The organism is Streptacidiphilus fuscans, from assembly GCF_015690355.1.
Taxonomy (GTDB): domain Bacteria; phylum Actinomycetota; class Actinomycetes; order Streptomycetales; family Streptomycetaceae; genus Streptacidiphilus; species Streptacidiphilus fuscans.
Map to the genome: position 1 here is coordinate 115,343 of NZ_JADPRT010000010.1, position 114,221 is coordinate 229,563.

Consider the following 114,221-nt stretch of genomic DNA (forward strand, 5'->3'; position numbering starts at 1 on the left):
CCGCGCGGCGGCCGGGAGCTTCCCATCTCCCTGATTCAACTCGGCCGACTTCAACTCCTCCGAGACGAGGTCGACCTGGCCGAGGAGAGCTTCCAGGAGGCCATGGGTCTGGCGCATTCCGCGGATCGGATCAACGTGGCCGACACTCATGAGGGACTCGGGCACGTCGCGTTGCGGCGAGGCCGACTCGACGCCGCCCGGTCCGCCTTCGCCGACGCAGCGTCGGGGTTCCAGGCGTCAGGGGCCTCACCAGCTCAGGCCCGGGCCCTGCGCGAGCTCGCCCGGTGCCTGCGGGACCTCGGGCGCAGCACCGAGTCACTCGAGGCGTTCCAGCAGGCCCATCACCTGCTGGAACAACTCAGTGACCCGACGGCCGCGGACGTGCTCCAGGAAATCGAGGAGCTCAGCTCCGGCGCCTGATCGCGTACCAGCCGATGGTGAGGGCCGCTGCGATCGGGATGATGAGGAGGACGGTCCAGCGGCCCACGTCGCCGCCCTGGGCGCCCATGTCGACGACGATGAAGAGCAGGAAGGCGATCGTGACGATCTCGACCCACGGGGAGCCGCCGAGGCGGTAGGAGGGGCGCTCCGCGTGGCCGGCCTTGGCGCGGCGGACGAAGAGGGCGTGGCAGATCATGATCATGACCCAGGTGGAGATCACGCCCAGCGAGGCGATGTTGACCACGATGTCGAAGGCCTCGCCCGGCAGCCAGGCGTTCAGCGCGACGCCGATCAGGGCGAAGCCCGCCGTGAAGAGGATGCCGCCGTAGGGGACGGCACGGGAGTTCATCGCGCCGGTGAACTTGGGCGCGGAACCGGCGGCGGAGAGCGAGCGCAGGATGCGGCCGGTGGAGTACAGGCCGGAGTTGAGGCTGGACATCGCCGCGGTCAGCACGACCGCGTTCATGATGCCGCCGATGCCGGGGACGCCCAGCTTGGAGAAGACCGTGACGAACGGGCTCTCCCCCGCGTGGTAGGCCGACCACGGCAGCAGCATCACCAGCAGCACTACCGAACCCACGTAGAAGAGCAGGATGCGCCAGCTGATCGAGTTGATCGCCTTCGGCACCACCTTCGCCGGTTCGGCCGTCTCGCCGGCCGTGATGCCGACCATCTCGATGGCGGCGTAGGCGAAGACCACACCTTGAAGCACGATGATCATCTGTGCCAGGCCGTGCGGGAACCACCCGCCGTTGTCGCTGATCATGTGGAGACCGGGCGTCTGCCCGCCGACCTTGTGCTGGGTGGCCAGCAGCAGGATGCCCACGATCAGGAAGACCACGATGGCCGCGACCTTGATGATCGCGAACCAGAACTCCATCTCGCCGAAGAGGCGGACCGAGATCAGGTTGATCGAGACGACCACGGCCAGCGCGATCAGGGCGAGCAGCCACTGCGGCACGGAGCTGAACGCTCCCCAGTAGTGCACGTAGAGCGCGACGGCGGTGATGTCCGCCATACCGGTCGTCGCCCAGTTGAGCACGTACATCCAGCCTGCGACGTAGGCGCCCTTCTCGCCGAGGAACTCCCGTGCGTAGCTGACGAACGAGCCGGACGAGGGCCGGTGCAGCACCAGCTCGCCCAGGGCGCGCACGACCAGGAAGGCGAAGACGCCCGCGATCGCGTAGGAGATCGCCAGGGAGGGCCCGGCAATGGCGAGCCTGCCGCCGGCGCCGAGGAAGAGCCCGGTGCCGATCGCGCCACCGATGGCGATCATGCTGATGTGACGTGGCGCCAAGGACTTCGCGTAACCGGCGTCGCCGGCGTCGTCGAGGTCGATCTCGCCTGGGACGCCCTTGGTCCCGGTCTGGGTCAGGTCCTTGCTCACGATGCGCAGGGGCCCCTTTCGTGCGGGTGCCTAAAGAGCATAAATGGGGTTTTGAAGGGTCTGTACCACTCGCCGACCGTCAGCGTTCGCTGCGCAGATCGAGCTGGCGGATCACCCGGTCGACCAACTCCGGGTCAGCGCCGGGTTCTGTGCGGGCCGTCTGCATCTCCTCCCGGGATGCCGCGAGCATCTCGGACTCGACCCTGCGCAAGGTCTTCACGGCCTTCACCCGTTGCTTCCACTCCTCGCGCTGCCGATCGTCGTACAGATCGGGTCTGCTCCTTGCGAGCCGGTCGACCTGACGCTGCTTCAGGCGGTCGACGAGCTCCTCCGGCAGTTCCTCGCCCGAGGCCATCTCCTTGAGCCGCATCAGCCCGGCGCGGCTGGCCCGGTACCAGAGGCGGCGCTCCTCGTGGTCCTCGGCGTCCTGGTCGCGAGCGAGGCCGAGCCAGCGGACCACCAGCGGCAGCGTCATCCCCTGGAAGAGCAGCGTGAAGATGACCACAGAGAAGGCGATGAAGACGATCTCGTTGCGCAGCGGGAACTCCGCCCCGCCGTGCACGGTGAACGGGATGGCGAGCGCCAGCGCGACCGAGGCCACCCCGCGCATGCCCGACCACCACAGCACGACCGACTCGCGCCAGCCGAGCGGAGCGGCGTCCTCCCGGCGTCCCATCCGTCGGTCCAGCCAGGCCGTGAACCAGGCGCCAGGAAGCAGCCAGATCAGCCGGACGCCGACCACGACGACGATGACCAGCGCCGCGTCGCCCAGCATCGAGGGCCAGCCGCGGCCGACCTCCTTGAGCACGCTGGACCACTCCAGCCCGATCAGCCCGAAGGCGATGCCGGAGATCAGCAGTTCGACCACGTCCCAGAAGGCCGAGCCGACCAGGCGGAAGCTGACGTCGTCCGCGCCGACCGCGTGGTCGTTGATCCAGAGCGAGCAGACCAGCACCGCCAGCACGCCGGAGCCGTGCAGCCGGTCGGCCAGCACGTAGGCGGCGAACGGCACCAGCATGCTGAGCGCCACCTGCAGGGTGGCGTCGCTGAGGAGTCCGATCGCCTTGCCGCTGAGCCAGCCGATGCTGATCCCGAAGACGACGGCGAGCACCGCCGAGAGCAGCAGTCGCCACACCGCCTCCGCCGTCGAGAACTCCCCGGAGACCACGGCCTCGATGGCCAGGCCGTAGACGACCAGTGCGGTGACGTCGTTGAAGAGACCCTCGGTCTCCAGGATGCCCATCAACCGTCGCGGCAGTCCGACGCTCTGGGCGACCGCCCCGGCCGCGATCGGGTCGGGCGGGGAGATCAGCGCGCCGAGCGCGACCGCGGCGGCGATCGGCATCCCCGGGGTGATCCAGTGCATGGCCGCGGCGACCGCCACCGTGGTGACCACCACGAGGGCGACCGCGAGCAGCAGGATGACCCGGTAGTTCTGCCGGAAGTAGCGCGTGGTCGAGCGTTGGGCCGCCGCGTAGATGAGCGGCGGCAGCACCAACGGCAGGATCAGGTCGGGCTCCAGGCTGACGTTCGGGACGAACGGCAGCACGGCCAGCACGAAGCCGATGATGGTCATCAGCACGGGCTGCGGGACCCGGATCCGCTCGGCGAGCGGGGTGGTGATGATGGCGCAGAGGAAGACCGTGAAGAGAAGGATCAGTTGCGCCACACGGCTATCTTGCCAGACGTTTCGTCATACTCCGGTGCGGAATGCCAGCATCCGGATACACGTCGCCAAAAGCGACATAGCCGAGCTTCTCGTAGAACCCGAGGGCGGCGACCTGTGCGTGCAACTCCAGTTCCAGGCCCCCTCGCTCGCGGCCCTCGTCCTCGATCGCGCGGACCAGGGCGGCGCCCAACCCGGTGCCACGGACGCGCTTGCTGACCGCGAGCCGGCCCAGCAGGACCACGCCCGGACGGCCGGTCTCGGCCAGGGCCTCCGCGCCGTGGATCAGGCGACCGGTGCCGACCGGCGTCCCGTCGGCGGCGCGCGCCAGCAGGTGCACGGAGGTGGCGTCGAGCGCGTCGTACTCCAGCTCGACCGGAACGTTCTGCTCCTCGACGAAGACCTCGAGGCGGACCGCGCGGACGTCGGCCATGTCGGTCTCCGTCGCGACGGTGATCACCACGTCGCCAGCCACGACGCCCGCCACGTCGCTCGCGGAGCCCCCCTGTGCCTCAGCTCTCCGCACTGATGATCTCCAGGGCGCGGGCCAGGTCGGCCGGGTAGTCGCTGGTGAACTCGACCCACTCGCCCGTCGCCGGGTGCTCGAAGCCGAGCGAGACCGCGTGCAGCCACTGGCGGGTCAGGCCGAGCCGCTTGGCCAGCGTCGGGTCGGCGCCGTAGGTGATGTCGCCGACGCAGGGGTGCCGCAGCGCGGACATGTGCACCCGGATCTGGTGGGTGCGGCCGGTCTCCAGCTTGATGTCGAGCAGCGACGCCGCGCGGTACGCCTCGATCAGGTCGTAGTGGGTGACCGACGGCTTGCCGTCGGCGACCACGGCCCACTTCCAGTCGTGGCTGGGGTGGCGGTCGATCGGCGCGTCGACGGTGCCGGACATCGGGTCCGGGTGGCCCTGGACCAGCGCGTTGTAGCGCTTCTCCGGGACCCGGTCGCGGAACTGCTGCTTGAGCGAGGTGTAGGCCTGCTCGGACTTGGCGACGACCATCAGTCCGGAGGTTCCGACGTCCAGGCGGTGGACCACGCCCTGGCGCTCGGCCGCGCCGGAGGTGGAGATCCGGTAGCCGGCCCCGGCCAGGCCGCCGATCACGGTGGGCCCGGTCCAGCCCGGGCTCGGGTGGGCCGCGACGCCGACCGGCTTGTCGACCAGGACGAAGTGATCGTCGTCGTAGACAATCTTCATGTCGTCGATCTTCTCGGCCACGATCTGCACCGGCGCCGGCGGAGCGGGGATCTCGACCTCCAGCCAGGATCCGGCGGTCACGCGGTCGGACTTGCCGACGACCGCGCCGTCCATGGTGACCTTGCCCTCGGCGGCCAGCTCGGCGGCCTTGGTCCGGGAGAAGCCGAGCATCCGGGCGATGGCGGCGTCGACGCGCTCACCTTCGAGGCCGTCGGGCACGGGCAGGGCGCGGATCTGGGGAACGGTGCTCACCGTATTGAGTATGCCGGACCGGAGGCCGTGCCCCCGCCTCCCGCAGCGCACGGCGACTGTGCGCACGCAGACAGCCGTTACCTGATTTTGATCAGGAAGAACTGCTGCAGCCCTGTTGACGGGTGAGAGGATGCGGTCTCAATTCACGGGGGAGCAAGGCACTTTGGGGCCTGCAACACTTCCTCCCTGAACGCACGTGTACGTACCGCACCGCGCCTCGCACCGCACTCGTACCGCAGGAGGAAAACCCTCATGGCCCGTTCCCTCTCGCAGCGCCTGTTCCTCGCCGGCTCCGTCGCGGCGATCGGCTCGCTGCTGCTGACCGGCTGCGGCAGTTCCAAGATCGGCGGAAACTCCGGCGCCGCTCCCGACGCCTCGCAGACCGTGAACAGCGAGGGCACCGACCCCGCGCTGGTCGCCATGGTCCCGGCGGCGCTCAAGTCCAAGGGAACGGTGCTGATAGCCACCGACTCCACCTACGCGCCGTCCGAGTTCAAGGACGCGGGCGGCAACATCGTCGGGATGGACGTCGACCTGGGGAACGCGATCTTCAAGAAGCTGGGCCTCACGACCCAGTGGCAGAGCGCCGACTTCGGCAGCATCCTCGGCGGCATCACCGCCAAGAAGTACGACCTCAGCTTCTCCTCCTTCACCGACACCAAGGCCCGCGAGCAGCAGGTCGACATGGTCGAGTACTACAACGCGGGCGAGGCCATCGCCACGCTCACCGGGAACCCCTACAAGCTGACCGGTGTCGCCGCCGACCTGTGCGGCGTCAAGGTCTCCGTGGAGGCCAACACCACCGAGTCCGCCGAGATCGCGCAGACCATCAACCCGGCCTGCAAGAAGGCGGGCAAGGCCCAGGTCCCCGACAACGGCGACCAGTTCACCGCGCAGACCGACAGCACCTCCGCCGTGATCGCCAAGCGCGACCAGGCGATGCTGGCCGACTCCCCCGTCATCGACTACGCGGTGAAGCAGGGCCAGGGCCAGCTGATGAAGATCGGCCAGGACTACAACACCGCGCCCTACGGCATCGCGATCCCGAAGAACGACGGCCGGCTGGCCCAGGCGGTCCAGGGCGCGATCAAGGACCTGATCAAGGACGGTACGTACGGCCAGATCCTGACCAAGTGGGGTGTCGACTCGGGCGCGTTGACCGCCGACAAGGTGCTGATCAACGCCGCCGCCAGCTGACCACTCGTCCCGTCCCTCCCCACCTGAGAGTAGAGAGAGTCGTGACCATTCCTCAGGACACCGCGCTCCCCGAGCGGGAGCGCCCGGAGGAGATCCAGGCCGTCGCGGTCCGGCACCCCGGACGCTGGGTGGCCGTGGCCGTGATCGCCGTGCTGGCCGCGATGCTGGCCCACCTGATGGTGACCAGCAGCATCCTGCACTGGGACGTGATCGGCCAGATCTTCACCTACCCCACCGTGCTCGCCGGCCTCGGCCGGACCATGGGCCTGACCGTGCTCGCCATGGTCATCGGCATCGTCGGCGGCATCCTGCTCGCCGTCATGCGGCTGTCGAAGAACCCGGTGCTGTCCGGGGTGGCGTGGATCTACATCTGGGTCTTCCGCGGCACGCCGGTCCTGGTCCAGCTCTTCTTCTGGAACTTCCTCGGCGCGCTGGTCCCGACCGTCGGCCTCGGCATCCCGTTCGGGCCGACCTTCGTGACCTGGAACTACAACGACCTGGTCGGCCTGTTCACTGCGGCGACGCTGGCCCTGGGGCTGAACGAGGCCGCCTACATGGCCGAGATCGTCCGGGCCGGCATCCTGTCGGTGGACGAGGGCCAGACCGAGGCGGCGCACTCGCTCGGCCTCACCCAGCCGCAGACCCTGAGGCGGATCGTGCTGCCGCAGGCCATGCGGGTGATCATTCCCCCGGCGGGCAACGAGACCATCTCGATGCTGAAGACCACCTCGCTGGTCTCCGCCATCGCCCTGGAGGACCTCACCCGGGCCGGCCAGGACATCGCCTCGCGGACCTTCTACGAGATCCCCGCGCTGGTCGCCGTCAGCCTCTGGTACCTGCTGCTGACCTCGATCCTCTCCGTCGGCCAGTACTACGTCGAGCGGTACTACGCGCGCGGCGCCAACCGCGCGCTGCCGGACACGCCCTGGCAGAAGGTCCGCAGGAACGTGTTCAGCGTCAAGCGCGCCGGAGGTGCCGCGTGAGTCTCGAACCCATGGTGCGCGCCGCGCAGGTGCACAAGAGCTACGGCCAGGTCGAGGTGCTCAAGGGCATCGACCTGGAGGTGCAGCAGGGACAGGTGTTCTGCCTGGTCGGCCCGTCCGGCTCGGGGAAGTCCACCTTCCTGCGCTGCATCAACCACCTGGAGAAGATCAACGCCGGACGGCTCTACGTCGACGGCGAGCTGGTCGGCTACCGGGAGAAGGGCGGCAAGCTCCACGAGCTGCCCGACCGCGAGGTCGCCCGCAAGCGCCGCGACATCGGCATGGTCTTCCAGCGGTTCAACCTGTTTCCGCACATGAGCGCGCTGGAGAACATCACTGAGGCCCCGGTCCGGGTCAAGGGCATGGCCAAGCCGGACGCGCGGGCCAAAGCCGAGGAGCTGCTGGCCCGGGTGGGGCTGGCCGACAAGGCCGGGAACTACCCGTCCCAGCTCTCCGGCGGCCAGCAGCAGCGCGTGGCGATCGCCCGCGCGCTGGCCATGGAGCCGAAGCTGATGCTCTTCGACGAGCCCACCTCTGCGCTTGACCCGGAGCTGGTCGGGGACGTCCTGGACGTCATGCGCCGACTGGCCGAGGACGGGATGACCATGATCGTGGTCACCCACGAGATGGGCTTCGCCCGGGAGGTCGGCGACGCGCTGGTCTTCATGGACGACGGCGTCGTGGTCGAGTCCGGCCACCCGCGCGAGGTGCTCACCAACCCGCAGCACGAGCGCACCCAGGCGTTCCTGTCCAAGGTGCTGTGAAAAAGCGGGGTTCTGTCAAAAACGCGGGGCCGGACAGCAGCTGCTGTCCGGCCCCGCGTCCGTCACGGGCTACTTGTCGCGCTGGACGCTGCCGTCCGGGTTGGTGCCCAGGAAGGAGAGCAGCACGACCAGGATGCCGCCGCAGACGATGGCCGAGTCGGCCAGGTTGAAGACGGCGAAGTGCTTGACCGAGATGAAGTCGACGACCTCACCGCGGAAGAGACCCGGCGAACGGAAGATCCGGTCGGTCAGGTTGCCGAAGGCCCCGCCCAGCAGCAGGCCGAGCGCGACGGCCCACGGCAGGCTGTAGAGCTTGCGGGCCAGCCGGATGATCACCACGATGACGGTGGCCGCGATCAGGGTGAAGACGACGGTCATCGCCTGGCCCATGCCGAAGGCCGCGCCGGCGTTACGGATCACGTCGAACTGCACCCAGTCGCCGATCAGCTGGATGGCGTTCTGGTGCTCCAGCTTGGCCACGACCAGCAGCTTGCTACCCAGGTCGAGCAGGTAGGCCAGCAGGGCGACGACGAGCAGGATGCCGATCCGGCGCTTCTTGGGCTTGGCGGGGACATCCGCACGTTCGTCCGTACGTTCGTCCGTGTGCTCATCCGTGCTTTCCGACGCCGACGCCTCGGACTCGACGGCTGCGGAAACGTCGGCCTCGGTGTTCTGGTGACCGTGGGTACTGATGATGCGCTCCGCGTGACCGTGATCCAGTGAGGCTTTCGCCGTCGAGGGTACGGCACTGAGCCGTCCCGACGCGGTAGAGGGCCGCGCCGGGTTTTCCGCTGTCGGCTCCGCCGCCGCTGCTACCGGCTCAGTACCGGCGTTCCTGCTTCTGCTTGCACTCCACGCAGAGCGTGGCGCGCGGGAACGCCTGGACCCGGGCCTTGCCGATCGCCTTGCCGCAGGACTCGCAGAGCCCGAACGAGGAGCTGGCGATGCGCAGCAGCGCCCGCTCGGTCTGCGCCAGCATGTCGCGGGCGTTGGCGGCCAGGGAGAGTTCGTGCTCGCGCGAGATGTTCTTGGTGCCCGCGTCCACCTGGTCGTCGCCCGCGCCGTCGCCGGAGTCGCGCATCAGGCCGCTGACGGCCTCCTCCGAGGTGGTGATCTCGGCGCGCAGCTCGGCGGCCTCGGCGTCGAGCTCCGTCTGCAGTTCGAGGACCTCCTCGGCGGTCCACGCGTCCTCACCGGGTCGGACCGGCAGGGAGGCCGGGTCCAGACGAGCGCCGGTGGCCTGGTGGGTCCGGGCGGCAGCCGTGGTCTTGTTGCGCGTCACGATGCTCTCCCCCGGGTCGCCCACGGACACTCCGGCGCAGCGACGCGCGCCTGCTCCGCTCCTTGCCTTGTCCGCCATTCCCTCGACCCCTTCGTGCATGACTGGCCGGCTGTCCTGACGCCGGAACGGTGTGGTGCCGGAACGATAATGCGTGACGAATCCCGTCACAACGGGACATACCGGAGTTTGCCCCACCACTCGTCCGGCTGCATCAGCGGAATTCCGTCAGGCGTCTCTGCCGCGCATCCCGCTGCGCTTCTCCTACGACGAGTGGACGAAGGAAGTTGTGCCCAGAACGTGACCCGCTAATCGCCAAGCGTGTTCGTTACCGGCGCGTCACTCGGTCGGGGGCGCGCGCCCCTCGGCGCGGAAAGCGCGCGAAATCCCGCCCCCGATCCCTATAGACTGGCGTGCAGCAAGGCGTGGATGGGGACGAGTACCGCCGCACGCAGCCACGAGAGACCCGGGGACGGTGGAAGCCCGGGGGTGTGCGCAGCGGGAAGATCACCCCGGAGCCGCCGGAGGAAAGGCGCGTAGCGCCGAGTAGAACCGGCCGCTGACCCCAATGAGGGGGCCGTGCGCAGTGGCGCGGCCAAGGAGGGTGGTACCGCGGGGCGCGCAGGCGTCTCGTCCCTCCGTCGGAGATCGACCGTTCCGCCGGAGGAAGCATGACCGCGCAGTACCGCGCCGTACCCGCCCAAGTCGACCTGCCCGCGCTCGAGCACCAGATCCTCTCCTTCTGGCAGGACAACAAGATCTTCCAGCGGAGCCTGGAACAGTCCGAGGGCCGCCCGGAGTGGGTCTTCTACGAGGGCCCGCCGACCGCCAACGGCATGCCCGGCGCGCACCACATCGAGGCCCGCGTCTTCAAGGACGTCTTCCCGCGCTTCCGGACCATGAAGGGCTACCACGTCGCCCGCAAGGCCGGCTGGGACTGCCACGGCCTGCCCGTCGAGCTGGCCGTCGAGAAGGAGCTCGGCTTCTCCGGCAAGCAGGACATCGAGGCCTACGGCATCGCCGAGTTCAACGCCAAGTGCCGCGAGTCGGTGACCCGGCACACCGACGCCTTCACCGAGCTGACCCAGCGCATGGGCTACTGGGTCGACCTGGACGACGCCTACCGCACCATGGACCCGGACTACATCCAGTCCGTGTGGTGGTCGCTGAAGCAGATCTTCGACAAGGGCCTGCTGGTCCAGGACTTCCGCGTCGCGCCCTGGTGCCCACGCTGCGGCACCGGCCTCTCCGACCACGAGCTGGCGCAGGGCTACGAGACGGTCGTCGACCCCTCGGTCTACGTCCGCTTCCCGCTGACCGGCGGCCCGTTGGCGGGCAAGGCCTCGCTGCTGGTGTGGACGACGACCCCGTGGACGCTGGTCTCCAACGTCGCCGTCGCCGCCCACCCGGAGGTCACCTACGTCGTCGCCACGGACGGCAACGAGCGCGTCGTCGTCGCCGAGCCGCTGGTCGAGAAGTCGCTGGGCGAAGGCTGGACCACCACCGGCGAGCGGTTCACCGGTGCCGAGATGGAGCGCTGGACCTACCGGCGTCCCTTCGAGCTGGTCCCGGTCGAGGGTGAGGCGCACTACGTCGTCAACGCCGAGTACGTCACCACCGAGGACGGCACGGGCCTGGTCCACCAGGCCCCGGCGTTCGGTGCCGACGACCTCGCGACCTGCCGCAACTACGGCCTGCCGATGGTCAATCCGGTCCGCTCCGACGGCGCCTTCGAGGAGGACGTGCCGCTGGTCGGCGGCGTCTTCTTCAAGAAGGCCGACGAGGCGCTGACCAAGGACCTCCAGGACCGCGGCCTGCTCTTCCGCCACGTGCCCTACGAGCACAGCTACCCGCACTGCTGGCGCTGCCACACCGCGCTGCTCTACTACGCGCAGCCGTCCTGGTACGTGCGCACCACGGCCGTCAAGGACGCCATGCTGCGCGAGAACGAGCGCACCAACTGGCACCCGGAGACGGTGAAGTACGGCCGCTTCGGCGACTGGCTGAACAACAACATCGACTGGGCGCTGAGCCGCAACCGCTACTGGGGCACCCCGCTGCCGATCTGGCGCTGCGAGGACGACCACCTCACCTGCGTCGGCTCGCTGGCCGAGCTCTCCGAGCTCACCGGCACCGACCAGAGCACCCTCGACCCGCACCGTCCGTTCATCGACGACGTCACCTTCGCCTGCCCGGCCGAGGGCTGCGGCAAGCAGGCCGTGCGCGTGCCCGAGGTCATCGACGCCTGGTACGACTCGGGCTCGATGCCGTTCGCGCAGTGGGGCTACCCGCTGAAGAACCAGGAGCTGTTCGAGAAGCGCTACCCGGCGCAGTTCATCTCCGAGGCCATCGACCAGACGCGTGGCTGGTTCTACACGCTGATGGCCATCGGCACCCTGGTCTTCGACCGCTCCTCGTACGAGAACGTCGTCTGCCTCGGCCACATCCTGGCCGAGGACGGCCGCAAGATGTCCAAGCACCTGGGCAACATCCTCGACCCGATCGAGCTGATGGACACCAACGGCGCGGACGCGGTGCGCTGGTTCATGGCCGCCGGCGGCTCCCCCTGGTCCGCGCGGCGCGTCGGCCACGGCACCATCCAGGAGGTCGTCCGCAAGACGCTGCTGACCTACTGGAACACCGTCGCCTTCCAGGCCCTCTACGCCCGCACCGCGGGTTGGGCGCCGTCCGCGAACGACCCGGCGCCGGCCGACCGCCCGATGCTCGACCAGTGGGTGCTGAGCGAACTCAACGCCCTGGTCCGGGACGTGGACGCGGCGCTGGAGGCGTACGACACCCAGCGGGCGGGCAAGTTGCTCTCCGCCTTCGTCGACGACCTCAGCAACTGGTACGTCCGCCGCGGCCGTCGCCGCTTCTGGCAGGGCGAGCCGGCCGCGCTGGCCACCCTGCACGAGGCGCTGACGACGGTCACCCGGCTGATGGCCCCGCTGACCCCGTTCATCACCGAGCGCGTCTGGCAGGACCTGGTCGTCCCGGTCGTCCCCGACGCCCCGGAGTCCGTCCACCTGTCGACCTGGCCGGTGGCGGACGAGTCGCTGATCGACCCGGCGCTGTCGCGGCAGATGACGCTGGTCCGGCGGTTGGTGGAGCTCGGCCGCGCGACGCGCGGCGACTCCGGCGTCAAGACCCGCCAGCCGCTGTCGCGCGCGCTGGTCTCCGCCCAGGGCTACGAGGAGCTGCCGGAGGAGCTGCTCGCGCAGATCGCCGAGGAGCTCAACGTCACCGCGCTGGAGTCGCTGGCCGAGGTCGGCGGCTCGCTGGTCGACACCACGGCGAAGGCCAACTTCCGTGCGCTGGGCAAGCGTTTCGGCAAGGGCGTGCAGGACGTGGCGAAGGCCGTCGCCGCGGCGGACGCCGCGGCGCTGAGCGCGGGGCTGCGCTCCACCGGTACCGCGTCGGTCGTCGTCGGCGAGGAGACCGTCGAGCTCACGCCGGACGAGGTGATCATCACCGAGACCCCGCGCGAGGGCTGGGCCGTCGCCAACGAGTCCGGCGCGACCGTCGCGCTCGACCTGCACATCACGCCGGAACTGCGGCTCGCGGGCGTCGCCCGCGACGCCATCCGCCAGGTCCAGGAGGCCCGCAAGAACAGCGGCCTGGAGGTCTCGGACCGGATCGTCCTGCGCTACGTCGCCTCGACCGAGGAGTCGTCCGAGGCGCTGACCGCGCACGGCGCGCTGCTGGCGGACGAGGTCCTCGCCGCCGACTTCGCCCCGGGCGAGCCGGACTGGTCGGACGCCCAGCCCTTCACGGACGAGGCGCTCGGCCTCACGTTCTGGCTGCGGAAGGCCTGACGGCCATGACGGACATTCAGGTTCTGCGCGCGGCCGACCGCGTGGCCAGTCCCTGGAAGAACGGCGGCGGCGTGACCCGCGAGGTCGCGTCGTCGCCGTCCGGGGACTCCGCCGCCGGCGCGTTCGACTGGCGCGTGTCTCTGGCCGATGTGGCGGACGGCGGGCCGTTCTCCACCTTCGAGGGCATCGACCGTGTGATCACGGTCGTCCAGGGCGAGGGCATGGCCCTCACCGTGGACGGGGTCGAGACCGTCGTCTCGGAACGGTTCCAGCCGTTCCACTTCAGCGGCGACGCGAAGACGGACTGCCGCCTGCTGGGCGGACCGCTGGTCGACTTCAACGTCATGACGCGTCGGGGTGCGGTCTCTGCGACGGTCACGTTCGTGACGGAGCCGACCGCCCTGTCGGGCACGACTTTGGTGGTCGTCTTCGAGGGAGCCGCAAAGATCGAGGGCATCGAACTTGGTTCGCTCGACGCGGCCTTCATCACCGACAGCGCGCTTGTCCTTGAGGTAGACGGTCTGGCAAGCGTGGTCACCATTTCCTGAAGGGGCGCGGGGAACTGCGCGACAAGCCACCGACATGCGGATGGTCCTCAATGTGCAGGGCCATCCGCACAGGGTGGTTCCCCGCGCCCCTAAATCAGCAAGGCCCCCGTACCGATTTCCCGGTACAGGGGCCTTTCGCTTGTCGGCGAGACTCTAGTTCTCGTCGTCCTGGTCGATCAGGAACCCGCGCATCGGCTGGGGCGCCTGCTGCAGCGGGGGCTGCGGGCGGACCGCGGCCATCGGCTGCGTCATCGCCGCCGGGGGCGCCGGCTGCGAGGCCGACGCGCCGGCCGGCTGGAACGCGTTGCCGCCGAAGGACGGGCCGTTGTTCTGGCCGCCACCGAAGGACTGGTTGCCGCCGAACGTCTGGTTCCCGCCGAAGGACGGACCGCCGGCGCTCATCGGCGAGGCGCCGACCGGGCTCATCGCAGGCTGGGACAGGGGAGCAGCCGGCGGGAGCGAGGCCGTGGCCGGAGTGCGCGGCGGCGCCAGGCTGTCGTCCGCCTGGGACTCCAGCTGACGGAGCTGCGTCTCCAGGTAGGACTTCAGACGGGTGCGGTACTCACGCTCGAACGCACGCAGGTCCTCGACCTTGCGCTCCAGCGTGGCGCGCGCGGACTCCAGGGAGCCCATGGCGACGCGGTGCTTCTCCTGCGCGTCCCGCTCCAGGGCGTCGGCCTTGGAACGGGCGTCGCGCTCCAGACCCTCGGCGCGGCTGCGGGCCTCGCCGACGATCTTGTTGGCCTCGGAACGGGCCTCGGCGATCGCCTGGTCGGCGGTCTGCTGGGCCAGGGCGAGGACGCGCGCAGCGGAGTCGTTGTTCTGCTGCTGCGGCATCATCTGCTGCGGCTGCTGGGGCTGCTGCATCGGGGACAGGCCACCACCGAGGGTGTGGCCGCCCATCGGGCCGCCCATGGGGCCGCCCATCTGCGGAGCCGGCTGCAGCTGCGGCTGGCCGGGGAGCTGCGGGGCGCCCTGGAGCTGCGGCGCACCGGGGAGCGCCGGCTGACCGCCCGGGAGCTGCGGCTGGCCGGGGTGGCCCATGCCCTGCTGCTGCATGTGCTGCGGCATGCCCTGGCCGGGAACCGGCGGGCCGGATATGGCGGCGGGGACGGGCGGGCCGGGGCGCTGCTGCTGCTGAGGATGCGGGGCATCCTGCGACGGCAGCTCCTTGCGCTGGTTCTGGGCCTGGGCGGCGGCGCGGGTCGCGGCGGCCAACTTGGCGCGCAGGTCCTCGTTCTCGCGAAGGAGACGCGTCAGCTCGCCCTCGACCTCGTCGAGGAAGGCGTCGACCTCGTCCTCGTCATAGCCTTCGCGGAGGCGGACGGTCGTGAACTGCTTGTTCCGAACGTCCTCGGGGGTCAATGCCATTTCTTCACCTCAACGTGATCGTCGGACAGCCGGGCATCTGCGTCGGTCACAGCGCCCCCACGACCTGGATCAAAATCAACACAATGATGACCAGCAGCATGAAGGCCAGGTCGAGAGCCATGCCCCCGATCCGTACCGGATGGATCCACCGCCGCAAGAGCTTGAGCGGCGGATCCGTGACGGTGTAGATGCTTTCGAGCAGGACGACCATGGCGCGTCCCGGCCGCCAGTCGCGGGCGAAGAACTGGACCCAGTCCATCACCATCCGCGCCAGGAGCAGGACGAAGAAACACATCAAAACGATGTACAGCACCTGCCATACAACGCTCACCGTGTCTCCCCTCGCCCGTCACGTCTGTCAGCTCTGGTTGAAGAACCCGCCCTCGGCGATCCGTGCCTTGTCCTCCGCCGTTACATCGACGTTAGCAGGAGACAGCAGGAACACCTTCTGCGTCACGCGCTCGATGCTGCCGTGAAGCCCGAAGACGAGTCCAGCCGCGAAGTCTACGAGGCGCTTGGCGTCCGTGTCGTCCATCTCCGTGAGATTCATGATCACGGGGGTGCTGTCACGGAAGTGTTCCCCGATGGTACGGGCCTCGTTGTAGGTTCGCGGGTGCAGTGTGGTGATGCGGTAAGGCTCCCGCTCGGAGGCGTTCTTGGACGTGATCACCGGGGCGCTCTTCTCCGCGATTCGACGTTCGGGTGTGATGGACGCCACTGGCGCGATCCGAGGTTCGGGAGCCCGCATCGGGGCGACGACGGCCGAGGCCGCCACCGGCGCGGCGGCGGGAGCCGGGACGGGACGGGGCACCTCCTCGGTGCGTCCGGTACGCAGCGGCTCGGGCTCGGGACCGTAGTCGTCGTCGTCAGGGTCATAACCCTGAGCGTCGTAACCATCGTCCTCCACGAGACCGAGGTAGACCGCCATCTTGCGCATCGCGCCGGCCATACTCCTGTCCTCCGCTCTGTGGTGGATCGGCCCGGGGCGGTTCTACGATCCACGGTCTGCCCCCGTCGTGCAGGGGAGATTCCTGATTGTCCGGATTTGTTCTTCCGGTCTGATCTTCTAACCGGTGACGTTACCGGAGCGTCGTCCTCGCACCCAGCACCGCCGTCCCGACGCGCACGTGTGTCGCACCGGCAGCAATGGCCTCTTCCAAGTCTCCTGACATCCCGGCAGAGACCATCGTGGCAGTCGGATGGGCCTCCCGTACGCGGGATGCGATTTCCGCGAGACGCCCGAACGCGGCGCGTGCGTCGCCCGCGAACGGGCCGACCAGCGGGGCCACCGCCATCACACCGTCAAGTCGCAAGCCAGGAGCGGCTGCTACGGATTCGGCCAGCGCGTCGACCTCGCTCGGCGCGACCCCGCCACGGTGGGCACCCTCGGGAGTTTCCGATTCCAGACCCACCTGGATCAGACAACCCAGTTCAGAACGTCCGGATTTGACCACTTCCGCCGACAACGCCTGGACAAGACGGAGCCGATCCACGGAATGCACCCGGTCGGCGTAGCGCAGAACGGAACGGACTTTGTTGGTCTGCAATTGGCCGACGAAATGCCATTCAAGGGGCAGATCGCGACATTCCTCGGCTTTCGGCGCGGCGTCCTGATCGCGGTTCTCGGCCACGTCGGTCACGCCGAGTTCGGCGAGCAGCCGGGTGTCGGAGGCAGGGTAGGTCTTGGTGACGACGACAAGTTTCACGCCGTCTCGGGAACGCCCGGCGGCGGTGCAGGCGTTGTCGATACGAGCCTGCACCGCGGCCAGGTTTGACCGCAGTTCAGCAAGTCGGTCCCCAGATGTCAGATTTGTCACTGCGCCTCTCCCTCCAACCAGATGTAGCTCGCAAGCCGTCCGGTACGGGACGCCCGGCGGTAGGAGAAGTGGTCCTCGGATTCGAGGGTGCAGAGGTGCGGCACCTCACGCACCGTCACTTCCTGCCGAGCGAGCTGAGCGCGGACCCCCGCCGGGATGTCCAGCGCCGGAGTCCCCCAACTCGTCTCCGCGTACGCCTCCGGCGTTCCCGCGGCGACCTCCGCGCGCAGCGCGTCCGGGACCTCGTAGCAGCGTCCGCAGATGCTCGGCCCGACGACGGCCTCGATCCGCTCCGCGCCGAGGTCGCGCATCAGCGCGACGACGGTGTCGGCGACGCCTTTGGCCAGCCCCGGCCGCCCCACGTGGGCGGCGCCGAGGACACCGGCCTCGGTGTCGGCGAGCAGGATCGGCGTGCAGTCCGCGGTGAGCACCGCGAGTGCGAGGCCGGGTCGGGCGGTGGCGACGGCGTCCACGGACGGCGCTTCGCCGTCGGGCTGGCGGCCGGTAGCGATGAAGCCTTCGGCGCCGTGGACCTGGTTCATCCAGACCACGTCCGCGGGGTCGATGCCCAGCGCGTGGGCGGCGAGCCGCCGGTTCTCCCTCACGGCGGCGGGGTCGTCCCCGACGGCGCCACCGAGATTCAGCTCCGCGTAGGGCTCGGGGCTCACCCCGCCCCACCGGTCGGAGAACCCGACCCGCACACCATGTCCCAGGTCAATCCGCTGGCCGATCATGCGATCACCTTATGACACACGGGAGCGAAAACAGGGGCGCGGGGAACCGCGCGAGAACCACTGTGTGCGGATGGCCCTGCTTGTTGAGGACCGTCTGCCGTGGGTGGCTTGTCGCGCAGTTCCCCGCGCCCCTAGATGTGCAACTGACTACTTCAGGAAGTCCGGCACGTCCAGCTCCTCCGCCGTCGTGTCGACGTACGGCGGGCGGGGCGGGGCCTGCTGCGGGACCGGGGGGATGGTCGGCTCCGGGGTCGGCCGCGGGGTGTCCTCGGCGCGGGGCACGCTGCCAAGCGTGTGCATGCTGCGGCCGGTGGCCGTCGAGCCCGCGGCGGTGGAGCCGGAGACCCGCGGGAACTCCGGGGTCGAGGACGAGGACGCCGGCGTCGGCCGCTCCCCGGCGGACCCGCTGCGCACGACCGGCTCGCGGACGATCGGGGTCGGCTGGCCACCGTCGAAGCCGGCGGCGATGACCGTGACGCGGACCTCGTCACCGAGGGCGTCGTCGATGACCGCGCCGAAGATGATGTTCGCCTCGGGGTGCGCCGCCTCGCTGACCAGCTGGGCGGACTCGTTGATCTCGAACAGGCCGAGGTCCGAGCCACCGGAGATGGAGAGCAGCACGCCGCGCGCACCGTCGATGGACGCCTCAAGCAGCGGCGAGGAGATCGCCATCACGGCTGCCGCCTTCGCGCGGTCCTCGCCGCGCGCCGAGCCGATGCCCATCAGCGCCGAACCCGCGCCGCTCATCACCGACTTGACGTCGGCGAAGTCGAGGTTGATCAGGCCCGGCGTGGTGATCAGGTCGGTGATTCCCTGGACACCGGAGAGCAGCACCTGGTCGGCCGAGCGGAACGCGTCCAGCACGCTCACCTGGCGGTCCGAGATGGACAGCAGGCGGTCGTTCGGGATCACGATCAGCGTGTCGACCTCTTCGCGCAGCTGCGCGATGCCGTCCTCCGCCTGGTTGGCGCGACGGCGGCCCTCGAAGGTGAACGGGCGCGTCACCACACCGATGGTCAGTGCGCCGAGCGAACGGGCGATGTTGGCCACGACCGGCGCGCCACCGGTGCCGGTGCCGCCGCCCTCACCCGCCGTCACGAAGACCATGTCGGCCCCCTTGAGGACCTCCTCGATCTCCTCGCGGTGGTCCTCGGCGGCCTTGCGGCCGACCTCGGGGTTGGCTCCGGCGCCGAGGCCGCGGGTGAGCTCGCGGCCCACGTCCAGCTTCACGTCGGCGTCGCTCATCAGCAGGGCCTGGGCATCGGTGTTGATCGCGATGAACTCGACGCCCTTGAGCCCGACCTCGATCATCCGGTTGATGGCGTTCACGCCACCGCCGCCGATGCCGACGACCTTGATGACTGCGAGGTAGTTCTGGGGTGCTGCCACGTCGAAGGCCTCTCGCCTCGGATGTCCTGTACCGAAGGGGCGGTGCTCCCGACGCTCCCGACCCGAACCCTAAACATGAGGTTTAGAGTTAATGCTATGTCACTGCTGCATTATCCAGTGTCACTAGGACACTAGGTCTCCGAGCATGCCGGTTCAATGGACACGCCGAGCAACAACTTTTTTCTTGTGAGCCTATGTGATCAAAGGTCCGAGCGCGTACTCGGGGGTCACCAAGCGTCAGGGAGATCCCGACAGTCCGTCAAGACCCACTGTTTCAGGACCTCAGGAACGCAGCGCCGGTTCCGTCGGTGCGCTCACGTCGTATCCCTTGGACGCCTGCTTCATCAGAGCATTGAGCACGACCGCCTTGCGCGCGCTCTGCTCCGGACTTCCCCAGTAGACGGTCGCCCCGGAACTGAGGGTCAGTTCGATGTCGTCATAGGAGTGGACGACGACCTGCTGCGTCTGCCGCGCGATCGGCGCAGGCAGCGACTTGGCGACCTCCACCGCGCCGGACACGAGGACCGCCTGCGGGAAGTCTGCCAGCGCGCCCCTGCCCGCGGCGCTGAGCGCGAGTTGGACCACCGGCACGCCCGGCAGCGGCTTCGCCGTGGTGGCGAACTGCACGCCGTCGGCGTCCTCCAGCACGTAACCCCCGTTCGCGGTCCGCACCGAGGCGACCGGCACGCGCTCGGTCACCACGATGCGGACCGTGTGCGGCCAGGAGGTCGAGACGTCCGCGTGGTCCACGCGCGGCAGCGCCTTCTCGATGCGCGACTCGATCGCGCCGGTGTCCACCTGCTCCAGCGGGCCGCCCAGCGGGACCTGGGCGGCCTGGAGGACCTGACTGTCCGTCACCACCTGGGTGCCGCTGACGCCGACCGTGCGCACGTCGAAGACCGAGGAGAACCAGACCAGCCACACCACGCCGCCGAGCAGCGCGGCGACCAGCAGGCAGATCACCGCGATGCCGCGTCGCGACAACCGCAGCTTCGGGAGCGGCGGTCGTTCGTCGCCGAACGCGCCCTTCCGCTCCTCCTCGGCCTCCAACGCGCTCTCAGCCACGACGGCGGGCGCTCCCCCGGTGTGCGTCGACGGCCTCGTACACCATCTGCGCCAGCAGCTGGTCCGCGTCGCGGCGGCCGAACTCGGCGGCGGACTGGCTCATCTGCCACAGCCGCTGCGGGTCGGTGAGCACCGGCAGGAGCTGCTGGAGGATCCAGTCCGGGGTCAGCTCGGCGTCGTCGACCAGCAGGCCGCCGCCCGCGCGGACCACCGGCTGGGCGTTGAGCCGCTGCTCGCCGTTGCCGATCGGCAGCGGCACGAACGCGCCCGGCAGGCCGACGGCGGCCAGCTCGGCGACGGTCATCGCACCGGCCCGGCAGAGCATCAGGTCGGCGGCGGCGTAGGCGAGATCCATCCGGTCCAGGTACGGCAGCACCCGGTAGGGCGGCATGCCCGGCTGCTCGACCGTCGGCGGCAGCTCGTTCTTCGGGCCCACCGCGTGCAGGATCTGCACGCCGTACTGCTGGAGCCGGGGCGCGACGGTCTGGATCGTCTCGTTGAGCCGGCGCGCGCCCTGCGAGCCGCCGGAGACCAGCAGCGTCGGCAGGTTCTGCTCCAGGCCGAAGTACTGCCTCGCCTGCGGACGGGCAAGGCCGCGGTCCAGCGTGGCGATGGTCTGCCGCAGCGGGATGCCGATGTAGCGGGCCTTCTGGAACTTGCTGTCCGGCGTGGCCACGGCGACGTAGTCGGTGTACCGGGAGCCGATCTTGTTGGCCACGCCGGGACGGGCGTTGGCCTCGTGGATCACGATCGGCACGCCGCTGCGCTTGGCCGCGAAGTACGCGGACATGGCGACGTAGCCGCCGAAGCCGACGACCACGTCGGCCTTGGTCCGCTCCAGCACGTCCTGAACGGCCTTGACGGTGTTGCGGAGCCGGCCCGGCAGGGTGATCAGGTCACCGGAGGGCTTGCGCGGCAACGCCACCTTGGGGATCAGCGCGAGCTCGTAGCCGCGCTCGGGGACCAGCCTGGTCTCCAGGCCCTGCGAGGTGCCGAGTGCGGTGATGCCGACCGTCGGGTCGTTACGCCGCAGCGCGTCAGCCAACGCGAGTGCGGGCTCGATATGCCCGGCGGTGCCACCGCCGGCGAGTACGACATGCACCGAAATTCACCGCTCCTTGTGGGGTCGCCGGAGGAACCGACGCCGCGCCTGCTTGTTTCCCTTGCGCTTGCTCCGTGCGGCCAGCGCCGCCTTCGCAGCCGGCTCGCTGCGTGCGAAGCAGAGCAGCATGCCGACCGCGAACATGGTCGGCAGCAACGCGGAACCGCCATAGGAGAACATCGGGAGCGGGACGCCCGCGATGGGCAGAAGTCCCAGCACCGCACCAATGTTGATCATGGCCTGGGCCATGATCCAGGTGGTGGCGCCTCCCGCTGCGTACCTGATGAACGGGTCCCTCGTGCGTACGGCCACGCGGATACCCGCATACCCTAGTGCCGCGAAGAGAACGAGGACGGACACGGTCCCCGCCAGCCCCAGTTCTTCACCGGTCACCGCGAAGATGAAGTCGGTGTGCGGCTCCGGAAGTTGACCCCATTTTTCCACGCTGGCCCCGAGTCCGGTCCCGAACAGTCCGCCGGACGCCAGCGCCCACACACCGTGGACGGCCTGGAAGCAGGAGTCGGCCGGGCCGATCTGGGTCGCGCCGATGCAGGAGAGCCGGCTGAGCCGGTGCGGCACGGTGATGATGAGGGCCGCGCTGGCCAGCAGCGCGAGCAGCGAGGTGGCGCTGAACAGGCGCGTCGGCGCACCGGCCATCCACAGCAGGCCGAAGAGCAGCGCGCAGATGATCATCGCCGTGCCCATGTCGCCGCCCGCGAGGACGAGCGCGAGCAGGAGCAGGCCGACCGGGACGAGCGGGATCAGCAGGTGCTTCCACTCGTTGAGAGTTTTCATCTGCTGTTTACGGGTGAGCAGGTCCGCGGCCCAGAGCACGAGCGCGAGTTTGGCGAACTCGGACGGCTGGATCTGGAGGAAGCCGCCCAGCCGGATCCAGTTCCGGTTGCCGTTCACGGAGACGCCGATTCCCGGCACCATCACGGCGAGAAGCAGCACGATGACGCCGAGCATGAGCGGATAGGCCAACGCCCGGATCGTCTTGGGCCGAAGACGTACGGCGAGGTACATCAGGCCTGCGCCTATGACGATGGAGATGAGCTGCTTCTTGAAGTAGTAGTCGAAGGGCAGCCCGTCCAGCCGCGCCTGGATCTGAGAGGCGGAGAACACCATCGTCAGACCGAGGACCAGAATCAGCGCGGAGGACCCGAGGATCAGGTAATACGGCGTCAACGGCCTTGCCAGCCCACGCTGGAAGCGTTGCCACACCCGCTGGAGATTGCCGAACCGGCTGTAGGACCGGAAGGTGGCGACGGACGCCTCCACCGGCCCTTCCGTCACACCGGTCCGTGGCACTGCGGTGGTCCTCTCCCCTGTCAATCAAGCGTCAGCGAAGAGACCCTACCGGGTCGGAGCAGGACAGACATGTAAGGCACATGGGTGAGTTGCATTCACCCGAGGGGCGCGGGGCTCTGCTGATCTGCGGCTCCTCCCCCTGCCTTCGGCGGGGGGACCCCCAGCGTGGGCGCGACGGTCACGGAAGCTCGCGCAGGTAGTTGCTACGCCCAGGGGCGCGGGGAACTGCGCGACAAGCCACTGACATGCGGATGGTCCTCAACGTGCAGGGCCGTCCGCACAGGGTGGTTTCTCGCGCCCACGCGGCGGAGCCGCACATCAGCAGAGCCCCGCGCCCCTGAGGTGAGTGCAACTCCCCCACCTGCCTTGGCTAAAGCTGAAGCGCGTGCACCGCAGCGGCGAAGAAATCTCCCCGCTCGCCGTAGTTGGTGAACATGTCCATCGACGCGCACGCAGGCGCCAGCAGCACCGTGTCGCCGCTCTCCGCGAACCCCGCCGCCGCGCTCACGACCGCGTCCATCGCCTCCGCGCCGACGACCCCGTCGGGCAGTTCGAAGACCGGAACGTGCGGAGCGTGCTTCGTCAGGGCCGCGCGGATCACCGCGCGGTCCGCGCCCATCAGCACGGCTGCCCGCAGCCGGGGCGCGGCGACCGCCACGAGGTCGTCCATCTCGGCGCCCTTGGCCAGGCCGCCGGCGACCCAGACCACCGACTCGTACGCCGCCAAAGAAGCCGCAGCAGCATGCGGGTTCGTCGCCTTGGAGTCGTCGACGTACGCGACGCCGTCGACCTCCGCGACGAAGGCGATCCGGTGCGCGTCCGGGCGAAAGGCCCGCAAGCCGTCGCGTACGGCGCGCGGTTCGACCCCGTACGCCCGCGCCAGCGCCGCCGCCGCGAGCGCGTCGGCGATGTTGTGCGGGGCGCTCGGCTGGACGTCCTCGACGGACGCCAGCTCGGCGGCCGCATGCCGACGGTCGGGGATGAAGGCGCGGTCGACCAACAGGCCGTCCACCACGCCCAGCTGCGCCAGGCCCGGCGCGCCGAGGGTGAAGCCGACCGCGCGGCAGCCCTCCTCGACCTCCGCCTCGCGGACCAGGTGCTCCGTCGCCGGGTCGGCGACGTTGTAGACGCAGGCGACGACGTTGCCCTCGTAGATCCGGCCCTTGTCGGCCGCGTAGGCCTCCATCGAGCCGTGCCAGTCGAGGTGGTCGGGCGCGATGTTGAGGACGACCGCCGAGTACGGGTGGACGCTGGGCGCCCAGTGCAGCTGGTAGCTGGAGAGCTCGACGGCCAGCACGTCGTACGGGTCCTCGGCGAGCACCGCGTCCAGCACGGAGACGCCGACGTTGCCGACGGCGGCCGTGCGCTTGCCCGCCGCCGTCAGGATCGAGGCGAGCATGCGCACGGTGGTGGTCTTGCCGTTGGTGCCGGTGATGGCGAGCCAGGGCGCGGGCTCGCCCGTGGCCGGGTGCGGACGACGGAGTCGCCAGGCGAGTTCGACGTCGCCCCAGACCGGGATGTCCAGCTTCTCCGCCGCCTGGAAGAGCGGCGAGTGCGGCGGCCAGCCGGGGGCGGTGACGATCAGCTCGGTCTCGTCCGGGAGCGAGTCGCCGTCGCCGAGCCGGACGGTGACGCCCAGCTCGCGCAGCTCCTCGGCCTGGGCCTGCTGACGTGGACCGTCGCCGCCGTCGACGACGGTGACCACCGCACCCAGCCCGTGCAGGACCTTGGCCGCCGGTACGCCGGAGACACCCAGCCCGGCGACGGTGACCCTCAGCTTCTCCCAGTTCATCCGCCCCACCACTCTCGGACCTCCCAAGGTCAGGAGGTGACCCAGCCAGCGTAGAAGAGGCCGAGGCCCACTGCGACGCACAGACCCTGGATGATCCAGAAACGGACCACGATCAGGACTTCCGACCAGCCCTTCAGTTCGAAGTGGTGCTGTAGTGGCGCCATTTTGAACACACGCCTGCCGGTCATCCGGAACGAACTGACCTGGATGATCACGGAGAGGGTGATCAGCACGAAGAGGCCGCCGAGGATCGCCAGCAGCATCTCGGTGTGGGAGCAGATCGCCAGACCGGCCAGCGCGCCGCCGAGGGCCAGCGAACCGGTGTCGCCCATGAAGATCTTGGCGGGCGAGGTGTTCCACCACAGGAAGCCGAAGCAGGCGCCCATCAGCGCGGCGGCGACCACCGCCAGGTCGAGCGGGTCACGGACCTGGTAGCAGTTGGGACCGGCGGTCGCCGCGGAGCCGCAGGTCTGGCCGTACTCCCAGATGCCGATGAAGACGTAGGCGCCGAAGACCATCACCGAGGCGCCGGTCGCCAGACCGTCCAGACCGTCGGTCAGGTTCACGCCGTTGGACATGGCCAGGATCATGAACAGCGCCCAGACGGCGAACAGCACCGGGCCGAGCGACCAGCCGAAGTCGGTCACGAAGGAGAGCTTGGTGGACGCCGGAGTGGTGCCCGCCGGGTCCGGGAAGCGCAGCGCGGCGACCGCGAAGACGATGCCGACGATCAGCTGACCGGCCATCTTGGCCTTGGCCCGGAGACCGAGCGAGCGCTGCTTGACGATCTTGATGTAGTCGTCGAGGAAGCCGACCAGGCCCATGCCCGCGAACAGGAAGAGCACCAGCACACCGGAGACGGTGAACTGGGTCCCCATGATCAGGTGCGTCAGCACGTACGCCATCAGCGTCGCCAGGATGAAGGCGATACCACCCATGGTGGGTGTACCGCGCTTGCTGTGGTGCGCCTGCGGGCCGTCGTCGCGGATCATCTGGCCGTAGCCGTGGCGGGCCAGGATCCGGATCAGGATCGGCGTGCCGACCAGCGAGAAGAACAGACCGAACGCGGCTGCGAAGAGGATCGCCTTCATCAACGACCAGCCTCCCCCGCGCCGGCGGCCGACGCGTCCTGCGTCAGCAGGGCTGCGGCGACCCTCTCCAGACCGACCGAACGAGACGCCTTCACCAGGACCACGTCCCCCGGCCGGACCTGTTCACGCAGCAGCTCGATCGCGCTATCCGCGTCGGGCACCAGCACCGATTCCTCACCCCACGAACCTTCGTTCCTCGCGCCCAGCTCCATGCAGGCCGCCTCCCGGCCGCCCACCGCCACCAGCTGGGCGATGTTCAGCCGGACCGCGAGCCGGCCCACGGCATCGTGCTCGGTGAGGGAGTCCTCGCCGAGTTCCCGCATCTCCCCCAGGACCGCCCAGGTGCGGCGGGCCTCGGGGCCTCTCCCGCCGATCGCGGCGAGCGCGCGCAGGGCGGCCCGCATCGAGTCGGGGTTGGCGTTGTAGGCGTCGTTGATCACGGTGACGCCGTCCTGACGCTCCGTCAGCTCCATCCGCCACTTGGACAGGCTTCCGGCCCCGCTCAGCGCGGCGGCGATCTGCTCGACGTCCATGCCGCACTCGGTCGCGACCGCGGCGGCGGCGAGGGCGTTGCTCACGTGGTGCTCACCGTAGAGCTTCAGGGCCACCTGTGCGGAACCGGTGGGTGTGCTCAAGGTGAACGAGGCCCGCTGCAGCTCGTCGAAACGGACATCACCGGCGCGCACGGTCGCGTCCGCGGCCTCGCCATACAGGACGACGCGCGCCGCGGTGCGCGGGGCCATGCCCCGGACCATCGGGTCGTCGCCGTTCAGCACCGCGACGCCCTCAGCAGGGAGGGATTCGACCAGCTCGCCCTTGGCCTCGGCGATCCCCTCGCGGCTGCCGAACTCGCCCAGGTGCGCCGTGCCGACGTTGATCACCAGGCCGACCTTGGGGCGGCAGATGCCGCAGAGCTCGGCGATGTGGCCCTTGCCACGCGCGCCCATCTCCAGGACCAGGAACTCGGTGTCCTGCTCCGCCTTCAGCACGGTCAGCGGGAAGCCGATCTCGTTGTTGAAGGAGCCCTCGGTGTAGACCGTGCGGCCCTTGGCGCCGAGCACCTGGGCGATCAGGTCCTTGGTGCTGGTCTTGCCGGTCGATCCGGTGAGCGCGACGACGGTGGTGTCCGTCAGTCGCAGCGAGACGGCGTGGGCCAGCTTGGCCAGGGCGTCCAGCACGTCGTCGACGACGACGGCCGGGACGCCGACCGGGCGGGTGGCCAGCACGGCGGCCGCGCCCTGCTCGGCCACGGCGCGCTCGGCGAAGTCGTGTCCGTCGACGCGCTCGCCGGCCACCGCCACGAACAGCGCGCCGGGCAGGATCTGGCGCGAGTCGTGGACGACGGGGCCGGTCACCCGCGTCTGCGGGTCTGGCGTGTCGACGAGCTTCCCTCCGGTGGCCTCGGCCACCTCCGCGAGGGTCAGGGGGATCACGTTGGCTCTACTCCTCGATGTCCCTGGTGCCGGGCAGGACGCCCGCGGGGGTGTGAACGGTGCCGGCGCCTGCGCCGGCCTCGGTGATCGCGTCACGCAGCACGATCCGGTCGTCGAACGGCCGGACCTCCCCCTTCGCGTACTGCCCGACCTCGTGGCCCTTGCCGGCCACCAGGATCGAGTCGCCCGCGTGCGCCCGTGCGACGGCGGCGGCGATGGCCTGGGCCCGGTCCGGCTCGACCAGGACCGCGCCGCGCTCCGCCTCGGGCACCTCGACCGCACCGGCCAGCATCGCGTGCAGGATCGCCAGCGGGTCCTCGGTACGAGGATTGTCGCTGGTCAGCACGGCGGTGTCGGCGTAGCGGGCGGCGATGGCGCCCATCGGCCCGCGCTTGAACGGGTCACGGTCGCCGCCGCAGCCGACGACGACCAGGACCTGGCCCTTGGTGACCTCGCGCAGCGAGCGCAGCGCGCCCTCCAAGGCGTCCGGCTTGTGCGCGTAGTCGACCACGGCCAGGTACGGCTGGCCGGCGTCGACCTGCTCCATCCGGCCCGGCACACCCGGCACCGAGGCGACCCCGGCGACGGCCGCAGCGAGCGGCAGCCCGGCGGTCACGGCGGCGGCGATGGCGGCCAGCGCGTTGGCGACGTTGAACGGGCCCGGCAGCGGCGAGGAGGCGTCGGCGGACTGTCCGTCCGGGCCGACGACGCGGAAGTGCGAGCCCGCGTGGCCCAGCTGGACCTGCTCGGCGCGCCAGTCGGCGCTCGGCTCGCCCTCGGCGGAGTAGGTCACCACCGGCACCTCGGCCTCGGCGGCCAGGCGACGGCCCCAGCGGTCGTCGATGTTGACGACGCCCACCCGGGAACGACGCGCGGTGAACAGCTGCGCCTTGGCCCGGTAGTAGTCGTCCATGTCCGGGTGGAAGTCGAGGTGCTCCGGCGTGAGGTTGTTGAAGACCGCGACGTCGTAGACGACGCCGTCGACCCGGCCGAAGACCAGGGCGTGGCTGGAGACCTCCATGGCAACCGAGTCCGCACCGGCCTCGCGCATCATCGCGAACACCGCGTGCAGGTCGGTGGCCTCGGGGGTGGTCCGCTCACTCTTGATCCGCTGGTCGCCCACGCGCATCTCGACGGTGCCCAGCAGACCGGGCGTGCGGCCCGCGCCGCGCAGCGCGCCCTCGATCAGGTAGGCGGTGGTGGTCTTGCCGCTGGTGCCGGTGACGCCGATGCTGAGCAGCTGCTCGGCGGCGTTGCCGTAGATCGCGGCGGCCAGCTCGCCGACCCGGGCGCGCGGCTGCGGCACGACCAGCAGCGTGACGCCGCAGTCGGCGGCGCGCTCGGCCCCGTCCTCGTCGGTGAGCACCGCGACCGCGCCCGCGGCGGCAGCCTGGGCGGCGAAGTCGGCGCCGTGCGCGTTGGCGCCCGGAAGAGCGGCGTAGATGTCGCCCGGACGGACCGCACGGGAGTCGTGGGTGATGCCGGTCACCGCGACGGCGGCGGCGCCGTCGGCGAGTGCCCGGTCCGTGTCGTCCAGCCCGAGCAGCGCCCCTACCTGGGCAAGCGTGAGCCCGGTGGTGTTGCGGGGGCGAAGTGGGGACTGATCACGAGTTGGCACGGCGGTGAGGTTACCCGTACCTGTGCTCTCGGGGCCAAGTCGGGAGCTTGTCCGCATGTCCATGCCGCTGTCCGTGCCGTTCATGAGGGTATCGCCATCCTTTGTGTCGCCTGCCGGGACCCCCCACGTGTGCATGTCGTCACCTTTGCCGCTGCTGCTGTCGCTCCTGTCGTCACTGCCGGCCCCTCACCAGTTGATCGGGAGGTCGGCCGGGGCGCCGCCGGTCGGGGGCACGTCGAGCGTCTTCAGCGAGAACTCCATCACCTGCTTGAAGACCGGGCCGCACAGCTCGCCGCCGTAGTGGGCGCCAACCGGTCCCTGGATCACGCAGGAGACGGTGATCCGCGGCTTGTCGGCGGGCGCGAAGCCGATGAACGAGGCGGTGTAGCCGCTGTAGCCGTGGGCGGTGGCACGGTTGGCGGTGCCGGTCTTGCCCGCGACCAGGTAGCCGGGGATCTGCGCCATGGTGCCGGTCCCCTCCTCGCTGCCGACGACCGACTGCAGCATCTGCGCCACCGTCTTCGCCGTCTGCGCGCTGACCACGCGGGTGGTGGCCGGCGCGGGGGCGGGCGTGTAGACGCCGTCCGGTCCGGTGACGCCCTCGACCAGCGTCGGCGCGACCCGGACTCCGCCGTTGGCGATGGTCGAGTACACCGACGTGGTCTGCAGGGCGTTGACGGACAGGCCCTGGCCGAACGGGATGGTGTACTGCTGCGACGCGTTCCACTGGCCCGGCGGCGGCAGGATGCCCGGGGACTCGCCGGGGAAGTTCAGCCCGCTGGGCTGGCCGATGCCGAACTTGGTCAGGTAGTCGTAGAGGACCTGGTTGGCCTGCGTCTGGGTGCTGCCCAGGTGCTCGGCGGCCAGGATGGTCCCGATGTTGGAGCTCTGCGCCAGCACGCCGTTCAGCGTCAGCTGCTCGGTGCCGTGGGCCACGTCGTCGTGGAAGACCGTCCCGTCCCTGGGCAGCGCGCCCGGCACGGTGACATGGGTCTCCGGCGTCGCCACGTTCTGCTGGATCACCGCGGACATGGTCATCAGCTTGCTGACCGAGCCAGGCTCGTACGCGTCGCTGAGGGCGGTGTTGCCGATGGCGTTGGGGTCGGCGTGGGCCAGGTCGTTGGGGTTGAACGTCGGCGCGGTGGCCATGGCCAGGATCCGGCCGTTGGTGACGTCCTGGACGATGACGTAGCCACCGAGCGCGTGCGACTTCGCGACCTGGGCGGACAGCTGCTGCTGCGCCTCCCACTGGATGTCGCTGTTCAGCGTCAGCTTGACGTTCGAGCCGGGGATGGCCGCGGTCTCGTGCTGCCCCTCGGCAGTCGGCACCTCACGGCCGTTGGCCTGGGCGTAGACCTCGTTGCCGTCGGTGCCCCGCAGCTGCGACTGGAACTGCTCCTCCAGGCCGCCGGAGCCGACGCCCGCGGCGTTGACGAAGCCGATGACGTTGGCGGCGAGGTCGCCCTCCGGGTAGACGCGCTTGTCGTCGCGGGCGCGGAAGATCGACGCCAGCGGGTTGGCACAGGCGTCGTCGACCCGGCCGCTGTCCCCGGCCTTCTGGGCCAGCAGGTTCTCGGACAGGCAGTGCCCGGAGGAGGCGTTGTTCGCCAGCTGGTTCGAGAGGTTGGAGATCTGCGTCCAGACCTGCGGTGACTGCTGCCTGGCGATCAGCCGGTACATGTCCGTTGTCGGGTTCTTGGCCGTCAGCAGCGTCGTGAGCGTCGTCTGGTCCATGCCCAGGATCGGGGCGAGCAGCGCGGCGGCCGCCTGGGGGCCGTCCGTGGTGTGCAGCTGCTGGGGGGTGAGCATGGTCGGGTCGGCGGTGATGTCGTAGGCGGTGACGGTGGTCGCCAGGACGTTGCCGTTGGCGTCGGTGATGGTGCCGCGCTGCGCGGTCAGCGGGACGGTCACGTAGCGGTTGGCCGAGGCCTCGGCCGCCAGCGCGGTCGAGTCGAGGAACTGGAGCTGGACCAGCCGGCCCAGGAAGAGCGCGAAGACCGTCCCGAGCGCGATCAGCAGGAACCGCAGCCGCTTGCGCGGCTCGCCCAGCTGCAGCGTCGCCCCGGCGGGCCCGCGCGCACCACCACGCGGCGCGGGCGGACGCGGCACGGGGGGACGCGGACGTCCGCCGCCGCTGCCGGCGCTGCCACCGGCGGCGCCGCGTGCCTTCGGCACCGCGCCGCGCTGGGCGGTCGCCGGACGGCGGGCCGGGGCCGGACGGGCAGGGCGCACGGGGCGGGCGTCCCGGGCCGGACGCGGCGCGCGGTCGCGCGGGTCACGGTCGCGGTCGCGGTCGCGGGAGCTTCGGTCGCGAGGGTCACGAGGTTCGCGAGGAGGCTGAGGCATCGTCAGATCACTCCGTCAGTCGCCCGCGGGCGGGGTCGTGCGCGGGTGGGCGCTCGGCTTCGGCTTGACCGTCCCGGTGCCTGCACTGGCACTGTTCCTGGCCGCGTCGTGCGAGGTGGTCCGGGCGCCGGCGGAGGCCGCGGGCGAGCCCGACGGCGTCCCGGACGGCTTGGCCGACGCGGACGCTGACGCGGACGCAGAAGCCGTTGCCTGCGGCGTCGGCGACGGGGTCGGTGACGGCGGCGGGCCGACCAGCGGGGCCGGGGTGGAACCGAGGATCGTGCCGTTGTCGGCCAGGAACGCGGGGTCGCTGCCCGGCACCATGCCGAGGCCGCGGGCGCGCGCGGCCAGCGCCTCCGGTGCGGACCAGCCGTCGATCTGCTGCTGCAGCCCCTGCTGCTCGTTCTGCAGCGAGGTGGTGTGCTGCTGGAGCTGGGAGAGCGTGAACGACCCCTGGCTGACGGCGGTGTTGAGCATCAACAGCGCGATCAGACCGCCCGACAGCAGCAGTATCACCAGCAGCGCGAACGGACCGCGCCCGGCGCGGACGCTCCGGGATCGCGCCGTTCCCCTCCCGACTGCCACCTGCACGCACTCCCTCGACGCACTCGACTCTCATCCGGCAACGGCCGGTCCGATCACGACCCGACGCGTTCCCGGATTCTCTCCGCCCCCCGCAGCCGTGCGGGCGTGGCGCGCCGGTTCTCCGCGATCTCTTCCTCGGTCGGCAGCTCCGCGCCTCGCGTCAGCAGCTTGAACCGGGGCTGGTACTCCTCCGGGACGACCGGCAGTCCGGGCGGCGCGTTGGTCGCCGCCGCCTCCGCGAAGAACCCCTTCACCAGGCGGTCCTCCAACGAGTGGTAGGAGAGCACGGCCATCCGCCCGCCCACCGCCAAGGCGGCGAGCGCTCCCGGAATCGCGCGCTCCAGCACCGACAGCTCCCCGTTGACCTCGATCCGCAGGGCCTGGAAGGTGCGCTTGGCGGGGTTGCCGCCGGTCCGCCGCGTCGCCGCGGGAATCGAGTTGCGCACCAACTCCACCAGACGCGCGCTGGTGCTGAACGGTTCCTTCTCGCGCTCGCGCAGGATCGCCGAGGCGATCTTCCCGGCGAAGCGCTCCTCGCCGTAGACCTTGAGGATCCGGGCCAACTCGCCGTGCGTGTAGGTGTTGAGCACCTCCGCCGCGCTCATCCCGACGGTCTGGTCCATCCGCATGTCCAACGGCGCGTCCTGCGCGTAGGCGAAGCCGCGGTCGGCCTCGTCCAGCTGCATGCTGGAGACGCCGAGGTCGAAGAGCGCGCCGTGGATCTGCTCGATACCGAGCCGCTCCAGCACCTCGGGGATCTCGTCGTAGACGGCGTGGACCAGGGTGGCCCGGTCGCCGAAGGGCGCCAGCCGCTCGCCCGCCAGCCGCAGCGCGACCGGGTCGCGGTCGGTGGCCACCAGCCGGACCTCGGGGAACTCGCGGAGCAGCGCCTCGCTGTGGCCGCCCAGGCCAAGCGTCGCGTCTACCACGACCGCGCCAGGGGCGCGCAGCGCCGGGGCCAGCATCTCGAGGGTGCGCCGCAGCATCACCGGGACGTGCTTCGCGTTGTCCGCGGCGCTGCTCATCGGGGGGCCTCTCTGCAAAAAGCGCCCGCGCCTACTGGTCCCCGCCCGCTCGCCCGCGAGGGAAGAGCCGTCTGGCGCCGGGGAAGGGGCGTCAGCGGGCAGCAGCCACGTGCGGGTGTCGAGCGGGTGGAGGCCGGAGGGTGCGGGCCCTGATCAACGTACGGAGCGTCCCGTCCGACACTCCCTCGACGTGGCGTCACTCTACTCCACGGCGACCCCGGGTCAATCGAACGGCACGGCCGACACCCCGTCCGAGTGAACCGAGAAACCGCTGGTCAGGACCGCTGCCCCGGAAGGCCTGGGGCGCGCGCCACGCCGGGACACGCCCCCTGGCTCCGGCGGCGGGACCGGCCGCGGGACCGGCCGCGGGTCCGACGGCGCGTACGGGCCACGTCCGGACCCACGTCCGAGGCCGCATCCCGGCCTGGCCATACGATCTTTGTGGCAAATCACCGCATGTCAGCCAGTCGAGTGACGTAAACGCCCGGCGCAGGGAACAATGCCTCTCAAGCGCAAACGGGCGGACGCTACAAGGAGCAACCGGGTGACGACCTTCGACGAACGCAGCGGTGTCGACCAGCAGGGACAGCCGTCGCCCGGCGCTGCGCTCGCCGAGCTCGACGCCGTGGTCGGCCGGATCCGCGCCTCCGTGGAGAGCGTGCTGGAGGGCAAGCCCGAGGCGGTCCACCTCGCGCTGACCGTGCTGCTGGCCGAGGGCCACCTGCTGATCGAGGACGTGCCCGGCGTCGGCAAGACGATGCTGGCCAAGGCGCTGGCGCGGTCCATCGACTGCACGGTCCGCCGCATCCAGTTCACCCCCGACCTGCTGCCCTCGGACATCACCGGCACCAGCGTCTTCGAGCAGAACCGCCGCGAGTTCGAGTTCAAGCCCGGCGCGATCTTCGCTCAGATCGTGGTCGGCGACGAGATCAACCGCGCGTCGCCCAAGACCCAGTCCGCGCTGCTGGAGTCGATGGAGGAGGGCCAGGTCACCGTCGACGGCACCAGCTACCAGCTGCCCGCGCCGTTCATGGTGGTGGCCACCCAGAACCCGATCGAGATGGAGGGCACCTACCCCCTCCCCGAGGCCCAGCGCGACCGCTTCATGGCCCGGATCTCCCTCGGCTACCCCAGCCCCGACGCCGAGTTGAAGATGCTCGACGTCCACGGCAGCGTCTCGCCGCTGGCCGACCTGGAGCCCGTCGCGCACGCCGACGACGTGCTCAAGCTGATCAGAATCGTCCGCGGCGTCCACGTCGCCGACGAGCTGCGCCGCTACGCGGTGGCCCTGGTCGGCTCCACCCGGACCAGCCCGGAGCTGCGCCTCGGCGCCTCCCCCCGGGCCACGCTGCACCTGCTGCGCGCCGCCCGCGCCGCCGCGGCGCTCGACGGGCGCACCTACGTCATCCCCGACGACATCCAGCGTCTCGCCGTCCCGGTGCTGGCCCACCGGGTGCTGCCCACCGCCGAGACCCAGCTCGGCCGCCGTACGCCGGAGGACGTGGTCCAGGACCTCGTCCTGACGCAGCCGTTGCCGCAGTACTCGCGGGGGCGCTGACCGTGCCGGCGGCCGGTTCCCGAGCACCGAGAGGGCCGAGAAGTCCTGGAGAGCCCCAGAACAGCGACCCCCAGCAGGGCGGCACGGTCCGCCAGGCACTGAGCGGGCTGACCACGCGTGGCCGTTCGTTCCTCGCCGCCGGGCTGACCGCGATCGTCTGCGCCTACCTGCTGGGCGAGTTCGCGCTGATGCGGGTGGGCGTGCTGCTCGCGGTGCTGCCGCTGGTCAGCGTCGGCGCGCTGGTGCGCACCCGGTACCGGGTGGCCAGCGGACGGCGGCTGACGCCGGCGCGGATCCCGGCCGGGCAGGAGGCGCGGGTCCACCTGCGGGTCGACAACATCTCCCGGGTGCCGACCGGCCTGCTGCTATTGGAGGACCGGGTCCCCTACGTGCTGGGGCCGCGTCCGCGGTTCGCGCTCGACCGGGTCGAGCCGCGCGGCTTCCGCGAGGTCTCCTACCGGGTCCGCTCCGACCTGCGCGGACGCTATCCGCTCGGCCCGCTGCAGCTGCGGCTGGCGGACCCGTTCGGGCTGTGCGAGCTGACCCGCTCGTTCACCTCCCACGACCTCCTGACCGTGGTCCCGCAGGTGCAGGCGCTGACGCCGGTCAAGCTGACCGGCGAGTGGTCCGGCTTCGGCGACAGCCAGGCCCGCGCGGTCGCCCTCGCGGGCGAGGACGACGTGGTGCCGCGCGAGTACCGGCAGGGCGACGACCTGCGCCGGGTGCACTGGCGCTCCACCGCCAAGTACGGCGAGCTGATGGTCCGTCGCGAGGAGCAGCCGCTGCGGCACCACGCCACCGTGCTGCTGGACACCCGCCGGTCGGGGCATCGGGGTTCGGGCCCCGCCTCCTCCTTCGAGTGGGCGGTCAGCGCAGCCGCGTCGATCGCCCTCCACCTGCTGGAACGCGGCTACGAGGTACGGCTGCTGACCGACACGGGCGAGGCGGTCACCGCCGTCGGCGCGCTCACTGCGGGCGGCAGCGCGGCCGAGGCCGCCGGGCTGATGCTGGACCAGCTGGCAATGGTGGAGCTCTCCGACAGTGACGACCTGACCTCCGCCGAGGAGGTCCTGCGCGTGGGCGGCGAGGGCCTGCTGGTGGCCGTCCTGGGCGGGATGGACGACGAGCAGCTGGCCGAGCTCTCCCGGCTGCGCCGCCGGGCCGGCTCCGCGATCGCGCTGCTGCTGGACCCGGACAGCTGGAGCCTGCTCCGGGGCCTGGGCAACGGGTCGGGCAACGGGACCGGCAACGGCACGGGCCGCAACGGCACGTCGTCGAACGGCGGCTCCGCCAACGGCGGGCACAACGGCGCGCACAACGGCGGAGCGCACCGCCCCGGCGGTGCGCCGCGGGACAGCGCGGAACGGCGGCAGCGGCTGATGGGCGACGCCGGCTGGCGGGTCCTGCCCGCCCGCTCCGGCGACACGCTGCCCGAGCTGTGGCAGCTGCTGGGCCGCCCGGGCACGGGTTTCGGCGGCCGGGGCACCACCGCCGTGACGGCGAAGTCGGCGGCCGGCATCGTCCAGGGCGAGCCCACCCGCCGGACCGACGGGGGTGCGTGACATGTGTGTCGTGCGGGGCTTGTGTGACGTGCGGGGCTTGGGAGTCGGGGAAGTCGTGGGAGTCGTCGGATGAACACGCGCACACGGATCGCGCTCACCGCGGCGGCGGCCACGGTGCTCACCGCGCTCTGCCTCTTCCCCCTGGTCCAGCCGACCAGTTGGCTGGTCGAGGCGACGGCGATGCTGCTGGTGATCACCGGCGTCGGCGTGCTCACCCGCCGGTTCCCGCTGGCCCGCCCGCTCACCGTGCTGCTCCAACTGCTGGTCGCGGTGATGCTGCTGACGTTCTTCTTCGTCCGCGACTCCGCCGTGTTCGGGCTGCTGCCCGGTCCCGGGGCCTGGCGGGCGTTCGGCTCCGACCTGCAGTCCGGCTTCGACGACATGTCGCACTTCAGCACCCCGGCCCCGGACACGGTCGGGCTGCGGCTGCTGCTCACCATCGCGGTCCTCACCGTGGGCCTGCTGGTCGACGCGATGGCCGTCACCTACCAACGCGTCGCCCTGGCCGGGCTGCCGCTGCTGGCCCTCTACGCCGTCGGCACCGGCATCCACCCGCACGGGGCGCTCTGGTTCTGGTTCCTGGCCGCCACCTTCGGCTTCCTGATGCTGCTGCTGGCCGAGGGCCGGGACCGGGTCTCGCGCTGGGGACGGATCTTCCACGGCGCCTCGGCCACCGCCGTCGCCGACAGCACCAACCCGGTCAACGCCACCGGCCTGCGGATCGCCTCGCTGGCGGCGGTCGGCGCGCTGATCGTCCCGGTGCTGCTGCCGTCCGTGGGCAGCGGCGTGGTCGCCGACCTCGGCGGTGGCGGCGGTTCCGGCACCGGGAACGGCGTGATCACCGCCGTCGACCCGATGGCCTCGCTGGCGCAGAGCCTCAACCAGACCAGCGCGGTCCCGGTGCTCTCCTACCGGACCACCGCCTCCGACCCGGCCGACCAGTACCTGCGCATCGTCGACCTGGACGTCTTCAACGGCGTCGCCTGGACCACCAGCACCCACCGCGCCGTGCCGCTGCCCGACCCGCTGGGCGTCCCCACCGAGCTCTCCGGCGGTATCCAGCAGCAGACGGTGGAGACGGAGGTGACCACCCAGCCCGGCTACGTCCAGCAGTGGCTGCCGATGCCGTACCCGGCGGTCAACGTCCAGGTGGTGGGCGACTGGCGGTGGGAGCCCGAGGGCCGGACGGTGATCGGCGGCACCGACGCGCAGAACGCGGGCGGGCTCGACTACACCGTCACCAGCCTGTCTCTGCACCCCACCCAGGACCAGCTGCGCAACGCCGGGCCGCCCCCGGCGGACATCGCGCGCACCTATCTCACGCTGCCCTCCAACCTGCCCGCCGTGGTCGGCCAGGACGCTCGCGCGGTCACCGCCAACGCGCCCACCGCCTTCGACAAGGCCCTGGCGCTGCAGGACTGGTTCGCCCACTCCGGCGGGTTCACGTACAACACCAACGTCCCGGTCAGCAACACGTCCAACGCGCTGGCCGACTTCCTCAAGAACAAGCAGGGCTTCTGCGTCCACTTCGCCTCCACCATGGCGGCGATGGCCCGCCTGCTCGGCATCCCGGCGCGGGTCGCCGTCGGCTTCACCCCCGGCACCGAACAGGCCGACGGTTCCTGGCTGGTGACCACCAAGAACGCGCACGCCTGGCCGGAGCTCTACTTCACCGGCGTGGGCTGGGTGCGCTTCGAGCCGACGCCGTCCATCGGCTTCGAGCCGAGCTTCGGCGCCTCGACCACCCAGCCGGCACCCGGCCCGTCGTCCTCCGCGCAGCCCACCGCCGGCGCCGGTCCGACGGCGGGCACGCACAACCAGGGCTGCCCGATCCAGGCGCGCCGCGAGGGCCTGTGCTCGGCGGCCACCACCCCCGGCGGGTCGGTCAGCACCGGCTCGTCGGCCGCCGGTTCGCTGCGGCTGGCGGTCTGGGCGCTGGCCGGGTTGGTAGTGCTCCTGCTGCTGGTGCCGATGGTCTGGCGCTGGCGGTCCCGACGCGTCCGACTGGCCCGTGGGCCCGGCGGGCTGACCGAGCAGCAGGTGCTGGACGCCTGGCACGAGATGCTGGACACCGCCTGGGACCTGGGCATTCCCCCGGACCACGCGGAGACGCCACGGCGCACGGCCGAGCGGATCAGCGCGCTCGGCGAGCTGGGCCCCGAGCCGAGCGCCGCGGCGGGCCGACTCGCCCTCGCCACCGAGCAGGTGCTCTACGCGCCCGTGGTGACCGTGCCGCTCCAGCTGCGGCAGGACGTCCGCTCGGTCCGGCAGGGCCTCTCCGCCCGCGTCGACCGACGCACCCGGCTCCGCGCGGTGCTGCTGCCGCCGTCCTCGTCCCGGCTCTACCGCGACCTGCCGCGCCGCGTCTCCGCCGAGGTACGGCGAAGGGCCGCAGCCCTGTGGAGCAGGCTGCGGCCCGGTGGCTCGCGCTGATCGGCTGACCCTCGGTCAGCTCGCGGGCAGGTAGACGATGCCGAGCTTGTCCAGCTGCCAGAGCTGGGTGTCGGCGCCGGTGTCCGGCTGGAGCGTGGTGATCGGGTTGCCGGAGCTGTCGACCGCGGCGCTGGTGCCGAGCGTCGCCACCATGTTCGTGTCGGCCGAGTCGGCGATCTTGTAGTAGCCGTTCCCGGCCGGCTCGAAGACCCAGTGCTGGTTGGCGTTGCCGTTGCAGCCCCACTGCTCCAGCTGCGTGCCCGCCGCCGTGCTGCCGCCGGTGGCGTCCAGGCACATGTTGCGGTTGCCGCTGAAGTCCAGCTCGTAGCTGCCACCGGACTTGATCTCGAAGACGAAGGACTGGTTCAACCCGCCGTCCGCGCCGTAGGTGATGGCCGGGCGGCCGTTGGTGGCGTCGCCGTAGCTGCCGCCACCGGAGAAGTCGAGGACGTTGCCGCTCGACTTGTTGGTCAGCTGGAACCAGGACCCGTCCGTCGGCACGTCCCTGAAGGTCGGATCACCGGCTGTCAACGGCATGATCGTGGTGCCGTCCTGCGGGTCCAGGGTGCAGTAGGCCTCCTGCTGCGTCGGGGCGTTGTAGAAGTCCCCGAGGCAGGCGCCCTCGGCCTTGTAGCCGGCGACGCGCGGGTGGTACGACTGCCGGACCTCGTCGGTGCAGAGGCCGAGCACGCCGATCGACTGGTCACACCCGTTGCGGGTCAGCTCGCTGGTGTCGATCACGTCGCCGTTGATGTACTCGTACGGCGACGAGGTGAACTCCGCGCAGACCTCGTGGCCGTAGGAGACCCGGCGCATGTCCAGGAACCGGACCCCGGGAACCGCCTCGGCGGCGGCCCGCTCGGTGTCGTCCAGCTGCGGGACCACCCAGTTGTGCGCCCAGGCGGCGTCCTCGGGGAAGCCGGGGCAGCCGTCGGCGACCTTGCCCGCGTAGGAGTTGTCGCGGATGTCCGGCGTGATCGGCGTGAAGTACGACTGCAGCACCAGCTGGTACGAGCTGTCCGCGTATCCGGCGTTGCGCATGGTCTGGCGGACGTCGGTGAGCGCCGCCTCGATCTTCGGCAGGTCCGCCTTGGCGCGGGCGGTGATCGCCGCGCTGCCGATGGTCTGCCGGCAGCCCTGGGACTGCGGAACCGGGAAGTACGCGGTCAGGCAGCTGACGACGATGCCGGTGAAGTCGAAGTCGTCGTTGGCGCCGATGGTCACCACGACCATCTTGACGTCGTAGTTGGCGGCGGTCTGCGCCAGCTGGGCGTCCTGCTTGGGCTCGCCGTAGTCGCCGCTGCCCGGACCGGTGATCTTGGCCAGGGTCGGGTCGGAGGTCAGGTCCCCGGTCTGCGCCCCGGAACAGGCGAGGTCGATCGGGGTGACGCCGGTGACGCCGGTGTCGAAGATCGTCGACTCGTCGTGCCGGTGACAGAAGTCCTTGGGCCCGTCGGTGCCCGCCATGTAGCCGTCGCTGGTGTCGGTCCCGGCGCCTTCACCGGAGATCGCGCTGTCGCCCAGGGAGACGATGGCGGCGGGTTTGGCGGCCTGTCCGGCAGCCGGTCCGGTGGCCGCGGCGGCGGTCTGTGCCGTGGCGGTGCCGAGTGCGCCGACAAGGGCGGTGACGGCGAGTGCCGCGAGGGCGGCCCGGGGTTTGCGCAGGGCTGTTCTGACTGTTCTGGTCACACAGTGCTCCTGAGGGTGGACGGGGGGTGCCCGATCGTCCCTCAGGGTAGGTACCCCCAGGTAACATAACAAGAGTGGTGCTCATGTTTTCTGCGGCGAACACAACAAGACCCTGTTGACCTGGCGATCTCCACACGCCAAACACGACCGACCACGACGATGCGCGTCGCCGGGCACGTCAAAGGGCCCCGACCCGAAGGTCGAGGCCCTGACGAAAGAGTGTGACGAAAGACGTTTCTGCGGCGGCTCAGAACCCGCCGCGCTGCTGCTCCTGACGGCGCTGCCAGCGCTGCTCCATCCGGTCGACGATGCTGCCGCCACCGCCGCCGCGCTTCTTACGGCGCACCGGCCGCCCGGTCCGCGGGTCCACGGCCGCGAGCCGCGGAATGCGGCGCCAGGCGGTGACCGCGAAGACCGCGCCCGCCAGCATCAGCACAAAACCGACGACGCTCACCCACTGCTGGTGCACGAAGAGGCCACCCATCAACAGGCCCACGCCGACCACGAAGCCTGCGACGGACGCGTAAACGGCGCGACGGGTCCGCGTGCGCAAGCCACTACCCTCGAGCGCCGTCGCGAACTTCGGGTCCTCGGCGTACAGCGCTCGCTCCATCTGCTCAAGCAGTCGCTGCTCGTGCTCCGAGAGCGGCACGTCGTCCTCCTCCTCTGGCCGCCGACGGCGCAAGCGCGCCGACCGGTTGACCACCCCACCGCACGGCTCGGTTTCTCTTGATCCCGCTGTGATGCGTGTATGCCCCGGGTGGGCGGCCGTCATGCTTGCTGCCTTTACCCGAATCATACGGTTCACCGTGGGTTTTTGGAGTGCCGTGCCGCATGTGCGGTACCTCTCTCCGGACACGCCGGAACGCCTCGGTGTGCCCTGTGAACGGGCGACACCAGTGAGAAGTTTCCGGCGTCAGGAAGTCCCCTTTCCGGCGTCCCCGCCCGGCTCCTTACCGACTTCTCTGCCCGGCTCCCTGGCCACTTCTCTGCCCGGCTCCAGCAGGCTCGCCGGACCGACCGAGGCCGTGCCGAACTTCGCCCGCACCCGGTCGACCGTCCGCTCCAGTTCGGACCAGCCGTGCTCACGCTCCCCCAGCGCCATCTGCTGCGGCCGGGCTCCCTGGCCCAGCCCCTCGACGCGCAGCCCGATCAACCGGATCCGGGCCCGGGCCAGGCCCATCCCGTCGAAGACCTGGACCGCCGTCGCGTAGAGGTCGTGCGCCAGGTCCACCGGCTCGGGCAGGGTCCGCGACCGAGTGACCGTGCGCAGGTCCGCGAAGCGCACCTTGACGGTGACCGTCCGCCCCGCGACTCCGGCGGCACGCAGCCGCGCGGCCGCGGACTCGGCCAGCCGCAGCAGCGTGGTCCGGATCAGCTCGTGCTCCGCCGAGACGTCGGCCGGGAAGGTCCGCTCCCCGCCCAGACTCCGCTCCGCGCGCTGCGGCACCACCGGCCTCAGGTCCTCACCCCGCGCGAACCGCGCCAACTGCTCTCCGGCGGCGGCGCCGACGATCCGCCGCAGCGTGTCCGGCGGCGTGGCCGCGAGGTCCGCGACGGTGGTCAGCCCGAACCGCGTCAGCGCGGCGGTGGTGCTGGGCCCGACGCCGGGCAGGCGCGTCGCAGGCAGCGGCAGCAGGAACCCCGGCACCTCGGCGGGCGTCACCACCAGCAGTCCGTCGGGCTTGGCCGCGACCGAGGCCAGCTTGGCGATCAGCTTGTTCGGCCCGACGCCGACGGAGAGCGCGAGGCGCTGCTCCTGCCACACCCGCTCCCGCAGCAGTTCCGCGAGGACCCGCGGCCGGAACGGCACCCCCGCGAGGTCGAGGTACGCCTCGTCCAGGGAGGCGGGTTCCACCTTGCGGGAGAACGAGGAGAGGACGGCCATGACATTGGCCGAGACGACGGCGTACTCGTCCATGTCCGGCGCGACCACGACCAACTCCGGACACACCCGCCGCGCCCGCACGACGGGTTGCCCCGACTCCACGCCCGAGGCTCGCGCCTCGTACGACGCCGACATCACCACGCCCCGTGGGCCGGTGGCCCCCACCGCGACCGGCCTCCCGGCCAGCCCGGGACGACGCCGCTGCTCGACCGCGGCGTAGAAGGCGTCCAGATCCGCGTGCAGAATCACCGCGAGCCGCCTGTTGCAACCCCCAGGGGGGGGGGGGGGGGGGGGGGGGGCCCCGCCCCCCCCCCCCCCCGCCCCTGGGTAGTGCAACCACCTGCGGGAGCGCACGTACTGGCCTCTCGGGCGTCAGCCCAGCTCCGCCAGGACGTGCAGCTGCGTGGCCACCGCGTGGAACGACGGGTCCGCCGAGGCCGCCTGCTCCAGGGCGAGGAGAGCGTCGTGCGCCCCCGGTTCCGTGTCGACCAAGACACCCGGCACCAGGTCCGCGAAGATCCGCACGCCGTGCACGGAGCGCACGCGCAGTCCCGCGCCGCGCGCCAGGGCGTCCAGCTCGTCGCTGGTGAAGCGCCGGGAGTCCGGCTTCTCGACGCCGGAAAGCGTCGCGCGGGCCTCGGCGAAGTGGCCGGAGAGGGCGCGGGCAAGGACCGCGCCGTTGCGGTTGGCAGCGAGGAGGCTGACCAGGCCGCCGTCGCGCAGGACCGCGGTGAGCTCGCGCAGCGACTCCGCCGGGTCGTCGACGACCTCGAGGACGCCGTGGCAGAGGACCGCGTCCATGCTGGCCGGCTCGACCTGCTGGGCCAAAGTGCTCGTGTCACCCTGTATCGCCCGGACCTGGCCAGTGACCCCGGCCTCCGCCGCGCGGCGTTCGAGGGCGAAGAGGGCGTCGGGGCTGGGGTCGACGACGGTGACCCGGTGGCCGAGGCTCGCGACGGGCACGGCGAAGTTGCCGGTGCCGCCGCCGGTGTCGAGGACGTCGAGGACCGGGCGGCCCAGCGACTCGGCCTTGCGGTCCAGCGCCGTACGCAGGACCTCCCACACCACGGCGGTCCGAAGGGCGCTGCGGGGACGCGTGTACACGGTTGGGCTCCTCGGTTCGGCTGCGAGGTCTCGGCGATGGCGGCAACGAGGGTGGCAGCCATGGCCGGACAGCCCCACCCTATTGCCTTCCGCCGCTGCTCGGCGCTCATCCCGGGCTCCCCGGGCTGGTGTGCCACAGCTTGCGCGGGGCCTCCGCCGCGGGGACGCCGGGCGGCTTGAGATCGGCGTAGGGGGACATCCGGAACCCGCTCGGGTGCAGCATCACCCGACGCGGTGGAGCGGCCTCCAGCTCGGGGCGGGCGGCCAGCACCTCGCGGACCGCGTCCAGGCCCGCCTCGCGCCACAGTTCGTGCAGGGCGGTCAGCTCCCACGCGGCGGTGGCGGTGAGCGAGACGCCGCGCGGGCCGGTGCGGCGGATCACGCCGCGGACCAGCAGCAGCCAGGAGTGGAACACCGTGGAGGCGTAGTGCTGCTGGGCGTCCTCGAACATGGCGAAGTCCAGCGGGCCGGTGGCGTCGTCGAGCGTGGCGAAGACGACCCGGACGCCGGTCCGCACCGGTGGGGTCTGGGTGGCCACCTTGACCCCGGCGATCAGGATCTCGCTGCGGTTGCGCTGCGTCAGCAGGTCGCGCGAGCGGACCGTGCCGAGCTCGTCGAGGAACCGCAGGTACGGGCTGAGCAGATGGGCGCTGTGGTCCAGGCCGAGCGCCTCGATCTCGCCGTGGATCAGCTCGGAGTCGGTCGGCGCGGGCAGCGCGGTCGGCCGGGCGGTGGTGTCCCCGGCGGTCTCCGCCAGCGCGTCGGCCAGCTCCAGCTGGGACGGGCCGGGGCGGCGCGGGCCCTTGGGCTTGGGGTCGGTGGCCGCGTGGAGCAGCAGGTCACGCCGGGTCAGCCCGGGGTGGAGCGCGTCCAGCGCGCCGGCCAGGACCAGGTTTTCCAGCGTCGGTTGTGAGGGCTCGGCGCGGCGACGGAAGTCGGCCAGGGAGGCGTAGGGCGCGCCCTCGCGCTCGCGGACGATCCGCTCCAGCTCGGCGTCGCTGATGCCCTTGACGTCGGCCAGCCCGATCCGCAGGGCGTCACCTTCGCCGGGGGTCTGCTCGCTCGTGACGCGCTCGACCGTGACGCGCTCGACCGTGTAGGAGGCCACGGAGTCGTTGACGCTGGGCGGCAGCACGGTGACGCCGAACTGGCGGGCGTCGTCGAGGATCAGCCGCTTCGGGTACATGCCGGGGTCGTGGGTGAGCAACCCGGCGTAGAAGGCGGCTGGGTGATGGGCCTTCAGCCAGGCGGACTGGTAGGTGGGCAGCGCGAAGGCGCCCGCGTGGGCCTTGCAGAAGCCGAAGGAGGCGAAGGCCTTGAGGATCTCCCAGACCCGCTCGACGACCGGCCGCGGATAGCCGCGGTGGTCGGCGGCCACGCAGAACCAGTCGCCGATCGCCTGCTGGCCCTTGATGCTGCCGAGCAGCCGTCGGGACTGGTCGGCGCGGTCGAACCCGCAGCCGGTCATCTGCGCGATGATCCGGATGACCTGCTCGTGGAAGACCACCACGCCCTCGGTCTCGGCCAGGATCCCGCGCAGGTCGTCGTGGACGAAGACCGGATCGGCCCAGCCGTGGCGGGCGTTGAGGAAGGGGGTGACCATGTCGCTCTTGACCGGGCCGGGACGGAACAGCGAGATGTCGATGATCAGGTCGCCGAAGGTCTCCGGCGCGAACTTGCCGATCAGCTCGCGCTGGCCGGGCGACTCGATCTGGAAGCAGCCGAGGGTGCGGGTGGAGCGGATCAGCTCGAAGGTGTCCGGGTCGTCCAGCGGTACTGCGTCCAGGTCGATCCGCTCGCCGCCCACCCGCACGGTCTCCGTCACGGCGTGCGCCATCGCGGACTGCATCCGCACGCCCAGGACGTCCAGTTTGAGCAGGCCGATCGCCTCCACGTCGTCCTTGTCGAACTGGCTCATCGGGTAGCGCTGGGCGGAGAGTTCGACCGGCGTGCGGTCGCGCAGGGTGCGGTCGGAGAGGAGCACGCCGCTGGGGTGCAGGGCGATGTGGCGGGGCAGGCCGTCCAGCTTCTCGACGATGTCGAAGAGGACCGCGAAGATGCCCTCCTCCAGCCGGGAGTGGCGCAGTTCGGGCAGGTCCCGCAGGGCCGCGCGGGCGTCGCGGGCGCGGATGTGCGGGAAGGCCTTGGCCACCGCGTCGATCTCCTGCGGCGGCAGGCCGAGGGCCGCGCCCGCGTCGCGGACGGCGTGGCGGACCCGGTAGGTCTCCAGCATCGCCACACAGAGCGTCCGGTCGGAGCCGAAGCGATCGAGGATCAGGTCGTAGACCTCGGTGCGGCGGGCGGACTCGACGTCGAGGTCGATGTCGGGCAGGGAGGTGCGCTTGGCGGAGAGGAAACGCTCCATCAGCAGGCCGTGCGCCATCGGGTCGACGCCGGAGATGCCCAGCAGGTGGTTGACCAGACTGCCCGCGCCGGAGCCACGGGCCGCACAGCGGATGCCCGCGGCGCGGGTCAGGTCGACGACCTCGGCGACGGTGAGGAAGTACGGCTCGTAACCGAGGCCCTTGATCAGCGTCAGCTCGCTCTCCAGCCGCTCGGTGATCCGCTCGTGGGTCCTCCCGCTCGGGCTGCCGTAGCGGCGGGGGATGCCCGCCTCGCAGCGCTGCCGCAGCTCGCGTACCGCGCCCGCGCGGGTGGTGCCGAGGACGCCCGCCTCGGGCATGTGCATCGAGCCGAGGCCGATGTCGACGTGCGGGTCGAGCGCGCACAGCTCGGCGATCCGGCGGGTCTGCGCCAGCAGCGCGCGCACCTCGGAGGCGGTCCCGCACAGGTCGTGGGCGAGGGCGGCCATCTCCGGACCGGTCTTCAGGTACCCCTCGGCGTTGACCCGGTCCCGGGAGCGCAGCTCCAGCGGGACCAGGCGGCGGGCGGCGTCCAGCACGTCCGCGACCGGTGCGTCCTCCGGCACCGGGTAGCGGACCGCGTTGGTCAGCACGGCGGGCACGCCCACCTCGTGGGCCAGGCGCAGCAGCCGCTGCGCCGCCGCGCGGGAGGTGGGGTGGCCGGGCGGTGCGAGGTGGTGCACCACCTCGACCACCACGGCGTCCCCGCACGCCGCGCGCCAGCGCTGCAGCTCGGTCTTGGCCTCGGCGGTCCGCCCGGCCGCGGCAGCCCGCCCGACCACGGACTCCGCGCCGAGCAGCACGAACACGCCGTCCCCCGCGCGGGCCACCAGCTCGGGGTCGACCACCGGACGACCGCGACGCTCCATGTCGTCCCCGTGTGCGGCGCTGACGAGCCGACAGAGCGCGGCCCACCCCGCCCGACGCCCGCGGGCCAGCACCACGACCCGCGGCGGACGCGCCGCGTCGGCGGCGGCCCGGTCCAGCTCGGCCCCGCCGGGGCCCTCGGTACGGCCGGCCACGCGACCTGCCGCTCGCCCCGTCGCTCGCCCCGTCACCCGACCTGTCACGCGGGCGTCCGTGCGCGGGTCGGCGCAGGCCAGGTCGGCGCCGACGATCGGCCGGATGCCGTGCTCGGCGCAGGCCTGGGCGAAGCGGACCGCACCGTAGAGGCCGTCCCGATCGGTGAGCCCGAGCGCGCCCATGCCCAGCTCGGCCGCGCGTTCGACCAGGGCGGCGGGCGTGGCGGTGCCGTAGCGCAGCGAGTAGCTGGAGGCCGTGTGCAGATGCACGAAGGAGTCCGTGGGGCTCATGTGCTGCGACTCCTCTGGCGTGTCAGGTATGTCAGGCGTTGTGGGCCCCTCCCGATCCCGCCGATCGACGGCCGGCGTCAGCCGACGTCAGCCGGTGCGGGGCATCCCCTCCTCTCCCCCGAGGTCTCCGAGACCCCCGGAGCCCCCGAGGCCCCGCAGGTGCGGCTCCCGTGCGGCGGGGACCGCACCGCGGGCGATCAACCGCTGCACCATCCGCAGGAAGAGCGCGGTGTTGCGGACCAGGTCGTCCGCGTCGCGGGCGCTGGCCGCCGAGGCGATCCCGGCCTCGGCGGCAGCGCGCTTGGAAGCGCCGGCGGCGTAGTAGAGCGCCCACTCCGTGAGCTCCGGCGCGACCTCGGGCAGGACCTCCCAGGCGCTGCGGATCCGCTTGCGCTTGCGCGCGTTCTCCTCCGGCTGCCCGCGCAGGGCGAGCACGGCCGCGGCGGCGCGCAGCGCGGCGAGATGCGTGAGGGCGTAGCGCTCCAACGGCCCCTGGAGCTCCCGCGCCTCGGCGAGCCCGCGCTGCGCCTGGGTCAGCAGGTCCACCGCGGCGGGCGGGGCGCCCGCCCGGCGCAGCACCGGATGGACGTCCTCCGGCCGGTGGTAGGGCATGCCCGATCCCGTGACGGGGCCGGGCAGTGGCAACTGCAGCACCCGCGCCCGCGCTTGGGCCCGCGCGCTTCCGTCCGTGCTGCTGTCGAAGTCTCCGGTGTCCCTCATGACGTACGCCCTCCCGTTCAGTCCGTCGTACTGGTGAGGGTCCAGCGGTCGGCGCTGCGGTCGAAGCTGAGGTCGTAGACGCCGGGGGCGAAGCAGCGGCCGGGGCTGGCCTCGACCCGCCACACCTCCCGCTCGGTCCGGTCCAGCGGCCGGGCGGCTGCCGTCCCCGCAGAGCCGGAGGCGGAGGCGTGGACGGCAGGGAACGAGGCCGTGCGGGCCTCCTCCCACCACGCGCCGCTCTCCTTCCAGTGCCCCAGCACCTCGCGTACCGCGTACACCTTGTCGCGCCAGAGGAAGTGCGTGGGCAGCCCCGTACCGCCGCGCACCTCGACCAGGTCCGCACGCTTTCTGCTCACCGCGCTGCCTCCTTCGCCATCCATGTTCGAACTTTCGTTCGAACATCTCCAGAGTAACCCGCCGGACCGGAGCCGCGTCAACGCCGAATCGCCCATGCGACCGACCACACGGCCCCTCCATTCGCCATGCTCCTCCGCACCACTGACAAAGCCGTGGGGGGGGGGCCCCCCCGGGGCCCCCCCCCCCGCGGGGGGGAGCCACGCCCCCGGGGCCCGCCCCCCCCTCCCCCCCGCCCCCCCCCCCCCCCCCCCCGCGGGGGGGGGGCCCCCCCCCCGGGCCCCCCCCCCCACGGCGGAGAGAAGCATCGCCGCTGGTCAGCGACGTGACGCGGCGATGCGAGGATCAGTCCTCGGCCGGGACGAGCGCGGCGGCCTCGGCCCAGGCGTGGTTCGGAGTGAGGTAGCCCACCAGGGCCAGACCCGCCTCGGCGAGGACCTGTTCGAACGCCGCGTCCGGCAGGTGCCGGGTGCGGAAGAACTGGGTCCACTGCGCGTCGTCGAAGATGTAGTCGACCTGGTTGGCGCGCAGCCCCGGGGCGATCTCCTCGGAGGCGATCCGGATGGTCCCCGTGCCCCTCATCGGCGACTCGCGCGGCAGGTCGTCGTAGAAGCCCTCCGCCTCGCGCTGGATCAGGATCACGCCGCCGTCGGCGACGTGCCGACCGCAGGTCGCCAGCAGCCCGGCGCGGACCTCCTCGTCGCCGGTGTTGACCAGGAAGGAGCTGAGCAGCACCAGGTCGAAGCGCTCGTCGAGCTCCAGGTGTTCGATCGAGGCGTGCACCGTGCGCGCGCCGCGCACGCGCTCCAGCATCTCCGCCGACTCGTCCACGGCCGTGACCGCGAAGCCCCTGGCGACCAGCGGATGCGTCACCCGCCCCACGCCGCAGCCCAGTTCGAGGATGCTGCCGCCCTCCGGCGTCCGGGAGGCGATGACATCCGGCTCGTCACCCACGAGAAGCCGCTCGTACAGCTCCACCGCGCACCCGTCCGGCGTGATCGCCCCCGGTCCCGTCCCGCTGTGCCCGTCCCGCGTCGTTCGTGTCGTTCGCATGAGGAACAGTCAACATCGGCAGGAAGAGCTGCACCAGAGGTCCGATCGCCACGGCGTAGGCGACGGTGCCGAGCCCGACCTGCCCGCCCATCAGCCAGCCGACCAGCAGGACCGTCACCTCGATGCTGGTCCGCACCAGCCGGATCGAGCGGCCGCTGCGCCTGACGTACCCGGTCATCAGCCCGTCGCGCGGGCCGGGGCCGAACCGCGCGCCGATGTAGAGCCCTCCGGCGAGCCCGTTGAGCACGATGCCCGCCGCCAGCACCGCGAACCGCAGCGGCAGCCCGTGCAGCGCCGGCAGCAGCCGCAGGCCCTCGTCGACGGAGAGGCCGATGACGAAGACGTTGCTGATGGTGCCCAGCCCCGGTCTCTGCCGCAGCGGGATCCAGAGCAGCAGCACCGCCGCGCCCACGATCATCGTGATGGTGCCGAACGAGAGCGGGACATGCCGACTGATGCCCTGGTGGAACACGTCCCACGGGTCCAGTCCGAGCGAAGCCCTGATCTGCATCGCCATGCTGAAGCCGTAGAGCGCAAGGCCGACGTAGAGCTGGACGAGGCGGCGGGTCAGCAGCACCGGGAATCCCTCCTTGAAGCGTGAACACAGGACCGCGTGCGCTGGTGCGCGCTCGTGCGCGCTTCCCTCCGGAAACGCTTGAAATTGGTCGGCCGTAGGACCACCCTGGAGCCGATTGGCCCTCCTTTTCCATGGCCAATTTCAGAAAGGTGGCTTTTCGTGGCTCCCTCATCACGCGCCGCCGTCGGCGCGGCACGGCTCGAACGCGCACTGGGCGACTGGCAGCGGCCCGGCCAGGGCCCCGCCTACCGGGCGCTGGCGGGCGGCCTGCGCACCCTGGTGCTGGACGGTCGGGTGCCGGTCGAGGCGCGGCTGCCCGCGGAGCGGGAGCTCTCCGCCGCGCTCGGCGTCAGCCGGACCACGGTCACCGCCGCCTTCGAGCTGCTGCGGGACGAGGGGTTCCTCGCCAGCCGCCGGGGCGCGGGCAGTTGGACCGCGTTGCCGCCCGGCCGGACCGTGCACGGCGCGGGCCTCTCGCCGCTCCCGGCGGATCTCGCCGACAGCGTGATCGACCTCGGCATCGCCGCCCCCTCCGCGCCCGAGCCGTTCCTCTCCGAGGCGATGGCCGCGGCCCTGACCCAACTCCCCCAGTACACCGACACCCACGGCGACTTCCCGCTCGGGATCCATGTGCTGCGACATGCCGTCGCCGACCGTTTCACCGCGCGTGGGCTGCCCACCGATCCCGAGCAGATCATGATCACGACGGGCGCGGCGGGCGGCTTCTCACTGCTGCTGCGTCACCTGCTCGCCCCGGCCGAGCGGGTGGCCGTCGAGTCGCCCAGCTACGCCAACTCCCTGCAGGCGCTGCGCTTCGCGGGCAGCAGGGTGGTGCCGGTCGCCCTGCACCCAGGCAGCGAGGCCACGGACGGCGGGAACGTCGGCAGTGGGAATGCCGACGGCGCGAACATCGGCGGCTGGGACGTGGACGGCTGGTCCCGCACCCTGCGCGACGCCGCGCCCCGGCTCGGCTACCTGATCCCTGACTTCCACAACCCGACCGGCATGCTGATGTCCGAGGACGAACGCCGGGCGCTGGTCGCGGCGGCTCGGCGCACCGGGACGACGCTGATCGCCGACGAGACCATGGCTGAACTCTCCCTGGAGCCGGACCTGGTGATGCCGCCTCCGCTGGCCGCGTTCGACCCCGGCGGCGGCACGGTGATCACACTCGGCTCGACCGGCAAGACCTTCTGGGGCGGCCTGCGGATCGGCTGGATCCGGGCCTCGCCCGACCTCGTCCGCCGGCTTCGGGCGGACCGGTCCAGTCTGGACGTCAGCTCCCCGGTCCTGGAGCAGCTGGCCGTGGCCCACCTGCTCTCCCCGGAGGTGCTGCCGCAGGTCCTGGCCCACCAGCGCCACCGGATCCGCGTGCAACGGGACGCGCTGGTCTCCGCGCTGCGCACCGCGCTCCCCGACTGGACCTTCCGCACGCCGCTGGGCGGGCTCTCGCTCTGGGTCCACACCCCGGACGGCGTCTCCGGCAGCGTGCTGGCGACGACGGCCGAGCGGTTCGGCGTCTGGGTCGGCTCGGGACCGCGCTTCGGGGTGGACGGAGTGCTGGAACGCTTCGTCCGGCTTCCCTACGCACACCCCGCCGAGGTCCTCGGTGAGGCGGTACGCCGTCTCGCGGCGGCGAGCGCGACCCTGACCGGACCGCACCGCCCGGAACCGGGCCGTGCCGAACCGGGCACCATGGCCCGCACCAGCGAGATCGCCCTGCTCTGACGAACACTGACGGCCAGTCAGACCCATGCGGCCACCAGAAACAGGCGCAGCAGAAAACAGGAGAGCGGCGTTCACATGCCGGCGACTCTCGTCCGCCGGCGCATGAACGCCGCTTTTCCCCCGTTCCCCCCTGCTCCCCCCGGTTCCCCCTGTTTCCCCCGCTATCCCCCGAATCCCGGAGCTCCCCCGAACCCCAGGATTCCCCCCGTCCCCTGTGCTCCCCCGGGCCCGGCACCTGCTCCGCCGCCCCGTGTCGGCGGTGCAGTGCCTGGCCCCCCGGTGGCCCGGGCTTCCGCCCGGCCCTTCCCGGTGCCCACTACTTTGCCGTCGATGCAGGTCGGGAACCATCCGCGTGGGTACTCAACCCGTTCGGACGAGTGTCTGAGTAGAACTACTCAGGGATCATCGGTGCTTCCACCAGGTCACCCCGAGTAGTGGGGGCCACTAGCCTGGTGCCCCACGCGTCTCACACGCGTCACCGCGCCACACCATCCACACCACGGGGGACCATCCATGGGACTGCTGCCACTGATCTTCACCAGCGGCTGGGCCAGCGGCATCAACGCCTACGCCGTGGTCCTGGTCATGGGGCTGTTCGGCCGCTACGACCATATGACCGTGGTGCCGCCGGGCCTGGAGCGGACCGACGTGCTGGTGATCGCGGGCGTCCTCTTCGTGATCGAGGCCGTCGCCGACAAGATCCCCTACGTGGACTCGGCCTGGGACCTCGTCCACACCGTGATCCGCCCGATCGCCGGAGGCGTCGTCGCGGCGCTGATCGCGGGCCACGCCCACGACTCGCTGACCACGCTCGGTGCCGCCGCGGTCGGCGGCGGCACCGCGCTGGTCAGTCACCTGGTCAAGACCGGCGTGCGGATGGGCGTGAACACCTCCCCCGAGCCGTTCAGCAACATCGTGATCAGCATGGTCGAGGACCTGGCCGTCGCCGGGCTCGTCGTCCTGGCGCTGTTCCACCCGGTCCCGGCCGCGATCATCGCCGGGGTGCTGCTGGCCGGGGGCGTGCTGCTGGTGCTGTTCACCATCTCGCGGATCCGTAAGTTCCTGCGCCGCCGCAAGGAGCGCCGCGCGGCGCGGGCGGGTCTGCGTCCGCAGCACGACCTCGTCGGCTGACCGTCCGCCGCCCCGCCGGGCGGCCTCAGACGCCGGCTCAGTCGAAGACGACCGGCTGCTGCGGCACCTGAGGCTGCCCCGACGGGCGGACCAACTTCGGGGCGACCACCCCGGCCAGGACCACGAAGGCGACCAGCACCAGCGCCGCCGAGCAGGTCATCGCGATGGACACGCCGTGGGCGAGCGTCGCGTGCGCACCGGCAGCACCCGGGCCGCCGACGGGGTGCCGCAGCGCGGCGGTGAAGGCGGTGGTGCCGATGGCGGTGCCGACCGCGCCGCCCACCTGCTGCATGGTCTGCAGCGTCCCGGACGCGGCACCGGACTCCTCCGGCCGGACGCTCTGGAGGATGGTCACGCTCAGCGGGACCATGGTGAACCCGGCGCCGAAGCCGAAGAGCAGCATCGAGGGCAGGATCCCCGAGGCGTACGCGGTGTGCGCGTTGATCCGGGTGAGCAGCGCCAGCCCGGAGAGCAGCAGCAGCGGTGCGGCCAGCAGGAACGGACGCGCGCCCAGGCGCGGCACCAGCCTCGGCGCCAGCCGGGCGCCGACGAAGATCGGCACGGCCAGCGGCAGGAAGGCGAAGCCCGCCTTGATCGGCGAGAGGCCGAGACCGTTCTGCAGGTACTGCGTGATGAAGAAGAACATCCCGAACATCGCCGCGGCGATCAGGCCCAGCGCCCCGTACGCTCCGGCCCGGACGCGGTCGGTCAGCAGCGAGAGCGGCAGCAGCGGCTGCGCGACCTTCCGCTCGACCAGCACGAACACGGTCAGCAGCACCACGGCCGCGCCGAAGCAGCCGAGGGTCAGCGGCGTGGTCCAACCGCCCGTGGCGGCGCGGATGAAGCCGTAGACCAGCGCGACCATCCCGGCCGTCGCGGTCGCCGCACCGCCCAGGTCGAGCCGTCCGCCGTGACGCGGCGGCTCCTGGATCACGCGCGGCGCAAGGAGGGTGACGATCAGTCCGAAGGGGACGTTGATGAACATCACCCAGCGCCAGGAGAACCAGGAGGTCAGGATTCCGCCCAGGATCAGCCCGACGGTCGCGCCGCCCGCCGACATCGCGGAGAAGAGCCCGATGGCGCGGGCCCGCTCGTTCGGGTCCCGGAAGGTGCTGACGATCAGCGCCAGCGTGCTGGGCGCGGCGACCGCGGCGCCGACGCCCTGGGCGAGCCGGGAGGCGAGCAGCTCGGTCGGGTTGGTGGCGAGCCCGCCCAGCAGCGAGGCCAGCGTGAACAGCGCGATCCCGTAGGCAAGCAGCCGCCGCCTGCCGAAGATGTCACCGGCCCGGCCGCCGAGCAGCAGCAGTCCGCCGAAGGCCAGCAGGTAGATGTTCATCACCCAGCTGAGCCCGGCCGAGGAGAAGCCGAGCGTGTGCTGGATGCCCGGCAGGGCTATGGACACCACGGTGGCGTCGAGGATCACCATCAACTGGCAGGCCAGGATGACCGCCAGCGCGAGGCGGTGGCGTGACTGACCTGGTGGCTCCACCGGTGCTGTTCGTTCTCTCGCTGGAGAGGTGATGATGGCTGTGGAGGACGAGGAAGAAGACGACGAAGAAGACATGGGAGACCTGGCAGACCTTGAGAGGGTGTTCTCGGACATGGCTCCGCCCGTGGGGAGCGCATGGAGAATTGTTGGGAAACGCAAACGGAGATATCCTCCGGTTTCAGGAACAACAATACGGAGACGCTCTCCGGTTAGCAAGTGGGATCGAGAGGGGCTTGGGAGCATGGCCGCCGAGACCGAGGCACAGGGGCCGGAAGCGCACGGCGCACGCGACCGCGGAGAGACGGCGCACCCTCGCCGTCCCATGCGCGCGGACGCCCGCCGCAACTACGAGCGGCTGGTCGAGGTCGCCACCGAGTCGTTCCTCGCCAACGGCGCCAACGCGTCACTCGACGACATCGCCAAGCGCGCCGGTGTCGGCCCCGGCACCCTCTACCGGCACTTCCCCACCCGCCAGGACCTCTTCGACGCGGTCGCCGCGCGCTGGTCCGAGTCCGTCGGGGCGGAGGCGGAGACCTTCCTCCACGCCGAGGACCCCGGCATGGCCCTGCACGAGTGGCTGGTCAAGCTGATCGCGCAGATCGGCGAGTTCCGCGGTCTGGCCGCAGCGCTGCTGCTGACCGACAACCGCAAGCACGAGACGGTCGGGGTGCTGGGCGAGACGCTGGAACAACTGCTGGCCCGGGCCCAGGCGAGCGGCCAGGTCCGGACGGACGTGGAGGCCCACGAGGTCATGCAGCTGGCCAGCGGCGTCAGCTACACGTGCAGCGCGGCCAAGACGATGAAGAAGCGCACCAGCAGCCCGGACCGCCTGGTCGGCCTGATCATGGACGGGCTGCGCGCGGAGTAGCTCAGCCCTCCGAAGCCCCGTCCCGCCCGGCCTCGTCGCGCCCGGCCCCGTCCTGCCCTGCGCCGTCGCGGCGTCCCAGCGCGGCGACCGCCGCGGCCAGCGCCAGCGTCGCCTCCACCTGCGCCACCTGGACGTGGTACTCGCGGGTGTGCGACAGGCTCGACGCACGCGACTCCGCGATCGCGCGGACGGCCAGTTCCTCGTGGTGCTCGAAGTCCGCCATGCCGCTGATCATAGGACGACCACCGAGGGCCGTGACCGTCCGGCAGGTCCGGTGGCCTTAGGATCACTGCCCATGGCTCGGATTGTCGTCATCGGCGCAGGAATGGGCGGAATGGCCGCCGCCGCACGGCTGGCGACCGTCGGCCACACCGTCGTCCTCTGCGAGGCCGCACCGACGCACGGCGGCATGGTCGGCAGCTTCGAGCGCGAGGGCTTCCGCTTCGACACCGGCCCGACCCTGCTCACCCTGCCCGCCGTCTACCGGGACCTGATGCTCAAGACCGGGCGCACCCGGCTGGAGGACGAGGTCGAGCTGCGCCCGGTCGACCCCGGCAGCGTCCACGTCCTGCCCGACGGCGCCCGGCTCGCGCTCGCCAACGCCTCGCTGGCCAAGGTCGAGAGCGCCCTCACCACCGCCCTCGGCGACGGCGCGGGCGCCCGGTGGGGCGGCATGCTGGGGCGCGGACGCGCGGTCTGGGAGGCGACGCGCCGCCCGCTGCTGGAGGAGCCGCTGCCGGACCACCCCGCCGTGCTCCACCGCGACCCCTACGTCCCCGAGCGGCGCGGCCTGCTCGCCCGCCCGCCGCGCACCCTCGCCGACGTCGGCCGCCGCGAACTGCGCGACCCCCGGCTGACCGCGCTCCTCGACGAGTACGCGCTCCGCTTCGGCCTCGACCCGGAGCGCGCCCCGGCCGCGCTGACCTGGCTGCCCTACCTGGAGCAGAGCTTCGGCGTCTGGTACGTCACCGGCGGCATGCGCGCGCTCGCCGACGCCGTGCTGGAACGCTGCCGCGCCCGCCGCGTCGACCTCCGCTTCGGCACGCCCGTGCGGAAGGTGCTGGTCGAGAAGGGTACGAACGGCGCGGACGGTGCAGGCGGCCAGCGGGTGACCGGCGTGCTGCTGGCCGACGGGACCGAGCTGGACGCGGACGTCGTCGTCGACAACCGGCCGCCGCAGGCCTCGGCCGCCAGGAACCCGCGCCTGCCCGGCCGGTTCACGCTGCTCCTCGCGCTCCGTGGCGCACGCCCGACGGACGTGCCCCACCGCACCGTCGTCCACGCGCCCGACCGGGCCGACGAACTCGACGCGCTCTTCGGCCCCGTCCCCAGCCTCTGCGACCGGCCCACGCTTCAGTTGCTGCGCCCCGACGACGCGACGCTCGCCCCCGAGGGCCACGAGACGGCGACGCTCACCGTCACCGTGCCACCGCACGGCACGCTCGACTGGACCGACCCGCAGCGGGTCTCGGCCTACGCGGACGCCGTCCTCGCCCACGCGGTCGCCTCGGTCCCGGAGGCTGCCGACCTCGCCGACCGGCTGCTCTGGCGCCACGCCCGCACCCCGGCCGACACGGCGGCGGAGACCGGCGCACCCGGCGGCTCCGTCCCGCCTCCGTCGCTGCCCGGCGCGGGTGGCGCGTTCCTGGCGCCCGGCAACGCGGACCCCCGGACGGGCCTCTTCCACGTCGGCGGCGCCGCCCACCCGGGCGGCGGGCTGGCCCGCGTCGGCATGTCGGCGACGGTCGTCGCCGGCCTCGTCGGGACGCCCTGACCGGACGTCAGCCCTCAGCCCTGGTGGTGTTCTCCGGGGTAGGGGTACGTGTACTCCGGCTGCTGCGGGTACGCGGCCGGTTCGGCGGAGTAGTCCGGGTACTGCGGGGCGACGGGCTGCGGCTGGTACTGCGCGTACGGGTCCGGCGTGTAGCCCGCGTAGTTCCCGTAGTCGACGGCGGGCTGGGCGTACTCGCCGGGCTGCGTGTACCCGCCGTACTGGTCGTACTGCGGCTGCGGCTGCTCGTACTGCTGCTGCCCGTAGTCCGGGTACGTCTGCTGCTGCTCCTGCGGGGCGTACTGCACGTACTGCTCGTACTGGCCGCTCTGCCCGTAAGACGCGTCCGCGTACGCCTGCTGCTGCGTCGGGTCCGCGGCGGCCGTGTACCCGTCGTACTGCGCGTACGCGGGGGCGTACTCGGGGGTGTACTCCGGCGCGTACTCCCCGTACGGCACCGGCTGCTCGGGCGCGTAGGCGTACTGCTCGTCGCCGGGGCCGAAGTAGACGCTGTCCTCGGCCGTCGCCACCACCGGTTCACCGCCGGGCACGCCCGGCTCGCCGCTCGGCAGCGGTTCGACGTCCTCGATCGGGCCGACCTCGCCCACCACCACCGGCTGCGAGAACTCCGCCCCGGCATCGCCGCCCGCGCCACCGCCGCCGAAGAGCCGTCCGACGACCGGGACCTGCTCGGGCTGCACCAGCACCCAGTACGGCCCGCCGCCCGCCTTGACCGCGCGCGAGGCCAGGAACTGCCCGGCGCCGAAGCCCAGCACGCCCGCGCCGATCAGCGGCAGCGAGCCGGCGACCACTCCGCCGACCAGTGCCAGGAACCCGAGCAGCGCGACGCCGCGCCAGGGCAGCGGCGCACGGCGCTGCAGCAGCAACTCGCCCACCAACCACAGGGCGACCACCGCGAACGCGGCATACAACGCGGTCAGGCCCACGGCTTCTCCCACCGTCTCTCCCGCCCCTGCGGACGGGTGGAGCCACCGTACCGGTTAAAGGTGAGACCAGCGTCAACAAACCTGTCAGGCGTGCGGGGTCAGCCCGAGGTTCTGGTAGATCTCGGAGGTCACGTTCGAGAAGTTCATCGTCATGAAGTGCAGCCCCGGGGTTCCCTCGTCGAGCAGGCGGCGGCACATGTCCGTCGCGTACTCGATGCCGATCGCGCGCACCGCCGCCGGGTCGTCCTCGTGCGCGAGCATCCGCTCGGACAGCTGCGGCGGGAACCACGCGGTGCTCAGCGTCGGGATCCGGCGCAGCGAACGGACGCTGGTGACCGGCATGATCTCCGGAATGATCGGCACCTCGCACCCGGCCGCGGCGACCCGGTCGCGGAACCGCAGGTAGAAGTCGACGTCGAAGAACATCTGGGTGAGCGCGTAGTCCGCGCCCGCGCGCACCTTGGCGACGAAGTGGCGGATGTCGTCGTCCCAGTTGTCCGACCGCGGATGCCGCTCGGGGAAGGCCGCGACGCCGACGCAGAAGTCGCCCGACTCCCTGATCAGCTCGACGAGTTCGGACGCGTAGTTGACGCCCTGCGGGTGCGGCACCCACTCGCCCAGCGGGTCGCCCGGCGGGTCGCCGCGCAGCGCCAGCACGTTGCGGACGCCCTGGTCCGCGTAGTGGCCCAGGATGTTGCGCAGCTCCGCCACGGTGTGGTCGACCGCGGTCAGGTGGGCGACCGGGGTCAGCGTGGTCTCGGCGGCGATCCGGCCGGTGATGTTGATCGTGCGGCCCCGGGTCGAGCCGCCGGCACCGTAGGTGACGCAGACGAACGTCGGCGACAGCGCCTCCAGCCGGCGGATCGCCTTCCACAGACCGGCCTCGGCCTCCGGCGTCCGCGGCGGCATGAACTCGAACGAGTAGGACTTGGCCCCGGACGCCAACAGGTCACGGATGGAGACCGCGCGGTCAGGGCGGGTGCTGGGAGTTCCGAGAGCCATACCCGTAGGTTATCCACCCTTCGGACAAGCAGTGGGACAGTTGTCCATCTGTTGGGACACCTGCGTGGACACCCAGGTGAGCGCCGAGGAGGCGCACGGACGCGCTGCGGACGCACGACCGGCGCGCTGCTCGTACCCCGCTCGGACGTCCGGAGCCACCGGCGCGTTACGCTTTTGGTCCCCGTACCGCTCGGAGTCCCCGGTGTCAATCACTTCGTCCGTCCCCTCGCCGACGTCCGTCGGCAACCCTGTGGACGAGGAGTGGCTGCGGGAGCGGGTCGACCAGGCGCTCTGCGACTTCGTCGGCGACCAGGAGCGGACCCTGCTGGCGATCTCGCCGCAGCTCTCCCCCGTCTGCACCACCGTCCGGGACTTCGTCACCGGCGGCGGCAAGCGCCTGCGCGCCGCCTTCTGCTACTGGGGCTGGCGCGGCGCGGGCGGCTCCCCCGACGAGCCCGGCGCGGTGGCCGCCGCGGCGGCCCTGGAGCTGCTGCAGGCGAGCGCCCTCGTCCACGACGACCTGATGGACCGCAGCGACACCCGCCGCGGCCTCCCCTCCGTCCACCGCCGCTTCGAGGCGCTCCACGACGCGGAGGGCTGGCGCGGCGACGCCGGGCAGTACGGCGGCGCGACGGCGATCCTGGTCGGCGACCTGCTGCTGGTCTGGTGCGACGCGCTCTTCGGCGACTCCGGACTGCCGAGGGACGCCGTGCGGCGCGCGAAGCCGCTCTTCGACCTGATGCGGACCGAGGTGATGGCGGGTCAGTACCTCGACATGCTCGAACCCGCCGCCGCCTGGACCGAGCCGACGCCGCCGGTGGAGCGGGCCCGCACGGTGATCCACTACAAGTCCGCGAAGTACACGGTGCAGCGCCCCCTCCAGATCGGCGGCCTGCTCGCGGACGCCCCGGCCGAACTGGTCGCCGCGTACGAGTCGTTCGGCCTCCCCCTGGGCGAGGCGTTCCAGCTCCGCGACGACCTGCTCGGCGTCTACGGCGACCCGGCGGTCACCGGAAAGCCCGCCGGGGACGACCTCCGCGAGGGCAAGCGCACCCTGCTCATCGCCGAGGCGAGCGCCGCGCTGGGCGCGGCGGACGCGCGCTTCCTCGACGACCACCTCGGCGCGCCCGGCCTCGACGCGACCGGCGTCGAACGCCTCCGCGACCTGGTCACCCGCTCCGGCGCGCCCGCGCGCGTGGAGGCGCGGATCGCTGCGCTCCGCGCCGACGCTCTGACGGCGCTGGCGGCCGCGCCCATCGCGGATCCCACCGCCCGCGCCGTCCTCCACCGCCTCACCGACGCGGCAACGGCGCGCAGGCACTAACAGGGGCGCGGGGAACTGCGCGAGCAACCACCCTGTGCGGATGGCCCTGCGCGTTGAGGACCGTCCGCATGCCCGTGGCTTGTCGCGCAGTTCCCCGCGCCCCTGAAGAGTTGCAACTGCACGCAGCAGCAAAGGCTGGGCACGTTGCGCCCACGCGGCGGAGCCGCCAGCCGACCGTCAGTCCCGTTCGCGTACCCGCCGCGCGAGCGACTGCGCTGCCGCGAACGGGTCCGCGGACGCGGTCAGCGCGCGGACGACGACGATGCGGCGGGCGCCCGCGTCCAGGACCTGGTCGAGGGTGGACTCGTCGATGCCGCCGATGGCGAACCACGGGCGGTCCGTGGTCTGCTTCGCCGCGTACTCGACCAGGCCGAGGCCCGGGGCGTAGCGGCCCGGCTTCGTCGGGGTGGGCCAGACCGGGCCGGTGCAGAAGTAGTCGATGCCGGGCTCGGTCAGCGCGGTGTCGACCTCAGACTCGGCGTGGCAGGAGCGCCCGATGACGATGTCGTCGCCGAGGATCTCGCGGGCGATCCGCACCGGGAGGTCGTCCTGGCCCAGGTGCAGCACGTCCGGGCGGGCGCCGAAGGCGACGTCCGCGCGGTCGTTGACCGACAGCAGCTTGCCGTGGCGCTCGCACGCCGCCGCGAAGACCTCCAGGGCTTCCAGCTCCTGCTTCGCCTCCAGGCCCTTGTCACGGAGCTGGACGATGTCGACGCCACCGGCCAGCACCGCGTCGAGGAACTCCGCAAGGTCGCCCTGCTCACGCCGGGCGTCCGTGCAGAGGTAGAGCCGGGCGTCGGCCAGCGCTTCCCGTGCGGAACGGCCCGTGCTCACAGAGCCATCGCCTGGGCCCGGCGCTTGACCTCCGTGCCGCGGTTCTCGTTCAGGGCCTGGGCGGGGGTGCCGGGGAGGGTCGGGTCATCGGTGAAGAGCCACTCCAGGGCCTCCTCCTTGGTGAACCCGCAGTCCTTCAGCACGGTCAGCGTGCCGACGATGCCCTTGACCGGCCCGTCCTCACCGACGAACGCGGCCGGGATCTGCAGGGCGTTGTTCTCGCCGCGGCGGACCGCCAGGAGCGTGCCGTCGCTGACCATGTTGCGGACCTTGGTGACCTCGATGCCCCACTTCTCCGAGATGTCGGGGAGGTAGAGCCAGGCCGGAATCAACGCGTCGATCTTCGGATCAATCTCACTCACGTCAACAGACTGCCATCTCCGCAGCCCGGAGCGCACACCCACGGCCTCAGGAATCGTCGGAACGGCCCTCCTGCCCGCCTTCGCGCCCGCCCTCCTGACCGCCTTCGTGCTCGCTGCGTGCCTCCAGCCGGGCGAACCGTTCGTTGAGCTGGCGCACCTCCGACAGCAGTGTGCGGAACTGCTCGAGCTGGTGCTGCCGCTCCGCCGCCGCCGCGACCTGGTCGTCCTCACGGCGGGAGAGCTGGACCAGCCAGCTGGAGATCGAGGCGGTGACCAGACTCAGCGTCGCCACGCCGGTGATCATCATGATCGAGGCGACGATCTTCCCCATCGTGGTGACCGGCACGTAGTCGCCGTAGCCGACGGTGGCTGCGGTGACGATGGCCCACCAGAGCGAGTCACCGTAGGTGAGGATGTTCGCGCCGGGCGCGTTCCGCTCGGCGAGCCACTCCCCGTAGGCGCCGACGATCAGCACCATGACGAAGGCCGCGCCGGTGTAGGAGGCGGTCTTGATGTTTCGGTTGCGCCGGATGCCACGGGCCATGACGGCGAAGACGCCGAAGCCGCGCAGCACCCCGAGCGGCCGGAACATCGGCAGCGCGATCAGCACGATGTCCAGCAGGTGCTCGAAGAAGAACCGTTTCCGCTTCTGGGCCAGGATCAGCTTGACGGTGTAGTCGGCGCAGAAGAGCGCCCAGATCACACTGTCCGCCACCAAGACAGCGAGCTTGCTGTCCCGACTGAGCTCACTGTCCAGGACGGGCAACAGCATCAACACCAGGAAGATGCACCCGAGCACCAGCAACGGCACGGCCGTCGCCCGCCGCCAGCGTTCGAAGCGCTCCCCCTGGTAGGTGAGCCCTTTGACGTGCTCCGGCGCGCCGGGCTGCGGAGCGGAGGGCCCTGGCGTCGGTTCTGACGGCGGCTCTGTCGGCTCCGGCAGCTGCGGCCCTGACGAACGGTCGAACATATGGGGCAAACCCTATGTTCTCGACCTCGGTCCAGCACGGCGATCTCAGTCCAGTACGGCGATGCCCTCCAGCTCGACCAGCGCCGGGGCGTCCCAGAGGCGGACGATCCCGATCAGCGCCATCGCCGGGTACTCGCGCCCGGCCCGGGCCCGCCAGATGTGGCCGATCTCGGCGGCGTGCGCGCGGTACTCCTCCGGGTCGGTCGTGTAGACCGTCAGCCGGGCCAGGTGCTCCGGGCCGCCGCCCGCCGCCGTCAGCGCGGTGAGCAGGTTGGCGAGCGCCTGGTCGAACTGCTCCACGATGTCCTTGCCGACGATCGCGCCGTGCTCGTCCAGCGCCGTCTGGCCGGCCAGGAAGACCAGCGTGCCGCCGGTCGCGGTGACGGCGTGGCTGAAGCCGCTGGCCGGGGCCAGCTCGGGCGGGTTGATCCGATGCAGCGTCATGACTGGACTCCTCCTCCGTCGACGGTGACAGCCTGGCCGTTGAGGGCCTCCTGATCCAGCAGCAGCCGGACCACGGCGGCGACCTCCTCCGGACGGATCAGCCGCCCGATCGGCTGCATCCGGGCCAGCGCGGCGCGGGCCTCGTCCTCGGTACGGCCGGTGCGGGCGACGATCGCGGCGACCGTCGCGTCGGTCATCGGCGTGTCCACGTAGCCGGGGCAGACGGCGTTGACGGTCACCCCGCTCCCGGCCAGCTCCGCCGCGGCCGAGCGGACCAGTCCCAGCACGCCGTGCTTGGCGGCGGTGTAGGCGGCGATGTACGGCGCGCCGACCTTGGCCGCCGTCGAGGCGACCACCACGACCCGACCCCACCCCGCCGCCCGCATCGGCGGCAGCGCGCGGCGCAGGCAGCGGAACGGCGCGGTCAGGTTCAGCGCGAGCTGGGCCTCCCACAGCTCGTCCGTCGTCTCGGTCAGCTTCGCCGACGCCCCCGCACCGGCCGCGCAGACCAGCACCTCGGCCGGACCCCACTCCGCCTCGACCCGCCCGAAGAGCTCGTCGGCCGCGCCGGGCGCGGTCACGTCCAGGGGGACGGTCAGCACCGGGCCCGGCAGCGCCTTGGCCGCGTGCTCCAGCGCCTCCGCGTCCCGGGCGGCGAGGACGACGCGGTGACCGGCAGCGGAGAGGTCGGCGGCGACGGCCGCACCGATGCCCCGGCTGCCGCCGGTGACGACCGCGATCCGGTTGATCCGATCGGCGCTCATGCGTAGAGCTCCCTGGCGATGATCGACAGCTGCACCTCGGACGCGCCCTCGTAGATCCGGGGTGCGCGGACCTCGCGGTAGAGCTGCTCCAGCAGGTGGCCGCGTTGCAGCGCCCGCGCGCCGTGGATCTGGACCGCCGAGTCGACGACGTACTGCGCCGCCTCGGTGGCGAACAGCTTGGCCATCGCGGCGCGTGCGGTCGGGCCGTCCAGGCCGGTGACGCGCGCGCCGTCTCCGCCGCCCTCCGCCTGCTGCGCGTCGTAGGCGCTCGCGGCGGAGAGGACCAGTAGCCGGGCGGCCTCGGTGCGGGTGGCCATCTCGGCGAGCCGGTGGCCGACCGCCTGGAGGTCGCGCAGCGGACCGCCGAAGGCCTGGCGGCTGCCCGCGTGCGCGACGGCCGCGTCCAGCGCGGCCTGGGCCATGCCGACGGCGAAGGCGCCGACGCTGGGCCGGAACAGGTCGAGCGTGCGCATCGCCACCCGGAAGCCGCGACCGACCTCGCCGAGCACGTCCTCCGGACCGACCGGGACGCCGTCGAAGAGGAGACGACCGATGGGGTGCGGCGAGATCATGTCCAGCCGCTCGCCGGTCAGCCCCGGACGGTCCGCCGGGACCAGGAACGCGGTGACGCCCCGCGCGCCGGACTCCGGGCCGGTGCGGGCGAAGACCGTGTAGAAGTCGGCCTCGGGGGCGTTGGAGATCCAGCACTTCTCGCCGTGCAGCAGCCAGCCGCCCGCGCCCTGGCCGTCCTGCGGTTCCGCAGCGAGCGCCAGCTCGCCCGCGTCCGAGCCCGCGCCCGGCTCGGAGAGCGCGAACGCGGCGACCGCGCGTCCTGCCGCGACCTCCGGCAGCCAGCGCGCGATCTGCGCTTCGGTGCCGCTCTGCAGCACCGGGTAGGCGCCGAGCCCCTGGAGCGCGAGGGCGGTCTCCGCCTCGGTGCAGACCTGCGCGAGCGACTCGCGCAGCAGGCAGAGGTCCAGTGCGGCGGCCTGCCGCAGGCCGCCGTCGGCGCCGGCCGCCGAACCGATGCCCGGGAAGAGCCGGGCGAGCAGGCCGAGCCGTCCCATCTCCTCCAGCAGCGGGCGGTTCACGCGTCCCGCATCGCCTCCCGCCTCGCCCTCGGCCGCCTCGGCCGCGCCGTGCGCGAGCGGCAGCAGCCGCTCGGCGGCGACCGACCGCACCCAGGCGCAGTACTCGCGCTGGCCCTTGTCCAGCGCGAACGCCGTCGTCGTCATCGCGCGCTCCCTCCTGACCGGGTCACCCCTCACCCCATTCATATCGCGGATGGTTGACTGCCGTCACCAACGCGCTAGCCTGAATCCGGATCGAGCCACCCGGCCCACCCGGTCCCAGTCGAGGTTCAAGGTGAGGGGGAACCACCCGCCATGCACCTGCTCCCCTCCGCGCACGTCGACACCTTCGCGCGCGACCATCTCCCGCCCGCCGACGAGTGGCCGGAGCTGCACTTCGACCTGCCGGAGCTGCACTATCCCGACCGGCTCAACTGCGGCGCGGAACTGCTCGACGCCACGATCGCCGCGCTCGGCCCCGACCGGCCCTGCCTGCGCACCGAGGACGGCGAGGTCTGGAGCTACGGCGAGCTGCGTGCCCGCACCGACCGGATCGCCCGCGTCCTGACCGAGGACCTCGGCGTCGTGCCGGGCAACCGGGTGCTGCTGCGTGGCACCACCACACCCTGGCTGGTGGCCTGCTGGCTGGCCGTCATGAAGGCGGGCGCGGTCGCCGTCACGGTCCTGGCCGCGCAGCGGCGTACCGAGCTGGCGACGATGGTCGAGATCGCCCAGGTCAGCCACGCGCTCTGCGACGCCCGCGCGCTGGAGGAGTTGGCGGCCGTGGGCGCGGCGGGGCTCCGGATCACCCCCTACGGCGGCGACGGCCCCGACGACCTGCTGACGCTGGCCGCCGCACAGCCGGACACGCCTTTCCCGGCCGTCGCCACCTCCGCCGACGACGTCGCGCTGATCGCCTTCACCTCCGGCACCACAGGGCGTCCCAAGGGCTGCATGCACTTCCACCGGGACGTGCTGGCCATCGCCGACACCTTCTCCGCGCACGTGCTGCGGCCCGAGCCCGACGACGTCTTCGCCGGAACGCCGCCGCTGGGCTTCACCTTCGGGCTCGGCGGGCTGGTGATCTTCCCGATGCGGGTCGGGGCCTCGGCGCTGCTGCTGGAGCAGCCGTCGCCGAAGACGCTCCCCGCCGCGATCGCACGCCATCGGGTCAGCGTCCTGTTCACCGCGCCGACGGCCTACCGCGCGCTGCTGGACGGGGCGGACTCCGGCTCCGGCGCCGCCGACCTCTCGTCGCTGCGCCGCTGCGTCTCCGCCGGGGAGAACCTGCCCGCCGCGACCTGGCAGGCCTGGTACGACCGGACCGGGCTGCCGCTGATCAACGGCATCGGGGCGACGGAGATGCTGCACATCTTCATCTCCGCCGCCGACGGGGACGCCCGACCCGGCGTCACCGGTGTGGCCGTGCCCGGCTTCCGCGCCCATGTGGTCGACCCGGCGACCGGCGCGGAGGTGCCCGACGGCACCCCCGGCCTGCTGGCCGTCCAGGGCCCGACCGGCTGCCGCTACCTGGACGACCCGCGTCAGCACGCCTACGTGCGCGACGGCTGGAACCTGACCGGCGACACCTACGTGCGCGACGCGGAGGGCCGGTTCCGCTACCAGGCCCGCGCCGACGACATGATCATCTCGGCGGGCTACAACATCGCCGGCCCCGAGGTCGAGGAGGCCCTGCTGCGCCACCCCGACGTGCGGGAGGCGGCCGTCATCGGCGTCCCGGACGAGCAGCGCGGTCAGATAGTGAAGGCCTTCGTGGTGCTGGCGGAGGGCGTCCCCGCCGACGAGGGCACGGTCAAGGCGTTGCAGGACTTCGTGAAGTCCACCATCAGCGCCTACAAGTACCCCCGCGCCGTCGAGTTCCGCGAGGCGCTGCCACGCACCCCCACCGGCAAGCTCCAGCGGTTCCGCCTGCGCGGACCCGATCTCTAGATCTCTAAAGTGACCGTATGACGACTGACGACGACACCGGGTCCGCGCGCGAGCACACGCCGGGCTCGCTGCTCGTCACCTTCTTCGGCGCGCACGGCCGCGACCTCGGCGGCTGGATCGCCGTCGGCGACCTGATCCGCCTGCTGGCCGCGGTGGGCGTGGACGCGCAGGCCGTGCGGTCCGCGGTCTCGCGGCTGAAGCGGCGCGGGTTCCTGGTGCCGGAGCCGCTGGGCGGCGTCGCCGGATACGCGTTGTCGGAGTCGGCGAGCGAGCTGCTGGCCGACGGGGACCGCCGGATCTACGCCTCGCGCGCCTCACGGCTCGCCGACGGCTGGGTGCTTGCACTGTTCTCCGTCCCGGAGAGCGAGCGCCAGAAGCGCCACCTGCTGCGCTCGCGTCTGGCCCGACTCGGGTACGGGACGGCTGCGCCGGGCGTCTGGGTCGCACCCGCGCACCTCTTCGAGGAGACGCGGCACGTGCTGACGCGGCTGAAGCTCGCGGAGTACACGGACCTGTTCCGCGCGGAGCATCTGGCTTTCGAGCCGACGCGGGAGGCCGTCGCACGGTGGTGGGATCTCCCCGCTCTGGCGCGGTGCCACGAGGAGTTCCTGGAGGTCCACGAGCCGGTGCTGACGCGGTGGAACCGGCGACGGGGGGCGGTGTCGCTGCCGGAGGCGTTCGCGGATCACCTGCGGGCGGTGGATAGTTGGCGGCGACTGCCGTATCTGGATCCGGGGTTGCCGATGGAACTGCTCCCGGCGGGGTGGCCGGGGCAGCGCGCTGCACGAGTGTTCCAAGAGCTCGATGCTCGACTCCGTGATGCTTCTCGCGATTTCGTACGGGAAACGATCGGCAACGGGTGAGGTTGCAAACATCCAGGGGCGCGGGGAACTGCGCGATCAACCACTGATATGCGGATGGCCCTGCGCGTTCGGTGCTCTACCTGCGTGGGTGGCTTGTCGCGCAGTTCCCCGCGCCGAGTTGCAACGTCCCCTTGTCTAAAGCCTCCGGCCAGTCTGCGGACGCCGACGGCCCGCTGCGTACTGGATCGGCCACTGCACACCTGCACCGCTCCACTCCTGCTCCGCCGCCGCGTGCAACGTCCACGCCGGGTCGTAAAGGTGCGGGCGCCCCAGGGCGACCAGGTCCGCGCGGCCGGCCAGCAGCAGGGAGTTGACGTCGTCCCAGGACGACACCGCGCCCACGGCCAGCACCGGCACGCCGACCTGGTTGCGGATCGCGTCCGCGAAGGGGGTCTGGTACGAGCGGCCGAACGCGGGCCGCTCCTCCGAGACGACCTGGCCGGTGGAGACGTCGACCGCGTCGACACCGTGGTCGGCGAAGGCGCGGGCGATGGTGACCGCGTCCGCGACGTCGTTGCCGCCCGTCGCCCAGTCCGTGGCGGAGACGCGGACCGTCATCGGCCGGTCCTCCGGCCAGACCGCGCGCATCGCGTCGAAGACGCGCAGCGGCCAGCGCAGCCGTGCCTCGACCGAGCCGCCGAACTCGTCGGTCCTGCGGTTGGTCAACGGCGAGAGGAACGACGACAGCAGATAGCCGTGCGCACAGTGCAGTTCGAGCAGGTCGAACCCCGCCTCCGCGCCGCGCCGTGCTGAGTCGACAAAGCGATGAAGAATCTCTTCCAGCTGATCGTGCGTCAACTCCGCCGGGACCTGGCTCACCCCCGCCCGGTACGGCAGGGCCGACGGGCCGACGACCGGCCAGGACTGCTCCGGCTCCAGCGGGTCGTCCATGCCCTCCCACATCAGCCGGGTCGCGCCCTTGCGGCCCGCGTGGCCCAGCTGGAGACCGATCGCCGCGCCGCTGCGCTCGTGCACGAAGTCGACGATCCGCGTCCAACTCGCCTGCTGCTCGTCGCTCCAGAGGCCGGTGCAGCCCAGCGTGATCCGGGCGTCCGGGGCGACGCAGACCATCTCCGTCATCACCAGCCCGGCCCCGCCCAGGGCCCGCGAGCCGAGGTGGACCAGGTGGAAGTCGCCGGGGACGCCGTCCTGCGCGGAGTACATGTCCATCGGTGAGACCACGACGCGGTTGCGCAGCGTCAGTTCGCGCAGCCGGAACGGGGTGAACATCGGCGGAGTGCCGGCCTCGGCGAACTCGGCCTCCAGCGAGGTGACGTAGCCGGGGTCGCGGAGCCGAAGGTTGTCGTAGGTGATCCGGCGGCTGCGGGTGAGGAGGTTGAAGCCCAACTGCCAGTCGGGCTGGTCCAGGTACTGCTCCAGGTTCTCGAACCACTCCAGGCTGGCCTGCGCCGCGCGCTGGGTGGACTCGACGACCGGCCGCCGCTCCTTCTCGTACGCGGCCAGCGCCTCCTCGACCGGCCGCCCGACCCGCTCCGCGCCCCGCAGGCTCTCGGCCAGCGCCAGCGCGTCCTCCATGGCCAGCTTCGTCCCCGACCCGATGGAGAAGTGCGCCGTGTGCGCGGCGTCGCCGAGCAGGACCACGTTGCCGTCGTGCCAGACGGCGTTGCGGACGGTGGTGAAGGCGATCCACCGCGAGTCGTTGCCGCGCAGCGCGTGGCCCTGGAGCAGCTCGGCGAAGTACTTCTCACAGGCCGCGATGGACTGCTGCTCGTCCAGGCCGTCCAGCCCGGCCCGGCGCCAGACGTCCTCGCGCATCTCGACGATGACGGTGCTGCCCTCGTCCGAGTACGGGTAGCCGTGCAGCTGCATCACGCCGTGCTCGGTGCGCAGCACCTGGAACTGGAAGGCGCCGAAGACCAGGTCGGTGCCGAGCCAGATGTAGCGGCAGCGCCGGGCGTCCAGCCGGGGGCGGAAGACGTCCTCGGCGGCCGTCCTGGTGCGGGAGCGGACGCCGTCGGCGGCGACGACCAGGTCATGGCTGCGGGCCAGCTCGGCGGCCGGCGGGGCCTCGGTGCGGAAGCGCAGGTCGACGCCGAGGTCACGGCAGCGCTGCTGGAGCACGTCGAGCAGGCGGCGACGGCTGGTCGCGGCGAATCCGTGGCCGCCGGAGGTGACCACCTGGCCGCTGGGCAGGTGGACGTCGATGTCGTCCCAGCGGGCGAACCCGGACGCCAGGTCGGCGTAGAGGGCCGGGTCGGCGTCCTCGATGCCGCCGAGGGTCTCGTCCGACAGGACGACGCCGAAGCCGAAGGTGTCACCCGGGGCGTTGCGCTCCCAGACGGTCACCTCGTGCGCCGGGTCCTGCTGCTTGACCAACGACGCGAAGTAGAGCCCACCGGGCCCGCCCCCGATCACCGCGATCCGCACGGCCGCCTCCCTGCTTCGGCTTGTACTGCTTCTCTGGCCATCGTAACGAGAACGCTATGAGCTGTCAGCGGCCCCGCATCAGGAGCCCCCGCGTCAGCGCCCCTGCCACTTGGGCGGGCGCTTGCCGGTGAACGCGGCGTGGAACTCGGCGTAGTCCGCGCTCTTCATCAGCAGCGCCTGGGTCATCGCCTCCAGCTCGACGGAGGCGGCCAGGCTCATGTCGAGCTCCTGGGTGAGCAGCGCCTTGGTCTGCGCCAGCGCGAAGGCGGGGCCCTCGGCCAGGCGTCGGGCGAGCGCGGAGGCGGCGGCGTCCAGCTCCTCGTCGTCGACCAGCTCGCTGACCAGGCCGTACCGGTCGGCGGTCGCGGAGTCGATGGTGTCGCCGAGCATCAGCAGCTTGGTGGCGTGGCCGAGCCCGACGAGCCGGGGCAGCAGGTAGGCCGCACCCATGTCCGCACCCGCCAGGCCGACCTTGGTGAACAGGAAGGCGAACCGGGCGGACCTGGCGACCACCCGGAAGTCGGCCGCCAGCGCCAGCACCGAGCCCGCGCCGGCGGCGATCCCGTGGATGGCGGCGACGATCGGCACCGGGCACTCGCGCATGGCGCGGACCACCTGGCCGGTCATCCGGGTGAAGTCGAGCAGCTCGTCGGGCCGCATCGCCAGGGTCGCGCCGATGATCTCGTTGACGTCGCCGCCGGAGCAGAACGCCCGGCCCTCGCCGCGCAGCAGGATCGCCCGGGTGTCGCCGCGCTGCGGGATCTCGGCCAGCAGGTCACGCAGGTCGGCATAGGACTCGAAGGTCAGCGCGTTGAGCTTGTCCGGGCGGTCGAGAGTGACGGTGAGCATGCCCGACTCGTCGCGGCTGAGCCGGAAGTGGCGCCACTCCTCGGTGAACGGGACGGATCCTCGGAACGGGCTCATCTGGGTGGCCTCCCCGTGCGGTGAATCGCCGCTGTGCGACGGTCGTCACGAACACGATATGACCATCCGGCGGCCGCGCGGAACACCCCGTCCGCCCGCCCCGCCGGGGCCCGCGCGGACGGGTCGGGCATACTGCTGGTGACTGTGCACACGAAGGACGTGCGCGCGAAGGAGTTCGAGGAGCCCTGAGCATGCGTTATGCGCTGATCGCCGTGGTCGTGGCTGGCGTCTGCGTCCTGGAGTGGACCACCTCGCCGACGACGCTCGCCGCGCTGGCCGTCGTGCTCCCGACGATCGGCCTGGTCCCGTTCGCCGTCCTGGCCGGTCGCCCCCTCGGCGACGAGGACGCCGCACCCGGCAACCGCCGGGTGGTCTGAACCCTCCCGCGTCCGCGCAGCGTCCGGCGTCCCGGGTCTCAGGCGACGGCGGACCTGAGCGGCACCGCCGCGTCCGCCGCCTTGGCGAGGTCGAGCACCGCGCCCGACTCGACCAGCTTCCGCCCCTGCGCCAGATCGCGCGGACGGTCCACGGTGAAGACCGCGACCAGTCGTCCGTCGCGCACCCACAGCACCGTGTCGTCGCCGCGCGCGATCTGCTCGTCGTCGCCGCCCCAGACGCCCGCGACCTGCACCATCCGCCCGAACTGCTCGGACCAGAAGTACGGCACGGGGTTGTAGAGGCTCTCCCCGCCCAGCAGGTTGGCAGCCACCACGCGAGCGCCCTGCATGGCGTTGTCCCAGTGATGGACCGTCAGCCGTCGTCCGTAGCGCCGGGACGGGAAAGAGGCGCAGTCGCCGACCGCGAAGACGTCCGCCACGCCGCCGGCCCGCAGCCGCTCGTCCGCGGCGACCGCGCCACGGTCGTCCAGGGCCACGCCGGACCCGTCAAGCCAGCCGGTGTCCGGGCGGGCGCCGATGCCGACCACGACCGCGTCGGCCTCGATCTCCTGCCCGTCGGTCAGGTGCACCGCTCCCGGCGACCCCGGGCCGCCCGGCAGGATGCCGCTCACGGCCGCGCCGGTCAGCAGGCGGACGCCCGCCTGCTCGTACCAGGCGCGGGTGCGCTCGCCCAGCTCGGTCGGCAGCGCGCCGGCCAGCGGGGAGGGCGCGGCCTCGACGACGGTGACCTCGCAGCCCAGTTGCCGGGCGACGGTCGCCGCTTCCGCGCCGATCCAGCCCGCGCCGACCACGGCGACGCGCGCGCCTGGCGTGAGCGCGGCCTTGAGCGCGACCGCGTCGTCCTGGGTGCGCAGCAGGAAGGCCGAGTCCGGCTGTCCCGGCAGCGCGATCGGGGCCGCGCCGGTGGCCAGCACCAGCTGGTCGTAGGAGAGGTCGCCCGCGTCGGTGCGCAGCTGATGCCCGTCGGCGTCGAGGGAGAGCGCGCGACGGCCCAGCGCCAGCTCGATGCCGAGCTCCGCGTAGTCGATCTCGAAGCGGGAGTCGGCGGCCTTGCCCAGCAGCACGTCCTTGGAGAGCGGCGGCCGGTCGTAGGGCGGGTGCGGCTCGGCTCCGAGCAGGGTCAACCCGTCCGTGTACCCCTGCTGGCGCAGGGCCACCGCGGTCTGCACGCCGGCCATCCCGGCCCCGACGATCACTACAGCCATTGCGCCACTGTATAGAGTGAAGCGTGAAGTAGACACGGGAGCCCGGAGCACCGGGCTGAGAGGGAGGCTGGGGCGCCTCCGACCGTCCGAACCTGATCCGGGTCATGCCGGCGAAGGGAGTGCAGGAACAGTGACGCGCGAGCATGCCGATCGAACGACCGACATCGGCACAGACATCCGCACCGACGTCCTGGTCGTGGGCGGCGGGATCATCGGGCTGGCCGTGGCCTGGCGGACGGCGCAGCGCGGCCTCTCCGTCACGGTGCTCGACCCCGACCCCGGCCACGGTGCGAACCAGGTCGCTGCGGGGATGCTGGCCCCGGTGACCGAGCTCCAGTACGGCGAGGAGCCGCTGCTGCGGCTCGGCATCGCTTCCAACACCCGCTACGCCGACTTCGTCGCCGAGCTGACCGAGGCAAGCGGCGGCCTTTCCACCGGCTACCGCCGCTGCGGCACCCTGGCCGTCGCCCTCGACGCCGACGACCGGGCCGAGCTGCGCGAGGTGCACGCCTTCCAGCAGCGGCTGGGCCTGACCACCGAGTGGCTGACCGGCCGCGAGTGCCGTCGGCTGGAGCCGATGCTCGCCCCTGACGTGCGCGGCGGAACGCTGGTCGCCGAGGACCACCAAGTCGACGGCCGCCGCCTCGGCGCGGCCCTGGTCGCCGCGTGCGAGCGCGCGGGGGTCACGCTGCACCGGTCCCGCGCGGCAACGCTCGCGGTGACCGGGGACCGGGCCGCAGGCGCGGTCGCCGAGGACGGCACCCGAATCGCCGCCGGACGGACCGTCCTGGCCGCCGGGAGCTGGTCCGGCGAGCTGCCCGGCCTGCCGCCGGAGGCGCGGCTGCCGGTGCGGCCGGTCAAGGGCCAGGTGCTGCGGCTGCGGATGGAGACCGTCCAGGGCCCGCTGCCGATGCCTTTCCTGTCCCGCAACGTCCGTGCCGTGGTGCGCGGCTGCCACATCTACGTCGTCCCGCGCGAGAACGGCGAACTCGTCCTCGGCGCGACCAGCGAGGAGCAGGGCTTCGACACCACCGTCACCGCGGGCGGCGTGTACGAGCTGCTGCGCGACGCCCGCGAGCTGCTGCCCGGCATCACCGAGCTGCCGCTCGCCGAGACCAACGCCGGGCTGCGGCCCGGCACCCCCGACAACGCACCGCTGCTCGGCCCGACCGCGCTGCCCGACCTGATCGCGGCGACCGGCCACTACCGCAACGGCGTGCTGCTGACCCCGGTCACCGGCGACGCGATCGCCGAGCTGCTGACCACCGGCAGCCTGCCGCCCGAGGCCGCGCCCTTCACCCCCGAGCGCTTCGCCGCTCACCGTCCTGTGCTGGAGACCTCCCGATGACCGCCGCACCGCTCGGCATGCCCGCCCAGATCCGACTGACCGTCAACGGCGAACCCCGCGAGGTGACGTCGGGGACGACACTCGCCGAGGTCGTGGCCCAGCTCAGCGCCGCGCCGAGCGGCGTCGCCGCCGCCGTCAACGAGGCCGTGGTGCCGCGCAGCGCCTGGAGCGCGACGACGCTGGCCGACGCCGACCGGGTCGAGATCCTCACCGCAGTCCAGGGAGGCTGACACCGTCATGGCTGACGACCTGCTCACCATCGCCGACCGCTCCTTCTCCTCCCGGCTGATCATGGGCACCGGCGGCGCGCCCAGCCTGGAGGTGCTGGAGAACGCCCTGCGCCTCTCCGGGACCGAGCTCACCACCGTGGCGATGCGCCGGATCAACCCGTCCGCGCGCGGCTCGGTGCTGGAGGTGCTCCAGCGCTGCGGCATCGACGTGCTGCCCAACACCGCCGGCTGCTTCACCGCCGGGGAGGCGGTGCTGACCGCCCGTCTGGCCCGCGAGGCGCTGGGCACCAACTGGGTCAAGCTGGAGGTGGTCGCCGACGAGCGCACCCTGCTCCCCGACCCGGTCGAACTGCTGGACGCCGCAGAGACCTTGGTCGACGACGGCTTCGTGGTCCTCCCCTACACCAACGACGACCCGGTGCTGGCCCGCAAGCTGGAGGACGTCGGCTGCGCCGCCGTCATGCCGCTGGGCTCGCCGATCGGCTCGGGGCTGGGCATCCGCAACCCGCACAACTTCCAGCTGATCGTCGAGCAGGCGGGCGTCCCGGTGGTGCTCGACGCGGGCGCGGGCACCGCGTCGGACGCGGCGTTCGCGATGGAGCTCGGCTGCGCGGCTGTGATGCTGGCCACTGCGGTGACCCGGGCCCAGGAGCCCGCGCTGATGGCCGAGGCGATGCGCAAGGCGGTCGAGTCGGGACGGCTTGCCTACCGGGCGGGCCGGATCCCGAAGCGGTTCCATGCCGAGGCGTCCTCCCCCATGGCGGGCCGGATGGCGGGCGGTGCGTCCTTCGACCCGGAGGCTCCCGCGTTCTGATCGGCACGGTGTACGGACCGGTTCGTCACCACCGTGTCCTGGGACGCTCACTTTTCAGCGACGGACCGGTCGCCCGTGCGGAGCCGCGCACCCCTGCCCCGTACACTCCGTGGGATGGACGCAACGCTGCAGGACCCCCTTCTCGGGCGCATGCTCGACGGCCGGTACCGGGTCGAGCAGCGCGTCGCCGTCGGCGGGATGGCCACCGTCTACCGGGGTGTGGACGTAAGGCTCGACCGGGTCGTCGCCCTGAAGGTGATGCATCCAGGCTTCGCCGCCGACCCCGACTTCGTCCAGCGGTTCATCCGCGAGGCCAAGGCCGTCGCCCGGCTCTCCCACCCGAACGTCGTCGGCGTCTACGACCAGGGCGAGGACCACACGTCGGTCCCGCCCGCGGTCTTTCTGGCGATGGAGTTCGTGCCCGGCTGGACCCTGCGCGACCTGCTGCGGGACCGCGGCGCACTGAGCCCGCGCACCACGCTGGACATCCTGGAGCCCGTGCTGGCCGCGCTCGGCGCCGCGCACCGGGCCGGTCTGGTGCACCGCGACGTCAAGCCGGAGAACGTGCTGCTGACCGAGGACGGCCGGGTCAAGGTCGCCGACTTCGGCCTGGTCCGCGCGGTCAACGGCCAGACCGCGGCCACCACGCAGCAGGTGATGGGCACCGTCTCCTACCTCGCGCCCGAGCAGATCGAGAGCGGCGCGGCCGACCCGCGCAGCGACGTCTACGCCTGCGGCGTGATGCTCTACGAAATGCTGACCGGCTCCAAGCCGCACACCGGCGAGAGCCCGATGCAGGTGATCTTCCAGCACCTGAGCGTCGACGTGCCGCCGCCGTCCGCTCTGGTCCCGGGCCTGGCGCCGCAGCTCGACGCCATAACGCGGGCGGCGACGGCACGCGACGCGTCCGGGCGTCCCGCCGACGCGGTCGAGCTGCTGGCCGAACTCCAGCGCGCCCGACGCGAGATGACGCCCGCTCAGCTGGACGCCGAACCCCCCGCCGGACACGCCGCCGCGACCGGTCTCGGCGTCGGCCCAGGTGCTGACGTCTCGTCGGCGACCGCCCTGCTTCCGCCGCCCGTCGAGCGGACCTCCGTGATGGACCCGGCGATGCTGCGGGAGCTTCCGGCGGACCTGGTGATGCCGCGCCGCGAGCGGCCCGAGCCGCCTCCGGTCGCGCTGACCCGCCGTCAGCGCGGCGTCCGGCGTCCGCGCTGGGTGCTGCCCGCCGGCGTGGTCGTGGTCCTCGCGCTGCTGGTGGCCGGGTTGACCTGGGCGCTCAACGGCGGGCTCTACACGCGGATGCCGAGTGTGCTGCGGGTGCCGCAGGCGCAGGCGGTGCAGACGCTGGAGCACGACGGCTTCACCGTCTCGCTCACCCAGGACTTCAGCGGCAGCGTCCCCAAGGGCACCGTGATCAGCACGAATCCCGGTCCCGGCGCGCGTGTTCGCAAGGATGCCGACGTGTCCGTCGACGTCTCCAAGGGCCCGCAGCGGCCGACCGTCCCGTCGGTGGCGGGCAAGTCCGTCGCGGACGCGACGGCCGCGCTGCAGCAGGCGGGGCTGGCGGTCTCGGGCCAGCAACAGCAGCAGACCAGCTCGACCGTCCCGGCGGGCGCGGTGATCGGCACCAGCCCGGCGGCGGGCCAGCAGGTCGCGCCGCAGACCGTGGTCACCCTGGTCGTCAGCAGCGGCGCCCAGCCGGTGCCGCTGCCGGACGTGACCGGCGAGACCCTGGACCAGGCCACCTCGGACCTGCAGTCCGCCGGGTTCCAGGTCGCGCTGAACCCCACCCAGATCTACTCCGACCAGGACGCCGGCACGGTCGCCCAGATGAACCCGCCCGCCGGTCAGGCAGCACAGGGCGCGACCATCACGCTGACGATGTCCAAGGGCCAGCAGCAGGTGACCGTCCCCGACGTCACCGGGATGACCGAGAAGGACGCGACGAAGGCGCTCAAGCAGGCCGGGTTCAAGGTCCGCTCGCTCGGCTTCACGCTGTTCGGCAGCACGACCGTCCGCAGCGAGACCCCGGGCGGCAACAGCCAGGCCGCCATGGGCAGCACCGTCACCATCTGGCTCTACTGAAGACGACTTGTCCATGGAACACACAGCAACGTCAGCCGAGGTGAGCGCAACCGAGGTGACCACCTGGCACCTGGCCCAGTCCTCGCCCGACGCGCTCCCCGCCACGCCGGTGCCCGCGCCTGCGGGGCTGGACCTGACCGTGGTCCGGGCCGAGCTGATCGGCCCTGAGTTCGCCCGGTTCCTCTACACCGCCGTCGGCGGGGCGTGGCACTGGACCGACCGCCTCGGCTGGGACTACCGGCAGTGGGCCGACTGGCTGGCCAAGGACGGCGTGGAGACCTGGGTGGCCTGGGTCTCCGGCACGCCGGCCGGCTACGTCCAGCTGGAGCCGCACCGGGAGGACCGAGCGGGCGAGGTCGAGGTGGCCTACTTCGGCCTGCTGCCCGCGTTCATCGGGCAGGGCCTCGGCGGCCATCTGCTCGACCTCGGGCTGCGCCGCGCCTGGGACCTGGCGGACCGTCACCTCGCGCTGCCGCCCACCCGGCAGGTCGCCGTCCACACCTGCTCCCTGGACGGCCCCGCGGCGCTGGGCAACTACCAGGCCCGCGGCTTCGAGCTGGTCCGCACCGAGACGACGGTCCAGCCCGTCGGCGCGACGCCCGGCCCCTGGCCTGGGTCGGACCGTCCCGCTGCCGCACCCGTCAGCTGACGCCCCACCAGGGCTGCCGCTCGGCGTCCTCGCGGACGATCCGCCAGACCACCTCGATCCGGCCCTCGTCCGGATGACGGTCCACCTCGGTGAACCCGAGCCGCGCCGGGACCGCGCCGCTGGCGTGGTTCTCGCTGTCGTGATGGATCTCGATGCGGTCCGTACCCGCGAGCGCGAACGCGGCACTGGCCTGTGCGGCGACGGCCATGGTCACCAAACCCTGGCCGCTCCAGTCCTGGTGGATCCAGTACCCGATCTCGAACCCACCGGGCCCGATCCGGCGCATCAATGACGTCGACCCGACGGGCAGGGTGTTCGGGCCGTCCGGACCGTCGCCCATGATGGCGTAGTTGTACGCCTCGCCCGTCTGCCATCCCTGCTCCGCACCGGTCAGGTACTCGATCACGCTCTCGCGCGAGTGCTTCTCCGCCCACGGCATCCAGGGCAGCAGCCGCTCGCGTGCCTCCAACCCGATCAGGGTCAGCCGCGCGACGTCGGCCTCCACGTTCCGCCAGCGGCGGAGCACGACACGGTCATGGCGCAGGATCTCGGCAGGGTGTTCCATGCGCCGATCCTTCCGGCGCTGCCACGCGCAGGCAAGCGGATAACCGCTTCTGCCGAGGTCAGAGCTCCGGGCCGTCGCCGGGTTCCTCCTGGTAGGTGTAGCGCTGTTCGCGCCAGGGGTCGCCGAGGTTGTGGTAGCCGCGCTCCTCCCAGAAGCCGCGGCGGTCGGCGGTCATGTACTCCACGGCGCGGACCCACTTGGGCCCCTTCCACGCGTAGAGCTGCGGCACGACCAGCCGGACCGGGAAGCCGTGCTCGACCGTGAGCGGCTCGTCGTTGCGGTGGGTGGCGAGGACCGACGTGGTCGCCGCAAAGTCGGCGAGCCGGAGGTTGGAGCTGAAGCCGTACTCGGCCCAGACCATGACATGGGTGACGTCCGGGGCGGGCGGGACCAGGTCGAGCAGCGTGGAGGTGGCGATGCCGCCCCAGCGGTTGTCGAGCATGGAGAACCGGGTCACGCAGTGGAAATCGGCCACGACCTCGGTGCGCGGCAGCGTGGTGAACTGCTCGAAGGTCCAGCTGTGCTTGACGCCGTCGGCGGTGGCGCCGAAGATCTGGAACTCCCAGGAGGCGGGCTTGAACCGGGGAATCGGGCCGTAGTGGAGCACCGGCCATCCCCGCTGGAGCCGCTGCCCCGGGGGCAGTCCGTGCTGGGCCTCCAACGCTGCGGCCTGCTCGTTTTCGGACTGACCCATGGCTCAATGGTGACAGATCCAGCCAGTGGCCTGTCCCACCGGGTCAGAAGAGGTCGGCGTGCACCCGGCGTGGTGAGTGTGACCTTGCTGGATTCACGGGTGGCCGAGTGGAACCATGCCTCGAAACCGGAAGCAAACCGGACGAACCGCCAGAGACAGCCAGAGAAAGGGCGCGGCCATGCAGGGCGACCCCGAGGTCATCGAGTTCCTCAACGAGCAGCTCACCGCCGAACTGACCGCCATCAACCAGTACTTCCTGCACTACAAGATGCAGGAGAACTTCGGCTGGACGAAGCTCGCCCGGTTCACCCGCTCGGAGTCCATCGACGAGATGAAGCACGCCGAGGTGCTGACCGACCGGATCCTCTTCCTGGACGGGCTGCCCAACTACCAGCGCCTCTTCCACCTGCGGATCGGCCAGACGGTCGGGGAGATGTTCGAGGCCGACCGTCAGATCGAGGTCGAGGCCATCGACCGGCTGCGGCGCGGGATCGTGGTGATGCGCGCCAAGGGCGACGTCACCTCGGCCAACATCTTCGAGACCATCCTCGCCGACGAGGAGCACCACATCGACTACCTCGACACCCAGCTGGAACTGCTGCAGAAGCTGGGCGAGCCGCTCTACCTCGCGCAGCTGATCGAGCAGCCGGAGAGCTGATCGCGGGCTGACCAGAGCGGCCGACCGGGGGCTAAGCAGCCTCGGCGGCGGCGATCCCCGGAACCATCGAGGGAACCGGCAGGCCCAGCTTCGCCGCGAGGCGGGCTGTCGGGCACGGGCGGGCGCCCTCGTGGCCGAGCAGCGCCTGGATCCGGCGGACGCAGGAGCCGCAGTCGGTCCCGGCCTTGCACCCCTTGGCGACCTGGCGGGGCGTCTTGGCGCCCTGGGCGATCTCCTCGCGCACCCGGTCCTCGGTGACGCCGTGACACACGCACACGTACATCGCGGATCCTCCAGGACGGGGTTCGGTCTACCTCGTGATGAGCTAAGGCTTACCTTACCCAGAGCCCGCCCGCAACGAAAAGGCCCCCTCGGCCGAAACCGAGGGGGCGTACGTCACACGGGCCGGGATCGCCCGACAGCAGCAGGGCTCACTGACCCCGGTACATCTCCGCCACCAGGAACGCCAGGTCCAGCGACTGGCTGCGGTTGAGGCGCGGGTCGCAGGCCGTCTCGTAGCGCTGGTGCAGGTCGTCGACGAAGACCTCGTCGCCGCCGCCGACGCACTCGGTCACGTCGTCGCCGGTCAGCTCGACGTGGATGCCGCCCGGGTGGGTGCCGAGCGCGCGGTGCACCTCGAAGAAGCCCTTGACCTCGTCGAGCACGTCGTCGAAGCGACGCGTCTTGTGGCCGGTCTCCGCCTCGAAGGTGTTGCCGTGCATCGGGTCGCAGATCCAGGCGACCTGCGCGCCGGACGCGGTGACCTTCTCGACCAGGTTGGGCAGCAGGTCGCGGACCTTGCCCGCGCCCATCCGGGTGATGAAGGAGAGGCGGCCGGGCTCGCGGTCCGGGTCGAGCCGGTCGATCAGCGTCAGCGCGTCGTCCACCGAGGTGGTCGGGCCGAGCTTGACGCCGAGCGGGTTGCGGATCTTGGACGCGAACTCGATGTGCGCGTGGTCCAGCTGACGCGTGCGCTCGCCGATCCAGACCATGTGGCCGGAGACGTCGTACAGGTTGCCGGTACGCGAGTCGACACGGGTCAGCGCCGTCTCGTAGTCGAGCACCAGCGCCTCGTGCGAGGAGAAGAACTCGACGGTGCGGAACTCCTCGGGGTCCACGCCGCAGGCGTTCATGAAGGCGAGCGCGTTGTCGATCTCCTTGGCCAGGCGCTCGTAGCGCTGGCCCGAGGGCGAGTTGCGCACGAAGTCCTGGTTCCAGGCGTGCACCTGGCGCAGGTCGGCGTAGCCACCGGTGGTGAACGCGCGAACCAGGTTCAGCGTGGACGCGGAGGCGTGGTACATCCGCTTGAGCCGCTCCGGGTCCGGGATCCGGGACTCGGGGGTGAACTCGAAGCCGTTGACCGAGTCGCCACGGTAGACCGGCAGGGTCACCCCGTCGCGGGTCTCGGTCGACTTCGAGCGCGGCTTGGAGTACTGGCCGGCGATCCGGCCGACCTTGACCACCGGCACGGAGGCGGCGTAGGTCAGCACGACGGCCATCTGCAGCAGCGTCTTGAGCTTGTTGCGGATGTGGTCGGCGGAGACGCCGTCGAAGGCCTCGGCGCAGTCGCCGCCCTGCAGCAGGAACGCCTCGCCGCGCGCAACGGCCCCGAGCCGGGCGCGCAGCTGGTCGCACTCGCCTGCGAAGACGAGCGGCGGATACGAGGTGAGGTCCGCAAGCACGTTGCGCAGAGCCTCGGAATCCGGCCATTCAGGCTGCTGCGCCGCGGGAAGGGACAGCCAGGAGAAGTCCTGGGCGTGGGTGTCAACGTTCACGGTCACGCAGCAAGGCTACGTGGTCACAGAGACGAACCGGGCGCGCTGCCCGATTACTGAGACACGCGGTGGACAACTCCCCCCGCCGTCGCCCCCGACGCGCCCGGTGTCCGCTACGCTGTGCTCCGTGAACACGCAGTCGCACACCTACTCCTGGTGGTGGACCGTCCCCGAGGCGGCCCACTAGCGCGCGTACCCACGCAGACTTCACGGCCGCCCCTCGGGGCGGCCGTTTCTCGTCTCACGACGACCAGCGAGCAGCCTCCCCAGGGGCGGTCCCGATCCGACCGGAATCCCCGACCGGATCCCGACCGGACTCCGACAGGAAGGCCCCTCGTGACCAGCACCGACGCATCCGCCAGCGCCCTCTGCGACGCTCTCGTCCACCGGCTGGCCGCGGGCGGCGAGCCGTTCGCCCTGCTCCACCGCCGCACGCCGCGGCTCGCGCCCGACACGGTCGAGGTGCTCTTCGGCGAGGTCGGCACGTACGAGACGCTGGCCGAACTGCCGCTGCCGGAGGGCGTCCCCGCGTCCGGGCGCCCGACCCACGACCTGCTGGCGCTGGTCCCCTACCGGCAGATCCGCGAGCGCGGCTTCGAGGTCCACGACGACGGCACCCCGCTGCGGGCCCTGCGGGTGCGCGAGTCGTACGCGCTGCCGCTGGCGCAGCTGCGCGCGGCGCTGGCGGCGCTGCCGGACCAGCGGGTCGAGCTGCGCGACGGCGGCTTCGAGGTGGACGACGCCGCCTACGCCGAGATCGTGCGCCGGGTCGTCGCCGACGAGATCGGCCGCGGCGAGGGCGCCAACTTCGTGATCCGCCGCGACTTCACCGGCACGCTCGACGGCTTCTCCCCCGCGCTGGCGCTGACGCTGTTCCGGCGGCTGCTGGAGCAGGAGCGCGGCGCGTACTGGACCTTCCTGGTGCACACGGGCGATCCTCTCGCCGGAGGCGAGGCCCCGGGCGTCTGCTTGGTCGGCGCCAGCCCCGAGGTCCATGTACGGCAGAACGCCGGGACGGTGGTGATGAACCCGATCTCCGGCACCTACCGCTACCCGGCCGAGGGCCCGTCCCTCGACTCGCTGCTGGCGTTCCTGCACGACCCCAAGGAGCTGGAGGAGCTCACCATGGTCGTGGACGAGGAACTGAAGATGATGTGCACCGTCGGCGACCTGGGCGGCCAGGTGCTGGGGCCGCGCCTGAAGGAGATGTCCCGCCTCGCCCACACCGAGTACGAGCTGCGCGGACGCACCACGCTCGACGTGCGCGAGGTGCTGCGCGAGACCATGTTCGCGGCCACCGTGACCGGCAGCCCGGTGGAGAACGCGACCCGGGTGATCACCCGTCACGAGCCCACCGGGCGCGGCTACTACGCCGGTGCGCTGGCGCTGATTGGCCGGACCGCGCTCGGCGGCCAGACGCTGGACTCGCCGATCCTGATCCGCACCGCGGACATCGACCCGGCCACCGGCCGACTCGCCGTCGGGGTCGGCGCGACCCTGGTCCGGCGCTCGGACCCGGAGTCGGAGGTCGCCGAGACGCACGCCAAGGCGGCGGGCGTGCTGGCCGCGATCGGCGCGCTGCCGCCGCGTCCGCGTCGGACGGGGGCGTCGGCGGCGTCCGTAGCCGCGCCGGTGCTGGCGGAGAACCACCGGGTCCAGCGGGCGCTGAACGCGCGGCGGACCAACCTCTCGCCGTTCTGGCTGACCATGCAGACGCCCGCGGCCCAGGCACCGGCGGAAAGCCACGCCCTGGTGATCGACTGCGAGGACACCTTCACCTCGATGCTGGCCCACCTGCTGCGCTCGCTCGGCCACCGGGTCACCGTGCGCCGCTGGGACGTCCCGGGCCTTGTCGAGGCGGTGGCCGCGCACGACGGACCCCTCGTCCTCGGTCCCGGCCCCGGTGACCCGGCCGCCGACGACCCGAAGATGGACGCCATGCGCGCGCTGGTCGCTCAGCTGGCCGCCACGGGACGGCCGCAGGGCTTCCTCGCAGTCTGCCTCAGCCACCAACTCCTGTGCGCGGCACTGGGCCTGGAACTGCACCGGAAGGCGACCCCGTACCAGGGCGCGCAGGAGCGGATCGAGCTGTTCGGCCGGGAGCAGACGGTCGGCTTCTACAACACGTTCACCGCGCGCTGCGACGACGCCACGGCGGAGGCGCTGGCCGCACGCGGCATCGAGGTGAGCCGCGACCCGCTGACCGGCGACGTCCACGCCCTGCGCGGCCCCGGCTTCGCGGGCCTCCAGTTCCACCCGGAGTCGGTGCTGACGCTGGACGGCGTCGGGATCGTCCGCGAGCTGACCGAGGGGCTGACCGTCGGAGCCCTCCAGGCCTGAACCGCCGCCGGGCCTGAACCGCCTGCGGGACCGGACCCGTCAGCGGCAGGGCCGCGGCGGGTTCGGGTCGAGCTCGCGCATCCGGTCGGCCAGGGCGGCGAACGCGTCCGGGCCCATCGGCGCGACGACGCGTTCGCGCAGCGCCGCCGCCAGGGCGAGGGCGGCGGCCATGGCCACCTCCTGGCCCTTCTCGGTGAGCGCGGCGAGCACCACACGCCGGTCCGTGGGCGACGGCTGACGGGTGATCAGACCCGCCTCACTGAGCCGGTCGGCGACCTTGGTGGTGCCGGCGGTGGTGAAGTTCAGCGTCGCGGCGAGCTGGTTCATCGGGGCGGACTGCTCGGTCGTCGAGGTCAGCAGGTACCAGAGCACCTGGAACTCCGAGGGCGCTATCCCCGCCTGGCGGTCGACGTCCGCGAGCAGCTCGTCGGTGAGGCGCCGGAAGCCGGACTGGAGGGTGTTCCACTGATCCAGCAGCCGGAGGTCCGCCTCACCCGGGCAGCCGGAGCCGTGGTCCGGAACCTGCCGCTCCACCATCGCCCGCATCCTCCCTCGTCAGCGACCTGCTCTTGCACAGATTAGCAACGCTGGCTATCGTGCAACCAGTTATTGGCTAACTGGCTACTGAATATCCAGCTATCAAGCACCAGGCTAGCTATCTGGCGAAAGGACTGCCCCCATGCCCGCCACCACCCCCACCGCAGCCACGGATGCCGCAGCCGCTCTGAAGGCGCTGCCCACCGGCACGTACCGACTGGAGACCGGCGCCTCCGAGATCCGGTTCCGCCACAAGACGATGTGGGGCCTGGTCACCGTCAAGGGCCGGTTCACCGGCTTCTCCGGCGCGGGTGAGATCCCCGCCGACGGCAGCGCCGCCTCGGGCTCGCTGACCATCGACGCCGCCTCACTGGACACCAAGAACGCCAAGCGCGACGAGCACCTGCGCCACGCCGACTTCTTCGAGGTCGAGCGCCACCCGGAGCTGGTCTTCCGGGCCACCGAGGCGCGCCCGCAGGCGGACGGCACGGTCGCGGTGACCGGCACCCTCACCGTCCACGGGGTCACCGAGCCGCTGGCGCTGACCGCCTCCGTCACCGGCCACAGCCCCGACTCGGTCACGCTGACCGCCCACGTCGAGATCGACCGCGACCGGTTCGGCCTGGGCTGGAACAAGGGCAACATGATCAAGGGCCTGACGTCGGTCGACGTCACCCTCACCTACAAGCAGGCCTGAGCGCCGAAGCACCTCTGAAGGCCTCCCCCGCAAGGGAGTTCACGCCTCCTCGTCGAGCCCCGCCTCGATCGCGTAGCGGACCAGCTCGACCCGGTTGTGCAACTGGAGCTTGCCCAGGGTGTTCTGGACGTGGTTCTGGACCGTGCGCGGCGAGAGCACCAGCCGGTCGGCGATCTGCTTGTACGGCAGGCCCTTGGCCACCAGCCGCAGCACCTCCGTCTCCCGCTCCGTCAGCTTGGGGACGGCCGGGGCGGGCTTGCCGGCGGGCACGGGCTCGGCGGCGAGGCGGCGGAACTCGCCCAGCACCAGCCCGGCCAGGCCGGGCGTGAAGACCGCGTCGCCCTGGGCGGTGCGGCGGACCGCCTCCAGCAGGTCCTCGCGGCTGGCCGACTTGACCAGGTAGCCGGTCGCGCCCGACTTGACCGCCTCCAGCACGTCGCCGTGCTCACCGCTGGCGGAGAGCACCAGGACGCGGGGCGCCTTCTCGGACGCCATCAGCTGGCGGCAGACCTCGACGCCGGGGCGGTCCGGCAGGTTGAGGTCGAGCACCACCACGGCGGGCTGGACCGCCCGGCCGCGCTGGACCGCCTCGCGGGCGTCGCCCGCGGTGGCCACCACGTCGAAGCCCGCGTCCGCGAGGTCGCGCGCGACGGCCTCACGCCACATCGGGTGGTCGTCGACCACCATCACCCGGATCGCCTCGGTCACCGCTTCGACTCCTGCCTGCTTCCGCTCCGCTGCCCCGGGGCCGGTTTGGGCACCCGCAGCTCGACCTCCGTGCCCTGACCGGGGACCGAGACGATCTCGGCCGTGCCGCCCAGGTCGCGCAACCGGCCGCGGATCGACTGGGAGACCCCGAGCCGTCCCTCGCGTTCGGCCTCGCCCAGCCGCGCCGGTTCAAAACCCGGCCCCTCGTCCCGGACGCTGACCACGACGGCGTCCGGCTCGTCCTCGACCAGGATCCAGGCGCGCGCCTGCTCGCCCACATGCCGGGTGACGTTGTCGAGCGCCGCGCCGACGGCAGCCGCCAGCTCACCGGCCGCGTGCGCGGCCAGCAGCACCGGCGTTCCGGGCTGGGCCACGGTCACCCGGGGGCTGGTCAGCGGGGCCAGCAGCACGCGCAGGTCCTGCGGCACGTCCCCGCCCGGAGCCGGGGTCCGACGGTCCTGGAGCGGCACCGAGGCGCTCAGCGGACCGGACGACGCGGCCGTCGCGGCGGCAGAGGCGGAGGGCGAGGCGGTGATGGCCGGGGTGGGGTTGTTGAGCCCCTGCGCGATCAGCAGCCGCAGCGCGCTCTCCTGCTCGCCGGCCAGCGCGGCGATCTCGCCCGCCTCGCCGCCGATCTCCGCGCCGCGCCGTTTGACCAGTGCCAACACCTGGAGCACGCCGTCGTGGATGTCCCTGGCCAGCCGCTCGCGCTCGCGCGTCGCCGCCTGGATCTGCAGGGCGCGGGCCAGCGTCTCCTCGCTCTTGCGGGCCACCTCGACCACGAAGCCGATGGCCACGCAGGAGAGCATCAGCAGCACGATGTTGTGGACGTTGGAGGACGTCGGGCCGTTGGCCTCGATGATGTTGGCGACGCCGACCACCAGACCCGCCACGGCCGCGGGGAACCAGCCGCCGTAGACGGCGAAGCCCAGCACCATCCCGGCGGCGCGGATGGTCGGCAGCGTCACGTCGCCGCCGACGACCCAGCTCCAGCCGTCGAAGACGCGGGTCAGCAGGATTCCGGTCACCACCAGCACGCAGTCCGTCAGCAGCCAGGGCCAGCCGCAGCGCTGCTTGGTGGAGAAGACCTTGACGGTGCCGAAGGTCCACACCGTCAGCACCAGGAGGTAGAGCCACGCGCCGACCTGGTCGGTGTAGTGCTGCTCGTGCTCGGCGTAGCGGCCTATGGCGTAGAGGAGGGTGAGGATCCGGAACGCGCCGATGGCGGTCCAGAGCGGTTGCTCCACGGAGAAGGACCCGCCGGTCGCCCCGGTCGAGCCACTCGCGCCGGTCGTGCCTACCACTGCGTCCTGTCGGCCGGAGCCGGGACGTATGCCCCCGAGCACGCCTGTCTCCCCCTACGACTCTTCTGCTTTACCTTGCTTGGCCTGCTTCTTCGCGTCCTGGAGCTGACGCTTGGCGGCGGTGGCGTAGATGTCCACGTACTCCTGGCCGGACAGCCGCATGATCTCGTACATCACCTCGTCGGTGACCGAGCGCAGAATGAACCGGTCGTTCTCCATGCCGTGGTAGCGGGAGAAGTCCATCGGGCGGCCGATCCGGATGCCCGGACGGACCCCCAGCTTGGGCAGCACCTGGCCGGGCGGCTGCAGCTTCTCGGTGTCGATCATCGCGACCGGGATCACCGGCGCGCCGGTCGCCAGCGCGATCCGGGCCAGGCCGCCGACCTTGCCGCGGTAGAGGCGGCCGTCCGGGGAGCGGGTGCCCTCCGGGTAGACGCCGAAGAGCTCACCGCGCTTGATGACCTCGATCCCGCTGCTGATCGCGGCCTCGCCCGCGCCGCGCACGCCGGAGCGGTCGACCGGCAGCTGTCCGACGCCCTTGAAGAAGGCCGCCGTCAACTTGCCCTTGAGCCCCGTCCCGGTGAAGTACTCGGACTTGGCGATGAAGGTCACCCGGCGTCGCGGGATCATCGCGGGCAGGAAGAAGGAGTCGGAGAACGAGAGGTGGTTGCTGGCCAGAATGGCCGGGCCCTCCTCGGGGATGTTCTCCATCCCCTCGACCCACGGACGGAAGAAGATCTTCAGCATCGGGGCGACGATCATCTTCATGAACCGGTAGAACAACCCAGGACCTCCATACTCACCTGACCACCGAGAACCTTAGTCGCGTTTGCGGAAAAGTCCCCCCTCGGCGGACGCCACGGGAACACAGGCGCTGTACGGGTGCGTTGCGGACATGGGACGATGACTGCTACTGCCGCGTAGGCCGTTTTCGGAAGGACCACAGATGCCGCTGCTGCCCGGCGCCGAGCCGTACCGCCACCGCGGCGGCCCGGTGGGAGTTCTGGTGTGCCATGGCTTCACCGGCTCGCCCTTCTCGATGCGCCCCTGGGCCGAGCGCGCCGCCGCCGAGGGCTACAGCGTCTCGCTTCCCCTGCTCCCCGGCCACGGCACCCACTGGCGGGACCTCAACACCACCCGCTGGCAGGACTGGTACGCGACGGTCGAGCGCGGCTACCTGGAGCTCGCCGAGGAGTGCGAGCAGGTCTTCGTCTTCGGCCTCTCCATGGGCGGGCTGCTCGCGCTGCACCTCGCCGCCCAGCAGGGCGCGGGCGTCAGCGGGCTCGTGCTGGTCAACCCGCTGGTCCGGATGCCCGGACAGTCGCACGTGGCACTGCCGGTGGTGCGCCACCTGGTGCCGAGCCTGCCCGGGATCAGCAACGACGTCGCCAAGCCCGGTGTGGAGGAGGGCGGTTACACCCGCACCCCGCTGCACGCCGCGTGGTCGATGAAGCAGCTGACGAAGATCGTCCAGGCCGAGCTGCCGACGGTCACCCAGCCGCTGCTGCTCTTCCGCAGCCCGCAGGACAACGTGGTGCCGCCGCCCAGCGGCAAGCTGCTGATGGACCGGGTGGGCAGCACGGACCTCACGGAGCGGCTGCTGGAGCGCAGCTACCACGTCGCCACGCTGGACTACGACGCCGAGACGATCTTCGACGGCAGCGTCGACTTCGTCCGCCGGCTCACCGTCCCCGTCACGAAGGGCTGAGGCGCGATGGCGGAGGAGCGGGACGCGTCGGGTACGGACGGCAGCGAGGCGGGGCGGTCCGACGACGAGCTGTTCGCGGAGCTGGTGGCCGGGTTCGACGAGCCGGTGGCCGAGGAGGAGCGCAGCTGGCCCGAGTCCGAGGATCTGTCCGAGAGCGACCTGAACGACCTGTCCGGGTTCACGCCGCAGTCGCGGCCCCGCCCGGTGAACCCGCCGGTCAACCGCCCGGCGATCCGGCCGCTGCCGATGGTCCCGGCGGTGCCGCCGGTCGACCCGCGCTCCTGGACGCCCGCGGAGGACCCGGACGAGGACCACTACGTCCCGCCGGACCCGCGCGACCTGCCCAAAGCGGAGACGCCGACCCGGATGGCGCTGCTGTCGCTGATCGGCGGCATCGTCCTGGCCCTGCTCGGCGGCTTCGGCCAACTCCCGGGCATGGCCACCTTCCTGGGCGTCGCCTTCGCGGCGGGCGGCGTGGTGACGCTGGTCGCGCGGATGAAGGACACGGACGACGACGACCACGACCGCGACGACCCGAACCACGGCGCGGTGGTCTGATCCGACGTCAGGGACGCTGCGACTGACGGGGCTTGGCGGCCCTCCGGGCCCGTCTGACCCTCCCGCTCAGGACAGCCGCAGCGCGGCCAGGACCGGGCGGTGGTCGGTGGCCAGCGTCAGGTCCTTGCCGCGCAGCCCGGGGAACCCCTCCCCGACGGCACCGCAGGCGAGGACCTCGACGTCCCGGGTGGCGAAGACGGCGTCGATGCGCCGCGACGGCTCCGCGGACGGGAAGCTGTACTCGCCGCCCCAGGGCCGGGTCGCCCAGCCGTCCTGCAGCCGGGAGCCGAGCAGCTCCCAACCGGGCTCGCCGGGACGCTCGTTGACGTCACCGCCGACCAGCGAATGGGCCACGTCCAGCCCGTCGAGATGGTCGAGGTGGTCGAGCAGCAGCGCGCACTGACGACGGCGCTCGTCGCGGTCCAGCGAAAGGTGACAGCTCGTCAGCGAGAAGGGCCGGGCCGAGCCGAGGCGGACCACCGTGGTCGCGAAGCCGCGCTGGTGCAGCCCCGGTGTGCGCGGCAACAGCACGTCGTGGACGGAGAGCGGCAGCGCGCGCAAGCGGCCCAGCAGCAGCGGCCCGGCAGCGCTCCTGCCGCCGCTGAGCACCAGCAGTCCGGTCGAGCGCGCCAGCCAACCCGCCTGCGGACGGGGGAACCAGAAGCGCGGCGACTCCTGGAGACAGACCAGGTCCGGCTCCAGCGCCCGCAGCACCCGGACCACCGCGGTCCGGTCGTCGCGCAGCGAGCGGATGTTCCAGCTCACCACCCTGACGATCTCCGAGCCGTCCGACTGCGGCCCGGACGCCGGCAGCTCCCAGCGCCGCTCGGTCGGTGCGGTCGGTGCAGTCGGCGCGCTCGGCGCGGTTGCCTCGGGAGGTGCGGTCGGTGCGCTCGCCTCGGTCATGAACCGAGTCTGACGGCTCAGTCCTGGCGGGCCAGGTCCGCCGCGCCGATGATGCCGGCGGCCGAGCCGATGGTGGCCAGCACGACCTCGGCGCGCGGCCGGTGGACACCGCCGATCAGGTACTTCTCGAAGGCCTTGGCCACCGGGTCGAGCAGCAGCCGACCGGAGTCGGAGACGCCGCCGCCGAGGACGAAGACCGCCGGGTCGAAGAGCGAGGCCAGGTCGGACAGTCCCCGGCCGAGCCAGTCGGCCAGCTCGTCGTAGACGTCCAGGGCCAGCGGGTCGCCCTCGTTCGCGGCCTGGGTGATCTGGCTGCCGGTGATGGTCTCGGCGACGCCCTCGTTCAGCTCGAGAAGCCGCTTGCCGCGCACCGGGTCGGCGGCCGCCGCCTCGCGGCCGTAGCGGCGCAGGGCGCGACCGGAGCCGTACTGCTCCCAGCAACCCTTGGAGCCGCAGCCGCAGGGCAGGCCGTCGGGAACCATGTTGAGGTGGCCGATCTCGCCCGCGACGCCGAAGCTGCCGCGGTGCATCCGGCCGTCGATGACGATGCCGCCGCCGATCCCGGTGCCGACGGTCACCATCACCATGTCCTGGTGGCTGGCCGCCGCGCCGAAGCGGAACTCGCCCCAGGCCGCCGCGTTCGCATCGTTCTCGATCACGGTGGGGAGGTGGACCAGGTCCTCGATCCGGGCCTTTAGCGGCTCGTTCTCCCAGGCGATGTTCGGGGCCATCAGCACCGTGGAACGGTTCCGGTCGATGTAACCGGGGGCACCGACGCCGACCGCGGTGACGTCGTGCTCGCTGCGGAGCTCCTTGACGGCGTCCGCGATCGCACCGACGGCCCACTGCGGATCGGCGGGCGTGGGCACGCGGGTGCGCGCCAGGATCGTCCCGTTCTCGTCCACGACACCGGCTGCGATCTTGGTGCCGCCGACGTCCACGCCGATGGTCAGTCCCATGTGTCCCTCAGTCTTCGGTGGTTCCCCGCTGGGCGGTACCGTACCCGGCCATGGGGGGCCGGGTACACACTTCTGCGTACATTAGCCGAAGACAGGTTGCGATGGTTGCGTCGGGCGGGTTCAGAAGTCGTAGGCACTGAGTCAGCCAGGTCCAGACCGCGGTACAGACCAATCCGGCCCAAAGCTCAGCCCAGAGCTCAGTCGAGGTCGATGTGCTCCGAGTCGCCCTTCTTCGGCGCCGACCAGCGGCGTTCGGAGGCTGAAACCGCCGCGCGGTACGCCGCGATCAGCTCGCCGCCGGCCGCCAGCAGGTGTCCGTAGACGGCGGGGCTGCTGCTGCGCAGCGGTGCGGCGAGGTTCTGCAGCACCTCCATCGGGTCCGCGCTGCCGCTGGTCACGGAGCTGACCTTGTCGCCCACGGCGGAGGCGAACTTGCGCACCTCGTCGACCAACGGCCCGAGGTCGCCCGCGAAGGGGAAGTCCGTCGCGGAGGACGCGGAGGACCCGGAGGACGCGCCCTGCTTCTCCTCGGCCGCCTCGTCCTCGACCGGGACAGGCTCGTGCTCGTGCTGGGCGGCGCTGTCCGCGGCGGCGTTCTCGGGAACGGCCTCGACGTCCGGCTCGGCCCAGCTGTCGTCGTGCTCCTGGTCGGTCAGGTGCTGCTCGGCCACAGCCTCCGCCCACACATCCTCGATGCGACCGTTCTCAGCGTGCTTCCCGGCGCTGCTGTCGTCGGCACTGGTCATCGTGCTGCTCCTTCGTGGGCGCGGCGATCCGTCTGCTTCCGACGCTACCCGAGCGAGGCGGGCCAGAGGGAAGGGTCGGGTGCGAATCGCACAGTCAGCACCCCGTCCCGGAGCGCCGCGCCCGCGACGGTGCAGCGGCGCAGCGCGGACGGCAGCGGCACCGAGCGGCGGTAGCAGCCGACGCCGAGGGCGAGTTCGTCGCCGCGGCGTACCAGTTCGAGGTCGCCGCGCTCCGTGCCGGGCAGCGGGATGTGCCAGACCAGGACCCGGTCGGGGGTGTCCAGCCGGTCCTCGACGCGCCACTCGACGGCCTCGCGCGCGGGGGTGTCCGTCCAGGTCACCAGGGCGGACGGTTCGGCCAGTTCGCCGAGGTCGACGCGTTCGGGCTCCCGCCCGAGGTCGGGCACGGCGTGGACGGGGACGTCCCAGGCGGCGCGCAGCAGGTCGAGCCCGGCGCTGTCCGTGCCGGTCGGACTGCCGTCCGTCGGCTTGCCGTCCACCGGCACCCGGTTCACCAGCAGCGACTCCAGCGGCAGCTGATGCAGCGCCAACCCGGCACGCGCGCGCAGCAGTTCGGCCCGTGCCCGGGGACCGGCGGGTGGCGCGGTGACCAGTCGGATGCTCGTGCTCGGCGCGCGCAGCACCGCGCGGATGTCGGCCAGCTCGGCGGAGGCCCAGGCCCGCGCCTCGAAGAGCCACTGCGAGGGCATCGGCACGCCCGCCAGCCCGGCCAGCACCGGACGCAGCGCACGGGCCGCCTGCCGCTCGTCGGGCAGCAGCCGGGCGAGGTAGGCGTCCAGCTGCTCGGGCAGCGCCAGCGCGGCGACCAGCTGCGCTACCGGCGGCGCGTCGACGACGACCAGGTCGAAGGCGCCGAAGGACGCCCCACGCTCCGCACCCTCCGCGCGCTCGCGCCCGCGCCCGTAGGTGCGCAGCAGGTCGAGCAGCGCCAGGTGCGACGCGCCCGGCAGTGCGGTCAGCTCCTCCGGCTCCAGCGGCTCGACGCCCAGCAGGTCGAAGAGCCCCTTGGCGCGCTCCAGCAGCCGTACTCCGGCCGCGCGGAATGCCGCCTGCTCGTCGAGCCGCAGGGCGAACAGGCCCGGCTCGAAGGCGATGCGCAGCGGTTCGGGGCCGAGGCGGTGGCCCAGCAGTCCGTCGACGGACCGGTGCGGGTCGTCCGCCGCGACGAGCAGCACCCGCTCGCCCGATTCGGCCGCCAGCGCGGCCGTGGCCGCCGCCAGCGTGCTGCGCCCGGCGCCGCCCGCGCCGCTGACCAGGACGAGCCGAGGTGACATCAACGTGCCGTCAGCTCTCGACGCGCTTCTTCAGCCCGGCCAGCGCCCGGTCGATGATGACCTTCTCGGCCTTGCGCTTGATCATGCCCAGCATCGGGATCTTGACGTCGACGGCGAGCTGGTAGGTCACCTCGGTCTTGTCGCCGGTCGGCGTGAGCGTGTAGGAGCCGTCGAGCGACTTGAGCATCTGGCTCTTGACGAGGGTCCAGCTGACCTTGCGGTCGCCGTCCCAGGTGTAGGCGAGGGTGTGGTCGTCCTTGATCGCGCCCGCGTCCAGCAGCAGCCGGACCTGCTGGGCCCGGCCGTCGGCGCCCTCGCTGAGGACCTCGATCTCCTTGACCTCGCCGGTCCACGCCGGGTACGCCGCGAAGTCCGCGATCACCGCCATGACCTGGGCCGGGGTCGCCTCGATCGTGGTGCTCGACCTGGTGTGCTCCGCCATCGGATGGCCTCCGCCTCTCGCCCTGCTGCCGTCACGGCCGGTGTGTGCATCCCGCCGATGAGAGGCTATCGCGTCCAGGCGAGCGTTCAGACGTCGAGCACCGTCAGACGTCCAGCACCCAGGGGCGTCCGGTGGCGTTGAAGTGGCCGACGTTGACACACTCGGTCCTGCCGATCCGCAGCCGGCGCCGCAGCGGCTGGTGGACGTGGCCGAAGAGCGCGTACGCGGGCTGCGTCTCGTGGATCGCCTGCAGCACGGCCTCGCTGCCGCGTTCGAACCGGCGGGCCACCACGTCGTAAGTCAGGTCCGGTACGGCGGGCGGGACATGGGTGCAGAGCACGTCGACCCGGCCGAGCGCCGCGACCTTGGCCGCGTACTCCTCCTCCGGGATCTCGAACGGCGTCCGCATCGGACTCGGCAGGCCGCCGCCGACGAAGCCGAAGCGCAGCCCGCCGATCTCGGTCGTCTGCCCGTCCAGCACGGTGACCCCGTCGCGGGCGAACTCCGGCCACAGGCCGGGCAGGTCGACGTTGCCGTAGGTGGCGTAGGTCGGCGCGGGGAAGGCGGCGAAGAGTTCGGCGTACTGCCGGCGGACCGCGCCCTCGATCGCCGTGCGCCGGTCCATCCGCAGCCCGGACCAGAGCTCGGCGGAGAGCGCCCGTGCCTCCTCGAACCGGCGCTCGTTGCGCAGCCGGACCAGCCGCGTAGCGTTCTCCGCGCCGAAGAGGTCGGGGAAGATCCCGCGGGCGTGGTTCGCGTAGTCGAGGAAGAGGATCAGGTCCCCGAGGCACACCAGCGCGTCAGCGCCCTCCCCGGCGCGCGCCAGGGCCTCGCTGTTGCCGTGCACGTCACTGACCACATGGACCCGCATGACCACCACAGTAGCCAGCCCCTAGGCTGGTCCGAGTGTGACCCTGGAAACACATTGGCTGGTACACCTATGCCGGAGTAACTACCTGCCAGTAACGTCCTGGCGTCCCCGCAGCGTCGCCGTGACAGCGCCCTGGGTCCCCACACCCAGGTCAGCGCTTTCGAGATCGAGGAGCAGCTTTGCGCGAGTTCAGCCTTCCGGCCCTCTACCAAGTGCCGATCGGCGGCGACCTCACCGATCCGATCCATCGCAACGCCTCGGAGTACCCGGATCTGCCGCTGGTCGCCCGCAAGAACGACAACGGCGTCTGGGAGGACCGCACCGCCACCCAGTTCCTGTCCGAGGTACGGGCGGTGGCCAAGGGCCTGATCGCCTCCGGTGTCGGCCCCGGCGACCGGGTCGGGCTGATGTCGCGCACCCGCTACGAGTGGACCCTGCTGGACTTCGCGATCTGGTGCGCGGGCGCGGTCACGGTTCCCGTCTACGAGACCTCCTCGGCCGAGCAGGTCGAGTGGATCCTGGGCAACTCCGGCGCGGTGGTCTGCATCGCCGAACTCCCCCGCCACGAGGCCGTGATCGGCGAGGTGCGGGACCGGCTCCCGGCCCTGAAGCAGGTCTGGCAGCTGGAGGCCGGCGGCCTGACCGACCTGGTCCGGGCCGGCGCGGACGTCCCCGAGGCCGCGATCGAGGAGCGCCGGGCCACGCTCGGCCCCGACTCGGTGGCCACCATCGTCTACACCTCCGGCACCACCGGCCGCCCCAAGGGCTGCGTGCTCACCCACGCCAACTTCATGTCGGAGCTGGGCAACATCACCACCCGGCTGCGGCCGCTGTTCCAGCCCGGCGAGTCCTCGATCCTGCTGTTCCTGCCGCAGGCGCACGTGCTCGGCCGGATCGCGGAGATCGCGGCGGCCATGGCGCCGATCCGGATCGGCCACGTCCCGGACATCAAGGAGGTCACCGCGGAGCTGGCCGCGTTCCGGCCGACGCTGATCCTGGGCGTGCCACGGGTCTTCGAGAAGGTCTACAACGCGGCCAGAGCGAAGGCGCAGAGCGAGGGCAAGGTCAAGATCTTCGACCGTGCGGCGGAGACGGCGATCGCCTACAGCCGGGCCCTGGACACCCGTTCCGGCGCGAGCCTCGGCCTGAAGCTGCGTCACCGGATGTTCGACGCGCTGGTCTACAGCAAGCTCCGCAACGCGCTGGGCGGCCGGGCCACCCACGCGATCTCCGGCGGCGCCCCGCTCGGCGAGCGCCTGGGCCACTTCTACCGCGGCATCGGCTTCACCGTCCTGGAGGGCTACGGCCTGACCGAGACCTGCGCGGCCACCGCCTTCAACCCCCACGACAAGCCGCGGATCGGCACCGTCGGCCAGCCGCTGCCGGGCTCCTCCGCGGCCATCGCCGAGGACGGCGAGATCCTGCTGAAGGGTCCGCAGATCTTCGCGGGCTACTGGGACAACCCCGAGGCCACCGCCGAGGCGCTGCACGACGGTTGGTTCGCCACCGGCGACATCGGCACGCTGGACGCCGAGGGCTACCTCAGCATCACCGGCCGCAAGAAGGAGATCATCGTCACCGCCGGCGGCAAGAACGTCGCCCCCGCGGTGATCGAGGACCGCATCCGGGCCCACCCGATCATCGCCGAGTGCATGGTCGTCGGTGACCGCAGGCCGTTCATCGCGGCCCTGATCACCGTCGACGAGGAGTTCTTCCCGGCCTGGAAGCAGCTGCACGGCAAGCCGGCGTCGGCGACGGTCTCCGACCTGAAGGACGACGCGGACCTGCGCGAGGCGATCCAGGCGGCCATCGACGACGGCAACGCCGCGGTCTCGCACGCGGAGGCCGTGAAGAAGTTCGCGATCCTGGACACGGTGCTGTCCGAGGACTCCGGGCACCTCACCCCGTCGATGAAGCTGAAGCGCGCGGTCGTGATGAAGGACTTCGCCGCCGACGTCGAGGCGCTGTACGCGCGGTAGGGCGAATGCGGTAGTCGACAGTGCGGTAAAACCCGAAAGGGCGCGGGGCTCGCCGGAATGCGAGCCCCGCGCCCTTTTCGAGCGTCTGGGTGAATCAGACTCAGTGGCTGGTCTGCACCGAGGTCAGGTGGGTCAGCGGCGAAAGCGGCAGACCGGCGACCACGGACTCGACGGCACCGAGGACATTGCCGACACCCACGTGCACGCCGACACCCGCGACGTCGACAGAAACGTGGGCGAGACCACCGGCGACCTGGTCCAGCTCGTTGTCGGAGAGCTCGGCCGTGGCGATCTGCGACCCGGTGTTGTTGCGCATGGTTCTCTCTTCTCTTCAGCAGTGCGGAACAGCCATGTCGAACCCGTTCCGCACTCTCTACGCATCTCGACGGGTACCGGGTTACACCCCTCGAAGGTATTTCCGAGTGACCCCGATCACAGGTGCCCATCACAGGCGTTGGTCACAGGTGACCGGCGAGCACCTTGTCCAGGCTGACCACCAGCCCCGCGGCGTCCCGGCGGACGGCGAAGAGCTGGTCGGCACCCGTCGTCGGCGCCGCGACACCCGGCGCCAGACCCCACTGCTGCGCCGGGCCGCTGGGCACCAGCTGTCCCTGCACACAGGAGACCGGGGTCACCGAGAGCAGCGCGCCGGGGGTGCTCAACGTCCGTAGCAGGACCAGGATTTCGCCCTGCGGGGCGGCCGCGCACGCAGCCGCTCCGGTCGGTGCGGGCGACGCCGGTCGCGCGGTGGCCCGCGACGATGCCGTGGCCGTCGGGCTCGCGCTGACAGTGGACGGGGACGGAGCCGTCACGGGTGCCGTCGGGCCGTTCCCACCGTCGACGGACGTCGGCGAGGCGGAGGCCTGCGGAGCGCCGGAGACGGCGGTCGACGCGCTCGGCGCAGGCGCGCTGTGCTGCTGCGGGGCTGGGTGGCCACCACCGGCCAGGGCGTACGCGGTGGCTCCCGCCAGCAGCGCCCCGACCGCGGCCGTGGGCACCACGGCCAGCCGGGTACGCCGACTGCGGCGCCCGGCCAGCGCGCGCAACCCCGCTCCGCTCAGCGGCGGAGGTCCGGCCTCGCCGGCTGCACTGTCGGCAAGCCGGTGCAACGCGTGGCGCAGCTCTGGGTCCTTCTGGAGGTGCCGGTCGTCCTGGCGGTGCCGGTCGTCCTGGCGGTGCCGGTCGTCCTGGCGGTGCCGGTCGTCCTGGCGGTGCCGGTCGTCCTGGAGGTACCTGTCGTTCGGCAGGTCACCGTCGTGTCGGAGGTCGTCGCCCATCATGCCTTCAGGTCCGTCAGATCCGTGAGATCGCCGGTCAGATGCCGGGCGAGGGACGCGCGGGCGCGGGAGAGGCGGACCTTGACGGTACCCACCGGCGCACCGGTCTGTTCGGCGACCTCGGCGACGGGGAGGTCGCAGAGATAGTGCAGGACAACCACGCGGCGCTGCTCCTCGGGAATCTTGCGCAGCGCTGCCACCAGCGCGGCGTGCTCCGGCTCCGGTCCGGCCTGCACGGCCGGGGTGCCGTGGCGGACCAGCGCGGACACGTAACTGCGGGCGCGCCGCCACCGGCTGACGGCAAGTCGCCACGCCACGGTTCTGACCCACGCCTCCGGAGCGGCCGAGGCGGACAACTCCTCGCGCCGCTTCCAGGCGCGCACATACGCCTCCTGGACGACATCCTGCGCCTCGGCCAGATCCCCGGTCATCACGTACAACTGGCCGACCAGCCGCGACCAGCTCGCGGCGTAGAACTCGTCGAACTCCTCAGGCGACAAGCGCTCCCGCCCCCTGGTTCGGCCGATTGCGGGGACTCTGGGAGACCGGCGGGAGTCCGCATATCAAGCAGAGGTCTGAGCATTTCACGAGACATCATCTGACCACAGGCGCGACTGCGTCCGGATCCACGATCGTGAACATTCCGAGGAGACAATGGACTGATTCAGAGCAATCCTTCGAGGCGCTTTGCGAGCAGGTCCCAGCGCCAGGCCTCCTCGACCCATTTCCGGCCCGCCGCGCCCATTCGCGCGCGCAATCCCTCGTCGCCCAGCAGAAGAATCAGCCGCTCCGCGAGAGCGTCCAGATCGCGGCCTCCCACGACATATCCCGTCTCGCCCTCCCGCACCGCGTCCGGCGCGCCGCCGCTGTCGCCCGCGACGACCGGCAGGCCCGTCGCGGAGGCCTCCAGATAGACGATGCCGAGACCCTCGACGTCGAGCCCGCCCCGGCGGGTGCGGCACGGCATGGCGTAGACGTCGCCCGCGCCGTAGTGCGCGGGCAGCTCCTCCCACGGGACCGCGCCGGTGAAGCGGACCGAGGCCGAGACGCCCGTCTCCGCTGCCAGCTTCTCCAGGTCCTCGCGGTACGGGCCGCCGCCCACGATCAGCAGGACCGCGTCGGGGAAGGCCGTGAGCACCAGGGGCCAGCTGCGGATCAACGTGTCCTGGCCCTTGCGCTTGACCAGGCGCGAGACGCAGACGACCACCGGACGGTCCGTCAGCCCGAGCCGGGCGCGGACCGCGTCGCCGCCCGAGTCGGGGTGGAAGGTCTTCTCGTCGACGCCCGGCGGCAGCTGGACCATCCGGGCCGCCGCCTGCGGGCCGACCGCCGACGCGATCCGGGAGCGGGTGTACTCGCCCAGGTACGTGAGGACGTCGGTGCCCGCGCCGATCCGGCGCAGCAGTTGGCGGGAGCCGGGGAGCTGCGCCCAGGCCGCCTCGTGGCCGTGGGTCATCCCGAGCAGTTTCGTCGCCCCCGCGCGTCGCAGCGCCGGAGCCGTCAGCCCGAGCGGCGCGGCCGCGCCGAACCAGACGGACGAGCAGCCGTGCGCGCGCAGCAGCTCCGCCGCCCGCCTGGTGACCCTCGGCGTGGGCAGCAGCATGGTGGTCCGATCCCGGATCACCTCGAACGGCTGTTCCGCGTCGAACGCGCGTACTTCAGTCCCGTCGCGCCAGGTGGAGGCGTAGACCACGACCTGGTCGGCGGGGAGCCGGACGGCCATGTTGTGCACGAAGGTCTGGATGCCGCCCTGGCGCGGGGGAAAGTCGTTGGTGACGATGAGGGTCTTGTTCACGCGTGCGGTTCCTCGGTCCGGGAAGGGCTGGTCCGTACGATAGGGCAATGCGTAAAAAGCCAGCTGACGGAGCCACCCCAGGACGGCACCGTCCCCGTTTCGACCCGACCGTCCCGTCCGCCTGGAGCGGCTGGGCGCTGGGACGGGCGCTGGTGGTCCTGCTGGTGCTCGGAGTCCTGAAAATACCGCACATGATGGACGTGACCAGCGACGTCAAGGTGATCTACCAGGGCTGGGCCGAGGTGCTGCGCTCCGGGACGTTCCCGATGGACGACGTCACCTGGCAGTATCCGCCGCTGGCCGCGCTGGTGATGCTGGCCCCGCTGGCGGTGCCCGCGTCCTACTTCGTCGGCTTCCTGGTCCTGATCGGCGTCTTCGACGCGCTCGGCATGGGGCTGCTGCTGCGGCTCCGCCGCTCCGGTCGGGACCGGGCGGCGGCGGGCGTCTGGCTCTGGGTGGTGGTGCCACCGCTGCTCGGGCCGACGCTGTACGCCCGGTTCGACCTGGTCGTCACCGTGGTGGCGATGGCCGCGCTGGTCGCGCTGGTCCGGCGGCCCAGGCTGGCCGGGGTGCTGACCGCCGTCGGCGCGATGCTGAAGGTGTGGCCGGTGCTGCTGCTGATCGGCGCCGGCCGCGGACGGCGGTGGCTGCAGGTGGCGGCCGCGTTCGCGCTGAGCGGGGCGCTGGTCGGCTTCCTCTTCCTGGTCTCGACGCACGGCGCGTTCTCGTTCCTCGGCTTCCAGGAGGGCCGGGGCATCGAGGTGGAGTCGGTGGGTGCGCTGCCCTTCCTGTTCGCCAGCGTCTTCCTGCACTGGCAGGGCACCGTGGCGATGAACTACGGATCGCTGGAGGTGCTCGGCCCGCACGTGGCCACGATGAGCGGACTGATGGTGGCGAGCTCGGTGATCGCCTTCGCCCTGCTCGCGCTGTGGCGGCTGCGCGTCCGGCACTGGACCCCGGCGACCGCCGCCGACGCGGGGCTGACCGCGGTGCTGCTCTTCGTGGTGACCAGCCGTGTGATCAGCCCGCAGTACATGCTGTGGCTGGTCGGGCTGGCCGCCGTCTGCCTCACCCTGCGCGGCTCGGTGATGCGCCCGGTGGCGTGGCTGGTCGCGGTGGCCGTGCCGGTCACGACGGTCGAGTTCCCGTTCATGTTCGGCGAGCTGACCGGCCGCACCGAGCTGGGCCTGGTGATCATCGGCAGCCGCAACCTGCTGCTGCTCGCGGCGGCGGTGCTGGCCTTCGTCCGGCTCTGGCGGGCGACGGTCTCCAGCTCCTCGCCGGACCTGCCGCAGCTCGCGGACGCCGTGGCACCGGAGCGCGACCCCGCGCAGCGAGACAGCGCCGAGGTCAGCGCCTGAGCGCCGACTCGACGTCGGCCCGCCACTGCGCGGTGAACGCGGCGGTGCCGACGCCCAGCGTCGCACGCAGGGCGCGGTCCACGGCCGCGTCCTGCCCGCCCCGGCCGCCGGTCGCGGCGACGGCGGCGTAGAGCGCGACCAGCTTCGCCTGCCCGTGGTGCAGCACCACGCTGCGGCAGGCGAACCAGGCCTTCTGGTACGCCTCCTGCAGGGCGGGCGCGGTGCCGGAGAAGTCGGCGTCGGCGGGCAGCGCGGCCAGCAGCCGCGCTGCGGCACCCGAACTGCCGGAACCGCCCGAAGCGCCGGAGCCGCCTGAGCCGCTGGAACCGCCCGAGGCCAGCGCGGCGCCGAGTTCCACGGCGATCTGCTGCGGGGTGCGGCCGGTGCCGAGGTAGCCGGTCCAGTCGGCGACGCCCTCGGAGAGCCAGCGCGGCGTCCAGGCGTCGGTCTGCGCGCGGGTGGCGACGTGCGTGGTCTCGTGGGTGGTGACGACCCGCTGACCCAGGGCGCTCAGGCTGTCCCAGGCGATCGGGTTGAGCGTGATCCGCTCGGTCCTGCCGAGTTCGGACGCGCCCAGCTCGCCGGTGGTGACGGCGGCGATGTCGGCGAAGGCCGCCGGGTCGGCGTCGAGCAGCGCGCCGAACTGGTCGCTCGCCAGCGGGGCCAGGACGACGGTGCGCTGTCCCCAGCCGCTCCCCCAGACGGCGCTGACGTCAGGGACCGCGCGGTCGGCCTCCGCGCCGATCGCGGCCAGGGTGGCCGGGTCGCGCAGCCCGAGGACCAGGCTGTACCGGCCGCGGACCGCCCGCACCGGGCCGAGGTCCCAGATCAGCACGGTGTTGCCGGGGTGGTCCCCGCCCTCGGTGCCGTCGGAGGCGAGCAGCCAGCGGCCGTCGGGCTGCCGCTCGAAGATCAGGTACTGGGTCGCGGTCTCCAGCTGCGCGTCGAAGCCCGCCAGCCGGTAGCCGAGCTCGACCTCCACCGCCACCCGCTCCCCCGTGCCGAGCACCGCCGGCAGCGGGAACGCGTCGAACGCGGTGACCCGGTACCGCCAGTCGCCCAGCGGCACCTGGGCCAGGTTGGCGACCAGCGCGTACTGACGCTGCCTCAGGTCCGCCGCCGCCGAACCGCCGCTCGCGACGGGGACGACGGTGGCGGCAAGCGAAGCGGCGTCGCGTGCCAGCACGGCTGTGGCGCGGCGGGACAGCGTCTGCTCGACCTCGGCGGCCTGTTCCTCGCGCCGGTCGTCGGCCGCGTCCGCCCACGCCGCCCAGGCGGTGGCGCCACCGGCCGCCGCCACCAGGGACACCCCGGCGGCCAGCACCCGACGACGTGTGAGTCGGTGACGCACTGCCCGCTGACCCGCGGCGCTGTCACCCACGGCGCTGTCACTCACTGTTCTGTGACCCGCCGCCTTCAAGGGCGGACCACCGCGGCGATCGGCATGTCGCGCATGTTCTCGTAGCGGACCCGGGCGCCGGGGTACGGGGCGTGGATGATCATGCCGTTGCCCGCGTACATGCCGACGTGGTGCATGTCCCCGAAGTAGATCACCAGGTCTCCCGGACGGATCTCCGACACCGGCACGCGTCGGCCGGCGAAGGCCTGCTCCTGCGACGTACGCGGCAGCGACACCCCGCCGTGCCGCCAGGCCCAGTACATCAGACCGGAGCAGTCGAACGCGCCAGGACCCGTCGCACCGTAGACGTACGGGCTGCCGAGCACGCTGCGGGCGGCGGCCAGTGCCGCCGCGGCGGCGGAGTCGGCCGGGCCCTGGTCCGGGGGCAGCACCCCGTCGGCGGCCTGGGCGGCGAGCTGGGCCGAGGCGTCCTCGGCCTGCTGCAACTGGTCCCGCTGAGCCGCCGTCAGCGAGCCGAGCAGCGCCTGGGCCGCGCCCAACCGGCGCTGCGCCTCGGCCTTGGCGGTGGAGATGGACCGCCGCACCTGCTCCAGCTGGCTGTACTGGGCCAGCACCTCGGCCTTGCCCTGCTCGATCTCGCGCTCGACGCCGCGCAGCTGCACCAGCTCGTCGGCGGTACCGGCGTCCACCTCGTCGAGCGAGGCGGCGCGGCTGAGGTAGTCGGCCGGATGGGCGCTGAACAGCAGCTGCATCACCGGGTCCATGCTGCCGCTCTGGTACTGCTCGGTGGCGACCTCGCCCAGCCGGGCGGCGAGCGCGTTGGCGGTCGCCTGCTCCTCGGCCATCGTCTGCTGCAGCAGCGAGGCGCGGTGCTGGAGCTGGGCCGCCCGCTCCTGGGCGCTGTCGGCCTGCTGCCCGGCCGACTCGGACTGCGCGTAGAGGGTGTCGACCTGCCGCTGCACGTCGTCCGGGGTGAGGCTGCCGCTCGTGCCGGCCGTGCCGGTCCCGCCTGGGGCGGGGTCGGCGTGCGCGCCGCCCTGGGCCGTGAGCATCGCGGCGGTCGCCGCAGCGACGGTCACCGCAGCTCGCGACAGCACGGACGGTCCGACGCGTCTGCCTCGTCGATGGGACGCCACCTGCTCGCTCTCCGCTCTCCGCGTATGGGGATCTCCCGGATGATCTCCGGGACGGAACCGAGCGCTGACGTTAGCGATTCGGACAGAAGCAGTCCAAGCTCCCAAGAGCTGAAAAATCACATCGAATGCCGCTCAGGTGAACGAGTCTGCTGGTCGTTCCGAGATTCCGCACCTGCCCCGGACACCGAGGCACCACGAAGGAGGACACTCCCGTACGGCCGTCCGAGTGACGGCGCTCACCTGGGAGAGACGCGCATGGGCCCCGCTCCGGATCGGAGCGGGGCCCATGGCAGGCGAGCTGAGCGTGGCTCAGATGTGGCGCATCGCGTAGATGGTGCCGATCGTGTCCAGCGACTCGTAGCGGACGACCGCGCCCGTGTGCGGCGCGTGCAGGACCATCCCGTTGCCCGCGTACATGCCGACGTGCGAGTTGTCGTTGAAGAAGATCAGGTCACCCACCTGCAGGTCGGCCGTGGAGCTGACCGCCGTGCCGGAGTTGATCTGGTCGTAGGTGGTGCGGCCGATGGAGACGCCCGCCTGCGCGTAGGCCCACTGCATCAGGCCGGAGCAGTCGAAGGAGCTCGGGCCGGTCGCGCCCCAGACGTAGGGCGAGCCGAGACGGGTCTGCGCGGCGGCGAAGGCGGCGGCCTCCACCGAGTTGCCCGCCGAGGACGAGCCGAGGTTGACCGAACCGCTCGAGCCGGCGCTGGCCTTGGCCGCGGCGGCGTTCGCGGCCGCGTTGGCGGCGGCCTGGGCACGGGCGACCGCGGCCTGCTGCTGCGCGGTCATCGAGTTCAGCAGCGCCTGGGTCTGCGCGACCTTCTGCTGGACCGCCGCCTTGTTCGCGGCCAACTGCTTGTTGGTGGCCTGGATCTGCCGGAGCGACTGCTCCGCCTGGGCCTTCTGGCCGTCCAGGGTCTTCTCGGCGGCCTGGAGCGCCTGGATCTGGCCGGCCTGGTTGTCGCTGACCTGACCCAGCGACGAGGCCTTGGTCAGGTAGTCCGTCGGGCTCGACGAGAGCAGCAGCTGGACGGTCGGGTCGATGGCGCCGTCCGCGTACTGCTGGTTCGCGATCTCACCGACCGAGTCGAGCTTGGAGTTGACGTCCGCCTGCTGACGGGCGATCTGCTGCTGCAGCGTGTTGACCTTGGCCTGCTGCTGCTGGAGCTGGGTCTGCGACTGGTCGAACTTCTGGATCGCCGCGTCGGACTCGACGTTCTGCTGCTGGAGCTGAGCCTGAAGCTGAGGGATGGTCGGCTTCGGCGCGGCCTGCGCCGTCTGGGCCGACACCGCGACCGCAGTGGCGGCGGTTGCCGTCAGAACGGTTATGCGCGCACGACTGGGGGACTTGGGACGACGATGAGACGCCACGAAGGCGGAACTCCTTCTTCCTACGTCCGCCTACCGGGTGAGCTGACGGGTTCGGACCAGGAAGTAGGCCCTACGACGCTTCATCGGTCCGGGTTCACACCGGTCCGACCGGGCGCCGATTCACCCCGAGGAAGGTGGGTCCCCGGCTCCGACTCGACGGCTTCCCCTGGTTGGGCCGTCCTGCCGGACGGTCCTGCCGCGTCGTCGAACTCGACGGTGACCGCCGCTGTCACCCGGGTTGGATGAACGCCTGCGCGGAGGTCAGGGCATCGACCCTAGTGACCTAACCGTGATCAGTTCAAATCCTTGTCAGAAAAAACACGGGTCACTTACGACGACTCGTCACAACACGGACGCTACGTAGCCACAGCATCACCAACCGCCGTGACATGGGGCGCAATTCGGTCATTCGACCGCAGGATGAGGTGAATTCGTGCAGATGCCCTGTGAGTGGATTCACAGGGCATCTCAACGTGTCAACGCGTCAGCTTTCGCTGCGTCACATCCGGCGGATCGCCACGATCCCACCGAAGTAGGACATCGGCTGCACCGAGACGTCGTAGCCGTACTCGGGGGCGTTGAGCAGCATGTTGTTGCCGGCATAGAGGCCGACGTGGCCGCCGCCCTCCATGACGATGATGTCGCCGGGCATGGCGTCGGCCAGGCTCGGGACCGCCGTACCCACCGACTCGTCGGCGTAGGAGGAGTGCGGCAGCGAGACGCCCGCCTGGCCGTAGGCCCACATGACCAGGCCCGAGCAGTCGAAGCCGGACGGGGTCGAACCACCCCACAGGTAGGGGGTCTTGCCGATCCACTGCTCGGCCGCCAGCATCGCGGTGCGCGCCGTGGGGGAGATGCCGCTCAGGTCGATGGTGCCGTTCCAGTTGCTGGTGGACCCGCCGCTGCCGTAACCGCCGCCGTTGTTGGCGTTGTTGACCGCGGCCTGCTCGGCGGCGGTCAGCGTGTTGAGGATGGACTGCGCGTGGGCCAGCTTGGCCAGCGCCTCCGACTTCGCCGAGCTCATCTGCGACAGCAGCGCCTGCTCCTGGGCCAGCTCGGACGCGGCCTGGGCCTTCTCGCGGTTGAGCGTCGCCTCCTGGGCCACCAGCTGGGACAGCTCGGAGGTCTGGTTGGCGGTGAGCTCGTCCTGCGAGGTCGCCTGGTCGAGGAAGTGCTGCGGGTCCGAGGAGAGCAGCAGCTGGACGGTCGGGTCGATCTCGCCGGACGCGTACTGCGCGTTGGCGATCTGCCCGAGCTGGCCCAGCTCGTTGTTGATCTGGGCCTGCTGACGCGCGATCTCCGCCTGGATGACCGCGACCTTCTGCTGCAGGTTCTGCTGCTGCTGGTGGGCGTTGTCGTACTGCTCCGTCTTGACGGATGCGTCCTGGCGGTCTGCGTCCACCTGGGTCTGGGCGTCCTTGACCGAGACGGTCGGGGCTGCCTGGGCGGCGGTCTGTGCGGACAGCGCCACCACGGTCGCCGCGGCTGCGGTCAGCACGGACACGCGGGCACGGCTGGTCTGCCGGGGACGACGATGATTGGCCACGACGGATGCAATCCCTTCACACGCGGACTCGTCCGCATGCACGACAGAGTGCACGGCTGAAACACGATGTTTGGAACACAGGTGCGGACGTTTGCGCGATGACAATAGTGATTGAGGAGGCCCCGTGTCTTCCCCGTGACCGGATCGGACGTCCGCTCTTAACAAAGCTTCAAGATCACGAAGCCGACGGCAAGCGTCGCTGACCGTCACAAAGCCCAGGTCAGAAGCGCTCATTGGCGCTCCGCCATGCGTTGCCCACAAACAAGCACGCGCGCCGGGAAGTGGCGTTCGCAACATCCCGTCACGGGCGGATCAGCCGCCGCAGCAGCATCGTGGACGGCACCGGACGTGCGCCCGATTTGCGCACTCCGTCCGCTACTTCACGGTCTGTCGACACCACCACGACCGGTCGGCCCTCCGGCTCGGCGCGGACCAGACGGCGGATCAGCTCGTCCGCGGTCTCCCCGGTCCGGCTGAACAGCACCCGCACTCCGCGCGGCGGTGGTGCCATCGGGATCGGGCCGTCCAGGTCCTGCCCGTCGAAGACGCAGGTGATCTCGGCGCCGGTCTGCGCCGCCAGCAGGCCGAGCCCGCGCAGCAGCTGCTGACGCTGCCGGTCCAGCGCCATCCCCGGCCAGCCGGTCTTGGTGACGTTGTATCCGTCGACCAGCAGGTGGACCTGCGGCAACTGGAGCAGCTGCTCCAGCAGGGCGGGGTCGTCCCCCTCCAGCGCCCGGCGGGCCACGTCGTGCGGGGAGGCGGCGACCGGCGAGACCGCCTCGACCGAGTCGGCCGGACGGCCGCTCAGCGGCGCGAGGCCGAGCTCGCGTTGGAGGCCCTGGGCGCCCTGGAGCACCGTGTCGAGCAGCAGCCGCAGCCGCATCTCCTCCGTCGAGCGCCCCTCGCGGGCCGCGCGCCGGGAGGTCTCCAGCGCCGCCTCCAGCTCGGCGACCCGGTGCTTGAGCCGGCGCACCTCGCTGTCCTGCGCCCCGCGCTCGGTGGCCCCGGCCGCGCGCAGCGCCTCCAGCTCGGCCACCGCCTTGCGGGTGGCGGCCTCGGCGCGCTTGGTATCGGCGGCCAGCGAACGCAGCTGGCGGCGCAGGCTGTCGCCGTCCTTGCGGGCCGCGTCCAGGTCGGTCTTGGCCCGCTCGGCGTCGGTACGGGCGGTGGCGCGCAGCGCGACGAGCTCGTCCTGGAGCTTCTCGGCCAGCCGCGCCGACTCCGCTGCGGCGCCCTCGTGTTCGGCGCGCTCGACCTCCTCGCCGACGCCCTCCACGATCCGGGTCCAGCCGGCGGTGCGCAGCAGGTACGCGGCGGCGGCCACGTCCTGCGGATCGGCGGCGGCCGGGACGGTGCCGGACTCCAGCGCGGCGACCAGGTCCGGCTGCCCCTGCCGAAGCCGCTCGGCGATCCGGGAGCGGAACAGCGAGTCGGTCTCCAGTGCGGCGGCGATGGCGGTGGCCCCGCGCTTGACGCGGGCGTCGCGGGTGAACTTCCCGTAGGGACGCAGCCGGGCCGGCAGGTCGCCCTGCGCAAGGCCACCGAGCGCGTCGGCGGCAATGCCGACCACCCGGCGCCGCACGCCCTCCGGCAGCGGGCGCGAAAGCGCCTCGCCGCTCTCGGACAGCGCGGGGTCACCGCCCTCCGCGGGCGTCGACGCCTGGTCTGGCTGCTCCACCTGATCCGCTCCGATCCGCTCCGGGGGACGTACCGCCCGGACCGCTATTCTCCCCGCCGACGCCCCCCGCCTGTCGCTCCGCCACGTCCGCCGTGCCCGGCGGCCGTCGGACTACTTCTGACGCGTCGCCTGCTCGGCGGCCTCGGCCTCGGCGCCGGGGCGGTCCACCAGCTCGATCTGGTCGACGGCGTTGCACCAGCGGCAGCGCACCGACTCGACGGTCTCGCTGAGCACCTCGCGCTCCTCGACGGTGGGGTCCCCGGCCAGATCCAGATGGACGAACTCGACGACCCGTGAGGAACGGGTGACGTCGAAGCGGGTCAGGTTGCCGCACAGGGTGCAGCGCCAGCGCGTGCCCTCGGTGGGAAGGGGGACGGCCATGGCGAGATCCTCTCGTCGGCGGGCAGCATCACGGGACTGTCCGGTAAACCCTATGGCCTGGGGACTGCCCCCGGGCACGGTCCCCCACAGGCCTCCACGAACGGGTGTCAGATTCGTCCGGAGAAGGAATGCTTTGTCCATGGTGACCATGGCGACCCCGGCGGATCCGGCACCCCCGGCGGCCCCGACGACTGCTGACGACGCTCCCCGACCGGTGCCGTTCGTCCCGGTCGCGACCTACGGACTGATCGCGCTCTGCGTCCTGGTCTTCGTGATCGGCCCGGTCTCCGGCCTCGACCCCCTCTACGGCTCCGGCACGCTCCGGGCCTGCGCCGAGACCGCCTACTACCACCGCTGGGGCGTGGTCCCGGCCGAGCTGCTCCACAACGCGGTGCTCCGGCTGCACCTCTCGCACCGCTGCCCGTCCGACACGGGCCTGCCCAAGGTCCCGGCGCTCTCGGTGCTCACCGCCATGTTCGTCCACGGCGGCTGGCTGCACCTGGCGGGCAACATGCTCTTCCTCTTCGTCTTCGGCGCGATGGTGGAGGAGCGGATCGGCCCGCTGGCCTTTCTCCTCTTCTATGTGGCGCTCGGATACCTGGCCACCTACGGCTACGCCCTCTTCGAGGCGGGCAGCCCGGGAGCGACGCAGACCCTGGTCGGCGCGTCGGGCGCGATCGCCGGCGTGCTCGGGGCCTACCTCTGCCTCTATCCCCGGGCGCGGATCACCAGCCTGATCCCGCTGCTGCTCTTCCTGCCGCTGCGGTTCCCGGCCTGGCTGGTGCTGGGCTTCTGGTTCCTGGTCCAGTGGCTCTCCATCCGCGCCACCGACCCGTCCGTCCCGGGTGTCGCCTACGCCGCGCACCTGATCGGCTTCGCCGGGGGCTTCGCCTTCGCCTGGCTGCTGTGGCGGCGCGGCGGCCGACGCGGTCGCGGGGTCGCGCGTCCGGCCGCAGCACTAGCATGTGAGAGCCCGCATCCCGCGCGACAGGAGACTCCGTGATCACCGCCATTGTCCTCATCAAGGCCAGCGTCGACCGGATCCCGGAGATCGCGGAGAGCATCGCGGCGCTCGCCAACGTCACCGAGGTCTACTCGGTCACCGGCGGCTGGGACCTGATCGCCATGGTCCGGGTGCGCGCGCACGAGGAGCTGGCCGACGTGATCCCCGGTCAGGTCAACAAGGTCCCCGGCGTCGCGCACACCGAGACCCACGTGGCCTTCCGCACCTACTCCTCCCACGACCTGGACGCGGCCTTCGCCATCGGGCTCGACGACTGAGCCGCGTCCCGGTTCCCGGGGACGGCCGAACTCAGCCGCGACGGGTGTCCGGCACGCAGCGACCGCCCTCGGTCCGGTAGGACCACTGCGCCCCGTCGGTCACCAACTCCCGTACGGCGCGCAGGAACCGGTCCACGTGCTCGACGGGCGTGCCGGCGCCGAAGCTGACCCGGATCGCGTTCAGGCTGCGCTCCCCCGGCAGCGACGCCTCGGGGGCTCCGCACTCGGAGGGGGCTGCCTCCTCGCCACCCAGCAGCGTCCGCACCAGCGGGTGCGCGCAGAAGAGACCGTCGCGGACGCCGATCCCGTACTCGGCGGAGAGCGCGGCGGCGAAGTGCGAGCTGTTCCAGCCCTGCACCACGAAGGAGAGCACACCCACCCGCGGGTGGTCCTCTCCGAAGAGCGTCAGCACCCGCACCTCCGGCACCTGCGCGAGACCCTCCCGCAGCCGGTCGATCAGCTGCTGCTCGCGCTCCTGCAGCGCGTCGAACCCGGCCTCGGTCAGCGCCCGGCAGGCCGAGGCGACGGCGTAGGCGCCGATCACGTTCGGCGAACCCGCCTCGTGCCGGGCCGAGCCCTGGTGCCACTCGACTGCCACCGAGCCGTCCACCTCCCGCGCCACGGTCCGGCTCGCGCCGCCGCCCGCGAGGTACGGCTGCGCCTCGTCGAGCCAGTCCGCACGCCCCGCCAACACGCCTGCGCCGAACGGCGCGTAGAGCTTGTGCCCGGAGAAGGCCACCCAATCCACGTCCAGCTCGCGCACCGAGACCCGGTGATGCGGCGCCAACTGCGCGGCGTCCAGCACGATCCGCGCGCCGTACGCGTGCGCGGTCGCGGCCAGCTCGCGGACCGGCCAGATCTCACCCGTCACGTTGGACGCGCCGGTGACGCAGACCAGCTTCGGCCCCTCCCCCGCAGCCCGCAGCGCCTCGCCCAGCGCGGCCACGGCCTGCTCGGGCGAGCGCGGCGCGCGGAGGTAGGTGACCGCGAGACCGCGCTCCGCCCACGGCAGCAGCGAGGCGTGGTGCTCGGTCTCGAAGGCGAAGACGCGGGTGTCGCCCGGCAGCGCACCGGCCAGCAGGTTGAGCGAGTCGGTGGTGGCCCGGGTGAAGACGACCTGGTCCCCGTCACGCAGGTCGAGGAACTCGGCGACGGTCGCGCGGCTCTGCTCGTACAGGTCCGTGGACAGCTGCGAGAGGTACCCCGCGCCTCGGTGGACGCTGCCGTAGTACGGCGCGTACGCGGCGACGTCGTCCCAGACCCGCTGGAGCGCGGGCGCGCTGGCGGCGTAGTCGAGCGCGGCGTAGGTGACCTTCTCGCCGGAGACGAGCGGGACCTCGACGTCCCGGCCGAGGACCTCAAGGGGAGAACAAACAGTGACATTACGGGCGACGACAGACATGGCGGTACCTCCGGAAGGTGCACATGGGTATGCGAACGAACCCCGGGCTACGGGGCAGGGAACGGAGAGTTGGAGGCGCTGAGGCCTCTACCGCATTCGCTTAGACACGAGAACACTCCTCGGGAGATCCGCGCTTGCCTCGCGGCGTTCTCGCCGCAGGCCTGGTCGTCACCCGGAGGCACCCCACCACGGTAGGAGGGTTGCCGGACAGCGAGCCGGGGCTTCAGCGGCTGACGCCGCGTGCTGTCACTCGTGACCTGTCAGGGGAGTATGGCAGACGTTCACTCCGTGGGCGAAGCCTGTTTCGACATATGGGACACGTTGTGCTCCCAGGGGCAGTTGCAACGCTTAGGGGCGCGGGGAACTGCGCGAGAAACCACCCACCCACGTAGGGCCCCGAACGCGCAGGGCCATCCGCTCATCAGTGGCTGTTCGCGCAGTTCCCCGCGCCCCTGGCGGCTACGCCGCAGTGGCCGCCGACCACTGGGCCAGCTTGCGTTCCGCCGCGCCCGAGTCGATCGACTCGGCGGTGCGCAGCATCGCTCCGCGCATCTGCTCCACGAAGGACGCCGTGGAACCGCCCTGCTCCAGGGCGACCAGCGCGGACGCGCTGTTCAGGACCACCGCGTCCCGGACGGGACCCCGCTCGCCCGCCAGCACGCGCCGGGCGACCTCCGCGTTGAAGGACGCGTCCGCGCCGCGCAGCGCCTCGATCGGAGCGAAGTCGATGCCGACCTCACGCGGGTCGAAGACAAACTGCTCGACCTCTCCCTCGCGCACCCGCCAGACCGTCGACGTCGTGGTGATGGTCAGCTCGTCCAGGCCGTCGTCGCCGCGGAAGACCAGGGACGAGTTGCCCCGGCGCGCCAGCACCCCGGCGATCAGGCCGGCCATCCGCCGGTCGAAGCAGCCGACCGCGTTCGCGCCCACCCGGGCCGGGTTGGTCAGCGGACCGAGCAGGTTGAAGAAGGTGGGGACGCGCAGCTCCGCACGCGCCGTCGCGGCGTGCCGCATGGAGGGGTGGAAGACCGGGGCCGGGCAGTAGGTGATGCCCGTCTCCACGGCAACCTCAGCGACCCGACGCGGTGTCAGAGCCAGGTTGACGCCCAGCTTCTCCAGCACGTCCGTCGCGCCGCTCGCGCTGGACGCGGCCCGGTTGCCGTGCTTGGCGATCCGCGCGCCCGCGCCCGCCGCGACGATCGCGGACATGGTGGAGATGTTGACGGTCTTGGCCCGGTCACCGCCGGTACCGACGATGTCGACGGCGGGGCCGGGGACCTCGATCACCGTGGCGTGGGCGTACATCGCCTCGACCAGACCGGTGATCTCCTCCACCGTCTCGCCCTTGGCGCGCATCGCGACCATGAAGCCGGCCACCTGGGCCGGGGTCGCCTCGCCCGAGAAGATCTGGTCCATCGCCCAGGCGGTGTCCGCCGCAGAGAGGTCCTCACCCGACAGCAGCGGCATCAGGACGTCCGGCCAGGTGCGCACCCGCGCGGGGTCGTCGCCGCCGAACGCAGGATTGGAGTGCACCATGGCTGTCGCCTCTCGAAGGCCGGGGTTCAGGTCTGTCAGACCGGCCCAGCCTATCGAGCGGCACACCCTGCAAGACGCAAGATCTCACGCGGCGAGACGTACGTTCTCAGCCTCGGCAGCAGCTCACCGCGTCGGCACCTCAACGCACCGACGTCGCAGCTCGGCGACGTCTCAGCTCGCCAGCGACGGCCGCTGCCCGGCACGCAGCAGCGCGCACGCCGTCTCCACCAGCGCGACCGGGTCGACCGGAGCCGGGACCGCCGCGTCGGCGTGGCTCCAGGTGGCGAGCCACGCGTCCTGCGGACGGCCGATCAGCACCAGCACCGGCGGGCACTGGTAGATCTCCTCCTTGAGCTGACGGCACAGGCCCATGCCGCCCAGCGGCACCGCCTCGCCGTCCAGCACCAGCAGGTCGATCCGCCTGCCGCCCTTGCCGTGGGCGTCCATCGCGGCCACGACCGCGGGCGCGGTGGCGCACTCGAAGTAGGAGAACTCCGGCAGCTCCGCGTCCGGTCGCTTGCCGAGCGCCAGGCGCACCTGCTCACGGGTGTTCCGGTCGTCGCTGTAGACAAGGATGTTCAGTGCCATCGCTCGTTCTCCCCTGCTTGGGTGTGATCGGGGCCACTGCGGGGTGCTCGCTCCGGATGCTACTCGTGTCCCGCACGCCACAACACCGGGTGGACCCAACACCCGGACAACGACGATCTCCCCCACAACGTGACGGCCGAGGCACCGCTTCTGCCGGACTCGGCCCGGACAGCCGCATCCCCTTCACTACTTCGAGGGACACCACGGCCCGTCGCGCAAGCGCGACACGCCCCGAATGGGCAGGCCATTCGAGGGAGAACAGGAAGATCGGCGAGGTCGGAGGGTACGTCACACCCCGGACACACCGAGGATGACCCCCGGGCGTTAGTGCGGAATAAGGGACCGACATAATGTCGGTCGTGGCGACAGCAACTGCAGTAGAAACCGGGCACGCACACGGTTCGGTCAACCGGCCGAACCTCACCAGCGTCGGAACCATCGTCTGGCTGAGTTCCGAGCTGATGTTCTTCGCGGCCCTCTTCGCGATGTACTTCACGCTTCGTTCGGTGACGGGTACCGCCTTCTGGCACTCGCAGAACCAGGCGTTGAACGTTCCCTTCTCCGCAACGAACACCACGATCCTGGTGCTCTCCTCGTTCACCTGCCAGATGGGTGTCTTCGCCGCCGAGCGCGGCGACGTGAAGAAGCTCCGGGCCTGGTTCATCGTGACCTTCATCATGGGCGCGATGTTCATCGGCGGTCAGATCTACGAGTACACGGAGCTGGTCAAGCACGACGGCCTTTCGCTGTCGTCCTCCCCCTTCGGCTCGGTGTTCTACCTCACCACCGGCTTCCACGGGATGCACGTGACGGGTGGTCTGATCGCGTTCCTGCTGGTGCTCGGGCGCACGTATGCGGCCAAGCGCTTCACGCATGAGCAGGCGACCGCGGCCATCGTCGTGTCGTACTACTGGCACTTCGTCGACGTGGTCTGGATCGGCCTCTTCGCGACCATCTATCTGATCAAGTAGCAGGGTCGGACCGTCCTGACGGTCTACCGGACTCCAGACGCTCCAGATCCTCACACCGGGGTTAATCCGTGAAAAAGCTCTCCGCACGACGGCGCCACCCGCTGGCAGCGCTCGTCGTCCTCATCTTCGCGCTGGCGTTCACCGGGGGGCTGTATGCCGCGCTCGCGCCGACGAGCAGCGCATCGGCCGACGCCAGCCAGTCCCTCCAGGTCGAGGAGGGCAAGCGGCTCTACCAGGTCGGCTGTGCCAGCTGCCATGGTCTGAGCGGCGAAGGCACCAAGGACGGACCCTCCCTGGTGGGCGTCGGCCAGGCTGCCGTCGACTTCCAGGTCGGCACCGGCCGTATGCCGGCGCAGCAGCCCGGCCCCCAGGTGCCCAAGAAGAAGGTCATCTACACCCAGGGTCAGATCGACCAGCTCGCCGCGTTCGTCGGAACGTTCGGCGCGGGTCCGGCGATCCCGTCGGCCGACCAGTACACCGGTGGTGACGTCGCAGCGGGTGGCGAGCTCTTCCGCACCAACTGCGCGCAGTGCCACAACTTCGCCGGCGCCGGTGGCGCGCTGAGCGAGGGCAAGTTCGCGCCGCCTCTGGCGGGCGTCAGCGACAAGCACATCTACGAGGCCATGCTGACCGGCCCGCAGAGCATGCCCGTCTTCCCTGACTCCACGATGCCGGAGCAGCAGAAGAAGGACATCGTCGCGTACGTCGACCACGCCACGAACAGCGACTCCAACCCGGGCTACGGCGGTATGACGCTGGGCTCCATCGGTCCGGTCTCCGAGGGTCTCTTCGGCTGGATCTTCGCGCTGGGCGCCCTGATCTGCGTGGCGATCTGGGTCGCTGCCCGCACTCCCAAGGCCAAGAAGTCATGACGAGCCAGGACAACATGTCTGAAGAACACCTGCCGGAGGCCTCGCACGGCCACGGCGGCGGACCCGTCGTAGCACCTGACGGTTACTTCGCCGACCCGGGCCTGCCGCCTCACGAGCACCGCCGCACCGACATCGACGAGAAGGCCGCCCGCCGTGCGGAGCGCCAGGTCGCGATGTGGTTCATGCTGTCGATGGTGGCCACGGTCGCCTTCATCGCCAGCTATGTCATCTTCAAGCCGGGCCCGACGCACCACGTCTACATCTGGCCGATCGGCAATGTGGGCCCGCTGAACTTCTCACTCGGCGTCACGCTGGGTGTGTCGCTGTTCGCCATCGGCGCCGGCGCGGTCCACTGGGCCCGCACGCTGATGTCGGACGAGGAGCACATCTCCGAGCGCCACCCGGTGGAGTCCTCCCCCGAGGTCCGGGAGCAGGTCTTCTCGGACTTCCGCCAGGGCGCCAAGGAGTCGGGCTTCGGCCGTCGCAAGCTGATCCGCAACACGATGATCGGCGCCATGGCGATGGTCCCGCTGTCCGCG

Annotated in this window: 105 protein-coding genes and 3 riboswitches (2 of these 108 running past the window's edge); of the genes, 34 read left to right on the forward strand and 71 right to left on the reverse strand. The window is 71.6% G+C overall.

What is annotated here, in order from left to right:
* A protein-coding gene (locus tag I2501_RS23370; protein ID WP_196196135.1) for an ATP-binding protein crosses the window boundary here: on the forward strand, positions 1–420 show its end. It extends 1,680 nt beyond the left edge of the window; 420 of the gene's 2,100 nt are visible here — the last part of the coding sequence; the start codon falls outside the window, past its left edge; it ends in the stop codon at positions 418–420.
* Here I2501_RS23370 and I2501_RS23375 read toward each other — a convergent pair.
* The 4 genes from I2501_RS23375 to I2501_RS23390 form a co-directional block, all read right to left on the reverse strand.
* Positions 404–1,717, reverse strand: coding sequence for an amino acid permease (locus tag I2501_RS23375; RefSeq protein ID WP_196196319.1), 1,314 nt, complete (start codon positions 1,715–1,717; stop codon positions 404–406). The genes I2501_RS23370 and I2501_RS23375 overlap by 17 nt on opposite strands.
* 190 nt (positions 1,718–1,907) lie before the next feature.
* Positions 1,908–3,497 (reverse strand): Na+/H+ antiporter, encoded by a 1,590-nt coding sequence (locus I2501_RS23380; protein ID WP_196196136.1) that lies wholly within the window; start codon positions 3,495–3,497, stop codon positions 1,908–1,910.
* A gap of 4 nt (positions 3,498–3,501) precedes the next feature.
* Positions 3,502–3,927 carry a GNAT family N-acetyltransferase gene (locus I2501_RS23385; protein ID WP_196196320.1) on the reverse strand — a complete coding sequence of 142 codons (426 nt, stop codon included), beginning with the start codon at positions 3,925–3,927 and terminating at the stop codon, positions 3,502–3,504.
* A gap of 79 nt (positions 3,928–4,006) precedes the next feature.
* Positions 4,007–4,945, reverse strand: coding sequence for an RluA family pseudouridine synthase (locus I2501_RS23390; RefSeq protein WP_196196137.1), 939 nt, complete (start codon positions 4,943–4,945; stop codon positions 4,007–4,009).
* Positions 4,946–5,197: 252 nt separating this feature from the next.
* On the opposite strand from I2501_RS23390, the gene I2501_RS23395 reads away from it, so the two are divergent.
* Genes I2501_RS23395 through I2501_RS23405 form a run of 3 tightly spaced genes read left to right on the forward strand, consistent with a single transcriptional unit; the run spans position 5,198 to position 7,889 of the window.
* A complete protein-coding gene (locus tag I2501_RS23395; RefSeq protein WP_196196138.1) occupies positions 5,198–6,142 on the forward strand; it encodes an ABC transporter substrate-binding protein in 945 nt (314 codons plus the stop codon).
* A gap of 41 nt (positions 6,143–6,183) precedes the next feature.
* Positions 6,184–7,125 (forward strand): amino acid ABC transporter permease, encoded by a 942-nt coding sequence (locus I2501_RS23400; protein WP_328806559.1) that lies wholly within the window; start codon positions 6,184–6,186, stop codon positions 7,123–7,125.
* Positions 7,126–7,136: 11 nt separating this feature from the next.
* Positions 7,137–7,889, forward strand: a complete 753-nt coding sequence (locus tag I2501_RS23405) for an amino acid ABC transporter ATP-binding protein (RefSeq protein ID WP_196196322.1) — start codon at positions 7,137–7,139, stop codon at positions 7,887–7,889.
* A 69-nt stretch (positions 7,890–7,958) separates the two neighbouring features.
* On the opposite strand, the gene lspA is transcribed toward I2501_RS23405, so the two are convergent.
* A complete protein-coding gene (gene lspA / locus I2501_RS23410; protein ID WP_215909929.1) occupies positions 7,959–8,609 on the reverse strand; it encodes a signal peptidase II in 651 nt (216 codons plus the stop codon).
* A 100-nt stretch (positions 8,610–8,709) separates the two neighbouring features.
* Positions 8,710–9,171: a TraR/DksA family transcriptional regulator gene (locus I2501_RS23415; RefSeq protein WP_408022771.1), complete on the reverse strand. Its 462-nt coding sequence runs from the start codon at positions 9,169–9,171 to the stop codon at positions 8,710–8,712.
* 668 nt (positions 9,172–9,839) lie between these two features.
* On the opposite strand from I2501_RS23415, the gene ileS reads away from it, so the two are divergent.
* Both ileS and I2501_RS23425 read left to right on the forward strand, forming a co-directional pair.
* On the forward strand, positions 9,840–12,983 hold the full coding sequence (ileS, locus tag I2501_RS23420) for an isoleucine--tRNA ligase (RefSeq protein ID WP_196196140.1): 3,144 nt from the start codon (positions 9,840–9,842) through the stop codon (positions 12,981–12,983).
* 5 nt (positions 12,984–12,988) lie between these two features.
* Positions 12,989–13,531, forward strand: a complete 543-nt coding sequence (locus I2501_RS23425; RefSeq protein ID WP_196196141.1) for a HutD/Ves family protein — start codon at positions 12,989–12,991, stop codon at positions 13,529–13,531.
* 153 nt (positions 13,532–13,684) lie between these two features.
* Here the strand turns inward: I2501_RS23425 and I2501_RS23430 are convergent, their stop codons facing one another.
* The 16 genes from I2501_RS23430 to rsmH form a co-directional block, all read right to left on the reverse strand.
* Positions 13,685–14,902 (reverse strand): DivIVA domain-containing protein, encoded by a 1,218-nt coding sequence (locus I2501_RS23430; protein ID WP_196196142.1) that lies wholly within the window; start codon positions 14,900–14,902, stop codon positions 13,685–13,687.
* A 46-nt stretch (positions 14,903–14,948) separates the two neighbouring features.
* Positions 14,949–15,233 (reverse strand): YggT family protein, encoded by a 285-nt coding sequence (locus I2501_RS23435; RefSeq protein WP_196196143.1) that lies wholly within the window; start codon positions 15,231–15,233, stop codon positions 14,949–14,951.
* A 27-nt stretch (positions 15,234–15,260) separates the two neighbouring features.
* Entirely contained in the window at positions 15,261–15,851 is a 591-nt protein-coding gene (locus I2501_RS23440; RefSeq protein ID WP_196196144.1) for a cell division protein SepF, read from the reverse strand.
* Between the two features lie 130 nt (positions 15,852–15,981).
* Positions 15,982–16,719, reverse strand: coding sequence for a YggS family pyridoxal phosphate-dependent enzyme (locus tag I2501_RS23445; RefSeq protein WP_196196145.1), 738 nt, complete (start codon positions 16,717–16,719; stop codon positions 15,982–15,984).
* The gene (locus I2501_RS23450; protein ID WP_196196146.1) at positions 16,716–17,453 is read right to left on the reverse strand and encodes a polyphenol oxidase family protein; all 738 of its coding nucleotides are present in this window, start codon (positions 17,451–17,453) and stop codon (positions 16,716–16,718) included. Before I2501_RS23450 ends, I2501_RS23445 begins: the two co-directional genes overlap by 4 nt.
* A gap of 147 nt (positions 17,454–17,600) precedes the next feature.
* On the reverse strand, positions 17,601–18,842 hold the full coding sequence (gene ftsZ, locus I2501_RS23455) for a cell division protein FtsZ (protein ID WP_196196147.1): 1,242 nt from the start codon (positions 18,840–18,842) through the stop codon (positions 17,601–17,603).
* Between the two features lie 282 nt (positions 18,843–19,124).
* Entirely contained in the window at positions 19,125–19,907 is a 783-nt protein-coding gene (locus I2501_RS23460) for a cell division protein FtsQ/DivIB (protein ID WP_328806560.1), read from the reverse strand.
* Positions 19,900–21,009: an undecaprenyldiphospho-muramoylpentapeptide beta-N-acetylglucosaminyltransferase gene (gene murG, locus I2501_RS23465; RefSeq protein WP_196196148.1), complete on the reverse strand. Its 1,110-nt coding sequence runs from the start codon at positions 21,007–21,009 to the stop codon at positions 19,900–19,902. Before murG ends, I2501_RS23460 begins: the two co-directional genes overlap by 8 nt.
* A gap of 6 nt (positions 21,010–21,015) precedes the next feature.
* Complete coding sequence (gene ftsW, locus I2501_RS23470) at positions 21,016–22,290, reverse strand: putative lipid II flippase FtsW (protein WP_328806587.1); 1,275 nt, start codon at positions 22,288–22,290, stop codon at positions 21,016–21,018.
* Between the two features lie 400 nt (positions 22,291–22,690).
* A complete protein-coding gene (gene murD, locus I2501_RS23475; protein ID WP_196196150.1) occupies positions 22,691–24,112 on the reverse strand; it encodes a UDP-N-acetylmuramoyl-L-alanine--D-glutamate ligase in 1,422 nt (473 codons plus the stop codon).
* Positions 24,113–24,141: 29 nt separating this feature from the next.
* A complete protein-coding gene (gene mraY, locus I2501_RS23480; protein WP_196196151.1) occupies positions 24,142–25,203 on the reverse strand; it encodes a phospho-N-acetylmuramoyl-pentapeptide-transferase in 1,062 nt (353 codons plus the stop codon).
* The gene (locus I2501_RS23485) at positions 25,203–26,636 is read right to left on the reverse strand and encodes a UDP-N-acetylmuramoyl-tripeptide--D-alanyl-D-alanine ligase (RefSeq protein ID WP_196196152.1); all 1,434 of its coding nucleotides are present in this window, start codon (positions 26,634–26,636) and stop codon (positions 25,203–25,205) included. The genes mraY and I2501_RS23485 overlap by 1 nt, the downstream gene beginning before the upstream one ends.
* Before the next feature lie 7 nt (positions 26,637–26,643).
* Complete coding sequence (locus I2501_RS23490; RefSeq protein WP_408022775.1) at positions 26,644–28,311, reverse strand: UDP-N-acetylmuramoyl-L-alanyl-D-glutamate--2,6-diaminopimelate ligase; 1,668 nt, start codon at positions 28,309–28,311, stop codon at positions 26,644–26,646.
* A 129-nt stretch (positions 28,312–28,440) separates the two neighbouring features.
* A complete protein-coding gene (locus I2501_RS23495) occupies positions 28,441–30,600 on the reverse strand; it encodes a peptidoglycan D,D-transpeptidase FtsI family protein (RefSeq protein ID WP_196196154.1) in 2,160 nt (719 codons plus the stop codon).
* Between the two features lie 15 nt (positions 30,601–30,615).
* Complete coding sequence (locus I2501_RS23500) at positions 30,616–31,185, reverse strand: septum formation initiator (protein ID WP_196196155.1); 570 nt, start codon at positions 31,183–31,185, stop codon at positions 30,616–30,618.
* A gap of 53 nt (positions 31,186–31,238) precedes the next feature.
* Positions 31,239–32,210, reverse strand: coding sequence for a 16S rRNA (cytosine(1402)-N(4))-methyltransferase RsmH (gene rsmH / locus I2501_RS23505; protein ID WP_196196156.1), 972 nt, complete (start codon positions 32,208–32,210; stop codon positions 31,239–31,241).
* Between the two features lie 544 nt (positions 32,211–32,754).
* Here rsmH and I2501_RS23510 point away from each other — a divergent pair.
* The 3 genes from I2501_RS23510 (at position 32,755) to I2501_RS23520 (ending at position 37,763) form a co-directional block, all read left to right on the forward strand.
* On the forward strand, positions 32,755–33,768 hold the full coding sequence (locus I2501_RS23510) for an AAA family ATPase (RefSeq protein ID WP_328806562.1): 1,014 nt from the start codon (positions 32,755–32,757) through the stop codon (positions 33,766–33,768).
* 2 nt (positions 33,769–33,770) lie between these two features.
* The gene (locus I2501_RS23515; protein WP_196196158.1) at positions 33,771–35,330 is read left to right on the forward strand and encodes a DUF58 domain-containing protein; all 1,560 of its coding nucleotides are present in this window, start codon (positions 33,771–33,773) and stop codon (positions 35,328–35,330) included.
* 69 nt (positions 35,331–35,399) lie between these two features.
* Entirely contained in the window at positions 35,400–37,763 is a 2,364-nt protein-coding gene (locus tag I2501_RS23520) for a transglutaminase TgpA family protein (protein WP_196196159.1), read from the forward strand.
* A gap of 15 nt (positions 37,764–37,778) precedes the next feature.
* On the opposite strand, the gene I2501_RS23525 is transcribed toward I2501_RS23520, so the two are convergent.
* From I2501_RS23525 to yczE, 9 genes are all read right to left on the reverse strand, one after another.
* Positions 37,779–39,452 carry an RICIN domain-containing protein gene (locus I2501_RS23525; RefSeq protein WP_328806563.1) on the reverse strand — a complete coding sequence of 558 codons (1,674 nt, stop codon included), beginning with the start codon at positions 39,450–39,452 and terminating at the stop codon, positions 37,779–37,781.
* 247 nt (positions 39,453–39,699) lie between these two features.
* Positions 39,700–40,104 (reverse strand): DUF3040 domain-containing protein, encoded by a 405-nt coding sequence (locus I2501_RS23530; protein WP_196196160.1) that lies wholly within the window; start codon positions 40,102–40,104, stop codon positions 39,700–39,702.
* Between the two features lie 264 nt (positions 40,105–40,368).
* Entirely contained in the window at positions 40,369–41,589 is a 1,221-nt protein-coding gene (dinB, locus tag I2501_RS23535; RefSeq protein ID WP_196196161.1) for a DNA polymerase IV, read from the reverse strand.
* Positions 41,590–41,712: 123 nt separating this feature from the next.
* The gene (locus tag I2501_RS23540; RefSeq protein WP_328806564.1) at positions 41,713–42,444 is read right to left on the reverse strand and encodes a methyltransferase domain-containing protein; all 732 of its coding nucleotides are present in this window, start codon (positions 42,442–42,444) and stop codon (positions 41,713–41,715) included.
* A gap of 106 nt (positions 42,445–42,550) precedes the next feature.
* Positions 42,551–46,120: a DNA polymerase III subunit alpha gene (locus I2501_RS23545; protein WP_196196162.1), complete on the reverse strand. Its 3,570-nt coding sequence runs from the start codon at positions 46,118–46,120 to the stop codon at positions 42,551–42,553.
* An 87-nt stretch (positions 46,121–46,207) separates the two neighbouring features.
* Positions 46,208–46,840, reverse strand: a complete 633-nt coding sequence (locus tag I2501_RS23550) for an SAV_6107 family HEPN domain-containing protein (RefSeq protein ID WP_408022772.1) — start codon at positions 46,838–46,840, stop codon at positions 46,208–46,210.
* Between the two features lie 17 nt (positions 46,841–46,857).
* Positions 46,858–47,196, reverse strand: coding sequence for a DUF6504 family protein (locus I2501_RS23555; protein WP_196196163.1), 339 nt, complete (start codon positions 47,194–47,196; stop codon positions 46,858–46,860).
* Positions 47,197–47,539: 343 nt separating this feature from the next.
* Entirely contained in the window at positions 47,540–48,247 is a 708-nt protein-coding gene (locus I2501_RS23560; protein ID WP_196196164.1) for a class I SAM-dependent methyltransferase, read from the reverse strand.
* Positions 48,141–48,824, reverse strand: a complete 684-nt coding sequence (gene yczE / locus I2501_RS23565) for a membrane protein YczE (RefSeq protein ID WP_456243084.1) — start codon at positions 48,822–48,824, stop codon at positions 48,141–48,143. Before yczE ends, I2501_RS23560 begins: the two co-directional genes overlap by 107 nt.
* Positions 48,825–48,983: 159 nt before the next feature.
* Between yczE and yczR the strand changes: the two genes are divergently transcribed.
* Positions 48,984–50,552 (forward strand): MocR-like transcription factor YczR, encoded by a 1,569-nt coding sequence (gene yczR / locus I2501_RS23570; protein WP_328806566.1) that lies wholly within the window; start codon positions 48,984–48,986, stop codon positions 50,550–50,552.
* 513 nt (positions 50,553–51,065) lie between these two features.
* Positions 51,066–51,683 carry a DUF4126 domain-containing protein gene (locus I2501_RS23575; RefSeq protein ID WP_196196165.1) on the forward strand — a complete coding sequence of 206 codons (618 nt, stop codon included), beginning with the start codon at positions 51,066–51,068 and terminating at the stop codon, positions 51,681–51,683.
* Between the two features lie 37 nt (positions 51,684–51,720).
* Here the strand turns inward: I2501_RS23575 and I2501_RS23580 are convergent, their stop codons facing one another.
* A complete protein-coding gene (locus I2501_RS23580) occupies positions 51,721–53,172 on the reverse strand; it encodes an MFS transporter (RefSeq protein ID WP_196196166.1) in 1,452 nt (483 codons plus the stop codon).
* Positions 53,173–53,413: 241 nt separating this feature from the next.
* Between I2501_RS23580 and I2501_RS23585 the strand changes: the two genes are divergently transcribed.
* Positions 53,414–54,040 (forward strand): TetR/AcrR family transcriptional regulator, encoded by a 627-nt coding sequence (locus tag I2501_RS23585; RefSeq protein WP_196196167.1) that lies wholly within the window; start codon positions 53,414–53,416, stop codon positions 54,038–54,040.
* Between the two features lies 1 nt (position 54,041).
* Here I2501_RS23585 and I2501_RS23590 read toward each other — a convergent pair whose 3' ends face one another.
* The gene (locus I2501_RS23590) at positions 54,042–54,263 is read right to left on the reverse strand and encodes a hypothetical protein (RefSeq protein ID WP_196196168.1); all 222 of its coding nucleotides are present in this window, start codon (positions 54,261–54,263) and stop codon (positions 54,042–54,044) included.
* Between the two features lie 72 nt (positions 54,264–54,335).
* Between I2501_RS23590 and I2501_RS23595 the strand changes: the two genes are divergently transcribed.
* Positions 54,336–55,814 carry a phytoene desaturase family protein gene (locus tag I2501_RS23595; RefSeq protein WP_196196169.1) on the forward strand — a complete coding sequence of 493 codons (1,479 nt, stop codon included), beginning with the start codon at positions 54,336–54,338 and terminating at the stop codon, positions 55,812–55,814.
* Positions 55,815–55,828: 14 nt separating this feature from the next.
* Here I2501_RS23595 and I2501_RS23600 read toward each other — a convergent pair whose 3' ends face one another.
* A complete protein-coding gene (locus I2501_RS23600) occupies positions 55,829–56,770 on the reverse strand; it encodes a hypothetical protein (protein WP_196196170.1) in 942 nt (313 codons plus the stop codon).
* A 72-nt stretch (positions 56,771–56,842) separates the two neighbouring features.
* The gene (metF, locus tag I2501_RS23605) at positions 56,843–57,760 is read right to left on the reverse strand and encodes a methylenetetrahydrofolate reductase [NAD(P)H] (protein ID WP_196196171.1); all 918 of its coding nucleotides are present in this window, start codon (positions 57,758–57,760) and stop codon (positions 56,843–56,845) included.
* Between the two features lie 202 nt (positions 57,761–57,962).
* Between metF and I2501_RS23610 the strand changes: the two genes are divergently transcribed.
* Positions 57,963–59,084 (forward strand): polyprenyl synthetase family protein, encoded by a 1,122-nt coding sequence (locus tag I2501_RS23610; protein WP_328806567.1) that lies wholly within the window; start codon positions 57,963–57,965, stop codon positions 59,082–59,084.
* Positions 59,085–59,261: 177 nt separating this feature from the next.
* Here I2501_RS23610 and thiE read toward each other — a convergent pair whose 3' ends face one another.
* From thiE to I2501_RS23640, 6 genes are read right to left on the reverse strand one after another with little or no spacing between them, the layout of a single operon-like run.
* Positions 59,262–59,918 carry a thiamine phosphate synthase gene (gene thiE, locus I2501_RS23615; RefSeq protein WP_196196173.1) on the reverse strand — a complete coding sequence of 219 codons (657 nt, stop codon included), beginning with the start codon at positions 59,916–59,918 and terminating at the stop codon, positions 59,262–59,264.
* Complete coding sequence (locus I2501_RS23620; protein ID WP_196196174.1) at positions 59,915–60,280, reverse strand: Rv2175c family DNA-binding protein; 366 nt, start codon at positions 60,278–60,280, stop codon at positions 59,915–59,917. The genes thiE and I2501_RS23620 overlap by 4 nt, the downstream gene beginning before the upstream one ends.
* A gap of 46 nt (positions 60,281–60,326) precedes the next feature.
* On the reverse strand, positions 60,327–61,250 hold the full coding sequence (locus I2501_RS23625) for an ion channel (protein WP_196196175.1): 924 nt from the start codon (positions 61,248–61,250) through the stop codon (positions 60,327–60,329).
* 45 nt (positions 61,251–61,295) lie between these two features.
* Entirely contained in the window at positions 61,296–61,694 is a 399-nt protein-coding gene (locus I2501_RS23630) for a RidA family protein (protein WP_196196176.1), read from the reverse strand.
* Entirely contained in the window at positions 61,691–62,458 is a 768-nt protein-coding gene (locus I2501_RS23635; protein WP_196196177.1) for an SDR family NAD(P)-dependent oxidoreductase, read from the reverse strand. The genes I2501_RS23630 and I2501_RS23635 overlap by 4 nt, the downstream gene beginning before the upstream one ends.
* On the reverse strand, positions 62,455–63,693 hold the full coding sequence (locus tag I2501_RS23640; RefSeq protein ID WP_196196178.1) for an acyl-CoA dehydrogenase family protein: 1,239 nt from the start codon (positions 63,691–63,693) through the stop codon (positions 62,455–62,457). Before I2501_RS23640 ends, I2501_RS23635 begins: the two co-directional genes overlap by 4 nt.
* Positions 63,694–63,843: 150 nt before the next feature.
* Between I2501_RS23640 and I2501_RS23645 the strand changes: the two genes are divergently transcribed.
* Positions 63,844–65,478, forward strand: a complete 1,635-nt coding sequence (locus I2501_RS23645) for an AMP-binding protein (protein WP_196196179.1) — start codon at positions 63,844–63,846, stop codon at positions 65,476–65,478.
* A gap of 17 nt (positions 65,479–65,495) precedes the next feature.
* On the forward strand, positions 65,496–66,341 hold the full coding sequence (locus I2501_RS23650) for a PaaX family transcriptional regulator (RefSeq protein ID WP_196196180.1): 846 nt from the start codon (positions 65,496–65,498) through the stop codon (positions 66,339–66,341).
* A 135-nt stretch (positions 66,342–66,476) separates the two neighbouring features.
* Here I2501_RS23650 and I2501_RS23655 read toward each other — a convergent pair whose 3' ends face one another.
* Entirely contained in the window at positions 66,477–68,729 is a 2,253-nt protein-coding gene (locus I2501_RS23655; protein ID WP_196196181.1) for a bifunctional salicylyl-CoA 5-hydroxylase/oxidoreductase, read from the reverse strand.
* Positions 68,730–68,822: 93 nt separating this feature from the next.
* A complete protein-coding gene (locus I2501_RS23660) occupies positions 68,823–69,653 on the reverse strand; it encodes an enoyl-CoA hydratase family protein (protein WP_196196182.1) in 831 nt (276 codons plus the stop codon).
* Between the two features lie 191 nt (positions 69,654–69,844).
* On the opposite strand from I2501_RS23660, the gene I2501_RS23665 reads away from it, so the two are divergent.
* On the forward strand, positions 69,845–70,030 hold the full coding sequence (locus tag I2501_RS23665) for a hypothetical protein (protein WP_196196183.1): 186 nt from the start codon (positions 69,845–69,847) through the stop codon (positions 70,028–70,030).
* Between the two features lie 38 nt (positions 70,031–70,068).
* On the opposite strand, the gene I2501_RS23670 is transcribed toward I2501_RS23665, so the two are convergent.
* Positions 70,069–71,256: an NAD(P)/FAD-dependent oxidoreductase gene (locus I2501_RS23670; protein WP_196196184.1), complete on the reverse strand. Its 1,188-nt coding sequence runs from the start codon at positions 71,254–71,256 to the stop codon at positions 70,069–70,071.
* A 24-nt stretch (positions 71,257–71,280) separates the two neighbouring features.
* Positions 71,281–71,392: riboswitch (TPP riboswitch) on the forward strand.
* Between I2501_RS23670 and thiO the strand changes: the two genes are divergently transcribed.
* The 5 genes from thiO to I2501_RS23695 all read left to right on the forward strand — a co-directional run bounded on the left by thiO (position 71,387) and on the right by I2501_RS23695 (position 76,385).
* A complete protein-coding gene (thiO, locus tag I2501_RS23675) occupies positions 71,387–72,604 on the forward strand; it encodes a glycine oxidase ThiO (RefSeq protein WP_328806568.1) in 1,218 nt (405 codons plus the stop codon). (Overlaps the previous riboswitch by 6 nt.)
* Positions 72,601–72,834, forward strand: coding sequence for a sulfur carrier protein ThiS (thiS, locus tag I2501_RS23680; RefSeq protein WP_236047044.1), 234 nt, complete (start codon positions 72,601–72,603; stop codon positions 72,832–72,834). The genes thiO and thiS overlap by 4 nt, the downstream gene beginning before the upstream one ends.
* Positions 72,835–72,841: 7 nt before the next feature.
* Positions 72,842–73,648, forward strand: coding sequence for a thiazole synthase (locus I2501_RS23685; protein WP_196196185.1), 807 nt, complete (start codon positions 72,842–72,844; stop codon positions 73,646–73,648).
* A gap of 114 nt (positions 73,649–73,762) precedes the next feature.
* Positions 73,763–75,736, forward strand: coding sequence for a Stk1 family PASTA domain-containing Ser/Thr kinase (gene pknB / locus I2501_RS23690; protein WP_196196186.1), 1,974 nt, complete (start codon positions 73,763–73,765; stop codon positions 75,734–75,736).
* Between the two features lie 40 nt (positions 75,737–75,776).
* Positions 75,777–76,385, forward strand: a complete 609-nt coding sequence (locus I2501_RS23695; protein WP_328806570.1) for a GNAT family N-acetyltransferase — start codon at positions 75,777–75,779, stop codon at positions 76,383–76,385.
* Here I2501_RS23695 and I2501_RS23700 read toward each other — a convergent pair.
* Positions 76,378–76,950, reverse strand: coding sequence for a GNAT family N-acetyltransferase (locus I2501_RS23700; RefSeq protein WP_196196188.1), 573 nt, complete (start codon positions 76,948–76,950; stop codon positions 76,378–76,380). The genes I2501_RS23695 and I2501_RS23700 overlap by 8 nt on opposite strands.
* A 58-nt stretch (positions 76,951–77,008) precedes the next feature.
* Complete coding sequence (locus tag I2501_RS23705; RefSeq protein ID WP_196196189.1) at positions 77,009–77,644, reverse strand: sulfite oxidase-like oxidoreductase; 636 nt, start codon at positions 77,642–77,644, stop codon at positions 77,009–77,011.
* A gap of 178 nt (positions 77,645–77,822) precedes the next feature.
* On the opposite strand from I2501_RS23705, the gene bfr reads away from it, so the two are divergent.
* Positions 77,823–78,302, forward strand: a complete 480-nt coding sequence (bfr, locus tag I2501_RS23710; protein ID WP_196196190.1) for a bacterioferritin — start codon at positions 77,823–77,825, stop codon at positions 78,300–78,302.
* A gap of 31 nt (positions 78,303–78,333) precedes the next feature.
* Here bfr and I2501_RS23715 read toward each other — a convergent pair whose 3' ends face one another.
* Together I2501_RS23715 and I2501_RS23720 are read right to left on the reverse strand one after the other, a co-directional pair.
* Positions 78,334–78,585 (reverse strand): (2Fe-2S)-binding protein, encoded by a 252-nt coding sequence (locus I2501_RS23715; RefSeq protein WP_196196191.1) that lies wholly within the window; start codon positions 78,583–78,585, stop codon positions 78,334–78,336.
* 148 nt (positions 78,586–78,733) lie between these two features.
* Positions 78,734–80,083 (reverse strand): class II 3-deoxy-7-phosphoheptulonate synthase, encoded by a 1,350-nt coding sequence (locus tag I2501_RS23720; protein WP_196196192.1) that lies wholly within the window; start codon positions 80,081–80,083, stop codon positions 78,734–78,736.
* Positions 80,084–80,413: 330 nt separating this feature from the next.
* Here I2501_RS23720 and I2501_RS23725 point away from each other — a divergent pair, with 330 nt between their 5' ends.
* Positions 80,414–82,417 carry an anthranilate synthase family protein gene (locus I2501_RS23725; protein WP_196196193.1) on the forward strand — a complete coding sequence of 668 codons (2,004 nt, stop codon included), beginning with the start codon at positions 80,414–80,416 and terminating at the stop codon, positions 82,415–82,417.
* A 39-nt stretch (positions 82,418–82,456) separates the two neighbouring features.
* On the opposite strand, the gene I2501_RS23730 is transcribed toward I2501_RS23725, so the two are convergent.
* The gene (locus I2501_RS23730) at positions 82,457–82,954 is read right to left on the reverse strand and encodes a MarR family winged helix-turn-helix transcriptional regulator (protein ID WP_236047046.1); all 498 of its coding nucleotides are present in this window, start codon (positions 82,952–82,954) and stop codon (positions 82,457–82,459) included.
* 142 nt (positions 82,955–83,096) lie between these two features.
* Between I2501_RS23730 and I2501_RS23735 the strand changes: the two genes are divergently transcribed.
* Entirely contained in the window at positions 83,097–83,651 is a 555-nt protein-coding gene (locus I2501_RS23735) for a YceI family protein (RefSeq protein ID WP_196196195.1), read from the forward strand.
* A 39-nt stretch (positions 83,652–83,690) separates the two neighbouring features.
* Here I2501_RS23735 and I2501_RS23740 read toward each other — a convergent pair whose 3' ends face one another.
* Genes I2501_RS23740 through I2501_RS23750 form a run of 3 tightly spaced genes read right to left on the reverse strand, consistent with a single transcriptional unit; the run spans position 83,691 to position 86,446 of the window.
* Positions 83,691–84,338: a response regulator gene (locus I2501_RS23740; RefSeq protein ID WP_196196331.1), complete on the reverse strand. Its 648-nt coding sequence runs from the start codon at positions 84,336–84,338 to the stop codon at positions 83,691–83,693.
* 17 nt (positions 84,339–84,355) lie between these two features.
* Complete coding sequence (gene macS, locus I2501_RS23745) at positions 84,356–85,663, reverse strand: MacS family sensor histidine kinase (protein WP_196196332.1); 1,308 nt, start codon at positions 85,661–85,663, stop codon at positions 84,356–84,358.
* 54 nt (positions 85,664–85,717) lie between these two features.
* Positions 85,718–86,446: a lysophospholipid acyltransferase family protein gene (locus I2501_RS23750; RefSeq protein WP_236047049.1), complete on the reverse strand. Its 729-nt coding sequence runs from the start codon at positions 86,444–86,446 to the stop codon at positions 85,718–85,720.
* A gap of 163 nt (positions 86,447–86,609) precedes the next feature.
* Between I2501_RS23750 and I2501_RS23755 the strand changes: the two genes are divergently transcribed.
* Together I2501_RS23755 and I2501_RS23760 are read left to right on the forward strand one after the other, a co-directional pair.
* Entirely contained in the window at positions 86,610–87,371 is a 762-nt protein-coding gene (locus I2501_RS23755) for an alpha/beta hydrolase (protein ID WP_196196196.1), read from the forward strand.
* Between the two features lie 6 nt (positions 87,372–87,377).
* Positions 87,378–87,929, forward strand: coding sequence for a DUF202 domain-containing protein (locus I2501_RS23760; protein WP_196196197.1), 552 nt, complete (start codon positions 87,378–87,380; stop codon positions 87,927–87,929).
* A gap of 66 nt (positions 87,930–87,995) precedes the next feature.
* Here the strand turns inward: I2501_RS23760 and I2501_RS23765 are convergent, their stop codons facing one another.
* The 6 genes from I2501_RS23765 to I2501_RS23790 form a co-directional block, all read right to left on the reverse strand.
* A complete protein-coding gene (locus I2501_RS23765; protein ID WP_196196198.1) occupies positions 87,996–88,835 on the reverse strand; it encodes an endonuclease/exonuclease/phosphatase family protein in 840 nt (279 codons plus the stop codon).
* Between the two features lie 17 nt (positions 88,836–88,852).
* A complete protein-coding gene (locus I2501_RS23770; protein WP_196196199.1) occupies positions 88,853–89,794 on the reverse strand; it encodes an ROK family glucokinase in 942 nt (313 codons plus the stop codon).
* A gap of 197 nt (positions 89,795–89,991) precedes the next feature.
* Positions 89,992–90,540: a DUF5304 family protein gene (locus tag I2501_RS23775; protein ID WP_196196200.1), complete on the reverse strand. Its 549-nt coding sequence runs from the start codon at positions 90,538–90,540 to the stop codon at positions 89,992–89,994.
* Between the two features lie 44 nt (positions 90,541–90,584).
* Positions 90,585–91,835 carry an ArsA family ATPase gene (locus I2501_RS23780; RefSeq protein WP_196196201.1) on the reverse strand — a complete coding sequence of 417 codons (1,251 nt, stop codon included), beginning with the start codon at positions 91,833–91,835 and terminating at the stop codon, positions 90,585–90,587.
* A 10-nt stretch (positions 91,836–91,845) separates the two neighbouring features.
* On the reverse strand, positions 91,846–92,277 hold the full coding sequence (locus tag I2501_RS23785) for an SRPBCC family protein (RefSeq protein WP_196196202.1): 432 nt from the start codon (positions 92,275–92,277) through the stop codon (positions 91,846–91,848).
* Positions 92,278–92,380: 103 nt separating this feature from the next.
* The gene (locus I2501_RS23790; protein ID WP_196196203.1) at positions 92,381–93,148 is read right to left on the reverse strand and encodes a metallophosphoesterase family protein; all 768 of its coding nucleotides are present in this window, start codon (positions 93,146–93,148) and stop codon (positions 92,381–92,383) included.
* 179 nt (positions 93,149–93,327) lie between these two features.
* Here I2501_RS23790 and I2501_RS23795 point away from each other — a divergent pair, with 179 nt between their 5' ends.
* Positions 93,328–95,127 carry an AMP-dependent synthetase/ligase gene (locus I2501_RS23795; protein WP_196196204.1) on the forward strand — a complete coding sequence of 600 codons (1,800 nt, stop codon included), beginning with the start codon at positions 93,328–93,330 and terminating at the stop codon, positions 95,125–95,127.
* Positions 95,128–95,227: 100 nt separating this feature from the next.
* Here the strand turns inward: I2501_RS23795 and I2501_RS23800 are convergent, their stop codons facing one another.
* The 4 genes from I2501_RS23800 to I2501_RS23815 form a co-directional block, all read right to left on the reverse strand.
* Positions 95,228–95,443: a hypothetical protein gene (locus tag I2501_RS23800; protein ID WP_196196205.1), complete on the reverse strand. Its 216-nt coding sequence runs from the start codon at positions 95,441–95,443 to the stop codon at positions 95,228–95,230.
* 142 nt (positions 95,444–95,585) lie between these two features.
* Positions 95,586–96,407, reverse strand: a complete 822-nt coding sequence (locus I2501_RS23805) for a serine/threonine-protein kinase (RefSeq protein ID WP_196196206.1) — start codon at positions 96,405–96,407, stop codon at positions 95,586–95,588.
* Complete coding sequence (locus tag I2501_RS23810; RefSeq protein WP_196196207.1) at positions 96,404–96,904, reverse strand: SigE family RNA polymerase sigma factor; 501 nt, start codon at positions 96,902–96,904, stop codon at positions 96,404–96,406. Before I2501_RS23810 ends, I2501_RS23805 begins: the two co-directional genes overlap by 4 nt.
* 164 nt (positions 96,905–97,068) lie before the next feature.
* Entirely contained in the window at positions 97,069–98,199 is a 1,131-nt protein-coding gene (locus I2501_RS23815) for a glycosyltransferase family 4 protein (protein WP_196196208.1), read from the reverse strand.
* 47 nt (positions 98,200–98,246) lie between these two features.
* On the opposite strand from I2501_RS23815, the gene I2501_RS23820 reads away from it, so the two are divergent.
* A complete protein-coding gene (locus tag I2501_RS23820) occupies positions 98,247–99,560 on the forward strand; it encodes a glycosyltransferase family 87 protein (RefSeq protein ID WP_196196209.1) in 1,314 nt (437 codons plus the stop codon).
* On the opposite strand, the gene I2501_RS23825 is transcribed toward I2501_RS23820, so the two are convergent.
* The 6 genes from I2501_RS23825 to I2501_RS23850 all read right to left on the reverse strand — a co-directional run bounded on the left by I2501_RS23825 (position 99,550) and on the right by I2501_RS23850 (position 107,032).
* Positions 99,550–100,941: a hypothetical protein gene (locus I2501_RS23825; protein ID WP_196196210.1), complete on the reverse strand. Its 1,392-nt coding sequence runs from the start codon at positions 100,939–100,941 to the stop codon at positions 99,550–99,552. The two genes, I2501_RS23820 and I2501_RS23825, sit on opposite strands and share 11 nt — an antisense overlap.
* Positions 100,942–100,976: 35 nt before the next feature.
* Entirely contained in the window at positions 100,977–102,017 is a 1,041-nt protein-coding gene (locus tag I2501_RS23830; protein ID WP_196196211.1) for a C40 family peptidase, read from the reverse strand.
* 348 nt (positions 102,018–102,365) lie between these two features.
* Positions 102,366–103,346 (reverse strand): C40 family peptidase, encoded by a 981-nt coding sequence (locus I2501_RS23835; RefSeq protein ID WP_328806571.1) that lies wholly within the window; start codon positions 103,344–103,346, stop codon positions 102,366–102,368.
* A 92-nt stretch (positions 103,347–103,438) separates the two neighbouring features.
* Positions 103,439–103,596, reverse strand: a riboswitch (cyclic di-AMP (ydaO/yuaA leader).
* 330 nt (positions 103,597–103,926) lie between these two features.
* Positions 103,927–104,973, reverse strand: coding sequence for a C40 family peptidase (locus tag I2501_RS40695; RefSeq protein WP_196196213.1), 1,047 nt, complete (start codon positions 104,971–104,973; stop codon positions 103,927–103,929).
* A gap of 301 nt (positions 104,974–105,274) precedes the next feature.
* Positions 105,275–106,651, reverse strand: a complete 1,377-nt coding sequence (locus I2501_RS23845) for an NYN domain-containing protein (RefSeq protein ID WP_196196214.1) — start codon at positions 106,649–106,651, stop codon at positions 105,275–105,277.
* Positions 106,652–106,762: 111 nt separating this feature from the next.
* Complete coding sequence (locus I2501_RS23850) at positions 106,763–107,032, reverse strand: hypothetical protein (RefSeq protein WP_196196215.1); 270 nt, start codon at positions 107,030–107,032, stop codon at positions 106,763–106,765.
* A gap of 139 nt (positions 107,033–107,171) precedes the next feature.
* Here I2501_RS23850 and I2501_RS23855 point away from each other — a divergent pair, with 139 nt between their 5' ends.
* Both I2501_RS23855 and I2501_RS23860 read left to right on the forward strand, forming a co-directional pair.
* The gene (locus tag I2501_RS23855) at positions 107,172–108,035 is read left to right on the forward strand and encodes a rhomboid family intramembrane serine protease (protein ID WP_236047050.1); all 864 of its coding nucleotides are present in this window, start codon (positions 107,172–107,174) and stop codon (positions 108,033–108,035) included.
* Positions 108,032–108,313, forward strand: coding sequence for an Lrp/AsnC family transcriptional regulator (locus tag I2501_RS23860; protein ID WP_196196216.1), 282 nt, complete (start codon positions 108,032–108,034; stop codon positions 108,311–108,313). Before I2501_RS23855 ends, I2501_RS23860 begins: the two co-directional genes overlap by 4 nt.
* Before the next feature lie 31 nt (positions 108,314–108,344).
* Here the strand turns inward: I2501_RS23860 and I2501_RS23865 are convergent, their stop codons facing one another.
* The 3 genes from I2501_RS23865 to I2501_RS23875 all read right to left on the reverse strand — a co-directional run bounded on the left by I2501_RS23865 (position 108,345) and on the right by I2501_RS23875 (position 111,839).
* Positions 108,345–109,715, reverse strand: a complete 1,371-nt coding sequence (locus tag I2501_RS23865) for an aminotransferase class V-fold PLP-dependent enzyme (RefSeq protein WP_196196217.1) — start codon at positions 109,713–109,715, stop codon at positions 108,345–108,347.
* 125 nt (positions 109,716–109,840) lie between these two features.
* Positions 109,841–109,973, reverse strand: a riboswitch (SAM riboswitch).
* Positions 109,974–110,174: 201 nt separating this feature from the next.
* The gene (gene trpD / locus I2501_RS23870; protein WP_196196218.1) at positions 110,175–111,251 is read right to left on the reverse strand and encodes an anthranilate phosphoribosyltransferase; all 1,077 of its coding nucleotides are present in this window, start codon (positions 111,249–111,251) and stop codon (positions 110,175–110,177) included.
* 171 nt (positions 111,252–111,422) lie between these two features.
* Positions 111,423–111,839: a response regulator transcription factor gene (locus I2501_RS23875; RefSeq protein ID WP_196196219.1), complete on the reverse strand. Its 417-nt coding sequence runs from the start codon at positions 111,837–111,839 to the stop codon at positions 111,423–111,425.
* A 350-nt stretch (positions 111,840–112,189) separates the two neighbouring features.
* On the opposite strand from I2501_RS23875, the gene ctaE reads away from it, so the two are divergent.
* The 3 genes from ctaE to qcrA form a co-directional block, all read left to right on the forward strand.
* A complete protein-coding gene (gene ctaE, locus I2501_RS23880) occupies positions 112,190–112,810 on the forward strand; it encodes an aa3-type cytochrome oxidase subunit III (RefSeq protein WP_196196220.1) in 621 nt (206 codons plus the stop codon).
* A 68-nt stretch (positions 112,811–112,878) separates the two neighbouring features.
* The gene (gene qcrC / locus I2501_RS23885; protein ID WP_196196221.1) at positions 112,879–113,682 is read left to right on the forward strand and encodes a cytochrome bc1 complex diheme cytochrome c subunit; all 804 of its coding nucleotides are present in this window, start codon (positions 112,879–112,881) and stop codon (positions 113,680–113,682) included.
* Positions 113,679–114,221, forward strand: the 5' portion of a protein-coding gene (qcrA, locus tag I2501_RS23890; RefSeq protein WP_196196222.1) for a cytochrome bc1 complex Rieske iron-sulfur subunit. It continues 525 nt past the right edge of the window; the window shows 543 of its 1,068 coding nt (coding positions 1–543); the start codon lies at positions 113,679–113,681; its stop codon lies off the right edge, out of view. The genes qcrC and qcrA overlap by 4 nt, the downstream gene beginning before the upstream one ends.

Excerpts from the sequence above, each read along its gene's own strand:
- I2501_RS23375 (WP_196196319.1), bottom strand. The coding sequence starts at position 1,717 with ATGATCGCCATCGGTGGCGCGATCGGCACCGGGCTCTTCCTCGGCGCC.
- I2501_RS23385 (WP_196196320.1), bottom strand. The coding sequence starts at position 3,927 with ATGGCCGACGTCCGCGCGGTCCGCCTCGAGGTCTTCGTCGAGGAGCAG.
- I2501_RS23395 (WP_196196138.1), top strand. The coding sequence starts at position 5,198 with ATGGCCCGTTCCCTCTCGCAGCGCCTGTTCCTCGCCGGCTCCGTCGCG.
- I2501_RS23405 (WP_196196322.1), top strand. The coding sequence starts at position 7,137 with ATGGTGCGCGCCGCGCAGGTGCACAAGAGCTACGGCCAGGTCGAGGTG.
- ileS (WP_196196140.1), top strand. The coding sequence starts at position 9,840 with ATGACCGCGCAGTACCGCGCCGTACCCGCCCAAGTCGACCTGCCCGCG.
- I2501_RS23425 (WP_196196141.1), top strand. The coding sequence starts at position 12,989 with ATGACGGACATTCAGGTTCTGCGCGCGGCCGACCGCGTGGCCAGTCCC.
- I2501_RS23430 (WP_196196142.1), bottom strand. The coding sequence starts at position 14,902 with ATGGCATTGACCCCCGAGGACGTTCGGAACAAGCAGTTCACGACCGTC.
- I2501_RS23440 (WP_196196144.1), bottom strand. The coding sequence starts at position 15,851 with ATGGCCGGCGCGATGCGCAAGATGGCGGTCTACCTCGGTCTCGTGGAG.
- I2501_RS23450 (WP_196196146.1), bottom strand. The coding sequence starts at position 17,453 with ATGATCGGCCAGCGGATTGACCTGGGACATGGTGTGCGGGTCGGGTTC.
- murD (WP_196196150.1), bottom strand. The coding sequence starts at position 24,112 with ATGAACTGGGAGAAGCTGAGGGTCACCGTCGCCGGGCTGGGTGTCTCC.
- mraY (WP_196196151.1), bottom strand. The coding sequence starts at position 25,203 with ATGAAGGCGATCCTCTTCGCAGCCGCGTTCGGTCTGTTCTTCTCGCTG.
- I2501_RS23490 (WP_408022775.1), bottom strand. The coding sequence starts at position 28,311 with ATGCGGACAAGCTCCCGACTTGGCCCCGAGAGCACAGGTACGGGTAAC.
- I2501_RS23495 (WP_196196154.1), bottom strand. The coding sequence starts at position 30,600 with ATGCCTCAGCCTCCTCGCGAACCTCGTGACCCTCGCGACCGAAGCTCC.
- rsmH (WP_196196156.1), bottom strand. The coding sequence starts at position 32,210 with ATGAGCAGCGCCGCGGACAACGCGAAGCACGTCCCGGTGATGCTGCGG.
- I2501_RS23520 (WP_196196159.1), top strand. The coding sequence starts at position 35,400 with ATGAACACGCGCACACGGATCGCGCTCACCGCGGCGGCGGCCACGGTG.
- I2501_RS23545 (WP_196196162.1), bottom strand. The coding sequence starts at position 46,120 with ATGAGCCCCACGGACTCCTTCGTGCATCTGCACACGGCCTCCAGCTAC.
- I2501_RS23550 (WP_408022772.1), bottom strand. The coding sequence starts at position 46,840 with ATGAGGGACACCGGAGACTTCGACAGCAGCACGGACGGAAGCGCGCGG.
- I2501_RS23560 (WP_196196164.1), bottom strand. The coding sequence starts at position 48,247 with ATGCGAACGACACGAACGACGCGGGACGGGCACAGCGGGACGGGACCG.
- I2501_RS23575 (WP_196196165.1), top strand. The coding sequence starts at position 51,066 with ATGGGACTGCTGCCACTGATCTTCACCAGCGGCTGGGCCAGCGGCATC.
- I2501_RS23585 (WP_196196167.1), top strand. The coding sequence starts at position 53,414 with ATGGCCGCCGAGACCGAGGCACAGGGGCCGGAAGCGCACGGCGCACGC.
- I2501_RS23590 (WP_196196168.1), bottom strand. The coding sequence starts at position 54,263 with ATGGCGGACTTCGAGCACCACGAGGAACTGGCCGTCCGCGCGATCGCG.
- I2501_RS23595 (WP_196196169.1), top strand. The coding sequence starts at position 54,336 with ATGGCTCGGATTGTCGTCATCGGCGCAGGAATGGGCGGAATGGCCGCC.
- metF (WP_196196171.1), bottom strand. The coding sequence starts at position 57,760 with ATGGCTCTCGGAACTCCCAGCACCCGCCCTGACCGCGCGGTCTCCATC.
- I2501_RS23625 (WP_196196175.1), bottom strand. The coding sequence starts at position 61,250 with ATGTTCGACCGTTCGTCAGGGCCGCAGCTGCCGGAGCCGACAGAGCCG.
- I2501_RS23630 (WP_196196176.1), bottom strand. The coding sequence starts at position 61,694 with ATGACGCTGCATCGGATCAACCCGCCCGAGCTGGCCCCGGCCAGCGGC.
- I2501_RS23635 (WP_196196177.1), bottom strand. The coding sequence starts at position 62,458 with ATGAGCGCCGATCGGATCAACCGGATCGCGGTCGTCACCGGCGGCAGC.
- I2501_RS23640 (WP_196196178.1), bottom strand. The coding sequence starts at position 63,693 with ATGACGACGACGGCGTTCGCGCTGGACAAGGGCCAGCGCGAGTACTGC.
- I2501_RS23645 (WP_196196179.1), top strand. The coding sequence starts at position 63,844 with ATGCACCTGCTCCCCTCCGCGCACGTCGACACCTTCGCGCGCGACCAT.
- I2501_RS23650 (WP_196196180.1), top strand. The coding sequence starts at position 65,496 with ATGACGACTGACGACGACACCGGGTCCGCGCGCGAGCACACGCCGGGC.
- I2501_RS23660 (WP_196196182.1), bottom strand. The coding sequence starts at position 69,653 with ATGAGCCCGTTCCGAGGATCCGTCCCGTTCACCGAGGAGTGGCGCCAC.
- I2501_RS23665 (WP_196196183.1), top strand. The coding sequence starts at position 69,845 with ATGCGTTATGCGCTGATCGCCGTGGTCGTGGCTGGCGTCTGCGTCCTG.
- I2501_RS23670 (WP_196196184.1), bottom strand. The coding sequence starts at position 71,256 with ATGGCTGTAGTGATCGTCGGGGCCGGGATGGCCGGCGTGCAGACCGCG.
- thiS (WP_236047044.1), top strand. The coding sequence starts at position 72,601 with ATGACCGCCGCACCGCTCGGCATGCCCGCCCAGATCCGACTGACCGTC.
- I2501_RS23685 (WP_196196185.1), top strand. The coding sequence starts at position 72,842 with ATGGCTGACGACCTGCTCACCATCGCCGACCGCTCCTTCTCCTCCCGG.
- pknB (WP_196196186.1), top strand. The coding sequence starts at position 73,763 with ATGGACGCAACGCTGCAGGACCCCCTTCTCGGGCGCATGCTCGACGGC.
- I2501_RS23700 (WP_196196188.1), bottom strand. The coding sequence starts at position 76,950 with ATGGAACACCCTGCCGAGATCCTGCGCCATGACCGTGTCGTGCTCCGC.
- I2501_RS23705 (WP_196196189.1), bottom strand. The coding sequence starts at position 77,644 with ATGGGTCAGTCCGAAAACGAGCAGGCCGCAGCGTTGGAGGCCCAGCAC.
- bfr (WP_196196190.1), top strand. The coding sequence starts at position 77,823 with ATGCAGGGCGACCCCGAGGTCATCGAGTTCCTCAACGAGCAGCTCACC.
- I2501_RS23715 (WP_196196191.1), bottom strand. The coding sequence starts at position 78,585 with ATGTACGTGTGCGTGTGTCACGGCGTCACCGAGGACCGGGTGCGCGAG.
- I2501_RS23730 (WP_236047046.1), bottom strand. The coding sequence starts at position 82,954 with ATGGTGGAGCGGCAGGTTCCGGACCACGGCTCCGGCTGCCCGGGTGAG.
- I2501_RS23735 (WP_196196195.1), top strand. The coding sequence starts at position 83,097 with ATGCCCGCCACCACCCCCACCGCAGCCACGGATGCCGCAGCCGCTCTG.
- I2501_RS23740 (WP_196196331.1), bottom strand. The coding sequence starts at position 84,338 with ATGGTGGTCGACGACCACCCGATGTGGCGTGAGGCCGTCGCGCGCGAC.
- I2501_RS23755 (WP_196196196.1), top strand. The coding sequence starts at position 86,610 with ATGCCGCTGCTGCCCGGCGCCGAGCCGTACCGCCACCGCGGCGGCCCG.
- I2501_RS23760 (WP_196196197.1), top strand. The coding sequence starts at position 87,378 with ATGGCGGAGGAGCGGGACGCGTCGGGTACGGACGGCAGCGAGGCGGGG.
- I2501_RS23765 (WP_196196198.1), bottom strand. The coding sequence starts at position 88,835 with ATGACCGAGGCGAGCGCACCGACCGCACCTCCCGAGGCAACCGCGCCG.
- I2501_RS23770 (WP_196196199.1), bottom strand. The coding sequence starts at position 89,794 with ATGGGACTGACCATCGGCGTGGACGTCGGCGGCACCAAGATCGCAGCC.
- I2501_RS23775 (WP_196196200.1), bottom strand. The coding sequence starts at position 90,540 with ATGACCAGTGCCGACGACAGCAGCGCCGGGAAGCACGCTGAGAACGGT.
- I2501_RS23780 (WP_196196201.1), bottom strand. The coding sequence starts at position 91,835 with ATGTCACCTCGGCTCGTCCTGGTCAGCGGCGCGGGCGGCGCCGGGCGC.
- I2501_RS23785 (WP_196196202.1), bottom strand. The coding sequence starts at position 92,277 with ATGGCGGAGCACACCAGGTCGAGCACCACGATCGAGGCGACCCCGGCC.
- I2501_RS23790 (WP_196196203.1), bottom strand. The coding sequence starts at position 93,148 with ATGCGGGTCCATGTGGTCAGTGACGTGCACGGCAACAGCGAGGCCCTG.
- I2501_RS23800 (WP_196196205.1), bottom strand. The coding sequence starts at position 95,443 with ATGCGCAACAACACCGGGTCGCAGATCGCCACGGCCGAGCTCTCCGAC.
- I2501_RS23805 (WP_196196206.1), bottom strand. The coding sequence starts at position 96,407 with ATGATGGGCGACGACCTCCGACACGACGGTGACCTGCCGAACGACAGG.
- I2501_RS23820 (WP_196196209.1), top strand. The coding sequence starts at position 98,247 with ATGCGTAAAAAGCCAGCTGACGGAGCCACCCCAGGACGGCACCGTCCC.
- I2501_RS23850 (WP_196196215.1), bottom strand. The coding sequence starts at position 107,032 with ATGGCCGTCCCCCTTCCCACCGAGGGCACGCGCTGGCGCTGCACCCTG.
- I2501_RS23855 (WP_236047050.1), top strand. The coding sequence starts at position 107,172 with ATGGTGACCATGGCGACCCCGGCGGATCCGGCACCCCCGGCGGCCCCG.
- I2501_RS23865 (WP_196196217.1), bottom strand. The coding sequence starts at position 109,715 with ATGTCTGTCGTCGCCCGTAATGTCACTGTTTGTTCTCCCCTTGAGGTC.
- trpD (WP_196196218.1), bottom strand. The coding sequence starts at position 111,251 with ATGGTGCACTCCAATCCTGCGTTCGGCGGCGACGACCCCGCGCGGGTG.
- I2501_RS23875 (WP_196196219.1), bottom strand. The coding sequence starts at position 111,839 with ATGGCACTGAACATCCTTGTCTACAGCGACGACCGGAACACCCGTGAG.
- ctaE (WP_196196220.1), top strand. The coding sequence starts at position 112,190 with ATGTCGGTCGTGGCGACAGCAACTGCAGTAGAAACCGGGCACGCACAC.